This is a genomic window from Haliea atlantica, from assembly GCF_054779855.1.
The window spans coordinates 1-115,343 of sequence record NZ_BAAGXL010000017.1; the positions used below are offsets into that span (position 1 = coordinate 1).

Below are 115,343 nucleotides of genomic sequence, written 5' to 3' on the forward strand. Positions count from 1 at the left end.
CAGTAAATACGGGGCCTTCAACGGTTTTTGCAGTATTTGGAGGCAAAATCCCTAGGACCCCCCTCTCGAATACATTTGTGCCACCATGCTTCCAACTCGGCCTGCATCCCTGAATGGTTTCCTTTCAATGCCAATACATAGTCAGCTTTGGCCTGAATAATTTGTTGAGCAATCGCTTGCTGGCAACCCATTGCATCTAACGTGATAATACAACTCTCTATATCTAATAGACTTAATAGCTCGGGTATCGCGGTAATCTCATTACTTTTTTCACTCGTGGCTTTTTGACCAAGGACAAGCTGGTGTGCACAACACCACGCACTGACTGAATGGAGTGGATTGCGCCTATGACGAGTATCAAAGGTGCGTCGGGCTGTTTTTCCATCAATAGCAATGACCTCACAATTCGTGACATCAATGAGCCCATTTATCCATTTTTGAAAAGCCTGCTCCACCTCTTCTGGCTTTAGTCTGCACAGCACGCGAGCAATAGTATCGTGTCGAGGAATACCTGATGTAAACGGACGAAACTTGCGTAACCAATCCAGTTTGTGTTTACCAAATATTTCAATGTCTTCCCAACCTTCAGCGCCTGATATCACAGCACTTAGCGTGAGAAACAAAATATCGAGTAGGTCGTACTTCTTGCAGCGTTCTATTCGTGGATCAACAATATGAGCACAGCTTGAAATGAACGTCGGTGGTATCATGGTCAGTTCTCGGCGAGTTTTCTTACCTGATCTGATCATCGACTACACAATAAGTTCAAATTAAAACGATCTTGCCGTGGGCATCAAGCCACTTGCTGCGAGAACACTTGCCTTGCCACCGAGTTTGGCCGTGACGGTCTACGCCGTGCACGTAAAACACTGACTTGGCAATATCAACTCCGACGCGGATAGTATTCATTTGGGCTTTTCCTCATCTTTATGATGGTTGACTAATCACTCACCATTTTGGCACGTAGATGCCGGTTAGGTGAGGAGGAGTCCATCCCATTGCTTACGTTTTACCCTGACCGGGATCCGTCGCATGCCCGACATGCCGTTGTGCCTGGCAGTCAGGTGAGCAGCGACGGACTCGGGAGCTTCCGGGCCTTCGATGCGTCTACCTACCCTCATGTGCGCCATATCACCGGCGGTGGGCGTGCCAGCGTGGCGAACCCGGAGTTCAACTCGGTCAACACGCTGCTCGGTAACCTCAAGAACCCGATCACCGGTACCTATCATGCTATATGCGGGCAGCACGCCCCGCGCTACCTGGCCGCCGAGCTCGAGTATCGCTTCAATCGGCGCTATGACCTCAAGGCCATGATCCCGCGCTTTCTCACGGCCGCCGCCCGAACGCCGCCGATGCCGTACCGGTTCCTGAGGATGGCTGAGTTTTATGCGTAATCAGGTAATGTCTTGCTCATGCATTCCGCTTCTTTTGGGCGGCCAGCAGATCCAGCGCCACATCCACGATCATGTCTTCCTGGCCACCCACCATGCGGCGTTTGCCCAGTTCCACCAGAATATCCACGGTCTTCAGCCCATACTTCTGCGCCGCCACTTCGGAATGGCGCAGGAAGCTGGAATAGACACCGGCGTAGCCCAGGGCCAGGGTTTCCCGGTCGACACGCACCGGACGGTCCTGCAGCGGGCGCACGATGTCGTCAGCGGCATCCATCAGGGCGTACAGGTCGGTGCCGTGATCCCAGCCCTGTTTATCGAAGGCGGCAATGCACACTTCCAGCGGCGCGTTACCGGCGCCGGCACCCATACCAGCCAGGCTGGCGTCAACACGGTCACAGCCTTCTTCCACCGCCACCATCGAGTTGGCCACACCCAGCGCCAGGTTATGGTGGGCGTGGATGCCGGTTTCGGTTTCCGGTTTCAGGACGTCTTTGAGCGCCCGGAAGCGGTCGCGGATGTCGTTCATGTTCATGGCACCGCCGGAGTCCACCACGTACAGACAGGTGGCGCCGTAGCTTTCCATCAGCTTGGCCTGCTCGGCCAGACCTTGCGGGGTCTGCATGTGGCTCATCATCAGGAAGCCGACGGTGTCCATACCCAGCTTTCTTGCGTGTTCGATGTGCTGCCTGGAGACATCGGCTTCGGTGCAGTGGGTAGCCACCCGCACGATGCGGGCACCGGCTTTGTAGGCGTTGTCCAGGTCGTGAACAGTGCCGATGCCGGGCAACAGCAGGGTGGCGATTTTGGCGTGTTCGATGACTTCGGCCACCGCTTCGATCCACTCCAGGTCGGTGTGGGCACCAAAGCCGTAGTTGAAGCTGGAGCCTTGCAGGCCGTCACCGTGGGCGACTTCGATGGAATCGACTTTGGCCTTGTCCAGCGCCCGTGCAATGCCCTGCACGTTCTTGATGGAGTACTGGTGACGGATGGCGTGGCTGCCGTCCCGCAGGGTCACGTCGGAGATGTAGAGTTTCTTGCCGGGATTGAATGTCATTGTTCGTTCCTCCTCAGTTGACCAGCGATTCGGCGATGCGCTCGGCGGTGCCGAGAGCCGCGGAGGTCATGATGTCCAGATTGCCGGCATAGGCCGGCAGGTAATGGGCGGCGCCCTCCACTTCCAGGAAGATCGAGGTCTTTAGACCGCTGAAGCGGCCCAGGCCCGGGACGTTCATGGGCTGGTCTTCGGGAATATCGTCGAACTGTACTTTCTGCTTGAGGCGATAACCGGGCACGTAGCTGTTGACGGCCTTGACCATTTCTTCCACCGAGGCTTCCACTTCCGCCTGGTCGGCGGCATCGGAGAGCACGTAGACGGTGTCCCGCATCAGCAGGGGCGGTTCGGCCGGATTGAGGATGATGATGGCCTTGCCCTTCTGGGCGCCGCCCACCACTTCGATGGCCTTGGAGGTGGTTTCGGTGAACTCGTCGATGTTGGCACGGGTGCCGGGACCAGCCGATTTACTGGAAATGGACGCCACGATTTCGGCGTAGTGCACTTTCGCCACGCGGGAGACCGCCGCCACCATCGGGATGGTCGCCTGGCCACCGCAGGTGACCATGTTGACGTTGCCTTCGTGCAGGTTCTGTTCCAGGTTCACCACCGGGACGCAGTAGGGGCCGATGGCCGCCGGCGTCAGGTCGATGATCTTGATGTTTTCCTTGTGGCCCCGCAGGAACACTTCGTTGTGGCGGTGGGCGCCGGCGGAGGTGGCATCAAACACGATATCGATGTCGGCAAACTCCGGCATTTTCACCAGGCCATCCACACCTTCGTGGGTAGTGGCGACGCCCATGCGGTTGGCGCGGGCCAGGCCGTCGGATTCCGGGTCGATACCGACCATGGCACCCATTTCAATATGTTTACCGTTGCGCAGGATTTTGATCATCAGATCGGTGCCGATGTTGCCCGAGCCGATGATGGCTGCTTTGATTTTCTTACTCATGACTCTTTCCTGTTGCTTATATCAATCGAACCGCACGGAGCAGCTTCCAATACCCGCCAGCGTCATCCGCAAATTGTCACCCGCATTGACCGGCACCATGGCGGACAAAGCGCCGGACAAAATGACTTCACCGGCCTTTAGCGACATTCCAAGCTGGCCAAGGGTGTTGGCCAACCAGGCAACCGCAATCGCCGGGGACCCCATGGAGGCTGCACCTGCCCCCGTACCCACGATCCGGCCGTTTTTTTCCAGCACCATACCGGTTGTGAACAGGTCCAGATTACGGGGATCCACCAGGCGATCACCAAGTACGAACACGCCACACGACGCGTTATCCGCGATCGTGTCCTGAATCCGAATCTTCCAGTCGCGAATTCGTGAATCCACAATCTCAAAACACGCCATCACACCTTCGGTGGCTCTGTGCACATCAGCGACGGTGACACCGGGACCGTTCAGATCCCGCTTCAGAACAAAGGCGATTTCACCTTCCGCTTTCGGTTGGATCAGAGATTTCATGGCAATCGACTCGCCCTGGTTGATCACCATGCGGTCCGTCAGCTGGCCAAAATCGGGTTGATTCACACCCAGCATGTCCATGACAGCCTGACTGGTAACGCCTATTTTTTTTCCAATAACTCGCTCACCTAGCGCTAACCTCTTAGCAAGAAATAGTTTCTGTATTTGGTATGCATCTTGGACGGTTAGCTCTGGATATCGATCCGTAATACTCTGTATCGGCGTAGAGCTCTGGTACGCAGAAAAAAGTTCCTTTGCAATCCTGTCACTGGTACTAGAACACATATTTATTCTTCACCCCTCATTTCCTCGCCTGAAGAAATTTGATTTCAAATCGGCGCCTTCAATAACTGCATCAATACAAATCCGAATTATTATTAACGCTTGCATTAAAGGCACCCGATTCTATCTACCCACAAAATTCAGCATACTACTCGTTGATCTCATTAAAGAAGTCAGCTACGAGACGGTTGAATCGATCTGTATGTTCAATTTGTGTCCAATGCCCACAGCGACCGAAAACATGCAACTGCGCACGATCTATGACTTCAGCCAAGTGCAAGCTGCTGGATAACGGGACAACCCGATCCTCTCTTCCATGAATAATCAATGTCTCATTGGAGAGACTTTTAAGCTCTTCATCAGAGCTAGCCAACGAGTCTATCCACCGCTGGCGCGGGGCAGGGAACATGCTTGCGAATGACTCCTGAACCCCAGGGCGAATACTTGCTTTATATCGCACCTCTGCTAATTCATCGCTCACCAGGGAACGGTCATAAGCGAAGAGATCGAGAAGCTTGCGCATATTCTCTATAGACGGTTGGTAACCCCAGACTGCATCCAGGCCCTCTGTGAGCTTGAACTTAGTGCCAGCTGCGCCCATCAGGACCAAACGACCCACTCGCTCCGGATACCTCAGAGCGGTAGCAATCGCGAGCCCCCCCCCAAAAGAATTACCTACGATGTGAGCCTTTTGAATATCCAGAGCGTCCATAACACCGATGATGTGCTGGACCCAATTATCCAGGGAAAACTCATAGCCTTCAGGTTGTTCGGTATAGCCAAAGCCAACCATATCCGGCGCAATTACACGATAGAACTGGCTTAGATAGGGAATATTCAGACGCCAGTTGGCGTAGGCCGTCACACCCGGTCCAGAGCCGTGAACCAGAATGACTGGGTATCCTTCTCCAACGTCGTGGTAATTGGTTTGGATACCTGCCGCCACAATGCTCTTGCCGATTTCAGGGTTTGTCATCTCTCAATCCTCATTTTTCGAAATATTGGGTCACTATGTTTCTGCAGGCGTGCTTACCCCGGTAAAAAGCAGGGGGTTAAAACTTGTAGGTGTATGCAAAACCCAAACTATCTTGGGAATGTTTAACCTCTATAGGATCAGAGGTATTGGGCAGTCTGGAGTTGGTCATTGTCTCTTCGAACGAATGGGTCCAGGCGAAATCAACCCTACTAGCCTTTGACCATTGATAGGAAAACCCTAACGACCCAAATGTGTTGGGAATTGCCGGAATCACCGCAAGTACAGTACTAGAGCGTAGCGCCTGAGATGCGAATCGTACCCCGCCACGTAGCGTCCACTTTCCTATCATATAGGCGGCACCCAGCGACAGTGTCGTTTGATCTTTGTAATTCTGCGGCAGCAGAATATCGATATTTTTGGCCACTATCCGCCACAAAACCAAGATCGATATCTTCCATCGCATCCTCCCAGAAGATCCGGGAGAGGTCAGCCGCCAGCAACCACTGGCTACCAACCTGGTGGCTTATCCCCAGATTCAATTGAGCGGGTGTTTGAAAATCGCGGATTTTAACCGTTCCAGGTAGCGCGATTTGTCCGGCAACAGCATCGACCGCAGTCAGAACGCCATCCCCTTTCATGTCCTCGATATGGCTCTTCATGGAATAAGCAACCCCTATTCGGGTGTCCGGGCTGTACTTGTAGATCATACCCACTCGCCCCCCAAACCCCCAGGCATCTACACCGCTTGCAACCGGGTGGTTTCTTGAAAAGCTGAAATGCGCGCCGCGAAAGTCAGGCAAACCTCCGAGCACAGGTACAATAGTCCCACTCACACGACCAGACCCCATAAGCGATCCTACCTGGTCCGCCCCCATCAACATTTCAAGGTTCAGGCCTTGCCACAGGGCATCCACGCTGGCCCCTACTATAAGCTGGTCATTAACCTCATAGCTGGCAGCAAACGGGATATTCATGGTAAGCAGCCGACTGGAAGACTCGAGCCCCGTATCAAGCCCCCCGGTGGCACGGGAGAGAAAACCGTCATTACCGTACTCTGTCCCTACCCCACCTTGAGCAAAGGCACCAAAACCAAGCGCCAGGGAGCCATTGCGATAGGTATAGGCCAGCTGCGGCGCAGCATATGGGCCTCGGTTTTTCGAGTGATCTCTGGAGGAGGAGACCTCCCCAGTGGCTTGGTCTTTAACCGAGATGTCAGCAATTACAACATCGAAACCCACATGAACTTCAGAGCCGAGCTCCATTAAAGATAGCGTCGCAGGATTCGTCATCATACCCGCTGCACCCACATCATAAGCAGTTGCAGCTCCGCCCATCGCCGTGGAAATTGGACCATGCCCAACAAATCTGAACACGTCGCTGACCGCCAAGGCATTTCCGGCGGTCATCATCAAGCCAGCTATAACAGATGTTATTTTTATTTTTTCATTCATTTTTATTTTTTCCTTCATTATTATTTTATCTCTACCAATTCCCGTTAGTAGAAGCTGTTATTTTCTTCGTACCGATTTATGCCCCCACATGGCAGTTCGGTTGTGTCTTGTCACCACCCAGGAACAATCATCGACGTCACGAGCACCCCAGCCAAATTCAAGTTCAAACCCGGATGGTGTTTCAGCATAAAATGAGACCATGTGGTCGTTAACGTGACGTCCGATCGTCGCAGTGATCATGCTAGATGTATTGTTGTCACTTTCCTCAGCCTGAAGGTTAGAGTCGGTTAATTTGTCTGACGACCCATCGAGCCGGTCGTAGGCATAACCTACATCATCAAGCGTCAAGGCTTGCAGCAAGAAATGGTGAACCCTCTTGGGTAACGGAGCCTCGGCGATAGCCAGGGTGTGGTGGCGACCATTGCAATGAAGGAAATAACCTCGCACAGTAATATCCGGGCCCATCGCGATGTCGATTACGTCGGATAACTGAAAGCCTAACAGTTCCGTGTAAAACGACAGGCCTTTCTCAATATCTGGAACCGCATAAAAATAATGTCCCGCTCCTTGCTCTCCGGTAACGAACCCGCTGACACCAGCGCTAGAGATAAAAGGCTGCTCAAATAACTCTGTGGCCCCATAGTAAAGCTCCAGGGACATCCCAAATGGATCATTGAATGAGATCAAATCCATCACGCCACGTTTTTCTGCCAGTTCAGTGTCGCCCGTCTTGACCTCAACCCCGGCTTCACGTAGACGTTCCGTCATCAGCCTCAACGCCTTGGGATTGGCCACTTCATAGCCTGCAAATTCGAGGTCGTCAGAGTCACCTTTTTCTATCGCTATTCGCCACTCCCTTGAATCCATACGATATAAGGCTTTCTCATCAGAGCCATTAACCTCCATCAATCCGATTTTCTTGGTGAGATAGGAGCGCCACGCTTGCACATCGCTTACAGAGAACCCCATGTAGCCCAGACTTTTGATACCCATTTATATCTCCTTATTCGATTTATTCGATATTGAGCTTGTCAAGGAGGTCATTACCTCCAGCCACAGAAAAGAGCCCACGGACACCCATCCCACCGTCATAGTTTAACAGTGCACCAGTAGCGGGTGCGGAATCCCCTCTTGTGGCGAAAAACACATAAGCCCCTGTGTACTCATCAACATCGGGCATACGACCGATTGGTAGTATGCTTTTCAACATTTCCCCCAACGGGATTTCAGATATGGATTTCTCGTTCATACCTAATGAACCTGGCCCTGACAGGCTCGTATTCATCCCGCCAACGCCAACACCATTAACGCGTATGTAGGGTGCCAACTCAAATGCAAGTTCACGTACCAGGCCGACAACCGCGTGTTTTGTAGCCGTATATAGAGGTCCACCGCCATTGGGATAAAAGCCCGCATTTGAAATCGTACATATAATGCTGCCACGACTGGCAACGAGAGCCGGTAGGCAAGCCTTTACAGCGAGAATATAGCCCTTTACATTAATCTGAAATAATTCATCAAACGCCTTGTCGATATTATCTTCCGGTAAATCGACAAGAGACATGTTGTAATCCCATATACCCGCATTGGGTATTAACACATCGATTTTTCCAAACGTGTCAACACATTGGGTGGCCGCTCTTTTCAGATCCTCCAAAGAACGCACATCACCGGCAATCGATACCACTGCTTTACCGTGTTCTTGCTCCAGCTGGCGAACTCGATCCGGAGATTTATCGAAAACTGCGACCTTGGCACCTTCCTTAACGAATCTATCTACCAGGGCACGACCCAACCCTGACGCACCCCCGGTAATAAATACTACTTCATCTTGTAATTTCATAAATAGGCTTCCTAATTGGAAATCGTGTAGATCTTCAAAATTAATCTCGCTCGGCGTCGCTATGCCTTAGCCTTCAAAAAGTCCCTCAGACTGAATTGAGGATCAGCCAACTCTGGCGTGGAAACAGGAACACCTCGCGTCACCAGACGGCTTGCAATCGAAAAATCTCGCGGATCATCAATGGCTATGGCCGCTTCCACGCGGTTATCCAGGACCCTGAACAACAGACGGGATTTACTCTGTTCGTTATTGCGCACAACAATTTCGCCTGGGCCGTTAATATCACCTGCCATCTGGAGTCTGTGCCCTGCAATTTCAGTCCAGGAGGTTTGGGTCTGAGGCGAGGGTTGGGGCTTGCCCAACATAGCGAGGGCGGCAGTTTCCGCCTCTATTTGGCTGTTCAGGTATGTCTCAAGTGAGCGCCGCTCACCCGATCTCAGTGGCCAGGCAGCCACATCCCCAGCTGCGAACACTCTGGGATCTGAACTTTTTCCAGTGGCATCGACGAGTACACCACCACCCGGTTGACACTCAATACCGGCTGCGCGAACGAGATCATCGGCCGGCTCGGCCCCGATGCTTACCAGGACGGTGTCAGCTTCTATTCGTCGACCATCAGTGCACACAACCGCACGCACGCGTTCGTCGCCTTCGAAACGCAAGGCATGCGCACTTCTTTCAACCTGAACGCCAATACGTTCCAATTCGTTACGACACCACTTGCCGGTATCACGGCCCAGAACACGTAACAGTAGTTCGTCCCCAGACTCCAGAATGGTGACGCTGGCACCAAGACCACTAGCGGTGGTTGCCACTTCACATCCGATCAGGCCGCCACCAATGATTACCAGGGACTTGGCCGTTGCCAGTGAATCCTTCAGCCTGTTGGCATCTTCGTATGTTCGCAGTGTATGGATGCCCGGCAGATTGCTGCCCTCAGCCTGGATGCGCCTTGCGCGTGACCCCGTTGCCAGGAGTACATAGTCGTAGGGAATGTGGCCGCCGGACTGCAAGCGAACCTGCCGGTTTGCGATATCAATTTCAGTCACCCGCTCCGCCAGATGGAGCGTTATGTTAGCTGACTTACTCCAGTCAGGCCCCAGGATCGCCGCGGGCTCGTTAACTTTTCCCGCCAGGAGCTCCTTGGACAGACACGGTCGATCATAGGCAACACAGGGTTCTTCTCCTATTAGGTGAATCGTCCCCTGATACCCTTCAGTGCGCAGACAGCGAGCCGCAGTTACCCCGGCAAGCCCGGCGCCAATAATAACAATTGATTTACTCATGGCGCATAATACCCGGCGTCAAAATCAACGAGGACATCATCGCCCTCGATTTTTAACGGAAACATTTTGAGCGGATCACATGGAGGTGCCGCTTTTACCTTGCCCGTGCGTACACAGAACTTACCCATATGCAGAGAGCATTCGACGATGTCACCTTCGAGGTAGCCCCCTTCAGATAAGGACCAATCTCCATGAGTACATCTATCCTGTGTCGCGAACAGCTCACCATCGACGTTGAAAATCGCGATAGCTCCCTCGCTACCTTCAACCTTCAGGGCCTCACCAACGGGAATGTCAGATACGTTACATACTACGGAAAATGTCATTATTTTGTTGTCTCCTAACACTTGGTTTGGTTCGCGACTCAACTTTCAGGCAGGAATTGATAAGGTTCACTTATAAAGCTTTCTCCATATATGAGAACTTTATAAGTGAACGACAGGAGCTTTATACCAATCAGAAAAAATGGCTGAGATTATTAGCAGTAATCGTGCTCTGATCGAGTATTATGGTTCGCTGGGCAATCTTGAACCCGAGTCCATTGGTCACACGGTGCAAAATATCTCTGCGCTCACCAACATATATGTCCGTCATACGCTCCAGTCGGTTTCTGTAACAAAGGAACGCGGAACTAACCTCCAACGCGGCAGAATCCTCTGTTTGACGGACGATCACGTTATTGACAATGTGTCGGCTGCGGGAAGGCGGATCCTCGGTCCAGTTTAGGCCTGACAGTCTCCCACGAATTCTTGCCCGTAAGCTCTCATAGTCTTCGTCAAAGTGGGCGTTACCTCCCGGGGGAATGTACTCCAGGGCCTTATCCCGGGAGATATGGCTGGTTCGAATCGGCATCCAGTACCGAACGTCTTCGGTCATCAAAGCCAGCCAGTCCTCGTATTTCTGATAATCAAGCAACTGGGCCTCGCGGTAATAGAATTGTTCCACGGCGTGTTGAAGCTCATGATCAATGGGCTTCAGTGGCCATTCGATCGGTTTAGTAAGATCACTAGATGTCATTTTTTATTCCTTCTATCTACATTAGGTGCTGACATAAGATTGAGCGTTTAAGCAAAGCCAACTCCAGACCTAGGACCAATGCCTTTGGAATTCGGCCAGATTAATAGCCACCAAGACTGAGTTGATCTTGTTTCGCCGGCTCAGCCACCTTTCGCATTCCCCAGCCGCAGTAGACACAGGGAATGCGATTACTTTCTTCGATGTTCTCAATCGCTCATGGCCGCAGCGTTTCCCAGCTTGGCTCGGACATCATGCGAGCCCAGTGATGGTACATTCCGCGCGCGGCTTCCTCGCTATAGACGTAGCTGGTCTTTCCAGGAAATTCTGGATTGTTTTTATTCGGGACACCGGCACCCATCTGAGCACAGAGGGGTTGACTTCTCGCCTTATGACCCCGCAACCCTCGTTGAACCTCTACCCAGTTTTCGCCGTCGTCCTGCTCATAGGTTCCACCCTGGTTGAAGGTGAAAATGTTCTTCCTGCGATACTCTTCCTTAATTTCCTCCGGTGCATCGGCATCCACTACAATGAAGGACCATACCTCGACCTCATGGGGCCCGCGCGGATGCCAAGTACGGACTGTATTGATTCCTGGGAGAAACGAACACGTCGGGAAAATTGTCATGTGCTGTGCGACCATTCGGTCAGCGGGAAGCTTTTGCCCCAAACGGCTCTGAGCGCGCTCAGCTGCAGGCCCTTTGGTCCAGTAATCAACCACCTTAGGCCCCATAATGGCTTGAAGGAGCGAGAAATCATCATTGAACCAACCGGTTCCGTGCCCGCCCCACTTGGCTCGGAACTGATTACCGGTTGACGGCAGTTTCACCTGAGACAGATCCACGTCGGGCGGAAGGCTGGACAGCACGCCCGCCAGATGCGTCATCGTGCCTGCGTGGTACATATCACTGCAGAACTGCTCGGCGGCAAATTTCCAGTTACATGGGATTACCGTTTTCTGCATGCCACTAATAACCTCGGTACCCGCCTCGGTCCGATCGAGCATTACATCCATATAGGGGGTTGCGTCGCTCAAATAGGTGAGCAGATCCGGGGCCTCTTCATCCCAGTTGGCGAAAATCAAACCTTTATAGGTATCCACACGCGCTTGCAGCGGACCCCAATCGGCCTTGTCGAACCCACAGTCACCCTCTTTCTTGTCACAAAAGGCTTCTTTCTCGAAGGGGACGTTGACTAGATTTCCGGCGGTATCGTAGGCCCAGCCGTGATATGTACAGGTGAATGATTTTGCGTTTCCGAAATCCGAACGCTCAATTCGCATACCACGATGCCGACACTGGTTCAGGAAGACCTTGATGCTCCCATCTTTCTGCCGAACGACGATGACAGGATCTTCAGCCATATAGGTTGTGATATAGTCGCCCGCCTTGGGAATATGCCCCTCGTGCCCAAGAAGCAGCCAGGAACGAGCAAAGACTCTCTCAAGCTCAATTTCATACAGGTCCTGATCTGAATAAATACGGGGATCAATCAGCCCTATCTCCTGATCCACTAGATTTTTGATTTCTTCATTAGACCATTTTTTCACCCATTTTATGGGCGTTTCGGTTACTTCACTGTTGTTCATTATTGAGCTCCTATGCTTTGTCTTCTCTCAAGATGCTCCAACGAAAGCATCTACCAAGCTTCTTGTTTTTGCATCGCAAGTAAACCCTACGATGCCGACACCAATCTGAACTGAAATGTACCAATGGACCTAGCCATATCTAATCCCGATCCCGCGAAACCTGCCCGATTGAACTTGGCTCGACGCATACTCCAGAACTAAGCATTGGCTAGCGCAAAGTTGTTGACCCTTAAGGCGCTTGACTTTATCTGATCCAGCCCTGTTTATTTCAAATCGCAGATATTATGTCGCGCTGGCCGGCACGGGGATATCCGATTTCTTTAAATCGCCATCCGTTTTTTAAGGTACACGCCCGGTCATCACTCTTTGTCAGGGGTAGCGGGCGTCCAGTTTTGGGACAATAACTCGTCGATGATGTTGGCCTTCTGCATTGGCAGGCGGGTCAGCGCATCCTTTAGACAGGCATACCGATTATTCTCGTAGCCTGGCGGACTGAATCAGGGCATCGTCTTGTTTTTGAGTTCCAGATGGACAGCCGGGAAGACCGGCTCAAAGAAGCGCAACCAGTGAGAAAAGCTTCCTGGACGCATTGAGATGGATGACGCCTATCTGGGCGGTGAACGGTCGGGAAAGCGCGGGCGCGGCGCACAAGCTCCCGTTTGTCGCCGCAGTGCAAACCAATGAAGAACGCCGTACCGGTTCCTGAAGATCGCTGAGCCTTATGCGTAATCAGGTTAGTCGATGAGGTTGGCTTCTGCACGCATACGGCGCAGAGTCTCTGATGGCAGCTCCCCGAAAGTGTACTTATAGCTATCGGCAAAGCGTCCAAGATGTAGGAATCCGTAGTCAATAGCCACTTCGGTGACACTTCTCGCTGCAGCGTCCGGGTTACTCAAGTGAGTATAAACGGCTTCCAATTTGCGCTGGCGTATGAATCGCATGGGTGTCGTACCAGCATGCTTCTTAAATAGCTCATTTAAAGAGGGAGCACTCATACCTGCCAGCTCGACCAATTGCTCCAGACAGCTAATTTGCTTGATATTGTTCGAGATGAACTCTTCCAGACGTTGGAACGAATCGCCCACACAACTCATCGGCTCGCGGCTAATATTACCGCCAGGTATGGCGAGCAACTTACTTATTAAAAGCTTGGCATAGCGTTCCCCCACCTGAAGATGAGACTCGTCATTTTCCGCTTCCTGACATACCAAGCTAAGCAAACTAATTAAGCCATCCTGCTTTGCGTGACGATAAATCGGGGCGAGGCGCGCCCTCGAGTCCGAGTAACTCCACCTATTTTCGCTGCAAACCGAGTGAATTAAACGAGCGGGAATTTTGACGACAAGCTTCTCGTAGTTGTCTGAGTAGGTAAGGTCTAAAGTGCTGTCAGGGTTTAGTAACAATAATTCGCCGGGGGCTAATGTATGCTCTTCACCACCCGCTCTCAATGAACAGAGCCCTTTAAGCACGAAGTGCACATGGTAAAGACCTTCGCGTTCATGCGGCGACGACGAGACTGCCGCTCTGTCACCATAGCACATTTGGAACAGACCCAAGCCGCCAATCTCGACGTGTTTCAGATTAACCTTTAGATTTTTAATGCGGTTTTGGACAACACGATGGGAGCCTGCATGCTCGTTGGAATAACTGACAGCATCGCTAAGGCAGCATCTGCTTAAAATTTGGCTTTTTTCACTTAGCATTACCATTAATCCTTCATTGTAATTATTATTGGTTGGCGATTTGCACGATCGAATCGTGACCCGATGCTGCGAAAACCAAAACACCAAACCTCAATTTAGGTCAATGTCAATATTAATTTATCACTGAATCCTTGCCCTCCCAAAGCCTGCTATAGCGGGCTTTGGGAGGATATAAGAGCATCGCACACCCAGTCAGTGCTTTCGGCTCACGCGCACTTTCATTCTACAACAATCCCGAACCGAGTTCTATACTTACACCCCACAGCGGCCTGGCCCCGGCACGGCTAGCGCATTTTAATCCCAGATTCTAAAAGGGTTGAGCGGTAATCATCATCCAGCGCAGCCATTTTCCTTTTGGCTTTCATACTCGCTGTTTTTGTTTCATCTTGTTTAAATAAGGCCATGGCTATTTTTCGCATGACATTGAAGACCAGTGCGCCGTGTCCTTTACGGATCCTTGACTCGTCTTCTCTGAACGTCATATCCAACACCCAATGCATACTCTCGACTTGCCAATGGCTGCGTACACAATTTAAAGCTTGCTCTGCATTTAAACCCAGAGAGCTCACGTACCAGCGTGTTTCAACGCTATCAGTGTTTGTCGATTTTTCATGTATTTTTGATGTCACTTGAATAACGCTTTTTAGGCCGCTCCATTGATACTGTTTAGTTAGCCAGTTTTTCTGGATGAGTAGTTGCTGACAGGTTCTGGTTTCAATGCGCCCATGGCCTGCATTGATTTCTGTATGCGTCGAGTACACCTCGTCTGATAAGCCCTCCCGCACACTTTTATGCCACCACGCCGCCAGCTCTGCCTGCATACCTGAGTGATTGCCTTTAAGTGCCAAAATGTAATCGGCTTTTTGCTTCACAATTTGCAAGGCTATTTCACGCTGACATCCCATGGCATCCAAGGTAATAATACTGTTTTCTATTTCCAACATGCTCAGCAATTCAGGAATGGCAGTGATTTCATTGGTTTTGTTATCGACGGCCACTTGCCCGAGCACGAGTTGATGCTGACAACTCCAGGCGCTGACCGCATGCAGCGCGTTGTTTCTCTCTTTGGTGGAAAACGAACGACGGGCGGTTTTACCGTCAATCGCAATCACACCACACCCTGTTTCTTCAATAAGCGAGGATATCCACGCTTGAAAGGCTTTCTCGATTTCAGCGGGTTTTAATCGGCAAATCACCCGTGCAATGGTATCGTGACGTGGGATCCCTGCTTCAAAGGGCCGGTATTTGCGTAGCCAGTCAAGCTTGATATGACCAAACTGCTCAATGTCTTCCCAGCCTTCACTGCCTGACATTACCGCACTTATCGCCAGTAACAAGATGTCGAGTAAGTTATGTTTTTTACAGCGTTCAATACGCGGATCAGAAATGGGGGCAAAATGTTTCAGGAAAGTCGGGCTCATCAAAGTGACCAAGTAAGTGATTAGACCTCGATCTGATCGTCACTTAGGCTAAAAGTTCAATTTATAATGATCTTGCCGTGATATTGAGCCAGCGTAAAACTCATTTTCCTGTCTCTAGTGTTTATTTTTTCTAAAACTACACGGATTTTTTTACCGAGCGTAAACTTCGTATTTTTGCTTGCTAGCAGCTGTCTATCGGCATCAAACTCAAATTCCCCTAGTGTTTCAGACGAGATCACCCCCTCAACACCGCTGTCTTTTAACTCTACAAAAACACCAAAGCTGGCTACCCCGGATACGCTGGCCTCAAATGTCTGTCCAATATATTTTTTCATATACTGGCATTTAAGCGAGGCCTCAACTTCCCGACTAATTTCATCAGCTTGCCGCGATTGTAATGAGCAATGAAGGCTGAGCTGTTCCAATTCGCTAAAGGAATATGGATAAACTTGTTTATCGATTGGAGTCGGCTTAAATTTTTCGAGGCTTAAAAAGCCGAGTATTCTATTCAGCGTGCTATTTTCTTTACTTTGAATCTTTGCTCGAATCGCTCTATGCGTTATCAAGTCAGGGTATCGACGAATAGGAGACGTGAAATGAGCATAGGCATCATAGGCCAAGCCAAAGTGTCCCTTATTCTCAATTGAATACTCTGCTTGACTCTGTGAGCGGAGCAACAGTAATCGAATCACATCACTATCAGAACGATGCTTAATTTGACTTAACAGTGCATTATAGTCTTTAGTCGTAGGGTTATCGCCACCACCTAACATTAACCCTTTTTCAGACAAAAGTGATTTCAGTGACGATAGCTTTTTAGATTGCGGTCCTGCATGAACTCTAAACAAACTATTTACTTTATGCTTTTCCAAAAAACTGGCTGTTGCTACATTTGCAGACAACATAAATTCTTCAATCATGCGATGTGCATCATTTCTGTCAATGGCGGTAATAGATTCAATTTTACCTTTTTTGTTTAAATTTAGTTTACGTTCGATTGTTTCAAACTCAATCGCGTCACGGCTTTTACGGACCTTATTCAATACGTTATAGAGTGAGTGTAAATTCTTAATGTGTGGAATAATATTTTTTGCATTTTTTATTTGCGATTTTCTGCCCGTGATCACCCTATTAGCTTGTTCATAGGTGAGACGAGCATGAGAATGAATGACACCTTCAGTAAACACGGCTTGCGTCATTTTTCCCTTTGAATTTATTGTCATATCACACACTAATACTAACCTGTCTTGATTTGGATTCAGTGAGCAAAGCCCATTTGACAGAGATTCAGGTAACATAGGAACCACCAAACCAGGACAATAGATAGACGTTGCCCGAGTTTGCGCCTCAACATCAAGTATATCCTCTGGTTTTACATAATGTGACACATCGGCAATTGCAACTAATAGACGCCAGTCTCCAAGTTGAGTACGTTCACAATAAACCGCATCATCAAAATCTTTGGCATCTTCGCCGTCGATCGTCATAAAAGGTAAATGGCGATAGTCGATTCGCTCCTTTTTATCATCTTCACCAACTTGCTGGCCAAGTGATGCTGCTTGAGCAACCACGTCTGCACTCCAAGTATGGCAGGCTCCATGACGAAGCAACGCCAGTTTTGTTTCAAGACCTGAGCTATTAGGCTCACCAAGAACTTCTGTTACACCAACAAGTGCTAGTTGTCGACGGGTGGGATAATGGAGAATTTCACAATTAACATATTGGCCAATCTTAGCTCCAGCCAAACGACTTTTATCAACCGATAGTGGATGACATATTTTAGTACTGTCAGCTAACAGCATTATCTGATTACCACTCTTTTTCAGAATACCAGCCACGTGAGTCGTATTACGTGCGACAACATTTATCAGTTTGTGACAAGATTTTTTTAATGAGGCTGGCGATAGCAATACTTTCACTGTATCGCCATCAAATACGTGCTTTAATTGACTCTTAGGTAAGAAAAGGTCCTTCTCATCCGAGTTGTATTTAACAAAGCCAAAACCATCTGCGTGAATACTTATTGTACCTGTTACCAGGTTGCTTTGATCGACAACTTGATAGCCACTGGTGGCTTTGAACAAGAGCTGTCCATCGCGTTCCATAGCGCGCAATCGGCGCCTAAGCGATTCTTTTTCTGTGACTTTTTTAAGATTTAAAGCTTGTGCATATTCTGGCCGATCATGAACACCCATTCTGGACGATGGTGAACACTAACTCTGGCGCATCGTGAACACCTATTCTGGTCTGATGGTGAACAGTTTTGCCCTGACGCCAGAATCACTGTTCACGAACCAGAATAGATTTCCCGCATTGATATTTTTGACTGCTAACCTGTTGCCTTTTGCTTTAGGAAACAGGGATGCCAACCAAGAGATTATTAATGCGACAACTTCGAGAAATTCTTCGCCTGAAATTACAGGCAGATCTCAGTATCCGGCAAATCCACCGTAGTTTACGAGTGAGTGTTGGTGCCGTTTCCAAGGTGCTTAGCAAAGCGAATGAGATGAACCTGAGCTGGCCTGACGTTAACCAGCTTGATGATGTACAACTGGCAAGTCGCTTCTATCCAGAAGCGGATACACGCCAGTCCAGGCAGTTTGAGATGCCGGACTGGCGGGATGTGCATCAGGAGCTTACCCATAAAGGCGTCACCAAGCACCTGTTGTGGGAAGAGTACACAGAACAATATCCCAACCGTTGTTACAGTTACCCGCAATATTGCCACCATTATCAGGTCTGGCAGAAGTTACAGCGCCGCTCAATGCGGCAGGTGCACAAGGCCGGTGAAAAGCTTTTTGTGGATTATGCAGGGCAAACCGTACCGATAATCAGTGCCAGTACCGGTGAAGTTCGCCAGGCTCAGGTGTTTGTTGCGGTGATGGGCGCATCTAATCACACCTTCGCGGAAGGTACCTGGACGCAGAGTCTGCCGGACTGGCTGGGTAGCCACACCAGAGCGTTTAGCTTCTTCGGCGGTGTGCCGCAGTTGGTGATACCGGATAATCTAAAAAGTGGGGTGAGTAAAGCTTGCCGCTATGACCCGGATGTCACACCGGCCTATCAGCAGTTAGCGGCTCACTATGGCTGTGCAATTGTTCCGGCGAGGCCCTATAAACCGAAGGATAAAGCCAAAGCCGAAGTCGGTGTGCAAGTGATTGAACGCTGGATATTAGCCCGGTTACGCCATTACACCTTCTTCTCACTGGCAGAGCTGAATACGTGTATCGCTGCGCTCCTCAAAGACGTGAATAACCGTCCCTTCAAGCAGCTCAACGGCAGCCGGCAGTCATGGTTCGACAGCATTGATAAACCTGCACTCGCACCGTTACCCAAACTGGCTTATCAGTATACCGACATCAAAACGGTCAAGGTCAATATCGATTACCATATCCAGTATGATACGCACCTGTACTCCGTGCCTCATCATCTGGTTGGGGAGCGAATAGATGTGCATGCCAGCAGCGCCTTAATCACGTTGTACTTCCACAATAAAGTCGTCGCCAGTCATGCCAGGCAATATCGTCATGGTATGAGTACCGTTCCGGGGCATATGCCTACCCGCCATCAGAAACATCAAAGCTGGACGCCAGGCAGACTCATAAACTGGGCCAAGGATATCGGGGATGAGGTACTTGTCTGGGTAAAACACCAACTGGCCAGCAAATCACATCAGGAGCAGGCATACCGCGTCTGTTTAGGCCTGCTCAACCTCTCACGCCAATATCCGCCACAGCGACTCAATAAAGCCTGTGCTATCGCCAATCATCAGCATCTGTACCGGCTTAAACAAGTGAAAGCCATCCTGACCTCGAATCAGGACAAGCTGTATCAACACAATCAGGACGAGTCGCCAAACCATCTGCCACAGGCTCATGAGAATATCCGCGGCCCACAGAGCTTCCACTAACTCAGGAATAGACAATGACTAACACCACCTTAATGCTGCTCAGACAGCTAAAACTCACCGGCATGGCCGATGCACTGACCATGCAACAGACACAGCCGAATAACTACGACAACTTAAGCTTCGAAGAGCGACTGCAATTACTGGTCGATGCTGAGCATCTCGAACGCGGCCAGCGAAAACAACAGCGCCTGCTAAAGGCTGCAAAACTCAAACTACATGCTACCGCCAGGGACATTGATTACACCCATCCGCGCGGTTTAAAACAGGCGCACATGGCCAGCCTGTTGCAATGTGAATGGGTACATAAGCACCAGAACTTACTGCTCACCGGGCCGTGTGGTTGCGGTAAAACGTATCTGGCCTGCGCCATGGCTCACACTGCCTGCATGAAAGGCTACAGCGTCAGGTATTACCGGCTATCCAGACTGATGCTCGAATTGAGCCAGGCAAAAGCCGATGGTACTTACAGCAAAATGCTGCAACAACTTGCCAAAATAGACATCCTCATCCTGGATGACTGGGGCCTTGAGCCATTAAAGGCTGCCCAGCGCAACGACCTGATGGAAATCATGGACGACAGAAACAACCACAGCTCAACCATTATCATCAGTCAGCTACCCACTGACCAATGGTATCAATCCATCGGTGATAACACGCTTGCTGATGCCATACTCGACCGCCTGATGCACAACGCGCACCGGATAAAACTAAAGGGAGAATCAATGCGGAAAACACGCTCAGAGTTGACTGATGGTGAACACTTAGCGTAAAAATGGGCTTCGCCCAATGCGGGAAATCTTAGGTGTTCACGATGCACCAGAATCCGTGTTCACGTTCAGCAGAATACGCAGCTTGAGCGATTTGTTCTCGATCGAGGTGTTTTTTGACATTAACCAAAAGGCTAATAATATACTCTCGAGCAGGAATGGGATTTTCATAATGATGAGTGGCAGATACGTTTATTGTGGGATTTAAAATAATGATTTTCTCTTATAAATGCCCATCGCTATTTATTTAATAAATTAAAATGCTGACTAGTTGTTTGAAACAAATTGCGATTTAGGCAGTGGGTATGGGTAGTTTGAGTAGCTGTTGCACTCAAAAAATTAATGAGGGAAATAACTCGCTTAACCTGAGGGGGAAGCGAGTAGCAATACGAATTTAGTACGTAATTGAATTAGTAAAATTCAATTAGATGCAAACTATATTTTCAGCTTGTGGACCTTTAGCTCCTTGCGTCACGGTAAACTGAACGCTTTGGCCTTCGGCTAAGGTTTTAAAACCATCGCTAACTATCGCGCTAAAGTGTGCAAAAACGTCAGGACCTGACTTTTGCTCAATAAAACCAAACCCTTTCGATTCATTGAACCATTTAACTAAACCTGTTGTTGTATTAGACATAATAGATATCCTAGATATAAAAATATTGACCTGAAATTCAGGAGATAAAGCAGGAAGAAAACGAAAATTTAATTGAGGATAACGCGGGGAATTATGAAATAATGCAACGAGATATTAACATATAAATTTGGCTTTCTCTCAAGCCGTATGCATACGATACGCTTAAATACCCACAACTGCAAGTTATAATTTGCTTTTTTAATTTCAAATCATTAGTGGTCCTAACAATGTGAAAATCTGGGCTCGTAGGTCGCTTGGTGTTGAGATGGAACATTGGTCTATGCCTGATCTTCGCAGAACGATGCGAACGCGAATGTCGGCCATTACGACACAAGAAGTTGCCGAGTTGATGATTGGCCACAGCAAAAAAGGGTTGGATGCTATCTACAACTAATATCAATACCTAAATGAAATGCGTCATGCTTACGACATTTGGTATCAACAACTAGAAACCATCATTGAGCCGACAGGCTTTCCATTCAACTGGCGTTTCGGACAATAAAATAAAAGAAAGAGGCTCAGTCCTCTTTCTTCTCATACTCCTCCAAATCTTCAATGTGCCAAAGCTTGTTTCGTGTATTTCGGTTGATACGAGGTTGCGGCAAGCTGCCATCTTTTATTCTTCGCCAGAGCGTCGTATAGCTAATGTGGTAACGAGCCATCACTTCGTAAGACGTGAGAAAAGGGGTTACTTGGTGTGCGACTGCTGTCATCTGCATTCTCCTGAAAATCAATGTAAAGCTATCATCGCCTGATCCATCACTGGTTGATGGTCAGAAAGATGCATGATTTGTTCAGAAGATCAGCCTTATCATGACACCAGTATCATTGTGCAGTTTACCAAATTTCCAGTTTACGGCGAAAAGCGCCGTAAAATCGCATTAAGTTAAACCATCTTTATCGATATGCACGCTCTAGCTACTAGGTATTCAGCGTAGCGGTATGCTTCGTAAGTGCATTTCAATGGCTTCAATGACTGACTTAGTAAGGGGTAAATGCGCTTTTTCTTTCGCCCATACCTCATGGAAGCCTGCTACAGTTTGCTTTGCAGTATCTAACACCAATTTTTCTGGCAACATGGCTTTAGCCGCTAAGTGTGATAGCTCATCCAGCGTGAAATCGGTGAATTTCTTGCTACGGCTCACCTTCAGCGATGCACTATCATCGGGGATATAAGGAATGGTTGAAACAAAGTCATAAGCAGGTGCAATAGACGCAGTGCGCTTATCTTTGTAAATCACAGACCAATTCTTCAAATGCATATCGGCATTGCCAATTAGCGTGTTGAACACCAATCGGCGAGTAAATTCTGCAATGTCTTCGTCTTTACCTTCAATACCGATAACCTGAGCAATATTTCGCATACTGGCTTTTTTGTATTTATCTTGAGGATAAACGCCAAACACTTGCGCAAAGTCCTCAATGTGAACAGCTTGACCATCTGCACGGTCAAAACGCTTTATCACAAAAGCGCTATCTCCAAATTTGCCAATGCCATTTGGGATATTAGTAATCCGATTAATAGGGAGTAGCTGAGTCTCTGGCACATCCATTCCCAACATTCGAGCCAGTTCCATCATTGAATATTCATTTTCTGGCACAGCTTCAAATCGAGACGACGGTAATTTTACAATCCAAGAGCCACCTTGACCGGTTGCTGGGATCGTCAAACCGCCATTTGCCTGCTGCACAGCTGAAAACTTCAATTGCACTCCCGCCAATGAGAAGCGCATCGGCGCTTCAATTTTCGTTTCATCGTCAATGCCTTGATGCACATTAGGTGGCAGCGCTTCACCATCCGCCGGTTCAACCGTGATCGCGCCAGCTAAATCCTGCCCTAGCACCCACAATAGAAAAAACTCCCGTGCTGGGTTCACACCAGCACGCTCAGCCAGGTAATTACGCATGGTTTCTTCTGGTAAAAGGTTGGAGAAAAACGGGGTTAACTTAGTTTGGGTAGGTTTGAAGCTAGTCAGCAGGCCACCGAGCGAATCTTTAAAGCCAAGCCCTAACACAGGCCGCGATTCGTCATTAATGTACGAATCCATAAAGGCAAAAAGTGTTCTGTCATTACCCACGTTGGTGATCGTTGCGATCGGTTCACCATAGAGCAACACGTTGAGCGTAGAGACATGGTTAGTCATCGTCGTCTTCCTCTAACTGATACGCGGGCGACATTGGCTCACCCTCATCGCTGATGCCGTTAATACCTTGGCCACTTCGAATGATCGACTTGATGGCAGGTACAGACTTTTTAGGCGCAACCAATAGCTCTAGGTCTAGTACACGGGCAAGTGCAATCAAACTGGATATTCTTAAATCAACACTGCCAGACTCGATTTTCGAAATATGGCTTTGAGGCACACCCGAACGAGCACTTAACTCTCTCTGGCTAAACCCCTTTCGTACCCGAGCTTCTCGAAGACTTTCTAGTATCTGCTCTGTTACATAGCTCATTTCGATACGCCTTAATGCATCACTTAAGAATAATTATATACAAAAACATATCACATCAACTCAAATAACACAAATTCGATTAGCCATTACATATCAAAAGCCATGACCTGATATATAATTACATATAAGTAGAAGGAGATTTTTGTCATCGACAAAAGAGCGATACTCTCGCTGATAATCACGAACTGACGCATCAAACTCCCTAAGTACTTTTGTCGCTCAGCCCTTATACAGCAAGGGCTACAGAAGAACTCGCGTCAAATCGCCAGAAGATAAGTGCAACAAAGAGGAAGTTTGTACACAGTTACAGGAAATTTTGTACACACAAGTCGAAAAACAAGTGCAAAATGATGGTGTAAACAGCAACTAAATTTGAAGGTAAGTCTGATATCTCAATTAGAAATAACCGTATTGGTTCGCTTCAAACATCTTCAAAAACAAACACTAAAGCAAAAATTATACCAACAATAAACTCCCTCATTAAATTTTGTAATTTGGTACAGAAGAAAACATTTACCAAAAAAAGAGACTCTTTTTAACGGTAGTACTTTTTACGTCAAACCCAGTAACCACATGGCCTACAGCCATGTTTGTGTCATGGAATTTTCGCCAAAGGCCTCTAAAACGGAATTTGTACTCAAGTTTGTACACACTTTCCGAGGTTACGCTTGAACATCATTGAAAAGCAAATAAACGAGAAAAAGACAAAAAGCCTTTAAATTCAGTACGTAGAGATGTGATTGTGGTGTGCAATGTAAGGTGATTTTAAGCGTTGAAAGGCTGGGCGGCATCAGGGTGGGAGATGATGGCGAAGGTGCGGCGCGCGGCCACCGCCTGTGCAAGTGCGGTCTGTGACATGAGTCGGGTTTCTTTGCCTGGAGGATGGTGGCTGCCCGCGCCGCCGCCAGGGCGGTCGCCGCGGACAGTGCCGGAATTCAGCGCGCATTTTCCCCCATCGACTGCGCCGACACAATCGCGGCGCAGCTCTCACCGCGGAACTGTTCGCACACCGTGCGGTCCATGCTCCAGTTTGCGGTCTCTTGCGTATAATCGCGGGAAACCACTGCCTCCTGTCGCCTGCAGCCGGCGACGACGCACCCAAGACAAGGCCAACATGAAGAAACTGCTGTTAACGGCTGGCGCGCTTTCCGTACTCGGAGCGCTACTGCTGCCTCGCCTGTTGCCGCCACAGACGGGCGCCGAAAGCGCGCAACGCAGCGCGCCCGCTGTACGCACCCAGCGCCTCGAACCACAGGCCTTCGAGAGCCGCCTGGTGTTCAATGGCACCCTGCGGGCCGAACAGTCCCTCACCCTTCACTCCGAATTGACCGGGAAAGTCGCGGCCATTCACTTCCGTGACGGCCAGGATGTGGCCGCTGGGGACCTCCTGCTGGAAATCGAGGACGACGAGCTGCAGGCAGAGCTGCGTTCCATCAGTGAACAACTGGATTTCGCCACCACCAATGCGGAACGCTTGCAGAACCTGTTCACCAGCGGTTCGGTGACGGCCAATGAACGCGACGATGCCGTCAGCCAGCGGGATGTGCTGCGCGCCGAGGCCGCGCGCCTGCAGGCGCGCCTGGACAAGAGCCGGGTCCGCGCACCCTTCGACGGCACGCTCGGCCTGCGCCAGGTCAGCCTGGGCGAGCTGATCGAGGCCAACACCCCGATTACCACTCTGCACTCCCTGGACCGCCTGCAGGTCGACTTCAGCGTGCCGGAACGCTACGGGGCACGGATCACCCCCGGCATGCGCCTCGCCCTTGGCGTTGCAGGGCAGGAGCGCGAATTTGCGGCGGTGGTCCGCGCCGTTGATCCCCAGGTCGAGGTGAGCACACGCACCCTGATTGTCCGCGCCGATGTGGATAATCGCGAGCGTCATCTGATGCCCGGCAACTACGCCCGCGTCGAGATGGTCAACCGGCAGGAAGATGCCCTGGTGGTGCCGAGCATCGCGGTTCTGCAGAGCCTGGATGCCGTCTCGGTGTTCACCGTGGAAGATGGCAAGGCCGTGCGCCACGAAGTGGAAACCGGGCAGCGCACCCGCAACAGTATCGAGATACTGCGCGGCCTCGAGGCCGGTGCGGAAGTGATCACCTCCGGCATCCAGAATGTTCGCGAAGGCCAGCCGGTCGAGGTACAGCCCCGCGGGACCCTCAGCTGATGCGCCTGCATGAACTGAGCATCCAGCGGCCGGTGCTGGCCATTGTGATGTCCATCGTGATCGTGGTCTTCGGGGTCATCGGGCTATCCGAACTGCCGGTGCGTGAGTTCCCCCTGGCCCAGCGGCCGATTGTCGCCGTTCAGACCAGCTATCCCGGGGCCAACCCCGCCGTGGTGGAGAGCCAGATCACCGAGCGCCTGGAGGAGGAACTGAACACGGTCTCCGGGATTCGCACCATGACCTCCATCAGCCGCGAGGGGCGCAGCACGGTCACGGTGGAGTTCGATCTGGGGGACGATCTCGATCGCGCCGCCAATGACATCCGCGATCGCGTGGGCTCCGCGGTGCGCCGCCTGCCGAATGACGCCGAGGCCCCCACGGTATACAAGGCGGACGCCGACGGCGACCCGATCATCTTTCTCGGCGTGCGCAGCAGCCAGCGCAACCTGCTGGAGTTGAGCGCCCTGGCGGACAACCTGTTCAAGACCCGTTTCGAGACCATCACCGGGGTTGGCCAGGTGGATCTCTGGGGTTATAAGGAATACGCCATGCGCCTGTGGCTGGACCCGGACGCCATGGCCGCCCACGGACTCACCGCGATCGACGTCCGCGAGGCTTTCGCCGCCGCCAACGTGGAATTGCCCACCGGCCGCATCGAGGGCGACAGTATCGACGTCAATATCCGCACCCTCGGGCGCCTGGACGACGACCCGCAGCAGTTCATGGACCGCATCATCCGGCGCGACGGTGACCGCGTGGTGCGCTTCCGCGATATCGGCCGCGCCGAGCTGGGTCCGCTCAATGAGCGCACGGTACTGCGGCGGGACCGGGTGACCCAGGTCGGTGTCGTGATCCGCCCCCAGAGCGGTGCCAACGAGATCGCCATTGCCGACGAGTTCTACCGGCGCCTGGCGCTACTCAAACGCGACCTGCCGATGGACGTCGATGTCGCCATCGGCTTTGACACCACCCGCTTTATCCGCGCCAGTATCGAGGAGGTCATCCAGACACTGGCCCTGGCCCTGGTGCTGGTTTGCCTCACCATCTTCGCCTTCCTGCGGGAGTGGCGCACCACCCTGATCCCCATCATCACCATTCCCATCTCGCTGGTGGGCACGTTTTTCGTACTCTACCTCTCGGGCTTCTCGGTCAATGTGCTGACGCTGCTGGGGTTGGTACTGGGTATCGGCCTGGTGGTCGACGATGCCATTGTGGTGGTGGAGAACATCTACAAGCGGGTGGAAAAAGGGGAGCCCCCCCGCACGGCCGCCGCCGACGGGGTCCGGGAAATTTTCTTCGCAGTGATCGCCACCAGCCTCGCCCTGACCGCGGTCTTCGCACCGCTGATTTTCCTCGGTGGCCTGACCGGCATGCTGTTCCGGGAGTTTGGCGTCACCCTCGCCGCGGCGGTCCTGATCTCCACCTTCGTGGCCCTCACCCTGGCGCCGATGCTGTGCTCCCGCCTGCTCAAGAACCGCGCGCAGCACCCCGCGCTCTACCGGGCGACCGAACCCTTCTTTGACGGGCTGGCGCAGCGCTATCGCAGCAGCCTGCAGGGCTTCCTGCAGCGCCGCTACCTGGCTCCCCTGGTCCTGCTGGGCTGCCTGGGCATCATGCTCGGCATCTTCCGCACCCTGCCCGAGGAGCTGGCCCCCCTGGAAGACCGGGGCATGTTGATTGTCTCCGCCAAGGGCCCCGAGGGAGCGGGCTTTGACTACATGAACGAGGCCATGCTGGATCTCGACCGGCTCATGCGCGACACCCTGGGCGACAGCGCCGAGGCCCTGCTGACGGTGACCTCCCCCGGGTTTGGCGCCTCGACCACCACCAACACCGGCTTCTCCCGGGTGGTATTGACGCCCGCGGACCAGCGCGAAGCAAGTCAGGCAGAGCTCGCCGTCAGGCTGGGGCAGGCACTGGCAGGTTTCCCCGAACTGCAGGCCTTCGTGCGCCAGCTGGATACCATCAATGTCGGCTCGCGCGGGCTGCCGGTCCAGTTCGTGGTGCAACACACCGATATCGAGCGGGTGCGCGAGGTGATTCCCGAATTCCTGGAGCGGGCCCGGGCCCACCCCGCCTTCAGCTTCGTCGACGTCGACCTGGTATTCAATCAGCCCGAGCTGGTGGTGGATATCGATCGCAATCGCGCGGAGGCCCTGGGCGTTTCCACGCGGGATATCGCCGATGTAGTGCAAGCCTCCCTCAGCGGCCAGCGCTTTGGCTATTTCCTGCGCGAGGGCGAGCAGTACGAGATTATCGCGCAGCTCCAGCGCAATGCGCGCAACGCGCCCGCCGACCTGTCCCGCCTGACCGTGCGCGCCAGCAACGGCGCGCTGATCCCCCTCGATAACCTGGTCACGTTGCGGGAGCAGAGCACGGCCCAGGTGCTCTACCGCTTCAACCGCTTTACCGCCGCCACCTTCTCCGCCAACCTGGCGGAAGGCTACGCCCTGGGCGATGGCATCCAGGCCATGCGTGACATCGCCACAGAGGTACTGGACGAAACCTACACCAGCGAGCTCGCCGGGCAGTCCCGGGAGTTCGCGGAGACCGGCAGCAGTCTGGTCTTTGTCTTCGTCCTCGCGCTGCTGCTGATCTACCTGGTGCTGGCGGCCCAGTTCGAGAGTTTCCGCGACCCCCTGGCCATCATGCTGACAGTGCCCATGGCGATTACCGGCGGCCTGCTCGCCCTGTGGTATTTCGGCCAGACGCTGAACATCTTTTCCCAGATTGGCCTGATCATGCTGATTGGCCTGGTCACCAAGAACGGTATCCTGATCGTGGAGTTCGCCAACCAGCGACGCGCCGCCGGGCTGAGCATCGCGGAGGCCGTTGAAGACGCCGCCGCCGCGCGCTTCCGGCCGATCCTGATGACCACCCTGTCCACGGTCCTGGGCACGCTGCCCATCGCCCTGGCCCTGGGCGCCGGCTCACAGAGCCGGGTGCCCCTGGGCCTGGCAGTGATCGGCGGCATGCTGCTGGGCTCGCTGCTCTCCCTCTATGTGGTCCCCGCGGCCTACCGCTGGCTTGCCGCGCGTCGGCTGCCGTCCGCGGAAGAAACGGACGCGGGCGACAGCCGCGAGCAGCGTGCGGGAGAGCCCGCGGACGCGCGTCTCTAACGGTACAGGCGCAGCTCGCAGGCGCGGGCGGCGTCCGACCAGGGAAAGCGCGTGGCCCGCGCCGCCTCGACCAGCGCCCGCCAGCGACGTGGCTGTTGGCGGCGCAGGCGCAGGGCGGTTTCCAGCCGCTCGAGCAGGGCCGCGGCGCGCGCCGGGTCGCTGTCCCCGCTGAAACGAAATCCATTGACCCCGTCCGTCACGGTGTCCACCAGTCCGCCCACCGCATGCACCAGGCAGGGCTGGCCCGCACGCATGGCCAGCATCTGGCTGATACCACAGGGCTCGAAGGAGCTCGGCATCAGGAACAGATCACCGCTGGCATAGATGGGGTCGGCCAGCGTCTCCGAGTAGCCGCAGAGAAACAGCAGGCGCTCATCCGCCTCCGCCACCGCGTGGAAAAACTGCTCCTTGGCCGGGTCACCGCTGCCCAGCACCAACAGACGGTCGCCCGGCCCCAGGCAGTCGAGAACGTGGGCCAGGCAGCTGCGACCGTCGGGCATCGCCTGTTGCAGCAGGCGCACCTTCTGGTCGGTCAGGCGCCCCACCGAAGTCAGCAGGGTTCCCGGCGGCTCACTCCCGCTGGCCCGCAGGGCGGCGAGACGCCGCCGCGCCAGCTGGTGGACCCCCTGCCCGGGCTGTTCACGCAACCAGCGCTCAACCTGCTCCGACAACAGCGCCGCCAGCCAGGGAAAGCCGCGGCCCGGCATTTCCGGGGCGGGGTATTCACAACCGTTGAGAATGCCCACCAGGCGCCCCTGTGCCTCGGCGAGGCGCAGGTCCCCGGCCAGACCCTCTCCGGCCTCCCCGAGGATCTCGCGGGCGTAATGCGGCGATACCGCGTGCACGCGCTGACACAGGGTGATGCCGGCGCGCATGGGGTTGTAACAGTCGGCATAGCGCGGGTCGCCAATCCAGGCCGGGTCGAAGTAAAGCCCGGGGAACCAGGCCTCGAGGGACGAGGCGTCCCCGCGCAGGGGGCGGATGCCCTGCAGCGCGAGATTGTGGATCGTATAGACCCAGCGCAGTGCCTGCAGGGGCGCGAAACGGGGGTAGCCGCGTGCCAGCACAGCCAACCCCGCGGTGTGCCAGTCGTGCAGGTGCACCACATCCGGCCAGGGCAGCAGGCCCGCGGTGAGCGCCTGGGCGACAGCGCTGCAGAAGCGCGCATAGCGTGTGGCATCGGAGGCGAAGGGGCGCTGGGCACCGTCGTCGCAGTAAATCCGGCCCTCGCCGCAGCTCGCCAGGCCCGGATACTCGAGCCCGAGATAACTGACACCCGCGTGGGCTCGCGGCGCGGGCAGCTGCCACACTCGGCAACGCTGCGGGCTACCGGCGAAGGGCGCCTCGAACACGCTACCGGAGGAGGCGCCCGGCAGGGCCAGAAAGGGCGCGTGGGCCGGCGTAAGCACCGTCACCCGGTAACCGCGGTCCGCCAGTGCCCGGGGCAGGTCGCGCAGCACATCGCCCATGCCACCCACCTTACCCCCGGGCAGCGCGGCGTTTTCCGCCGCCACCATGAGGATATGCAGGCGCGCCTCAGGTGACGACATCGGGGCCTTCGCGCTGCAGACGTCCGCGGATGTCCACCAGCGCTTCGACGGCTGTGATCAGCGGCGCGAGGGCCTTCTGCGGCTGCATGTCCAGCAGGGCCGGATCGCGCTGGTAGCTGTCCAGGTAGACACGCAGGGTGGCGCCGGCGGTGCCGGTCCCCGACAGGCGCAAGACTGCCCTGCCGCCATTGCTGAATTGCACCCGCAGGCCCTGCCCGACACTGGTCTCGCCGGTGACCGGATCGGTATAGGCAAACTCGTCGGCACTGGCCACCGTCAGTCCCCCAAAGACCTGTCCCGGCAGCGCCGGCAAGCGTGCGCGCAGGTCCTCCACCAGGGCATCGGCAGCCCCGCTGTCCACCCCTTCGTAGTCGTGCCGGGTGAAGTAGTCGCGACCAAAACGCAGCCAGTGCTCGCGCAGGATCGAACGGGCCGGACGCTGCAGCTCGGCAATCAGGTTGAGCCAGAACAGCACCGCCCACAGACCGTCCTTCTCGCGCACATGGTCGGCGCCAGTGCCGAAGCTCTCCTCGCCGCAGAGGCGGATGCGGCCGGCATCCAGCAGATTGCCGAAGAATTTCCAGCCGGTCGGTGTCTCGTAGCAGGGAATGTCCAGGGCCGCGGCGACCCTATCCACCGCACGGCTGGTGGGCATGGAGCGCGCCACGCCAGGCAACCCGCCGGCAAAGGCGGGAATGCGGTGGGCGTTGGCCGCCATGATCGCCAGGGAATCGCAGGGATTGATGAACAGGCCGCTGGCGAGCACCATGTTGCGGTCGCCATCGCCGTCGGAGGCGGCGCCAAAGGCCAGGGGCGCGTCCCCGTTCATGCGCGCCACCAGCTCCGCCGCGTGGGCCAGGTTGGGATCCGGGTGGTGCCCGCCAAAGTCTTCCAGGGGGGTGGCATTGATCACCGTGCCCACCGCCGCGCCGAGGCGCTGCTCCAGGATCTCCCGGGCGTAGGGCCCCGTCACCGCGTGCATGGCATCAAAGCACATGTGAAAACGCGGATTGGCCAGCAGCTTGCCAATCGCGGCAAAGTCGAATTGTGTGGCCAGCAGGTCGGCGTAATCCGCCACCGGGTCCACCACCTCGATATGCATGCCGCCCAGATGCTGCGGGCCCTCGCAATCGATATCCACGGTCTGCGCGGTGTCCAGGGTGAGGTAGTGATCGATCTCCTGGGTGGCGGTGTAGATGCGCCCGGTCACCGACTCCGTGGCCGGCCCCCCGTTGTCCCCATTGAACTTGATGCCGAAGTCACCCTCCGGACCGCCGGGGTTGTGGCTGGCGGAGAGAATGATACCGCCGTCGGTGGCGTACTTGCGTATCAGGCAGGACGCGGCGGGGGTTGAGAGCAGCCCCCCGCGGCCCAGGATCACCCGCCGCACGCCATTGGCGGCAGCCATGCGCAGGATGCGCTGCACCGCCTCGCGGTTAAAAAAACGGCCATCGCCCCCCAACACCAGACTGCGGCCCTCGCCACCACCGGTGGCATTGAAAATGGCCTGCACAAAATTTTCCAGGTATCCGGGCTCGCGGAATACCGCGACCGGCTTGCGCAGGCCCGAGGTGCCGGGCTTCTGGCCGGGAAAGGGACGGGTGGCAACCCTGACTGGGGACATTCTTACCTCTGTATCCATGTTTACATGTAACCCTCGGGCTGGCCGAGCATCCCCCGGGTGACCAGGACCAGGCCCGACTCGGTGACCCGGAAACCGTTTTCGCGATCCTGATTGGCGTCGAAACCGATCACCGTGCCCTCGGGAATCACACAGCCGCGATCGACAATGCAGTTGCGCACCTTGACACGCCGCCCCACCTCCACGTCCCGCAGGATCACCGAGTGGGACACCTCCGACCAGGAGTTGATCCGCACCCCGGAAAACAGCACCGAACGGACAACCCGGCTGCCGGAAACGATGCAGCCGCTGGAGACCATCGAATCCACCGCCATGCCCCGGCGATCCTCGTCGTTGAACACGAACTTGGCGGGCGGCAACTGCTCCTGGTAGGTCCACAGGGGCCAGTCGCGCTCGTAGAGATTCAGCGGCGGCGACGTGGCCACCAGCTCCATGTTGGCCTTCCAGAAGGAGTCCAGGGTACCCACGTCGCGCCAGTAGCCGCGGCCGCCCCCGGCATCGCGAAAGGGATAGGCGTGGACATGGTGGCTGTCGACCAGGGCGGGAATGATATCGTGTCCGAAGTCGTGGGACGAGTCCGGTCGCGAGGCGTCCTCGATCAGGCACTCAAAGAGAAAGTCGGTATTGAAAATGTAGTTGCCCATCGAAGCCAGCGCCTGCCCGGGGTTCCCGGGAATCTCCGCCGGCTGTTCCGGCTTCTCCTGAAAGCCCAGCACGCGGTGATTCTCATCGACCTGCATCACCCCATAGCTGCCCGCCGCCTCCTCCACCGGCACCTCCAGACAGCAGACCGTCATGTCGGCACCCGACTCCACATGGCTGACCAGCATCGGGCCGTAGTCCATCTTGTAGATGTGATCACCGGCGAGGATCAGCACGTAATCGGGCATCTCCGAGCGGATGATGTCGAGGTTCTGGAAGATGGCGTCGGCGGTGCCCTGGTACCAGTCCTCGGAAAAGCGCTGTGAGGCCGGCAGGATTTCCACGAACTCCCCCAGCTCCTTCTTGAAATGGGTCCAGCCCCGCACCAGGTGGCGCACCAGGGAGTGCGCCTTGTACTGCGTCAATACGCCGATGCGGCGAATGCCCGAGTTGACGCAGTTGGACAGCGGGAAGTCGATAATCCGGTATTGCCCGCCGAAGTAGAGAGCCGGCTTGGCGCGCCAGTTGGTCAGTTCGTAGAGGCGTGAACCGCGCCCGCCGGCCAGCACCAGGGCCAGGGTATTGCGGGTCAGGCGGCTGACATAGCGGGGGCCGCCGTGCGCCACCGCATTGCTCGGGGTCTCTTCATTCACGGTTGTATCCCTCCCGGAAACCAGATGTCATCGCGGTACTCGGCAATCGTACGGTCGCTGGAAAAGCGGCCACTGGCAGCGACATTGTGAATGGCGCGCTGCGTCCAGGCGTCTGGCTCGGCCCAGAGTGCATCCACGCGCTTCTGTGCTTCGACATAACTGCGGAAATCCGCCACCGTCATCCAGGGGTCGGAAGGCGACAGGAGTGCGGCCAGCAGCGTGTCAAAGAGGCCGCTTTCCAGCAGCGAAAAATGCTCGCTCTCCAGCAGCTGCAGCACCCGCGCCAGGTCCTCGTCGCCACTCACGATCTGCCCCGGTTGATACTCTTCGCGAGTCGAAATCACCTGGTCGGCGGTCAGGCCGAAGAGGAAAAAATTGTCCTCTCCCACCGCCTCGCGAATCTCGATATTGGCCCCGTCCAGTGTGCCGATGGTCACCGCACCATTCATCATGAATTTCATGTTGCCGGTGCCGGAGGCCTCCTTGCCGGCGGTGGAAATCTGCTCGGACAGGTCAGTGCCCGGCGCGATCAACTCCATGGCCGAGACACTGTAGTCGGGCAGGAAGGCCACCCGCAGCCACTCGCGCATCCGGGGGTCGCGATTGATCACCTGGGCCACGTTGTTGATCAGCTTGATGATCAGCTTGGCCATCGCGTAGCCGGGCGCCGCCTTGCCGGCAAACAGCACACAGCGGGGCTGCATGCCCTCGGTATCGCCGCGCTGGATGCGGTCGTAGCGATGAATCACGTGAAGCACGTTGAGCAGCTGGCGCTTGTACTCGTGGATGCGCTTGACCTGGACATCGAACAGCATGTCGGTATCGAAGGCCACCCCGCAGCGACGCGCCACCAATTCCGACAGGCGGCGCTTGCTGGCGCCCCTGACCGCCTGAAAGCGCGTTTGAAAACCGTCATCTGCGGCCAGGTCACGCAGGGCCTCCAGGCGCCCCATATCGGTCACCCAGCCGCTGCCTACGGTTTCATCCAGCAACGCGCTGAGGCCGGTATTGCAGTGGGCCAGCCAGCGCCTGGGGGTAACGCCATTGGTCTTGTTGTTGAATTTTTCCGGGGTCATTTCATGGAAATCGCGAAACAGGCCGGCGGTCAACAACTGGGTGTGCAGCCCGGCCACACCGTTCACCGAGTGCGACCCGACAATACCCAGGTAGGCCATCCGCAACTGGGGATCGGCACCCTCCTCGATGATCGACATGCGCTGAAGGCGGCCGGTATCCCCGGGCCAGCGGTCGGCCACCCGCGACAGAAAACGCGCATTGATCTCGCGGATGATATCCAGCAGGCGCGGCAGCAGCTCGGCAAACAGGCGCACGGGCCAGCGCTCCAGGGCCTCCGGCAGCAGCGTATGGTTGGTGTAGGCCATGCAGCTGCTGGTGATCGACCAGGCCTGGTTCCAGCCCAGCCCGTGGACATCCATCAGCAGGCGCATCAATTCGGCGACGGCCACCGTCGGGTGGGTATCGTTGAGCTGGAATCCGTTCAGCTCGGCGAAGCGCGAGAAGTCTGCGCCGTGGACCTCGACCCAGCGCTGCAGTACATCCTGCAGGCTCGCCGAGGCGAGGAAATACTGCTGGCGCAGGCGCAGCTCCTTGCCGGCCTCGCTGGCATCGTTGGGGTAGAGCACCATGGTGATCTGTTCGGCGCGGTTCTTGGCCGCGACGGCATCGGTGTAACTGCCGGCGTTGAATTCCTCAAGGTCGAACTCGTCGGTCGCCTCGGCCTTCCACAGCCGCAGGGTATTCACGGTGCCATTGCGGTAGCCGGGCACCGGCACGTCGTAGGGCAGCGCCAGGACATCCTGGGTATCCAGCCAGCGCACCCGCAGCTCGCCGTGCTCGTCGCGGCTATAGTCGACGCGGCCAAAGAAGGGAACCCGCTGGGTCGCCTCCGGCACCTCAATCTCCCAGGGATTGCCATGGCGCAGCCAGCGGTCGGGGAATTCCACCTGGTAGCCGTTCTCCAGACGCTGGTGGAACATGCCGTACTGGTAGCGAATACCGTATCCGGTCACCGGCAACTGCAGGGTCGCGCAGCTGTCCAGGAAACAGGCTGCCAGGCGCCCCAGGCCACCGTTGCCGAGGCCCGCGTCGAGCTCCTCTTCCTCCACCTCCTCCAGACCGCAGGCCCAGTCCTCCAGCACCTCGCGCACCGGCGATTCCAGATCGAGATTGAGCAGGGCATTGTTCAGGCTGCGCCCCATCAGGAATTCCATCGACAGGTAGTAGATGTTCTTGCAGTCGCGCTGCTGGCATTGCTGCCGGGTCGCCCGCCACTGCGCCACCAGTCGGTCGCGGACCGTCAGCGCCAGGGCCTGGTAGAGGTAGAAGTGGGATTGCCCTTCGTCATCTCGCCCCAGGGTCAGGGTGTAGTGACGGTGCAGATCCTCGGGCAGGGTAGCCGGCGATAGGTCCGGATCGAGACGGTGGTTCATGTGTCAGGCTTCCTCTTCGAAATAGGCGAGGTGCTGAAGGGACACCGAGGCCAGGGCAGGGGCAGTCCCGTTGACAAGAATCTGCAGGGAGCGCGCTTCCAGTGACAGCTCCGCCCCCGGCGCGAGGCAGTCGGTGGGGCCGGGCCGCAGGTTGCGCGCGGTATCGGCAAACAGGTACCAGTCCTGCGCCGGTGCCAAGGGCAGGCGGAAGGTCTGCGCCTGCTCGGCGGCATTGAAAATCACCAGCAGGTGCCGCGCGGGCAGGCCGCCCTCCCCTGCCGGCTCGGTCAGCAGGTAGCCGAGCAGCTGGTTGTGGTGCTCGTGCCAGTGCTCCTCCCGCATGCTGCGGCCCTCCGGGTTCAGCCACTGGATGCCCTCGGAGTGTGGATCACCCGGTTTGTGTCGGTAGCGGTAGGCCTGCAGCACCGGAAACTGCCGGCGCAGGGCCAGCAGTCGGCGAGTGAAGTGCAGCAACTCGGCGACCTCTTCGCGCTCGTCTTCCCAATCGACCCAGTTCAGCGCGTTGTCCTGGCAGTAGGCGTTGTTGTTGCCCTGCTGGCTGCGCCCGCGCTCATCCCCCGCCAGCAGCATCGGCACGCCCTGGGACACCGCCAGCGTCGCGAGAAAGTTGCGCTGCTGGCGCCAGCGCAGGGCATCGATGCGCGGGTCCGCGGTCGGACCCTCCACTCCCAGGTTGCTGCTCAGGTTCTCCCGGTGGCCATCGTTGTTGTCCTCGCCGTTGGCTTCGTTGTGGCGCTGGCGATAGCTGACCAGGTCGCGCAGGGTGAAGCCATCGTGACTGGTGATGAAGTTGATGCTGGCCCGCGGGCGGCGCCCCTCGTGTTCGAAGAGGTCGCCGGAACCGTGCAGGCGACGCGCCAGCTCCGGCAGCTGACCGGGATCCCCCCGCCAGTAGCGGCGCACGGTATCGCGGTAGCGATCATTCCACTCGCTCCAGTGGGCCGGGAAACGCCCCAGCTGGTAGCCTCCCGGGCCCACGTCCCAGGGCTCGGCAATCAGCTTGCAGGAGGAAAGCAGCGGGTCCTGGGCCAGCACCTGGAAGAAGGCCGCGTTGCGGTCGAAGCCCTGCGCCTGGCGCCCCATCACGGAGGCAAGATCGAAGCGGAAGCCATCCACGCCCATGGCACCGGCCCAGTAGCGCAGGCTGTCGGTGATCAGCTGCAGCACCCGCGGATGGCGCACATTGAGGGTATTGCCGCAGCCACTGTCATTGACATAGAAGCGCGGATCCCCGGACTGCAGCTGGTAGTAGGAGAGGTTGTCGATGCCGCGCAGGCTGACTGTCGGCCCGAGATGATTTCCTTCGCAGCTGTGGTTGTAGACGACATCCAGGATCACCTCCAGTCCGGCCTGGTGGAAGCGGTCCACCATCTCGCGGAACTCCGCCGGGTCGCTCCCGGTCATGTAGCCGGCGTGGGGCGCAAACCAGGACAGGGTGTTGTAGCCCCAGTAGTTGCGCAGGCCCTTTTCGTGTAGGTGGTATTCGTCGATGAAGGCGTGCACCGGCAGCAGCTCCACCGTGGTCACGCCCAGGGCCTTGAGGTAGTCGATCACCGCGGGCTGGGCGAGCCCGGCGAAGCGCCCACGCTGGGCCTCGGGCACGCCGGGATGCCGGCGCGTGAACCCCCGCACGTGGGTCTCGTAGATCACGGTCTGATGCCAGGGCACCCGGTGGGTAACGGCATTGTTGCACCACTCGGGGCGGCTGCAGACGACCGCCTTGGGCATCCAGGCCGCATTGTCGCGGGCATCCATGGCCAGGTCCTGACGGGGGTCACTGGGGGACCAGGCAAAGTGCGTTTCGTGCCAGGCAAACCCGCCCTGCAGGCGCGTCGCATAGGGGTCCAGCAGCAGCTTGTGGGCATTGAATCGATGCCCCGCCTGGGGGTCCCAGGGGCCGTGGACCCGGTAGCCGTAACAGCTCCCCGGCTGCACCCCGGGAACGTAGCCGTGCCAGACGTCCTGGGACTTCTCCGGCAAGCGCAGACGCGACTGCTCCACCAGGCCGGAGGCATCGTAGAGACACAGCTCAACCGCCGTGGCATGCGCGGAAAACAGCGCAAAGTTGGTGCCCGCGCCATCCCAGTGGGCGCCCAGGGGACGCGGGGATCCGGCCAGTATCTTCATCCGTCGGCTTCCCTGGCCAGGTAGACGCAGGCCAGCGGCGGCACTGTCAGCAGCAGCGACCAGGGCTGGCCGTCCCAGGGCAGCGCCTCGGCCTCGAGCGAAACCTCGTTGACCTGTCCGGAGCCCGCGTACACTTGGGCATCGGTATTCAGGATCTCGCGGTAGCGGCCCGGTCCGGGTACACCCAGCCGATAGCCGGTGTGCAGGCCCGGCGTAAAGTTGCAGAGCACCACCAGCACCTGGTCCGTGCCTTGCCCCTGCCGCAGCCAGGCAAATATCGACGCCTCGCGGCGGTCGACCTGGAGCCAGCGAAAGCCCTCGGGGCGATGGTCCAGGGCGTGCAGCGCCGGGCGCTCCCGATAACAGGCATTCAGGTCACTGACCAGCCGCTGCACACCCCGGTGCGGAGCGTCTTCCAACAGCGCCCAGTCGAGGGCCCGCTCGTGGCTCCACTCGCGCCACTGGGCCAGCTCGCCACCCATGAACAACAGCTTGTAGCCCGGGTGCCCCCACATGAAGGCGAAATAGGCACGGAGATTGGCAAACTTCTGCCACTGGTCCCCCGGCATGCGCGTGATCAGCGAGCCCTTGCCGTGGACCACCTCGTCGTGGCTCAGGGGCAGCACGAAGTGTTCGTCCCAGGCGTAGACCAGGCCGAAGGTCATTTCATCGTGGTGATAGCGACGGTGCACCGGGTCGCGCCCCATGTAGCGCAGGGTGTCGTTCATCCAGCCCATGTTCCACTTGAAGCCGAAACCCAGGCCACCGGCATCCACAGGCCGCGTGACCCCGGGCCAGGCAGTGGACTCCTCGGCGATCATCAACACCCCCGGGTGGCGGGCGTGCAGCGTGGTGTTGAGCGTCCTGAGGAACGCGATGGCCTCCAGGTTCTCGCGCCCCCCCTGGGCATTGGGCACCCATTCCCCGGGCCGCCGGCTGTAATCCAGGTAGAGCATCGACGCCACGGCATCCACCCGCAGGCCATCCAGGTGAAACTCCTCCAGCCAGTAATTCGCATTGCTGAGGAGAAAACTCTGCACCTCGGGCCGCCCGAAGTTGTAGATCAGGGTATTCCAGTCCGGGTGAAAGCCCTGGCGCGGGTCGGCGTGTTCATACAGCGCGGTGCCGTCGAAGCGGCCGAGACCGTGCGGGTCGGTGGGGAAGTGCCCGGGCACCCAGTCCAGCAGGACGCCGAGGCCGGCAGTGTGGCAGCGATCGACAAAACAGCGGAACTCGTCCGGGGTGCCAAATCGGATGCTGGGGGCATACAGCCCCACTGGCTGATAGCCCCAGGACCCGTCAAAGGGATACTCGCCCAGGGGCATCAACTGGATGTGGGTGAAGCCCTGTTCCACCACGTAGGGAATCAGCTCGTCAGCGAGCTCGAGGTAACTGAGGAAGCGGTGGTTCTGCTCCGCCCGACGGCGCCAGGAGCCGGCGTGGACCTCGTAGATGGCCACCGGCTGGCCGAGGGGATGGCGGCGCGCCTGCATCCACGCCTCGTCGCTCCACTGCCAGCGGCTGTCACGGCCCATTACCCGGGCGGCCGTCTGGGGCGGGTGCTGCATGGACAGCGCATAGGGGTCCGCCTTGAGGGGCAGCCGGCAGCCATCCCGGTCGACAATCTCGTATTTGTAGTGGGCGAGCTCGGCGACGCCGGGAATGAAGACTTCCCACACGCCCGAACGCGGATGCCGGTGCATACCGTGGCAGTTGCCGTCCCAGCCATTGAAATCGCCGACCACCGCCACCCGCCGCGCGTTGGGAGCCCAGACCGCAAACCGCACACCCTCGACCCCGTCGAGGCAGCAGGCCCGCGCCCCAAGCAGTCGCCAGGCATGCACTTCACGGCCGGCGAGAAAATCCGCGAAATCGTCGTCGCTCAACTGCAGCGGATACTCCGCGCTGTGGTCCGGGGGTCCGCTCACTTCGCCCGCTCCCGGGCGACGGCCGCCAACAGCTCGCGCACCGCCGGGGTGGCGAATATCCGTGCCGTGGTCTCCGCCTGCTTGCGGCGCCAGTTGGGGTACTCCCGGCAGGTGCCGGGAATGTTGACAGGCTCGGTGAGCAATTGCAGGTCCTCGAGTTGCACCATCAACAGGGGCGCGCGGCCGCGGGCACAGGCGCGATGGATGGCCGTGCACAGCGCCATGTCGAAGCTGTCACAGTCCCCCGCCGGGCGCAAGCCCTCGGCGGCAAGCCAGTCGAGTAGCCGCTGCCGGTCGCGGGCCCGCTCCCCGAGGGCCTCCTCCAGCTCGCTGCCGTCGGCCATCAACCCCAACCGCCGGCGGCGCGCCAGGTCACCCGCCGACCACCAGTCCGCCAGTGTCGGCACATCGTGATTGCTCACCATCAGCATGGCGTCATCGCGCTGCTCCCCGGGTGCCAGGAATGCACCGTCATCGCGGCGTTCGAAATACAGCAAGGCGTTTCCGAGCAGCCCGTCGCGGCGCATGCTGGCGCGAAAGGCGGCCGGCACCACGCCCAGGTCCTCGCCGATCACCAGGCAGTCGGCACGGCGACTTTCCAGGCGCAGGAGAGCCATCAGCGCCTCGCTGGGATAGTAGACATAGAGGCCGGCATCCGGCGCTTCCTCCGGCAGGCTCCACCAGGTGCGCAAGAGGGCCATGGCATGGTCCACTCGCAGGGCGCCGCAACTCCGCATGTTCTGGCGCAGCAGCGTGATAAAGGCGCCATAGCCACCCGCGCGGACGCGCAGGGGATGCAGCACCGGGAGTCCCCAGCTCTGCCCCTGGGGGGCGAGCGGGTCGGGCGGCGCGCCTATGCTCGCCGCACTCAGGTAGAGTTGTGGCTGGCTCTCTACCTCGGCGCCGTCGGCTACGGCGCCCACCGCCAGGTCGCGCACCAGCCCCAGACGCATGCCCAGCCTCCGGGCTTCCGCCTGGCAGGCTGACAGCTGTGCCTCGGCAAGCCACTGCAGGTAGCGGACCAGCTCCGGCTGGCCCTTCACCCGCGGGTTGTGGCGACACTCGTGGGCAACAAAGGCCTCCAGCTCGGCACCGCCGCGGGCGACAAAAGCCGCCAGCGACTGCCGACGCTCGGCGCTGGCGCTGCGGGAAAAGGCCTGGTACAGGGCCAGAAACACCCGGTACTTGAGGGCTGCCACCCGCGGATAGTCCACCAGCGCCTCCCCTCGCAGCGCCTGCAGTTCGGCCAGCTCCGGCTCGCCCAGCACCTGCCCGGCCACCTCAGGCCATTCCGGCTCGCGCGCGGGGTCAATCGCCAGGGGATTCAGAAATCGGCGATCCGAGGGGCTGTAGGGGCTGGCCATGGCTTCGTCGCCGGCGCAGGGAGCGTGCAGTGGGTTGAGGAGGACAAAGTCGGCACCGGCGCGGGCGGCCAGTGTTACCAGCTCCGAGAGATCGCCGAAGTCTCCGATACCCCAGTTGTGCTCCGAGCGCAGGCTGTAGAGCTGGCAGCCAAGGCCCCACAAGCGCGGGCTGATCCCGGCCAGGCTGGCACAATGCTCCGGGGCTGCCGCCAGCGTCGCCTCGACCCGCGCGTTCTCCGTACTCAGTCGCAAACGGTGGTAGCCCGCGGGCAGCTCGCCCAGGGGCAGCGCGCGGGCCGAGTAACGGACGCCCTCGGCCACATAGTCCCCCACCTCTGCCAGTTCTGCTGGCCGGAACACCCCCTGAAAGCACTCGCCGGTTTCGCAGGTCAGCCGCCAGCGGAATTCGCGCTGCAGGTCTTCGGGGTGGCAGCGCAGCGGCACCTGGGCGCGGGCGGCGTCGACTATCTCGCACTCGCCCAGCCAGTGACGCCAGGGTGCCACGTCCAGGTCCTCGATGCCCGCCTGCAGCGCCGCCGGATCCTCGGGGTCAAAACCCATCACCTGCAATGCGCGACGGCGCCAGGCCGGGGGCACCTGCCGGCAACTACCGTGATAGTCGAGATACTCGGCACTGATCCCGGTTAGATAAAACAGTTTTTCCAGCTCGTCCATGCGCGATACCGCACTCCTCGCCCGCCCCACAGAACAGCACGCCGGCCGACAGGACGCAAGCCCCATTTTGCAGCAGCCGCTGCGCCATCCTGCGACACACGGCCGCATCCGCAGCGGCGGCGGGTCGCGGTATACTGCCGGCATGACCCTTGTCGACCACTCCGCCCGCTCCGCCTACAGCCCCTCGCTGGCCAACCTGCGCAGCCTGCTGGCAATGCGCGGCATTGCCCTGTTCGGCCAGGCCGCGGTCCTGGCCTGGGTGGTCTGGACCACGCGCAGCACACAGCCCCCCTGGGGCATGGCCCTGGCGCTCCTGGGCATGACCCTGCTGACAGCCGCCAGCCTGTGGTGGTCTCGCGGGGAGCGCTCGGTCAGCGACCGGGAGTTCTTTGTCCAGATCATGCTGGATATCGTCGGCTGGACTGCCCTGATGTACACCAGCGGTGGCGCCGACAACCCCTTCGTGTCCTATTACATCGTGCCCCTGGTGGTGGCGGCGGCGGTCCTGCCCTGGACCTATACCTGGTGGGTCGCCGGCGCAGCCGTGACCGCCTACAGCCTGCTGCTGGTGTTCAACATCCCCTTTCCCCTGTTCTCACCCCACGCGGGCGCTGTCCACGCCGGCATGCACCACAGCGGCCCGTTGCCCCAGGGCGACCTGCACCGCCTGGGCATGTGGTTCAATTTCCTTTTCAGCGCCGGTCTGATCACCTTTTTTGTGGTCCGGATGGGCGGTGTGCTGCGCCGACAGGAAGCCCGGGAAGCGGCGCGGCGGGAAAACCGTCTTCGCCACGACCAGATTCTCGCCGTGGCGAGCCTGGCCGCCGGTACCGCCCACCGCCTGGGTACGCCCCTTTCCACCATGACCATCCTGCTGGAGGACCTGCAGGAGGACGCCGACCTGGGGCAACGGGCGCGGGACGACCTGTCCCTGCTGCGCGGGCAGCTCGGACAGTGTCGCGAGATCCTGCGCGAACTCAGTGACACCGCGGAGCTGTCGGAAACCGGCGAGCGACAGCGGGCCGCGGTGACGCGAGTGGTTGATACCGCCCTGCAGACCTGGGCTGCACGGCGGCCGGGTGTCTCCTGCGAGCTGCGAATCACCGGCTCGGGCGAGGCGCCGATTATCGCCTTTGACCAGACCCTGCCCCAGGCGCTGGAAAACCTCTTCAACAATGCCGCCGATACCGGAAGCAAGCTGATAGAGACCAGGGTCGACTGGGACCAGCGCGAGTGCATCGTCGCCATTCGCGATCGCGGCCCCGGGGTATCGGCGGAGCTCAGTCGCGGCCTGCGTGCCGCGCCCGGCCAGCACAGGGGGCTGGGCATTGGCCTGGTGCTGACCCGTGCCACCGCCGAGCGCCACGGGGGCAGCCTGTCCCTGGACAACGCCAGCGACGGTCCGGGCGCGGTGGCCACCTTGCGCCTGCCCCGGGAGAATCGGGTGTGAGCGAGTCCGGGCGTCTCCTGCTGATCGACGATGACGCGACCTTCCTGCAGGTCATGAGCCGCAGTTTCCGCCGCCGCGGCTTCGAGGTCCTGGCCTGCGCCGGGGCCCGGGACGCCCTGGTCAGCTGCCGGGATTTTGCACCCAGCCACATCCTGCTCGACCTGAACATGCCGGAACTGTCGGGGATGGCGGCGCTGCCGCAGTTGCTGGAAGCGGCGCCGGGCGCGCGACTGGTCGTGTTAACCGGCTACTCGAGCATCGCCACCGCAGTCGAGGCCATCAAACTGGGCGCCACCCAGTACCTGTGCAAGCCCGCCGGCATCGAAGAAATTCTGCGCGCTTTCAGCGGCGAACAGGCCAGCGGGGAGCCTCCGGCGCAGCCGCCCTCCCTGGATCGCCTGGAGTGGGAGCACCTGCAGCGGGTACTGCAGGAAAACGAGGGCAACATCTCGGCCACGGCACGGGCGCTGGGGATGCACCGCCGCACGCTGCAGCGCAAACTGCAGAAGCGGCCGGTCAGGCGCTGAGAGAGTCTGCCGCGGGGGTGCCGGCGGCAGCCCCGAGGTGCCCGGAGAGAATCGCCAGCAGCCGCTCCCCCACCGCCGTCATCTCCGGCGGGCCCGCGGACAGGCGCTCCGCCATGGAAGTAACGCGCAGCCCTTCGTGGCCACAGGGATTGATGCGGGCGAAGGGCTCGAGGTCCATGTCGACGTTCAGCGACAGCCCGTGGTAAGTACAGCCGTGGCGCACCCGCAGCCCCAGGGAAGCAATCTTGTCGCCCTCGACGTAGACCCCGGGCGCATCCGGCCTCGCGGCTGCCGCAATGCCATACTCGTCGAGCAGCTGCACAATGCTGTCCTCGATCAGAGACACCAGGGCACGCACCCCGAGACCGGCGCGACGCAGGTCAATCAACAGATAAACCACCCACTGGCCCGGCCCGTGGTAAGTGACCTGGCCCCCGCGGTCCACCTGGACCACCGGGATGTCCCCCGGTGCCAGCACATGTTCCGCCTTGCCCGCCTGGCCCTGGGTGAACACCCGCGGGTGCTGCAGCAGCCAGAGCTCATCGGGGGTCGAATCGTCACGGCTGTCGGTGAAAGCCTTCATCCGCTCAAAGACCGGCTGGTAGTCCACCAGGCCCAGGTGTCTGCAGTACAGCGCGGCCACGACTCAGATCACCATCTGCACCACACCGGTGGCCATCAGGTCCTGGTGCAGGGCGCGAAGCTGCTCCGGACCGGTCGCGGTAATGGTCACCGTCATGGCGGAAAACGTGCCCTTGCCACTCGCCCGCACGCGGACCGCGCGCTGGTCAAAGCCCGGGGCGTGGCGTTCGAATACCTCGATCACCAGGCGCTCGAAGTGCTCGCCACTGCGACCCACCACCTTGACCGGGTAATCGCAGGGGAATTCAATCCGGGGTGGGTCGACGCTGCTCACACTCACACCTTGAACAGCTTGCTGAACCACATGAGGACACTGTCCCACAGGCGGGCAAAGAAGCCGGCGGGCTCAACTGCCTCCAGTGCCACCACCGGGCCCTCGTGGAGAACCTCCCCCTCCAGCAGCAGGCGCACCGTGCCCAGGGCATCCCCCGCGGCGAGAGGTGCAACCAGGTCCTCCTCCAGCGCCAGCTCGCTCTGGATCTCATCCTTGCGCCCCCGGGGAATGGTCAACACCAGCGGCGACTGCACCCCGACACGCACCTGGTCGGCCACGCCTTTCCAGACCCGCGGCTCCGCCATCGCCTCATCGGCCCGCAGCAGGGACACCGTTTCGAAGAAACGGAAGCCGTAGTTGAGCAGGCTGCGGGACTCGTTCTTGCGGGTGGCCGGGCTGCGAGTGCCCATGACCACGGAGATCAGGCGCATGCCATCGCGCTCGGCGGAAGCCGCCAGCCCGTAGCCGGCCTCGCTGGTGTAGCCGGTCTTGATACCGTCGACCGACGGGTCCTCCCGCAGCAGGGTATTGCGGTTGTACTGGCGGATATCGTTGTAGGTGAAATCGCGCAACTTGTAGAGCGCGTAGTGCTCGGGGTATTTCTGGATCATGCCCTGGGCCAGCAGCGCGAGATCGCGGGCGGTCACTACCTGACCCTCCGCGGGCAGCCCGTGGGAGTTTTCGAAATGCGAGTTGTGCATGCCCAGGGCCTCGGCGTGGGCATTCATCATGTCGGCAAAGGCCGCCTCGGACCCCGCCACGTGCTCGGCGATGGCCACCGTGGCGTCGTTGCCCGAGGCCACCACGATGCCGCGCTCCAGCTGGCCCACGGTGACCGGCTTGCCGGGCTCGATCCACATCAGCGAGGAGCCCGCGAAGACCGGGTTCTGCGACCAGGCATTGCGGCTGACCGGCACCTGGTCCTCGGCATCGATGCGACCGGACTCGATCTCACTGGCCAGCACATAGGCCGTCATCATCTTGGCCAGACTGGCCGGCGGTAGCGGCAGGTCGGCGTTGTGCTCGGCGAGCACCGCACCGCTGTCGGCATCCATCAGGAAATAGGCCTTGGCGGAGAGCTGCGGGGGCGTCGGCACCACCGCCACGGCGGCCGCCTTGGCCGCGCAGCTCAGGAACAGGATTGCAACAAACAGGGATCGCATCATCACTTCCATTCAGTCGATTGTCGTGGGGCCGCGCTTCAGGGAAGCAGCTGCGCCCCGGTATAACCGTTGTCGGCGAGCCGTCGCTGTACGCGATCCAGCTCTTCCGGGCTGTCCACCGGCCCGATACGCACGCGGTAGAGGCGGCCGCTCGCACTGTCTACCGGACTGACGGCAACCGGCGAGGTCACCAGTGCCGCCAGCTCGGTGCGCAGGCGCTCGGCGGAATTCTCCGAGCCAAAAGCGCCCAACTGCAGGAAACGGTAATTCCCCAGCGGACTGCCACGGCGGTCGTCGATGCCCGCCAGCTGGATCACCTCGACCTCCACCCGGGCGGTGCCGACTTCCATGAAGCCCAGTTTGACCGCGGCGCCGTAGGAAAGGTCAATCAGGCGGTCACTGTGAAAGGGGCCCCGGTCATTCACGCGCACCACGATGCTGCGCCCGTTGTCGAGATTGGTGACCCGGGCGTAGCAGGGAATCGGCAGGGTCTTGTGCGCCGCGGTGGCCGCGTAGAGATCGTAGACCTCGCCGTTGGAGGTCAGCTGGCCGTGGAACTTGGTGCCGTACCAGGAGGCCAGGCCGCGCTCCCGATAGCCCGCCAGACTGGGCAGCACTTCGTAGCTCACGCCGTTGACCGTATAGGGGCTCTTGTTGCCCACGCCGAGAATCGGATCGGGCCGCGGACGGGCGTCGGCGACATCCTCCGGGCGGATGCTGCGCAGGGGCGCTCCATCGCGCACGGCGTCGCGTGCGCCCGTCTCCGGCCCGCTGGCCTCCCGCTGGGGAGGGGTGCCAGTGCAGGCTGTCAGCAGCAGCGCCAGAAGCGGTAGCCAGCAGGCTTTCACTGGGCATCCCCCCCGGCCGCCAGCCGCTGGGCCAGCTGGTGGACGCTCATGGCATACATGGCACTGTGGTTGTAGCGGGTGATGACGTAGAAGTTGTGCAGCCCGAGCCAGTATTCGTAACCGTCCTCGAGCTCAAACTTCATCGCCGTGGCCTTGGCATCGGGATCCACCGCCTGCCGGGGCCGGATGCCGACCTTGGCAAACTCGGCAATGATGCGCTCCGGTACCAGCCCGGCATTGAACCACGCCTCGGGCGCGGCATCGGTCACCGCGGCCGGCACCACCACCGCTTCGCCCGGGCGCCAGCCGTGGGCCTTGAAGTAGTTGGCCACACTACCGATGGCATCCACCGGGTTGTTCCAGATATCCGTGTGCCCGTCGCCGTCAAAATCCACCGCGTAACTGCGATAGCTGCTGGGCATGAACTGGCCGTAGCCCATCGCGCCGGCATAGGAGCCCTTGAGGGACAGCGGATCCACATCCTGCTCGGCGGTGAGAATCAGGAAGTGCTTCAGTTCCTTGCTGAAGAATGCGGAACGGCGGGGATAATCGAAAGCCAGGGTCGCCAGGGCATCGATAACCCGGTAGCTGCCGGTAATCCGGCCGTAGTAGGTTTCTACCCCGATAATCGCGGCGATCAGCTCCGCGGGCACCCCGGTCTCCGCCTCGGCACGCGCCAGGGTCTGGCGGTGCGCCTGCATGAAGGCGCGCCCCTCGCGTTCCCGCCGCTCGGTGAGAAAGATCTCGCGGTATTCATGCCAGGGCTTGACCTTCTCCGCCGGCCGGGCGATCGCCTCGAGGATGGACTCCTGTCGCTGGGCCTCGGACAAGAGGGCCAGCAGGCTGTCCCGCTCCATGCCCCGCTCCGCCACCAGCTCTTCCACCAGTGCCCGCGCGTCCGCGTTGTCGCGGTAGCTCTCGGCGGCGCCGGCGAGGCCGGAACACAGGGTGAGCAAACCGACCATCCACTTCCAATGCACCACTTTCATCACTCGCTACTCACCTGAAGGTCAACGCGGAATCACCGTCCGCGGCTCGGTAGCCACCGCCATCAAAACGCCAAAGCCCGCCATCAGGGTAACCAGCGAGGTTCCCCCTGCGCTCACCAACGGCAGCGGCACGCCCACTACGGGCAACAGTCCGGCGACCATGCCCATGTTAACAAAGATGTAAACGAAAAACGTCAGCGTCAGACTGCCGGCGACCAGCCGCCCAAAGGTCGAGGGGGCGTTTGCCGCGATCCAGAAGCCGCGCAGCAATATCAACAGATAGAGGGCCAGCAGAATCAGCACGCCGCGCAGGCCGAACTCCTCCGCCAGCACGGCGATGATGAAATCGGTGTGGCCCTCGGGCAGGAAGTCCAGCTGCGACTGTGTGCCCTGCAGCCAGCCCTTGCCCTCCCAGCCACCGGAGCCGATTGCCGTCTTCGACTGAATGATATTCCAGCCCGCCCCCAGCTTGTCACTCTCCGGGTCCAGCAGGGTGAGAATGCGCTGGCGCTGGTAGTCCTTGAGCAGATACATCCAGGCCGGCCACGCGGACAGCACTGCCAGGAGGACCGCACCGCCGATATAGCGCCACCCTATGCCCGCCAGAAACAACACGAACAGGCCACTGGCCGCGATCAGCAACGAGGTGCCCAGATCCGGCTGCACCAGGATCAAGCCGGCGGGCAGGATCACAATAGCGAGGCTCCCCAGGACCAGCGTGAAACGCGGCGGCAGGCCCCGCCCGGCCAGAAACCAGGCCATCATCAGCGGCATGCACAGCTTCATGATTTCCGACGGCTGGAAGCGGAACCCGCCAATCGACAACCAGCGCTGGGCGCCCTTGGCGCCCACGCCGAAAAACACCACGGCCACCAGCAGCAGTACGCCACCGGCATACAGCCAGGGGGCCCAACGGGCATAGCGCTGGACATCGATCTGGGCCGCCACCAGCAAAACGGTACAGGCGACCAGCAGATACTGGGCCTGGCGAATCACCGCACCGAGCTGCTGCCCGGATGCACTGTAGAGCACCACCAGTCCCAGACCGGCCACGACAAGCAGCAGCAACAGCAGCGGCAAATCCAGGTGCAGGCGGCGCGCCAAGGAAGCGCTGTCCTGCAGACCGGCGCGCTCACCGGGCATCTGCCGTACGTAGTCACCCATCGACCGGCACTCCTTCGCTCGCGGCGGCGTCCGGTTGTGGCGGCTCGCGCAGCAACCAGTCATCCAGCACGGCGCGCGCAATCGGGCTGGCCACCGAGGCGCCACCGCCGTTTTCCACGATCACCGCCAGGGCGATCGTCGGCGCCTCGATGGGCGCGAAAGCGATGAACAGGCCGTGATTGCGGTGCCGCTCGGCCACTTCATCCTCGCGATAGATGGCCCCCTGGGCAATGCCAATCACCTGCGCGGTCCCGGTCTTGCTCGCCATCTCGTACTGCATGCCCTCACCAATCTTGCGCGCGGTACCGCGACGACTGTGCACCACCGCACGCATCGACTCGAATATCGCATCCCAGTGTTCCGGGCTGGCCTCGATGCGGCTGACCTCGGGCGCTTCCACCGCCACGCCACCCACCGACTTCAGCAGCTGCGGCACCCGCTGGACACCCCGGGTCGCCAGCACCGAGGTGGCGACGGCAAGCTGTACCGGGGTGGTCAGCATGTAGCCCTGGCCGATCCCCGCACTGAGCGTCTCGCCGGGATACCAGGGCTTGCCCAGGTGATCGCGCTTCCAGCGGGTCGAGGGCAGCACCCCCGGACGCTCATTGGTGGTGTCCAGGCCCGTGCGCTCACCCAGGCCATAGGGCGCCAGCAGCTCGTGCATGCGGTCGATCGTCAGCCGCCGCGCCAAGTCATAGAAGTACACGTCGCAGGACTCGGCGATGGCCATGTGCAGATCCACACGGGGGGCGTGCCCGGTCCCGCGGATCTTCAGGATCCAGTCGCGGTAGCGGCGCGAATCGCCCGGCAGGCGATACCAGCCGGGGTCGGGGACCGTGGTTTCGGGGGTGATCAAGCCGGCCTGCAGCCCCGCCAGTGCCATCATCGGCTTGATGGTGGAGCCGGGGGGATACTGCCCTTGCACCGCGCGATTGAAGAGCGGCACGTCGGGGGAGTCGCGCAGGGCCGCGTAGTCCTCGGTACTGATCCCGTTGACGAACAGGTTGCTGTCAAAGCCGGGGGTGGAGACCAGCGCCAGCACACCACCAGTGGCCGGGTCGATGGCCACCACGGCACCGCGCTGCTCGCCCAGGGCGCGCTCGGCCGCCTGCTGCAGCTGGTAATCCAGGTGCAGGACCAGATCCTCGCCGGGACGGGGGTCAAAACGTTCGAGCACCCGCAGCACCCGGCCGTGGGCATTGGTCTCGACGTTCTGGTAACCCACTTCGCCGTGCAGTACGTCCTCGTAGTAGCGCTCGACGCCGACCTTGCCGATATGGAAGGTGCCGCGGTAGGCGCTCTGGTCCAGCGCCTGCATCTCCCGCTCGTTGATGCGACCGACATAACCGATGGCGTGGGAAAACAGGGCGTCGAGGGGGTAGTGGCGCAGCAGTTGAGCGTCCACGGTGACCCCGGGCAGGCGGTGGCGGTTGACTGCCAGCAGGGCGCGCTCTTCCTCGGTCAGGCGAAAACGCAGGGGAACCGCCTCGTAGGGACGCCGGTGGCCCAGCTTCTGGTGAAAGGTCTCGAGGTCGCTCTCGGAAATCGGGATCAAAGCCCGCAGGGCTTCGAGGGTGGCGTCGAGGTCCTCGACGCGCTCGCGCACGATGGACAGCATGTGACTGGGCCGGTTGTCCGCCAGCAGCACGCCATTGCGATCGTAAATCAGGCCGCGCTTGGGAGGCAGCGGCTGCAGCTGCACCCGGTTGCGCTCCGACTGTGTGCGATAAGTCTCGTAGTCCCGAATCTGCAGGTTGTAATAGCGGTAGAGAATGCCCGCCAGCAGCGCACAGGCAATCAGCACGGCCGTCAGGGTACGGACGAGAAAAATGCGACTTTCCCGTCCCGGGTCCTTGAGGGTGATGGATTCAGGCATGTGCAGGCAGGGTTGGGACTGCGCGAAGGGCTCAGGCCCGATGATACGGGTGATTGACTGTAATTGTCCAAGCCCGGTAGAGCTGTTCCACCAGGACCACGCGCACCAGCGGATGGGGCAGGGTCAGGGGGCCGAGGGACCAGCGTCGCTCGGCGGCCGCCAGGCAGCCCCGGGAGAGGCCGTCCGGCCCACCGATCACCAGGTTGACATTGCGACCGTCCATCATCCAGCCGCGCAGGTGCTCCGCCAGCCGCGGGGTGCTCCAGGACTCACCCTCGACGTCCAGGGCAATGGTGCGGTCTCCCGGGGCAAGGTGCCGGAGAATCTGCTCGCCCTCGCGCTCCCGCAACTGCTCGACCGCCACATCGCGACCGCGCCTCGCCAGGGGCAGGTCGCGCCACTGCAGCCGCAACTCCCGGGGCAGGCGACGAGCGTACTCGTCGACGCCCGCATCCACCCAGGCGGGCATCTTGCCGGCGACACTGACCACCGAGATGCGCATCAGTCGACCGGGCGGGTATCCACCCAGAGGCGCTCCAGATCGTAGAAGTCGCGGGTTGCCGGCAACATGACATGCACCACGACGTCGCCAAAGTCGGCCAGCACCCACTCGCCGACATTCTCTCCCTCGAGCCCCAGGGGCCGCTCGCCGGCTTTCTTGGCTTCCAGGCAGACGTGGTCCGCCAGCGACTTGACGTGCCGGTTGGAGGTACCGCTGGCAATGACCAGGTAGTCCATGACATCGGTCATGCCGCGCACATCCAGGGTGACGACATTGACAGCCTTGAGTTCATCGAGGGCCTCGACGACCAGGGCCTTGAGTGCTTCAGCTTCCATCTGGGGGCAAAGCCCTCCTTGTTTTGACGTGTAATTTCAGTCTGCTACCGCCTCGCGGTACAGCGCATTATCGACGATATACTCGAGCACCGCATCCGGCAGCAGAAAGCGCGGAGAGTGCCCGGTGGCACACAGGTGACGAATTTCGGTGGAAGAAATCGGCAGCGGCCGCAGTTCCTGCAAAAGCACCCCGCCGGCGGGCCGGCGCCCAAGGGCAGCGGCATCCGGCAGCCGGTGGTGGCCGAGCCAGTCCGCCACTTTGCCGCGCCGGGGCAACTCCCACCCGGGACGCGCCAGCACCACCACGTGGGCCAGGCCCAGCAGCTCCTGCCAGCGGTGCCAGCGTGGCAGGCCCAACACGGCATCACAACCCACCACCAGGCAGAGCGGGCGCTGCTCACCGTACTCACGCCGCAGTTCCGCGAGGCTGTCCACCGTCCAGGAGGGGCCGTCGCGCTGCAACTCGCGACGGTCACAGCTCAGGCGCGACTCGCCGCGCACCGCGAGCTCGACCATGTCCGCCCGCGCAGTGGCGGGACAGCCAGGGCTCTCGCGATGTGGCGGCGTGGCACAGGGCACCAGGTGCAGACGCTCCAGCGCCAGCCCCTCCACCAGTTCCACCGCAGAGCGCAGATGGCCGTGGTGAATAGGGTTGAAGGTGCCGCCAAACATGGCGACCGGTGCCTGGGTCGCCGCGGCGCTCAACGGCGTACCTGCCCCTCGCCGAAGACGACATACTTGCAGGACGTCAGACCCTCGAGCCCCACGGGCCCGCGGGCGTGAAGCTTGTCGGTGGAAATGCCAATCTCCGCCCCCAGGCCGTATTCGAAGCCGTCCGCGAAGCGGGTCGACGCGTTGATCATCACGGAGCTGGAATCCACCTCGCGCAGGAAGCGCATGGCGCGCGCGTGATCGCGGGTCACGATACTGTCGGTGTGCTGGGAACCGTAGTGGTTGATGTGGGTGATCGCCTCTTCCAGATCCTCCACCACCTTGACCGCCAGCACCGGCGCCAGGTACTCGGCGAACCAGTCATCCTCGGTGGCAGCCAGCATGTCCGGCACCCGGCGGCGGCTCTGTGGGCAGCCGCGCAGCTCCACCCCCGCCTCGCGAAAATCCGCTGCCAGCTCGGGCAACAGGGCGTCCGCTTCCGTGGCCGCTACCAGCAGGGTTTCCATGGTATTGCAGGTACCGTAGCGGTGCGTTTTGGCATTCAGGGCAATGGCTCGCGCCATCTGCAGGTCCGCCCCGGCATCCACGTAGACATGGCAGACCCCGTCGAGATGCTTGATCACCGGCACGCGGGCGTCGCGGCTGATGCGCTCGATCAGGCCCTTGCCGCCACGCGGCACGATGACGTCGACATAGGCGGGCATGGCGATCAATTCGCCGACGGCGGCGCGATCGGTCGTTTCCACGACCTGCACCGCGGCCCGCGGCAGGCCGGCCGCCCGCAGCCCCTCCGCCAGGCAGGCGGCTATGGCGCGATTGGAGGCCAGCGCCTCTGACCCGCCGCGAAGAATGGTGGCGTTCCCCGACTTCAGGCAAAGACTGGCGGCCTCCACTGTTACGTTGGGGCGGGACTCATAGATAATGCCGATAACCCCGAGGGGCACGCGCATCTGGCCCACGCGGATACCGCTGGGGCGGGTCCGCACCCCGGAGATCTCGCCCACCGGGTCGGGCAGGGCCGCCACTTGCTCCAGCCCCGCCAGCATGGTGTCGATGCGGGCCGGGGTCAGCGCGAGGCGGTCCAGCAGCGCCGCATCCAGGCCCGCCTCGCGGCCGCGCTGAAGGTCTTCCTGGTTGGCCTGGGCGAGTGTGTCCCGGGCAGCATCCAGGGCGTCCCGGGCGGCCAGCAGTGCCGCGTTGCGCACCGCGGTGCTCGACGCCGCCACCTGCCGCGAGGCCGCTCTCGCAGCCCGCCCCATTTCCTGCATGTAATGCGGGATATCCATATTGGGTCCGTTATCAAAAGCCGCGATTATACCCGAAGCCCGCGGGCCCTGCGCCAGTCCGGGAGTCAGCCCCGGCACGGCGGGAAAGAAATTTCAGCGAACAACGTTGACAATCATTCTCATTAGCATTAATTTGCCAGTCAAGGCATCCAATTGTCAGCCGTGGAGACACCATGTACGTCTGCATCTGCAAAGGCATCACCGACCATCAGATCCGCGCCGCGGTCAGCCAGGGCGCGGAGAATATGCGTGCCGTGCGCCAGACACTGGGTGTTGCCAGCCAGTGCGGCAAGTGCGGGAGCCTGGCCCGGGACATCATGCGGGAAGCCCTGGACGAACTGCAGAGCGCGGACAGCGGGCTGTTCTACGCCGCCGGCTGAGCCCGCAGGGGCGCCGAAACCGGATGCGAATCACTGCGATTATCATTACAAACTCTTTTGCAATCAACGACTTACGTTGACCCCTCCCCGCCCCTGAACTATACTTCGCGCCACAATCATCCAGGGAAGTGGAGCACGCTATGAAAGGCGACGCCAAAGTCATCGAACATCTGAACCAGGTACTCGGCAACGAGCTGGTGGCGATCAACCAGTACTTCCTGCACGCCCGCATGTACAAGGACTGGGGCCTGAAGGAACTGGCCGACCACGAGTACCACGAATCCATCGACGAGATGAAGCACGCCGATCAGCTGATCGAGCGCATCCTGTTCCTGGAGGGCCTGCCCAACCTGCAGGACCTGGGCAAGCTGCTGATTGGCGAGAACACCCAGGAGATGCTCGAGTGCGACCTCAAGCTGGAGCACAAGGCACACAAGGACCTCAAGGAAGCCATCACCTACTGCGACTCTGTCGGTGACTATGTCTCCCGGGACCTGTTCGTATCCATCATGGCCTCCGAGGAAGACCATATCGACTGGCTCGAGACCCAGCTGGGCCTGATCGAGAAAGTCGGCCTGCAGAACTACCTGCAGACCGCCATGCAGTCCGTCAAAGAAGGCTGAGCCTGCCCCTTCGCCCCGGTCCAACCGGGGCGACCCACGCCCCCGCCAGATGCACGCCCCGGCAGCTGGCGGAGCGGCGGAACCACCCCTCAGGAAACCGCGAGCAAATCACAGTCGAGCTTGTCCAGAACGCGCTCGACCGTGTTGTTGTTGATCGCGGCAGCCAGGCCGCTGCGTCCGGCGTTGCCAATCACCAGCAGGCCGACCTTGAGCTGTTCCGCCATGTCCACAATGACGTCGTCGGGGTCGCCCATGCGCACGTGGATATGCTCGAGATCGACACCCCAGTCCCGCACCAGGCGATGGCGGTCGGGGGCCTGGGAGAGGTCACGGTAGGCTGACACGAAATGCACATCGGCACTTTCGCTCTCGATCAGCTGTCGGGCGAAGCGCAGAATCTTCTCGTTGGCCTGCGCCCGACTGCCCTCCGTGGCGGACAGGTCGACGGCCGCCAGCACAGCGCGAGGATTGATCGCGCCGCCGTCCTTGACCAACAACACCGCGCACTTGCACTGGCGAATCAGTGTCCAGTCGGAGGTTCGCTTGAGCACGCGCTGATGCAGGGGGCGACTGAAAGAGGATTTCAGCACCACATCGGCCCTGTAGTGTTGTGACGCGCGCACACAGCCCTGGTACCAGTCGGGGTCCCATTCCAGCTCCACGGCCACATCGAGACCCGCCTCCCGCAAAGGCCGCGCCAGGGACTCCATCCAGGCGTGGCAGGCATCCAGTGCCTCGCCGCGACCGGCGCCAAACTGACGCACGGCGGCCACATCCTCGTGGATGCAGGCATACAGGTGAATCTGTGAACCCAGCTGGCGCGCAATCACGCGTGCCCGATCCAGGGCCGGCTGTTCCTCGCGGGTCGGATCGATAACCACCAAAAGACGCTTGAAGTCCATAATTGCCTCCCGATTAAAGACCGTCACAGCCTAACGCGATGGGCGCGATATTACAGCCGACTCGGGGCGGGGTTCGGGAAAACAGGAAGGGATGTTGATGTCGGTCAAGATCCCTGCCGGGGCAGCAAGGCCGCCGCCGGCAGGGGCCCGGGAGGGGATCAGCTGGCGGCCGAAGAGGCCGCGGCTTCCTTGATCAGGGTCTGCAGTTCACCGCTTTCGTGCATTTCCGCGACAATGTCGCAACCGCCGATCAGCTCGCCGTTCACCCACAACTGGGGGAAGGTCGGCCAATTGGCGTACTTCGGCAGGTTTGCGCGAATATCGGGATTGCTCAGCACATCGACGTAGGCGAAGCGTTCGCCACAGGCCATCAGGGCCTGCACCGTGCGCGCGGAGAAACCGCACTGGGGCTGGTTGGGGGAGCCTTTCATGTAGATCAGAATCGGATTGTTCTCGATCTGTTCCTTGATGGTGTCAAAAATATCCATGGGATGACCTGCCATACTGTGGGCCGAAGCCGGATGAATGGGCGCCAATTGTAACGCATCGGCAGCGCGCCTAGAAATGCCGGCGACCGCATACCGGGAACATATTGTCAAGGCCGGTGCCAGGCCGTATCATGAATCATCTGAGGCAGCGTGTGCTGCCTTTTTGCGTTTCAGGCCCCGCATCCGGAGCCCCCACATGAGGAGAGAACCGCCAGTGTCCACCACGCTGATGCCCACCTATTCCCGTTTGCCCGTGACTTTCAGTCGCGGCGAAGGCTCCTGGCTGTGGGACACCGACGGACGACGCTATCTCGACGCCCTCTGTGGCATCAGCGTTACCAACCTCGGCCACGGTCACCCCGCCGTCACCCGGGCCATACAGGAACAGGCGGCTCGCCTGGTGCACACCTCCAACCTGTATCGCATCGAGGCCCAGGAGGCCCTCGGTGACAGCCTGACGGCGGCCGCCGACATGCAGCGGGTGTTCTTCTGCAACTCCGGCGCCGAGGCCAACGAGGCGGCGATCAAGCTGGCGCGCCTGCACGGCCACCGCAAGGGTATTGAGCGCCCCGGCATCGTGGTCTTCGAGAACGCCTTTCACGGCCGCACCCTGGCCACCCTGAGCGCCACTGGCAACCGCAAGATCCAGGCGGGTTTCGAGCCCCTGGTCAGCGGCTTTGTGCGGGCACCGCTCAACGACATCGCCGCCGTGGAACAGATTGCCCAGCGCAACCCCGATGTGGTGGCCGTGCTGGTGGAGCCGATTCAGGGCGAGGGCGGTATTCGCGCCGCCAGCCCGGCATTCATGCAGGCCCTGCGCCAACTCTGCGACCAGCGCGGCTGGCTGTTGATGCTGGACGAGGTGCAGACCGGCAACGGGCGCACCGGTCACTACTTTGCCGCCCAGGGCCTGAACCTGGAAGCCGATGTGATTACCACCGCCAAGGGCCTGGGCAACGGCGTCCCGATTGGCGCCTGCCTGGCCCGGGGCCCGGCGGCCGAGGTCTTCGGTGCCGGCCACCACGGCTCCACCTACGGTGGCAACCCGCTGGCCTGCGCCGCCGCCGGCGCCGTGGTCGAGACCATCTCCGCGCCGGGCTTTCTGGATCGGGTGCAGGCAGCCGGCGAGCGGCTGCACCGGGCGCTGTCCGACGGGCTGCGTGACTGTGAGCATGTGGCCGAACTGCGCGGCTCCGGGCTGATGCTGGGTATCGCCCTGAAACATGACTGCGGCGAACTGGTTGGCCGCGCCCTGGACGCCGGGCTCCTGATCAATGTCACCGCGGGCAACACCATCCGCCTGCTGCCCCCCCTGACCATCAGCGACGCCGAGATCGAGGAGCTGGCCGCGCGCCTGGTTCCGCTGATCCGGGATTTCGGCTGACATCCTCTACAGGTACCCAAGCCATGAACACACCCAGGCACTTCCTGACCCTGCTGGATTTCTCCCCGGACGAGCTACAGGGACTTCTGAAACGCGCCAGCGAGATGAAGCGCGCCCACCGCGCCGGCGCCGACCAGCGCGACTTCCCGGGCAAGGTGCTGGCGATGATCTTTGCCAAGTCCAGCACCCGCACCCGGGTATCCTTCGAGGCGGGGATGGCGCAGCTGGGCGGGCACGCCATGTTCCTGTCGCCCCAGGACACCCAGCTCGGCCGCGGCGAGCCGATCGAGGACAGCGCCCGGGTCATCTCTTCCATGGTCGACGTGGTGATGATCCGCACCTTCGGCCACGACATCGTGGAGCGCTTTGCCGCCCACTCGTCGGTGCCCGTGATCAACGCCCTGACCGACGACTACCACCCCTGCCAACTGCTGGCGGACATGCAGACCTGGCAGGAACACCGCGGCCCGATGGCCGGCAAGACCGCGGCCTGGGTGGGTGATGGCAACAACATGTGCCAGTCCTACATCAACGCCGCGCGGCAGTTCGATTTCCAGCTGCGCATCGCCTGCCCCGAGGGCTTCGACCCCTCGCCGGCGCTGCTGGCCGCCAATGCCGACCGGGTGCAGCTGACCCGCGACCCCGCGGAAGCCGTGCGGGGAGCCGACCTGGTGGTCACCGACGTCTGGGCCTCCATGGGCCAGGAGGAGGAGCAGCAGGCCCGCGCCCGCGCCTTTGCCCCCTACCAGGTCAACGAGGCCCTGATGGCCCACGCTGCCAGCGATGCCCTGTACCTGCACTGCCTGCCCGCCCATCGCGGGGAGGAGATCAGCGCCGGCCTGATGGATGCGCCCGATACCGTGATCTGGGACGAGGCGGAAAACCGCCTGCACGCCCAGAAAGCCCTGCTCGAGTTCCTGCTCCGCAGCCAGGGTCACTGACAGGCAGCCAGCCCCCTCCCCCGTCAAATAACCGTGCCCTATAAGGGCACGGTTGCTTATGAGAAATTATTCGTAGAAACCGCGACCCGCGCCCCTTCCGCTGCCCCGGGGCCCGGGGGCCAGCCCCCCCGCGGCCTGCCGGGTTAGCACCTGCCTACCTCTTCACCTGCGCACAGGATATCCACAGCTCTCCCCCGGACTTGTTCGCTTGCACAGGGGCCCAGGTCGCATTATCTTGTAGGGCATTCGTCAAACCACCCCAATATATTGGGTGCAGCGCGGCATTTGACACGCTGGCGCCACCGGACCGGATGGCGCGTACTGGCCCGAACGCGATAACAAAAGCGCCAGTCACAATGGGCCGCAAGCTCACAAGGATTGATACAGCACCCGTCCGGGCGGCGGGCAACCAGCAACCACAGGGAGAGGCAGGCGCAGCGGCCTGCGGGGGAAAGCGTATGTACACAGAGACCAGCCCGGCCAGCACCCAGGCACCGGGGCCCGACGTCAGCGGTGAGTCGACCAGCGCCAGTGCCAGGCTGGAAGCCACCGCCCCCGGGCAGCTTCGCGTGATCAAGCGCAATGGCACGGTGGTGAGCTTCGAGGCCAGCAAGATCTCCGTGGCCATCACCAAGGCCTTTCTTGCGGTGGAGGGCGGTACCGCCGCCGCCTCCAGCCGCATCCATGAAACCGTCTCCCGCCTCACCGACCAGGTCGTGGGCACCTTCGAGCGGCGCATGTCCTCCGGCGGCACAGTACATATCGAGGACATCCAGGACCAGGTGGAACTGGCCCTGATGCGCGCCGGCGAGCACAAGGTAGCCCGTGACTACGTCATCTACCGCGAGGAGCAGGCGCGCAAGCGCGCAGCCCGCAAATCGCTGTCCCCCGCGGCCCAGGAGGCGGCCGGTAGTATCAACGTGCAGCATCCGGACGGCAGCCGCCAACCCCTGGACCTCGAGCGCCTGCACACCCTGGTCACCGAGGCCTGCGCCGATCTCACCGACGTGTCTGCCAGTCGCATCATCGACGAGGCCCTGCGCAACCTTTACGACGGGGTCACCGCTGCGGAACTGTCCACCTCCCTGGTGATCACGGCACGGACCCTGATCGAGCAGGACCCGAACTACAGCTACGTTGCCGCGCGCCTGCTCTGCGACACTCTGCGCGCCGAGGCGCTGCAGTTCCTCGGGGTTGCCGCGGCGGCCACCCAGTCGCAAATGACGGAACTCTACGCCCGCGCCCTGAGCGCCTATGTCGAGAAAGGTGTGGCCCTGGAGCTGCTCGACCCGGCACTGGCCGACTACGATCTCGAGCGCCTCGGGCGGGCCCTGCTGCCGGAACGCGACCTGCAATTCACCTACCTGGGCCTGCAGACCCTCTACGACCGCTATTTCATCCACAGCGAGGGGGTGCGTTTCGAGCTGCCGCAGATCTTCTTCATGCGCGTCGCCATGGGCCTGGCCCTGCGCGAGCCGGAAAAGGATGCCCGCGCCATCGAGTTCTACGAACTGCTGTCCTCCTTTGACTACATGAGCTCCACGCCGACCCTGTTCAATGCCGGCACGCTGCGCCCCCAGCTCTCCTCCTGCTACCTGACCTCGGTGCCGGACGACCTGCGCGGCATCTTCGGGGCCATCCAGGACAACGCCATGCTGTCCAAGTTCGCCGGTGGCCTGGGCAACGACTGGACCCGGGTGCGCGCGCTGGGCTCCTACATCAAGGGCACCAACGGCAAGAGCCAGGGTGTCGTGCCCTTCCTCAAGGTGGTCAATGACACCGCGGTGGCGGTCAACCAGGGCGGCAAGCGCAAGGGGGCCGTGTGCGCCTACCTGGAGACCTGGCACCTGGACATCGAGGAGTTCGTCGAGCTGCGCAAGAACACCGGCGACGACCGCCGGCGCACCCACGACATGAACACCGCGAACTGGATCCCGGACCTGTTCATGAAGCGGGTTTTCGAAGACGGCGAGTGGACCCTGTTCTCCCCCAGCGACACGCCGGACCTGCACGATCTCTACGGGCGCGCTTTCGAGGAGCGCTACATCGGCTACGAGGAACAGGCCAAAGCCGGCAAGCTCAAGCTGCACAAGACCGTGCGCGCCCAGAACCTGTGGCGCAAGATGCTGGCCATGCTGTTCGAGACCGGGCACCCCTGGATGACCTTCAAGGACCCCTGCAACCTGCGCTCCCCGCAGCAGCACGCCGGGGTGGTGCACTCCTCCAACCTGTGCACCGAGATCACCCTGAACACCAGCGACGACGAGATCGCGGTGTGTAATCTGGGCTCCATCAACCTGCCCCAGCACATCGTCGACGGCCAGCTCGACCTGGACAAGCTGCGCAAGACCGTTCGTACCGCGGTGCGCATGCTGGACAACGTGATCGACATCAACTACTACTCGGTGCCCCAGGCGGAGCGCTCCAACCTGCGCCACCGGCCGGTCGGCCTCGGGGTGATGGGCTTCCAGGATGCCCTCTACAAGCAGCACATCGCCTACAGCTCGGATCAGGCCGTCACCTTCGCCGACCGCTCCATGGAGGCAATCAGCTACTTCGCCATCGAATCCTCCAGCGAACTCGCCGCCGAGCGCGGCAGCTACTCCAGCTACGCCGGCTCCCTGTGGAGCCAGGGCATCTTCCCCATCGATTCCCTGGACATCCTCGAGCGCGAGCGCGGCAGTGACTACCTGCAGGTGGACCGCAGCCAGACCCTGGACTGGACGAGCCTGCGCGAGCAGGTCAAGGCGCAGGGCATGCGCAATTCCAACGTGATGGCGATCGCCCCCACGGCGACCATCGCCAATATCACCGGGGTATCCCAGTCGATCGAGCCGACCTACCAGAACCTCTACGTGAAATCCAACCTCTCCGGGGAGTTCACGGTGGTCAATCCCTACCTGGTGCGCGACCTCAAGGCCCGCAGCCTGTGGGACAACGTCATGGTCAACGACCTCAAGTACTACGACGGCAGCGTGCAGGCCATCGACCGCGTGCCCGCGGACCTGAAAGCGATCTACGCCACCGCTTTTGAGGTAGAGCCGCGCTGGCTGGTGGAGTCGGCCAGCCGTCGCCAGAAGTGGATCGACCAGGCGCAGTCACTCAACCTCTATATCAACAACGCCAGCGGCAAGAAGCTCGACGTCACCTACCGCATGGCCTGGTACAGCGGCCTCAAGACCACCTACTACCTGCGCTCCCTGGCCGCCACCGGTACCGAGAAATCCACCATCAGCACCGGCAACCTGAACGCGGTTTCCGCCGGCAGCCAGAGCGTGCAGGCGGCACCGGCGCCTGTGCCCGCGGCCTGCTCCCTGGACGACCCGGACTGCGAGGCCTGCCAGTAAGGCGGGCCCACACTGACTGACTTGTGAGGATTTGACAGTATGCTGAGTTGGGACGACTACCACAGCGAAGACACCCTCAAGCCCGCGCGCCCGGCGCCGCCGCCTCCCCCTCGGGAGGCGGCCACCGCCGCAAGCCCGGAGACACCGAACAATGCAAAGGAAACTGCCGCGGCCGGATCGACTGCCGGGGCAGCGGCAAGCCCGGTTGCAACGCCCGCCGACAGCGTAGCGGCCGCCAACCTGGCCGCCGCCGCGGAAGCGCTGGAACACCTCGATGTGGCCCCCGGTCTGGAAGAACTGGAGATGGGTGCCGCGCGCGTCTCGGTGGACGAGAAGGCGATGATCAACGCCCGCGCCGACCTCAACCAGCTGGTGCCCTTCAAGTACGACTGGGCCTGGCAGAAATACCTGGACGGCTGCGCCAACCACTGGATGCCCCAGGAAATCAACATGACCGCCGACGTCGCCACCTGGAAAAGCCCCGACGGGCTGACCGAGGACGAACGCCGCATCGTCATGCGCAGCCTGGGCTACTTCTCCACCGCCGACTCCCTGGTGGCCAACAACCTGGTGCTGGCCATCTATCGCCTGATCACCAATCCGGAGTGCCGCCAGTACCTGCTGCGCCAGGCCTTCGAGGAGGCCATCCATACCCATGCCTACCAGTACTGCATCGAGTCCCTGGGCATGGACGAGGGCGCGGTGTTCAACATGTACCGGGAAGTGCCCTCGGTGGCGCGCAAGGCCGCCTGGAGTCTCAGTCACACCCACCACCTCTCGGATCCGACCTTCCACACCGGCACCCCGGAAACCGACCAGACCCTGCTGCGCAACCTGATCGGTTTCTACGCGGTGACCGAAGGCATCTTCTTCTACTGCGGCTTCACCCAGATCCTCTCCATGGGCCGTCGCAACAAGATGACCGGGGTGGCGGAGCAGTTCCAGTACATCCTGCGCGACGAGTCGATGCACCTGAACTTCGGCATCGACATGATCAACCAGATCAAGCTGGAGAACCCGCACCTGTGGACCGAGACCTTCCAGCAGGAGGTGATCCAGATGATCCTGGAGGGCACCCAGCTGGAGATCGAATACGCCCGGGATACCATGCCCCGGGGTGTACTGGGCATGAATGCCGGCATGATGGAGGAATACCTGCACTTCATCGCCAACCGCCGCCTGGTCCAGCTGGGCCTGCCCGAGCAGTTTCCCGGTGCCCAGAACCCCTTCCCCTGGATGAGTGAAATCATGGACCTGCGCAAGGAGAAGAACTTCTTCGAGACACGGGTAATCGAGTACCAGACCGGTGGGGCGCTGAACTGGGATTGAAAACCTGAGCGAATCCGCAGATTTCACCTTCTGCCTGTCAACGCGGGTGGCTATACTGCAGGCAGGTATTGTCCAGGGAGAGGTACGACCATGCTGAAAAAACGTCTTTTGATTCTGTTGCAGTCGCTGGCTCTGGTACTTGCCAGTACCCTTGGCACGGCCCAGGCTGCCGTGATCGGGTCCAGCGAGCACTTCCGTGCCGAGGCCGGTCAGACTGCCACCCGGCAGCTCACCCAGGCCATTGCCTCGGATGCCGTGCAGTCGAAGCTGGTGGCCCTGGGGGTCGACCCGGTGGACGCCCAGGCACGTATTGACGCACTCACCGTCGAGGAGCAGCAGCTGCTCGCCGAACGCATGGATGAACTGCCAGCGGGCGGTATCCTGGGCGTGCTGGGTGTGATTTTCGTGGTTCTGCTGGTGCTGGAAATCGTTGGCGTCACCAACATTTTCAACAAGGTCTAGGCTTTCACTTCTGCTGTTGCTTGCCGCGTGGCTCCAGGGCTGCGCGGTGCTCCCGCAACCGCCCAACACCGCCCGCGCCATCGAATTGGCGAGCGTCCCCTTCTTTCCCCAGGCCGACTACCAATGCGGCCCCGCTGCACTGGCCACGGTGTTGGTGCACACCGGCATCGACACCGACGCCGAGACACTGGTACCGCAGGTTTACCTGCCCGGGCGTGAAGGCAGCCTGCAACCCGAGCTGCGCGCAGCAGCGCGCCGCGCCGGGCGTATTCCCTGGCCGCTGGAGGGCGGCATCGAGGCCCTGTTCAGCGAGCTGAATGCGGGCAATCCCGTGCTGGTCCTGCAGAACCTTGGCGTGTCCGCACTGCCGGTCTGGCACTATGCGGTGGTGATTGGCTACCAGCCCGAGACACGGCGGGTCATCCTGCGTTCGGGCCGGGAAAAGCGCCGCGAGGAGCCCTGGGGGCGTTTCCTGGCCAGCTGGAACCGCGCCGGCATGTGGGGGCTCGTGGTACTGCCGCCGGATCAGCTGCCCGCGTCATACACGGGACCGGATGCACTCGCCCGCGCACTGGCCAGTCAGGAAAGCTCCTTGCCCGTGCCCCTCGCGACAGAGACCTGGGACAGTGCACTGGAGCGCTGGCCGAAGGCCAGCGCTCCCCTGTTCGGCAGTGCCAATGCGCTCTATGCCAGCGGACGCCACCGCGAGGCAGCCGCGCGCTACCGGGCCCTGCTGCAAGAGCACCCGGACCACCTCAGTGCGCGCAACAATTTCGCCGACCTGCTGCTGCGGGAGGACTGCCCCGTTGCCGCCAGCTCGGTGATTGAACCTGCCCTCGCCGCGCAAGCTTCTGCACCTCTGCTATCGCTCATCCGCCAGACCGCTGCGGAAATCAAGCAGGCCGGCACACGGGATGCCCCACACTGCGGGTCATTGGCAGGCACTTTTTAGAAGTCACAGTTGGGATAAGCAAACCCCGCGGTTTGCATCGCGGCCTGACACTGGCTGTACTGGCAGCATCTTTCACCTGGGCCCGAACGGGCCTGACAAAAAACATAAAAGGCACCTCATGAATCCACTCGTGCTGCGCACCCCCGAAACCTGCTTCGACAAACTGCCCGACTTCCCCTGGGACCCCAATTACCTCACCGTTCAACACCCCGAGCACGGGCCACTCCGCCTGCACTACCTGGACGTGGGTCCCGTCGACGGCCCGGTGGTACTGATGCTGCACGGCGAGCCCACCTGGTGCTTTCTCTACCGGCACATGATCCGCGCGCTGAGTGCACAGGGGCTGCGTTGCATTGCACCGGACCTGATTGGCTTTGGTCGTTCGGACAAGCTGGTCCGCCGCCAGGACTACAGCTACGCCGCCCATGTGGGCTGGATTGCCGACCTGGTGAACAGCCTGGACCTGCGGGAGGTTACGCTGGTCTGTCAGGACTGGGGAGGCCCGATTGGCCTGTCGGTACTGGCCCGGGATCCGGCCCGCTTCGCCGCGGTCGTCGCCGCCAACACCCTGCTCCCCACCTGCGAGGCGCCGCCAAAGGGCGTCCCCGACTGGCCCGGGGATATCGTCACCCAGTGGGTTGCGGCAACCGCAACAGCGGACGATCTGCCAGTCGGGGACACCGTGGCGGCTGTCTGCGTCAACCCGCTGCCGGACGCCGTCCGCGCCGCCTACGACGCGCCATTCCCGGAACCCGCCTACAAAGCAGGCCCCCTGGAATTTCCCTCGCTGATCCCGATCCGCGAAGACATGCCCGGCACGGCGGAGAACCGGGCCACCTGGCGGCTGCTGGAAACCTGGGAAAAGCCCTTTGTCACCGCCTTCAGCGACAGCGACCCCTCCACCGCCGCCTGGGCGGAGGTCTTCCGCCAGCGAATACCCGGCGCACGCGGGCAGCCCCATCCGGTGATCGCCGGCGCCGGCCATTTTCTGCAGGAAGAACAGGGCCCGGCTCTCGCCGACGTCGTCTCGAAGCAAGTCCAGCCGCCGGGCTGACCCCCTTTCGCCGTGCCGGGACAGGCCCGCAGCGGGGTATCGGATGACCCGGCCCCGACGGCCCCGCGACCGCGCGACGCTCGGCAACCCGGCAACCCGGCAACCCGGCAACCCGGCAACCCGGCAACCCGGGCATCAGTGCAGTGAATACCCACCATCCGCGCACCCGCTGCGCCCCCGGTTCACCTTGCTGGACCAGGGGGCTACAATGGACGCCCTTTACCATTACGTCGCTGCCTCGCGCGCCGACATTTCCAACAACCCACACAGGAACGCGACATGATCTACCAGAGCGACGCGCTCACCGTGACCCGCCTCGACGGGGACATCGCCGAGCTGCACTTCGACCTCCAGGGAGAATCCGTCAACAAGTTCAACGCTGCCACGGTGCAGTGCCTCAGCGAGGCCCTGGATGCCCTGGAAGCTGAATCCGGCCTCAAGGGCCTGCTGGTCACCAGCGGCAAGCCGGTCTTCATCGTCGGGGCCGACATCACCGAATTTACTGGCCTGTTTGCCGCCGGGAAAGACAAGATCAGCGAATTTACCGGCCCCAACAACACCAACTTCAACCGCCTGCAGGCCCTGCCCTACCCCAGCGCCGTGGCCATCAACGGCTACGCCCTGGGCGGCGGCTTCGAGGTCTGCCTGGCCTGTGATTTCCGCGTCATGAGCAGTGCCGCCAAAGTGGGCCTGCCGGAAACCAAGCTGGGAATCCTCCCCGGCTGGGGGGGCACGGTGCGCCTGCCGCGCATCGTCGGCGTGGACACGGCCGTGACCTGGATCGCCACCGCCGCCGAGCAGCGTCCCGATGCTGCCCTGAAAGCGGGCGCGGTCGACGCTGTCGCGGCCCCCGAACAGCTGCGCGAGGTCACCCTGACCACGCTTCAGCAGGCCATCGACGGCAAGCTGGACTACCAGGCCCGCCGCCAGGCCAAGAGCGGCCCCCTGCCCCTGAATGACACCGAGGCCACCATGGCCTTCTTTACCACCAAGGCCATGGTCCAGCAGCAGGCGGGTCGCAATTACCCGGCCCCGGTCAAGGTGGTCGAGGTGATGGAGCAGGCCCGCAGCATGAGGCTAGAAGACGCCCTGAAAGTCGAGGCGGAGGGCTTTGCCGACCTCGCCGTAACGCCCCAGGCAGCCGCCCTGGTCGGCGTCTTCCTCTCCGACCAGCTGCTGGGCAAGAAGGCCAAGGGCTGGGAGAAGCAGGCGGACCGCAAGATCCGTCGCGGCGCCGTACTGGGTGCGGGCATCATGGGCGGTGGCATCGCCTACCAGTCCGCCTACAAGGGGACGCCGGTGCTGATGAAGGATATCGCCCAGGAGGGCCTGGACCTGGGCATGGCGGAGGCTGGCAAGCTGCTGGCCAAGCGCGTCGACCGCGGCCAGATGAACCCGGGCAAAATGGCCGAAGTGCTCTCCAGCATCACCCCCACCCTGGACTACACCGGTTTCGAGGAGGCCGATGTGGTGGTGGAAGCGGTGATCGAGAACGAGAAGGTCAAGCGCTCGGTGCTGGCGGAGACCGAGGGCAAGGTCACCGAGGACACCATCCTCGCCTCCAACACCTCGACCATTTCCATCACGCGCCTGGCGGAGGCCCTGAAGCGGCCGGAAAACTTCTGCGGCATGCACTTCTTCAACCCGGTGCACGCCATGCCCCTGGTCGAGGTCATCCGCGGCGAGAAAACCTCGGATACCGCGGTCGCCCGCACCGTCGCCTACGCCAACAAGATGGGCAAGAAGGCCGTGGTGGTGAAGGACTGCCCGGGCTTCCTGGTCAACCGCACCCTGTTCCCCTACTTCGACGGCTTCTCCAAACTGCTGCGTGACGGCGCCGACTTCCAGGCGGTGGACAAGGCGATGGAGCGCTGGGGCTGGCCCATGGGTCCCGCCTACCTGCTCGACGTGGTGGGTATCGACACCGCCGTGCACGCCGCCGAGGTGATGGCCGAAGGCTTCCCCGACCGCATGAAGCTGGACTTCAAGACCGGCACCGAAGTGATGTTCGAGAACGAGCGCTACGGCCAGAAAAACGGCAAGGGCTTCTACGACTACAGCCCCGACAAGCGCGGCAAGCCGAAGAAAACCCCGGTGGACGAGACCTACGAGCTGATCGCCCCGGTGGTCGGCGAGCGCGTGGAGTTCAGCGAGGAAGACATCGTCTTCCGCATGATGCTCCCCATGGCCACCGAGATGGCCCGCTGCCTGGAGGACGAGATCGTCGGCACCCCCGCCGAGGCGGACCTGGCCCTGCTCTACGGGCTCGGCTTCCCCCCCTTCCGCGGCGGTATCTTCCGCTGGATCGACAGCATCGGCATGGACAAGCTCGCCGAAGCCTCCGACAAGTTCGCGGAGCTGGGCAAGAGCTACGAGCTGACCGAGGGCATGCGCGAAATGCTCTCCAGCGGCAAGACCTACTACTGAAACCGGGTGAACGAGAGGAGAACCAACGTGAGTCTGAATCCGAGAGACGCTGTCATCGTCGACTTCGCCCGCAGCGCCATGGGCCGCTCCAAGAACGGCTGCTTCCGCAACGTGCGCGCCGACGACATTTCCGTCGGGGTGATCAAGGGCCTGCTGGAGCGCAACCCCGGCCTGGACGTGAACGAGATCGACGACTTTATCTGGGGCTGCGTACTGCAGCGGGAAGAGCAGGCCTTCAACATTGCCCGCAACATCCTGCTGCGAGCCCAGCTGCCCTTCACCATTCCGGCGCAGACCGTCAACCGCCTCTGCGGGTCCTCGATGTCCGCCCTGCACACGGCGAGCGCCAATATCATGGCCGGCCTCGGTGATGTCTACCTGGTAGGCGGTGTCGAGCACCTCGGCCACCTGCCGATGATGGAATCCCTGGACCCGAACCCCAGGCTCGGCCTGAACGTGGCCAAGGCCGCGGGCATGATGGGGATGACCGCCGAGTACCTGGCCCTGATCCACGGCATTGGCCGCGAGCAGCAGGACCAGTTCGGCCTGCGCTCCCACAAGCTGGCAGCGAAGGCCCGGGACGAGGGCAAGTTCGACCGCGAGATCATCCCCATCGAGGGCCACGACGCCAACGGCGCCCTGGTGCTGGTGGATCAGGATGAAACCATCCGCGGTGACAGCACTCTGGAAGGCCTGGCCTCCCTGCCCCCGGCCTTCAACCCCAAGGGCGGCACCGTCACCGCCGGTACCTCCTCGCAGATCTCCGACGGCGCCTCGGCCATGCTGGTGATGTCCGCGGAGCGGGCCAAGGCCCTGGGCCTGGAGCCCATCGCCCGGGTGCGCGGCATGGCCGTGGCGGGGGTCGATCCCTCCATCATGGGCTACGGCCCGGTGCCCTCCACGCAGAAGGCGCTGAAAAAGCTGGGCCTCACCATCAAGGACATCGAGATGGTGGAGCTGAACGAGGCTTTCGCCGCCCAGGCCCTGCCGGTACTCAAGGACCTGGGGCTGCTGGATGTCATGGAAGACAAGGTCAACGTGCACGGCGGGGCGATTGCCCTGGGCCACCCCTTCGGCTGCTCCGGTACGCGCATCACCGGCTCGCTGCTGAACGTGATGCAGGAACGCGACCTGACCCTGGGCGTATCCACCATGTGCATCGGCCTCGGCCAGGGCATCACCACGGTGATTGAGCGGGTCTGACCCGCGAGCCTGTACTTCAACGGCCCTTGCCCGCCCGGGCAGGGGCCGCTTACTCCGCGGTCAGCAGGTCGTCCATGCGCTGCAGGGTAGCCAGCAGGTTGCTTGTCGCCAGCTGCGAGCCGCGGAAGTATTCCTCCGCCATGGGCGTTATCGCACAACGCTCGGGCAGCGCTGTCTCCTCCTCCAGCAAACGATAGAGCGTGGGCAGGAACACGAACTGCAGCCACTGGGGCAGGCTCAGGGTATCGATGCAGAAAGGTTCGCTGGAGGCCAGGGCACTGGCCGGCGGCGGCACCCGCTCCCAGAGGGCGAGCTGACGCAGCTCCGCCTCGATGTCGATCAGCAGTTCCGCGACTTCGGTGCGCATTGAACTAGCTCCGATCGCCGCCTTCTTCCAGTCCCAGCACCGCGTAGAGTGGCTGCAGCTGCTGCTGCAGGGCCGCCGGGTCGTCGGCGCACAGGGTCACGTGGCCCAGCTTGCGGCCGGGCTTGGGCGCCTTGTCGTAGCAGTGCAGATGCACACCGGGCACTGCCAGCAGGGCCTCCACCGGGGGAATCTCCCCCAGCAGGTTGATCATGGCACTGTAGCCGCGCGGCGCCGTGTCGCCCAGGGGCAAACCTGCCACCGCCCGCACATGGTTCTCGAACTGGGAGGTCACCGCCCCCTCGATGGTCCAGTGGCCGCTGTTGTGGACCCGCGGGGCAAATTCGTTGGCCAGCAGCTCGTCGCCCACCAGAAACAGTTCGAGGGCAAGCACGCCGACATAGTCCAGCGCCTCCATCAGGCGGCGCAGGATGTCCTCGGCACGGCCCTGGAGCGGGTGGCCCGGGCGGCTGAAGGAGATGTGCAGGATGCCGTCGCGGTGGGTGTTCTCGGACAGCGGCCAGAAACGGCACTCGCCGTCGTCGCCGCGCACGCCGATAATCGACAGCTCGCAATCAAAGGGCACCATGCCCTCCAGCAGGGCCGGCCGCCCCGCCAGTTCCCGCCACACCGCATCGAGGTCCGAGCCCGCATCCAGGCGCCATTGCCCGCGGCCATCGTAGCCCGAACGGCGGGTCTTCAGAATCGCTGCATTGCCGGCCTCCGCCATGGCAGCACGCAGATCTTCCAGGGAGTCGACCACCCAGAAGGGCGCCGTGGCAATATCCAGGCGCCGCAGCAGGGTCTTCTCGTCCAGCCGGTCCTGGGAAGCAGCCACGGCCTGTAGCCCTGGCGCCAGCAGTTCACGCGCCTGCAGGGCTTCCAGGCTGGCCACCGGCAGATCTTCCTTCTCCACGGTGATACGCTGCGTGCCCTTCGCCAGGGTGTCCAGGGACTCGCCGTCGTCGAAATGCCCGCAGACGGTCTCGCCCAGGTTGCGGGTGCAGGGACTGACTTCATCGGCATAGAAAACACAGCCGACACCCAGCGGACGGCCCGCCAGGGCCAACATGCGCGCCAGCTGGCCGTTGCCCAGGATACCGATGTTCACGCCGTCGCCTCCCGCGGGTCTGCGTTGGCCAGCACCCGCTCGGTCTGGGCCGCGCGCCATTGCTTGAGCCGCTCCCGCAGGGCGGGATCCTCCACTGCCAGCATGGCAGCCGCCATCAACGCGGCGTTCACCGCCCCAGCCCGACCAATGGCCAGGGTGCCCACGGGTACGCCGGCGGGCATCTGGACAATCGACAGCAGCGAATCCATGCCGGAGAGGGCGCGGGACTGCACCGGCACGCCCAGTACCGGCACCCAGGTTTTCGCCGCCAGCATCCCCGGCAGGTGAGCAGCGCCACCCGCGCCGGCAATGATGACCGCCAGCCCGCGCGCCTCGGCCTCTTCGGCATAGGCAAACAGTTTGTCCGGAGTGCGATGTGCGGAAACCACCTCAACGCTGTGGGGTATCTCCAGGGCTTCGAGAGTTTCCGCGCAGCCGGACAGTGTCTCCCAGTCCGAGGTGGAACCCATCACGACGCCCACCCGGGGCAACTCATTCGCTCGCGAGGCTGTGTTCGCGCTCATGGCAACTCCCTTGATGCAGGAACGGGCACGCCCGTGCCCGTCAGTGAATGCATGAATTCAAAATGACCGGTAATTATATGCCAAATTCCCGCCGGAAGGGCGGCAGCGAGTCGAGAATGGCGCGCCCGTAGCGGCGGGTCAGCAGGCGCCGGTCCAGCAGCGTGACGCGGCCGCTATCGGCCTCGGTGCGCAGCAGCCTGCCGCAGGCCTGCAGCAGGCGCAGACTGGCATCCGGGACACTGATCTCCATGAAGGCATTGCGCCCGCGAGCCTCCACCCATTCCGCCAGGGCGGCCTCGATCGGGCTGTCCGGCACGGCGAAGGGAATGCGCGCGATAAGCACATGGCAACAGTAGTGGCCGGGCAGATCCACCCCCTCGGCAAAGCTGGCAAGGCCAAACAGGATACTGCCCTTGCCGGCATCCACGGCTTCGCGATGGCGCCGCAGCAATTCCTGCTTGCTCGCCTGCCCCTGCATCAGGATCTGCTCACCCAGGCGATCCGCCAACCCTTCATAAACCGCCTGCATCTGACGGCGGGCGGAAAACAGCACCAGGCTGGCCTCGGTTGGATCCAGCCAGCCGGGCAGGCCCGCCACCAGCGCGGCGGTATGTGCCTCGGCGTCTCCGGGATCGCAATCCATGGCCGGCACCACCAGCGTGGCCCGCGAGTAGTCGAAGGGGCTGGTCACCACCTGAAACTCGGCCTCCCGGGGTACACCGGAATGCAGGATAAACCGCTCGAAGGAGGACAAGGCCGTCAGCGTGGCCGAGGTGACCACCACGCCGGCGGCGCGCGACCAGAGCACATCCTGCAACAGGTCTGCCGCCAGGATAGGGCTGCAGCGCAACTCGAAGCCCGCCTGGCCACCGCTCTCCAGCAGGCGTGCCCAGCGCGCCCGCGGCGGCTCTTCGCGGGAGGTGTCCGCGGCGAAATCCCGCCACAGCTCGAGTGTCGCTTCCGCACGACCCAGCATGCCGCCCACCGCGAGGTGCCAGGATTCCGCATCCTCGCGGTCGAGCTTGCTGTCGGCGTCATCCAGGGCCGCCTCCAGCTGGTCCGACAACCGTGAGAACACGGATTGCAGTCGATCGAACTGGGCCGCCAACCCGGTGGCCAGTCCCGACAACGACTCCGGCACCTGACCGTGGGGAAAGCGCAGTGTCTGCCCCTCGGGGCTGCCGCGACCATCGGGGGCCGGGAACAGCGCCGCCACCGCCTGCTCGGCAGTCTGCAGGCCGGCGCGGGCCTCCTCCAGAATCGGCGGCAGGCTCTCCAGCAGGCGCTTGCCATCGGGCAGCTGTGCCAGCAGCTTCGCACCCTGGGCCAGCTGCTTGCCGCTGTCCTGGAGCCACTGCTGCGTGGTGTGCAGGCGACAGAAGCTGCTGAAATGCGAGAGCGCCTTGTCGGGGAGGTGGTGCCCCTCGTCGAAGATATAAATACTGTCTTCCGGCGGCGGCAGGATGGCACCACCGCCCAGCGCCAGGTCGGCCAGCACCAGGTCGTGGTTGGCCACGATCACGTCCGCCTGCTGCAGATCCTCCCGGGCCTTGAAAAAACTGCACTGACTGACATTGGGGCAGCGGCGCCCGCTGCACTGACTGTGATCGGAAGTTGCCGCCAGCCAGGTCTCCTCGGCCATTTCACCCGGCCAGTTGTCGCGATCGCCGTCCCACTCGCCACGGCCCAGGGCATCCAGCATGGAAGCATACAGAGGCAAGGCGTCGGCCGGTGTGCCGGCCGCCTGTTCGTCGGGGTAGAGCGGCAGGAAGTCGCCGGCACTGCCCTCCATCAACAGGCGGTCCAGCTTGGACAGACAGACATAGCGACGGCGCCCCTTGGCCAGGGCTGACGAGAAGGACAAGCCGCTGTGGCGACGGATATCCGGCAGGTCCTTGTGGACGAATTGCTCCTGCAGAGCCACGGTTGCGGTCGCGACCACCAGGCGCTTGCCCCGCGCCTGGGCCAGGGGGATCGCCGCCAGGGTATAGGCAATGGTCTTGCCGGTACCGGTGCCCGCCTCTACCACACAGATGGGCGGCAGACCGGCCTCTTCCGGGTCATCCGCCGGGGGGATGCGCGCCAGGGTATTGGCGATGGTGGCGATCATCTGCCGTTGTCCCCAGCGGGGACTCAGCTTGCGGGCGGACTGGATGGCCGCATAGGCCTCCCGGATCCGCGCCTTGAGCTCCTCGCTCAGCACCCCCGGGCCTGCAGCCGGGCCAGCTTGGCGGAGACCACATTGGCGTAGATCCCCAGGGCCTGCTCCCGGTGTGCCTCGGGCAGCGCCTCGATACGGGCATCAAACGCGGCCCGGCTGCAGCTGCCCTCTTCGCGGTGAAGATCCGGCGGCAAGGTCGCCGACTCACCCTGCAGGCGGCGCCAGGCGTAAAGGTTGGTCGGATGCAGGCAGTAGAGCGCGACCACCTGGTCGTCGACCGCCGCCGCCACCGCCTCGGGGGACTCGAAGTCACCGCGCAGGGGCTCGCCAAAGGCGACGTGGACCCGGCCCTTCTGACCGGAGATGCCGCGGGCGATGGAGGCGACATCCTCCTGCTCGGCCTTGGCATAATGGCCCGTGGACTCCCGCAGGTAGAGCTCCCGCGCCTTGAGCCCGTCGCAGGGATCGAGCTCGTAGGAAATGGAGACGGGCACGATACCCAGGGCCTCGACCAGCTCCGACAGGGACTCCCGGGACTTGTCGCGGCTCATCGCCAGCATCTTGATCACCGCCGGCTCGGTGCGATCGATACCGTTCTTGGCGCGACCTTCACGCTGGGCAATCCAGACCGGCGCGCCCTCTTCCTGCAGCGAGTGGCGGATATAGGCCGCGAGCTGGCGCGAGGCCGCCAGCAGCTCCCGCGGGCCGCTCACCGAGCGCCGGACAATGAAGCTCTTGTTCAAGCGCATCAGGTCGGAAACCCAGGGCTTGGTCAGCAGATTGTCGCCGATGGCGATGCGCAGGGTGGGAAAGTTGTTGCAGTGGAGGGCGTAGTTGGTGAAGGCCGGGTCCATGACGATATCGCGGTGATTGCTCATGAACAGCCAGGGCCGCGAGGGGTCCAGCCGGTCGAGACCGGAGACGCTGAAACCCGCCGTAGTATCCTTTATCACCTGCTCGACATAGGACTTGATCACCATCTGCATGCCGTGCACGTCGTTGACGCCGCGCAGCTGGTGGCGCAGGAACCAGCTGACCGGGAGGCGGCACAGGGCCGGCGCGGCCGCCCCCAGGCGCCCGAGCTTCAGGCGCCCGATGGCATCCAGCAGCTCGCGGTCCGAAAGCAGGCGACGCAGCACCGCCGGCACTTCCGCATCGTGGTAAGGACGGATATCGGCAAACGGATCACTCAACCAGGAACCCTCCCCGGGGAAAGCGGCACACGATACCCAAAAAGCCTGCGCCAGTCATCCGCCGGATGTGGCCGCAAGCCGCCCCGTTCCCCCCGCGAGCGCGCAACGGGCGGACAATCGGGCGCTGACAGGCACCCCGCCTTCTGCTAACCTGCTGCCCGCTTCGACCGCGCGCCGCGCTTTTTGGAGGAATCATGGAAGCCACTTCTGCCACTCTGCTGACCTTCGGGCTGGCGACCCTGCTGGCCAGCTGGGTCATGCTGCTGATCCAGTCCTGGAAGAACGACTACGCCTGGGGCCTGTGCGCCCTGATCCTGCCGCCCTTCGCCTACCTTTACGGCCTGTTCCGGCTGGACAAGGCCGGTCAGTCGATCCTGCTGGCGCTGATTGGCCTGGTGCTGGTCTGGATGGCCTGAATCCGGCTAGCAGTGTTACGCAACAGCGGCATTACGCTTTCTTAATGCTGCTGTTGCAATATCTAAATATCCCCTAAAAACAGAGCCTTAGAAAGAGGGCAAGCAACAGAGAGCAGATCTGTTACCTGTCAGGCGACGAATCTTACCGATTTGTAACGTTTCTACACAGCTCCCGGGCGCGTATAATCTCCGCATCCACGCTTATGCCATGGAATGTGGCCCGCCCCGTCGACCGTCGATACCGGGCCAGGATGAACCTACCGAGGAGTTTTCAATGACTTTCGCCAAGCTGATCACCGCATCTGCCCTGCTCGCCGTTTCCGCCGCGAGCTTCGCCGCCAAGCCCACCAGCATCGTTTTCCAGAGCAACGAGGAGAGCGCTGACGGCCAGGCTTACTCCGTCTACCAGGTCAAGTGCTCCAACGGCAAAAGCGCCACCATGAGCGCCTGGGAAAACCGCCGCAAGTGGTGTGTCGGCACCGAGCTCAACGACGAGTGCGAAAAGAAGCAGATCAAGGCCGCCAAAGAGGCCTGTGACGCGGTTTGATCACCGCGTTCCGCAGATCGATTGCCCCGGGATCACAGTACGACTGGAGCCCGGGGTACTAGCAAGTGCCCAAAACAGCACCAAATTCATGAAGCCAGCAGCTCATTCAGCCCTTTGACAAGAGCCCTAGCCTCTTTATCCATTGGGCTTTCGAATCGCTTGCTCACACCACGAAAGACCAGTTCGGTTAGGTCGCCAGCGCAGGACTCGACGTCCAAAGGTTTACGCTCCGTCAAATAATTCCACAGCAGGTGCTCAATACTGCCATAGATAGTGTCTCGCAGGAGCGGAGGCAGGCAGTCCCCGCGAATTTACACGGCCCTGATGCCTTCTTGCAGCACTCCCATCAGGCAATTAGTGTAGCGTCGATTGAGTTGATGAATCTCTGTAACGAACTCTTCCTATATCCCGCGTGACTCGCGCAGAACGCCCCCCAGGGCAAGGGTTACGCCCAAGTACTACTCTCGCCGAGTCCATCACCGTTCCAACCGACCTTCTTCAGAATTCATAGATAAGGTCGATACCGTAGGTTCTGGGCTCACCCCAGTAACGTTGGGCCGGGGTGACTGGCGCGAGAATCGGGTTGGTCATCAAAGAATACTCCTCATCTGCCAGATTCTTCACCCAGAGCGCCATGCCAAACTTGCCGCCACCGTCACCCAGCAGTGCCAGCTCGGTCAGTGACACTCTTGCGTTAACCAGGTCGAAAGCGGGGTTGCGATAGGTGCTACGGTCAATTTCCGGCCCCGGTGTAACCTCCCCAAAATTGGGCCCTGGTGTTGTGACGACACTGTAGGAGTCCACATAACTGGAAGCGTAACGATCTTCGTAGCTCCAACTCAGACTTGCGTCGAGAACGCCTGTGAAATTACCTATCTGAAACTGATCTTCTCGGTAGGCGAGTGTCACAGATGCACTATGGCGCGCCGGCTCGAAATGGAAGAACTCCTTGATCTCGACGCCGGTTTCCGGGTCCTTGACCGAGTCGTACTCGTACTCAATATAGGCATGACTGATGTCGAGGCGAAGATTGGCGGACAGCGCCAGATTGACATCCAGTTCCGTGCCAGTATAGGTGGATTCACCCACGTTAAAGATATCAAAAGGGACGGATGCAAGATCGGCAAACTCAGGACTGGAGTTGCGCACAGTGACCTGCTGATCCTCGAATTCACTGATGTAAACGTTGGCGTTGACACGCAACCGCGAATCCAGGAAGTCAGCCTTGATGCCGGCCTCCAGGCTGGTCAGCGTTTCGGGATCAAAACCCTCCTTGAATATGCGATTGTCGGGGATTGGTGTTGCTCTGATCGCGGTACCTCCGGAGCGATAGCCTTCCACATACTTACCGTATACCATGATGGCATGATCCAGGTGGTACTGCACGACAAGGCTTGGCGTCACTTCACTGAAGTCATCCTCGTACTCCGCCGGCACACCCACATCCCCGATATCACCTGAGGCGGGCGGCGCTTCGCCGGTAAACCGGAATGCCGGGTCGTTCACCGATGCTCCCGATACGACGTTGTACAGCGATGCCTGGCGATCGTCCCGCGTATATCGAATGCCTGGCACGATATCCAACCTGCCATCAAGAGCCGCGGGACTCCAGGTCAACTGGAGGTAGGCGGCTTCGGATTCATTGCTAGCGTCAAGATCGCGAACACCGGAGGGTGATACAAAACCCGTGGGTAAGATAGGCGAATCCGGAGCCGGCCAGACAACCAGCTGGGTGCCCCGCTCTCCGGTCTCGCGCCCCTCTTCGTCAAACCAGTAGAGCCCGGCGTTGTAGGCCAGCGTTTCGTTGAATGCGCCTATAAACTGCAACTCTATAGAAGTATAGTCACCTTCGGTATGAATGAAGCTTTGCGGAAACTGGAATGGTGGGATCGCTGCAAACTCATCGGTAGTGTCAAGGCCACTTGCCGCAGTCAGACGCTCGCCGCCGGCGAGCAGCATGCCCTGGTAATCATCTTCATACTCGCGATATCCGATGATTGCCCGAAGTGTGTGATCATCCGCATAGGACCAATCGACTGTAAAAGTATGCCCCCGCGCCCAAACCTCGTTACCCGTGAATTTGCCACGCAATGACAGGTCGTCAAGCCGGTCATCAGGGCTGCAGGTCGCCGGATCCACCAAAGAACCCAAACCGGGAATCAGCGTAGTGCATTGCAGTGGCTGGGAGTAATACTCGCTCCGCGACCAGTCATACCCATAATCGAGGGTCAGATTCTCTGTCGGTTGCCAGCGAAGATCAAAACGTGCCGCATCCGCGTCGCGGTCGTTGATTGGACTCCCACCTGGATAGCTGTTGGATATCCATCCTTCCTTGTCGTCGATCAGGTAGCTTGCACGCAGCGCCAGAGTGTCGGAAACCGGCACGTTGACGGTAGTCTTCGAAAGAAATTTGTCATAATTGCCGGCAGTGAATTGTTGCCTGAACTCGAATTCATCGGTCGGCTTGCGTGTGATGTAGTTGATGGCACCTGCCGTGGCATTACGCCCGTAAAGTGTACCCTGAGGCCCACGCAGCACCTCGACCCGCTCCAGATCGGCCACGCTGAGATTCAAGCCATTGCCCCGTGCGATGTACACACCGTTCAGGTGAACTGCGGCGGTAAGATCCTGAGTCACTTCTATAGCCCCTGCCGCCACGCCGCGCAGAGTGAATTGCAGGTTCTGGTCGGAAACCGGGTTCGGCCGAACCGTGAGGGAGGGAACCAGCATACGAATATCGGTGACGCTGTTGACACCATGGCGTTCCAGAGCAAGTTCATCCAGCGCCGCGATGGAAATGGGAACGTCCTGTATACTCTGCTCCATCTTTTGAGCGGTCACCACCACCACTTCCAGGGCCGGTGCAGCGCCCCCCTGGGCCACGGCAAACTGGGCTGCGGCGACACCACTGACCACAAGACTTTTCAAACCAAATCTTTTTGTCATCTGTTTAGCCCTCTAATAGTTATGTTGGCTGTTGCTTGTATCCGAAGCGATGGGACTTGCACCTGCTTACAGTCTACGTCCCGGCGTACATCTTCATGTGCATCAGCCAGGGCAGATCTGCCATACACTCTCCATGGTATGTCAGCGAAAATGGACGGAATTACCCAAAAACGACGTTACCGGTATCATATTCTCCCGACCAGAGTCACAACCCGGCACCAGACGGTGCGAGGTTGCGCCCTCGCAGCGATGTGGGTCTGCCCAGAGACTGTATGAAGACACAAGACACGGCGACGCAAATCAGAAGAAGTACAAACGCCCATTGATAACTTCCATAGTGGTCGAACAGGGCCCCACTGGCATAAAGAAGAGCTATCGCAGTCGGCTTCATGAGAATCACCATCAAACCCATTACGGTGCCGTAGCCGGAAGAGCCGAAGTGGCTGGCTATCAACGTCATCCACACCGGATAGACGCCTCCCACTGCCAGTCCGAGAACGCCGGCACTGATTGCCAGGACTATGTAGTTCGGCTGCAGTATGAACACGCTCAGAAGCAGGACATGGCATAGCACCACCAGGAAATACAAGTGGCGTAGGTCCCATGTGTCCGCCAGATAGCCGACGACCAGTTTTCCGCCGATTGCCGAAAGGGTCATCAGACCGGCAAGGGCAGCGGCCTGCTGCAGGCTTAGACCGATATCGACAAAGTAGGGCACCTTGGATATTAGCAGCGCCTGATCACTCCCGAACAGCAAGCCAAGGCCGAGAGTCATCATCCAGAATTGAGAGTTGCGCAACAGGTCTGAAAAAGCCCAGGCAGGAGTACCGGTCTGCCAATCTGCCTGCTCCGAATGCGCGGCTTCGAACTCAAGTGAGTAGCCGGACTCAGAACCTTGCGGCTGATTGCGAATCACGAACAGGGCCATGCACAGCATTAGCCCACTCATTATTGCACCTTGTACCAGCATTGCCTGCCGCCATCCCAGCATGTCTATAAAAAAAGCCGCGGAAGGCGCCATGATGAAGCCACCGAGGGAAGTGGATACAGCCAGGATTCCCAGTGCTCGACCGCGCCGCGACCCGAACCACCTCACGACCACGGTATTTGCCGCCAGTGAACCGCAAGCACACACACCGAACGCCAGCGGTCCGGCAATGACTGTGGGAAACCAAAGTACACTCGGAGCTGTAGACAAGGTGAGAAAAGCCGCCGCAACCGAGACTGCTCCCAGAGCCATCACCCAACGAACCCGGAAGCGATCCAGGCACCGTCCCACCAAAGGCGACCAGATTGCCAGACCAACCATCAAGGCAATCATTCCGGAATTTCCAATGGAGCGGGAGATAGCGAATTCTTCGCTTATCGGTACCAGGTAGACACCATAGACATAGTGTGTACCCCCGACGGCAAGTAACGAACAGAGAAAGCCTGCCGCCAGGACAAACCAACCCGGGTATATCGAGACGCGTGGCCCTGGTAACTTATCTGACATTTTTACCATCCCTCCGGGCCCGATCAGTCGGCGGATACATCACAAACCAAGATTGAAAGCTGCTGCGGCGTTCTCACAGATAATCTTCCTGCGATCCTGCTCGGGGATACCAGCCTTGGCAAACTGATCGATTACCTGTTGCTGAGAGTTGGGCCAGCAAGTCGCCGGGTGCGGGAAATCCGTCGACCAGTAGAGACTGTCCGGGCCCATTTCCTTGTAGTACTGTCCCAGTGCATGGGGCTCATACATGAAAGTCGCGCCCATCTGCCGGTTAAAGTATTCGCTGGGCAGCATGTCTAGACCAGGGAAATCGTAGTGTTCATCCATGCGCTGGTCGAGCAGGCTGAGGAACCAAGGTATCCACCCCAGGCCCGGTTCAACCAGTATTACCTTCAGCCTGGGGTGCCTGGCAAGCGTTCCTGTCAAGATCCAAAACATGATGGTCTCCGACATCGCCATGGCAGGCATAGCAGTGAAGATTCCCTTCTGTGGTGTCGGATCTCTGCGAAATACAGACCATGTATGAGGGCGCACTTCCAAGTGGTTGAGTACCGCTATACCAGTCTCTTCAAAACGAGCCCAGAGCTTCTGATAGGACTGATCATTGAAATCCGGGAGCCCCATGTCACCCGGAAACGAGGGAACCTGAAACCCTCTCGCCCCCTTTTTTGCGAGACGATCGAACTCCTTGATCGCAAGGTCGACATCATAGAGGGGAAGCTGATAGGCAGAGAGCAGGCGGCGCGGATTGAGGGATGCAAAGTCGGCCATCGCGTCGTTGAATCCGCGGATACCATCGATCCAGTGTTCACCCATCAGTTCAGGGTTGGCAATTCGCGCTCCGCCAACTTCAGCAAAAATAACTTCCGCTTCTACTTGATCGCGGTCCATTGCCGCGAGTCTCGCACGAGGATCCATGTAGCCAGGATCCTGACTTGCTTCCAGGTCAACAAAGTCCTCCATCTGCAGCTGCGGTTGTCCCTGACGGTTAACTCTTTCGTCATGCTCCCGGTCCTTCGTCCTGGCATCTTCCCAAGCTGCCTGTACCTTTTTGGACAGATGGGACTTGATCACTTCATCACTCAGAAACGCATGTGAATCAGCCGATATGAGTCGCTCTCCCATGACCTGCTCCTTTGTATTCGAATAACAGTCTGGTTGGACCCGAAGATAGACAGTCCATACTCGTAGAATAATCAAGGAGGGGGGAGTGGAGACATGACGCAAACTTACAATGGCAGCGTCGGAAAGCTACAACACACTAAGCCAGTGCAGCAGGGCATCATGCAGCAGATGTCTCGATTCATAAATAAAATGCATATGGCCTGCCTCCGGTAATTCCATGGCAGTCACTTCCGGACTCAGAGGAAAGCCCTTCGCTGCTTCCGATACCGGACCCGCGATGTCTCTGGCCCCGTTACACAGGAAGACCGGCCTGTCTACATGCCGGCTTTCGAAGTCCACGCTACCCGGGACTAGCACCACTGCGCCAGGTACAGAAATCAAGGGGGACCGGCACTGCTGCAATGCCACATACGCGTCGCCGGTCACGCTGCCAGACGATTGCCTCGATGGGGCGGAAGGCAATTCGACATAGCCAGCGCCAAACTGCCTTTTCGCCAACTCAACCTGACGCTCTTCCAGTCGCTCTGGCGTCGAAGAAAGCACTTTTCCAAGGTCACACAGGTTATCGGGCATTCCGCCGTGCCCAAAGCCCAAGAGGGCCAGCCCGTCATAACTGGTAAATCTGTACTGCTGCTTCAAAGCGAGGAAGGCCCCCATGGAGTGCCCCACTACTACACAGGGAATTTCATCGGCTGTTGCCTGCAATCCATGTATCAGGGTGCCTTTTCGCAACTCGTCAAGCACTTTGGCCAACAGCAGCTCGTTTCCAGTGACGACTCTTTCAATTGTAACGGAATATCCGTTCCTGGGCCGGCTACTCTCCCCCACTCCCAAGTGGTCTATGGACAACACCAGCATGCCTGCCCTGGCCAAAGTACGCGCCAGGCTATAAGTTTCATCAAGCTGTACTCGCAAGTCGAAGTAATGCCGGTTACACCCACCACCCGGCAAGCAAACAACAAGCGCTTTCGGGGCCCCTAGCGGGGGAAACAGTTCTCCCACCAGGCGCACCGGGCCCGTCAGGCCAACAGCTTCGGCAACATCAATCTCACACCGCATCCGTTTCAAATGGTCTTGCCGCCGTGTCAGCCAGCCTTGCCGGCAGGCCCGAGGTCGTAGGGATAGCAGGACTCATCTACCACCACCTTGGAATCGAACAATTCAGCCTGCTCCTCAGGGGAGTACCCCAGCTCGCCAAGGATTTCACGAGTGCACTCGCCCACTAGTAACGGTCTACCCTGAACTACTGCGGGGGTATCGGAGAACTGATAGGGTACCCCGACATGACCAATGTGCCCCGTCACCGGATGTGGCAGATTCACCAACCAGTTCTGCGTAAGTAGAAATGAGTCTGGCTTCCACATCTTGTAAGTGAAATCGGGGTCACAGATTTCGCACGGCACTCCCGCAGAATCCAGCCGGGCAAACCAGTCTTCGGCAGAACGCGTACTCATCCGCTCCTGGATCAGTTCAGTCAACAGCTTGTCGTTGACCTGTCGCGCCCCCACAGAAGAGAAGCGCTCATCATCAAGCACCTTGTCGATGCCCAGCACCTTAAAGAGAGTCGGCCATTGCTCATCTCGCAGTATTGCAAGACACAGGAAATCATCTGATGTGCGGTAGAGACGGTAGCCCGCCGAATAGCCAAATGCGTCTTCCTGGAGTTTGGGACGATCGAAACCACTGCCATCATTACGGGCGATGATATGTGAGCAGTTGAGAAGATGGGCATTGACGATGGAGGTATCGACGAATTGTCCCTCGCCGGTCTTTTCCCGCTCGGTCAGTGCCTGAATAATCGCAACTGCCGCGAGGTAGCCATTCCCGGTATCTCCCAGTGTGGTTTGCGTCCAGTAAGGACGTCCGCCTGGATAGTTACAGGCCCCATCCTCCCACTGTACGCCCGCGAGTGCAGAGCCTGTCTGGTCGTTCCCAGGCAGAGACTCACGCGGGCCCTTTTCGAAGCCGCGGGTATGACAGTAGACCAGGCGAGGATTGATCTCCTTGAGGGTTTCATAATCCAGCCCTTTTCCCTCGACCGCCTTGTAGCGCATGTTGTGCATCACCACGTCCGCTTCTGCACAAAGCTTTTGAATCAGTTTTATCCCTTCCGGATCACGCATGTTAACGGCGATACTGCGCTTGCCACGGTTGGCAGACATCGCAATGCAATTGGAGTGCCAGTACCAGTCGTAGGGCGCATTGACCTTAATCACCTCGGCCCCGAGGTCTGACAAAACCTGGGCGCCGAAGGGCCCGGCGATCGCCAACCCGAGGTCGATTACCTTGATACCCGCCAGCGGGTGGGCTGGCAACTCGTCAGTCGGTACCGAAATACATGCCTCTGCCGCTGCGGCGGCTTCAGCACGCACGTCCTCCGTATGCTCGCCCGGGAGGGCGACACCCCTCGCCGGTTCAGTCGTGTTCTTTTCCAGCGAGTACAGAATGCCTACCTGGCGCGTATCACCCAGCAATGGATCGGCGATTTCCGCGACACAACCGTCAGCCAGAAAATGCGGATCGCTCAACGCCTCTTCGGGCGACAGGATCTTTTGAATGCACTGCCCCGCCACGGCGCCAGCTTCTGTCCATTCATCGGCATTGAATCGACCAATAGCCTGCTTGAGCAAGGGGTAGTAGTGATCTAATACCAGCATGTCTTCGAGAGCTGGCATGATTCGGTCCGGATCTTCCCTGACCGACATGTCCGGGGACGGGTTTAATGAATCCCCCTGGGAGGCACCCAACACAAAGCTAGGATTGGGTACCCAGTTGATAATCCAGCGTCCATCCTTGCAGCGGAAGTTCCCCTTGGGCGATCTGGAGTCGTTGATCCATGTGGCGAAATGCGGGGCGTCAGGCTTATCCGCCCTGCTGAAGGCGAGCGTACCCGCCGTCAATGCCCCCTGCAGCAGACTGGTCTCCACCCATTGACCGCAACCGGTCTTCTCGCGAACATAAAGCGCAGCACTGATCGCAGTGAGCGCGGAATAAGCTGCGCCCACACTCGGCCAATAGGTACCGGTAAATACCGGGCCATCACGATCCTCATGCCGCGGCCCCATGACGGCATCCGGATTGAACTCGATGTCCTCGAAGGGGATCTCGCCACCGGAAGCCCGGGAAACTCCGCCGACACGACCACGCTGTTCGTAGTGCAGGCCCGTCCTGGCTGACACCAGTGCGTCAATTGCTGGTCGATCTGACAACTCGTTGTCGCGCCCGTACCCAGTAATGGAACAGTACACCAGGCGTGGATTTGTGGCCGATAGGCTTGCATAGTCCACTCCGAGGCGAGCGGTTTCTCCAGGTCTAAAACTCTCTACCAGCACATCAGCCGTTTTAACCAGGTTGAGAAAGGTCTGCCGGTCTAGCGAATCCTCCAGGTTCAGCACCGCATTGCGTTTGCCTCGCTGCCAGGCCCTGTAGCCCAGTGTCATTATCTCCCTCCAGGGGTCACCCTCCGGGGGCTCTATCTTGATCACATCGGCACCTTGATCGGCAAACACCATGGTAGCCATGGGACCCGATATTCCCTGTGTGAGATCCAGTACTCGCAGTCCTTGTAATACACCAGCCATGTCAGTCTCCTGCTACCGTATAGAATGATGGTACCTGTCTCACGTGGGGCAGGTGGCTTCCAAATGCACATGAATGCTTATCACAAACTTACAAGCTAGCCCATTCTGATTGCCGGATACCCGCGACCGTAGCAGTGCTTGCGACCCGCGTGACTGTCAGATTCTGATATCGTCAGTGTCGGTTTGTGGCCTTTTCCCGATGAGCAAAACCACTACACTCAATCGACTGGAGTCCAGCCGCGTCCGCGCGGCAAGCCAAGCAATACTCAGCAGGAGAACAAACCACCCATGAAGTCACTGAAACCCGGGATGCGCCTAAAGAGCGCTGTGAGCGATGTTGAAATCATGGTTGTCAAAGGCAATCCAGGCATCCCCATAAGCCTCTGCTGTGGTGGCGCGCCCGTAATAGAGATGGGAGAAAAGGTAAATGCTGACCTTTCCCAGACGAACATTGAAGGTGAGACGCTGATGGGAAAACGATACGTCAATTCAGATCAAAGCTTGGAACTGCTGTGCACCCGAGGTGGTCGGGGTGTACTGTCGGTAGACGACACACCCATGACCCCTCGCGAGGCACGCGCTCTGCCCAGCTCGGACTGAACCGTGAACATACTGATGCTTTTGCAAATGGCTGCGGAGGCCATGGGGCAGCAGGAGGCGATCCGCTGTGGCGGCGACAAGCTCACCTACGCGCAGCTGTATACCGCCGCCCTCCGTGCGGGGTCCAGTTTTCAGAATTCAGGTACAGAATGTGTCGCCTGGTTGGACGAGGCAGGACTGGCCACCCCTATCGCACTGTTTGGGGCAGCGGCGGCAGGCATACCCTATGTCCCCTTGAATTACCGTCTGACCGCAGCCGAAATCGAAACATTGCTGGAGCGATTGAGCTCACCTTTCCTGATCACAGGTGACCCCCGAGTAGCAATTCATGGCCACATGCAGTCATCTCGGGACTTCTTTGCCAAATCAACCAGGGACGACCTTCCGGGGAAGGAACCGGCCGTCACGGAACCCGATGCGCTGGCGGTACAACTGTTCACCAGCGGCACCACCGGCCAGCCTAAGGCCGCTGTGCTGCGACACTGCCACCTGATGTCCTATGTTCTTGGCTCGGTGGATTTCGCCGGCGCAGACGAAACCGAGGCGGTACTGGTTACAGTTCCTCCGTACCACATCGCCGGCATCTCCGCACTGCTGAGCGCGACCTATGCGGGGCGCAGGGTCGTCCTCATGCCCGCTTTTGACCCACTGCAGTGGCTTCAACTGGCACGCCGGGAACAGGTCACACATGCCTTTCTGGTACCTACCATGCTTGGACGAATCGTCGAGGTGCTGCGACAACAGGAGGCCACGACCGCGCGGCTGCCTGCACTGCGGGCGTTGGCCTATGGCGGTGGCAAGATGCACCTGGACACAATTGAGTCAGCCATGGAGTTGTTTCCGGGTGTTGAATTTACCAACGCCTACGGCCTGACCGAAACCAGCTCTACTATCACCCTGCTGGGGCCGGAAGATCACCGCCTCGCATACAAGTCCGAAGAACCGGGAACTGGCCGCCGACTGGCATCAGTCGGACGACCACTACCGGGGATTGAGGTGGAAATTCGCGATGCTGAGGGCAATGCCCTGGGGCCGTTCGAACCCGGCGAGGTACATGTACGCGGTGAGCAGGTTGCCGGCGAATACCTCGGCCGGGGCAGTCAGCTGGACCGAGAGGGCTGGTTCCCGACGCGGGACGCCGGCTATCTCGATGATGCCGGATACCTGTTCCTGGAGGGTCGGGCGGACGATATCATCGTACGCGGTGCCGAAAACATCTCCCCGGGAGAGGTCGAAGATGTGCTGGCTGCACACCCCGCCGTGGCCGAAGCCGCTGTGGTCGGCATACCCTCCGAGAAATGGGGGGAGGCCATCGCTGCGGGCGTCGTGCTGCGCGCTGGTCAGGAGGTCTCCTCCGAGACCCTCCGGGAACATGTCCGCACGGCACTTCGCTCTTCCCGCGTGCCCGAGGAAATAGTCTTCCTGGAGCAGCTTCCCTACAACGAGATGGGAAAACTGTTGCGTCGGCAGATCAAGGCCGCAGTGATGCAACGCTCCATATCGTCTCGCCCCCGCGCACAGTGAGCTGTACCCTTTCGCTGTGCGGATCCCCCAAAAGATCACGCCAGCAGCCTTTCAACAGGCACAGGTCCGCCCTTACCCCCGGCGCTATTCGCCGCAGTTGTCCGGGGTTGTCCTCCCGCCCCAGGAAAAGCCCGAGTGCTTGCCGTGCATCGAGCTTTTCGCTGCTCTGCATCACGCTCCCCAGGCCCGTCCGTCGCTCGATCGATGCCCGCATGGCGCGCCAGGGGTCGGGGTGACCGAAGGGTGCGTCACTTCCTGCTGCCAGCATTACCCCGGCACGCAAAAAGGATACGCCGCGGTACAACATGGGCAGCTCTTCCTGAGCAACTTGTCGCAGATACTGGTCACCTCGTTCACTCAGAAAATGCGGCTGAGTGACCACGGTCACCCCCAACTCCGCAATCCGAGCAATCGCAGCATCATCCGCCACCGACGCATGTTCAATGCGATCCCCACCGATACTACCCGTTTCCTCGAGTGCAGTCAGGGCAAAATGCAGCTCGGCACGAGTTACGCAGTGAAAGGCAACATTACGGGCACTAGCATGAGCTCGAACTATGGTCTCGCGGAGACAGTCAAAATCTGGCAGAGCGGGCTCCTTCAGATAGATCTTCACCGGCCCGCGACGTAACAGGGGTGTGTCATGTGCGGGAAGATCAGGGCGCCCCATCAGAAATACTCTCTGACGCAGCACCCCTTCGGTCTGGGCCTCCTCCAGGAGCCTCAACGTGGAGTGGTCGTTGTCGGGGCCGGCATCAGTAACTCCGGTCACACCGTAGCTTGCCAACTCCCTGCTCACAGACTGCAAAGACGAAGTGTCACCAGGCAAGTACCGCCGAAGCCAGTCATCCAGGTGGTAAAATCTCCCTGTGGGCCTACCGAGAACGTCTTTTTCCGCACCAGCCGGCCAGCTTTCGGGCGGCGGCAGCCAAGCCTGTGCGGGACTGTTGAGCACCCACAACCGCCCACTGCGGTGTTGTATCTTAACCGGCACCTCTCCGCAGACCGTGTCCAGAAATGCGGCGTCAATATCCCCGGCCACGCTTTCGTGATAACCAACACCGCGCAGTATAACCGGCCGCGCCGAAACAACCCTGGAAAGCTGGTCCCGCAACGCTCGTTCGCTGGTCACGTTCGGCGGCCCGCACTCGACGGAAGTCCGGGCCGCCGCCAATGCTAAGAGATGGATATGATGATCCTGCAGACTGGGAATCAGACAACAACCGTGCGCGGACAAGCAGGCTTCTCCACGCCTGGGTTCCAGTTGGCGTGCCAGGGTTATCACTTGGCCATTGCGTATTCGAACATCCATGCGACGCCCGGGCCCTGTTTCCGCACCCAGTATTAACATTTCAAGGTAACCTCGGCCATGTATCGGTCGGTATCCGCACCCAGCGACCGTGCACATCCCGAGGGAGGGCGCGCACGTGGCGGCAGGACGGCGGTGCGGTCGCTTCCCCAGTCCAACCACCAGTCGCCTGCATCCTCCAGGACCGGTACGTTATCGTAACGCGGTAGGGAGAAAGCATGTGCCACGACTCCCGCCATCGAGATGTCCAGCAAGCACCCCCCTCCAGCTAGCCAATCGGCCCAGCCGACTACAGCCGCGTGCAACCCTGCCAGCGGATCGGCGATCGCGTCACCGCAGAAGATCTCTCCAGCTCCGCCAAGCGCCAGCGCCTGGGTCAGGCCGCCGGCCACCCCGGCGTCGTCCCCAAAGGCGGCGCGCATGCCTTCATCACAGTCGCGCCCGTAGCCGGTGATGCTTATCCAGGTTTTTCCAGGCCGCTCTTTCAGCAGTTCTTCAGCATGGATGCCGAGCTGGCGCATTGCTCTAGGCCGGCTGCTTTCAATGACGATGTCAGCGCTGTGGAGCAAGGCCCTGAGCTGCCGTCGACCCTGCTCACAGTCGAGGTCCAGGGCAACGCTTGACTTGCCTGCATTCAGAAGGTCAAAAAAGTCGGCTGGCCCCATACGAGCCCCATCCGGCCGGCTCAGACTCTCCACCTTGACTACCTCGGCACCGAGGAGCCCGAAAAGCTGCGCACACAGTGGGCCCGCCCACAATGAGGACAGGTCCACAACCCTGGGTCGCGCCCTGCGCCTCGCCGCCACAGACCGCCCCAGGAGCAGGCATTTACACCATTCAGGGGCTGGCACTTCCGGCTCCACCGTAGCTACCGCGAGCCCCAGCAACCGTCCACGCGCAAGCAATTCGGACGCAGGGTAGCGCGCGACTTCAAGCTGCAAACGATGCCAACTGGCAACGCTTTCGCCGTCCAGCAAAGCTGCCAACAACTCCCAATCTGTATCCCGTGTCAGATTAATCGCCAGCGAGCCGTCGCTGGCCCGCACTAATCGACAACTACCGCCTGGTGAAATATCGCCTTGGCGGCCGTGGCCCGCAATGGCTGCCCGCTCCCCCAGAAGCTCCGGCCCCTCAGGAAGGCGAGCTTGGGGCGCCAGTGCAGCGAGCGCCAGCATTGCACCGCGCGCACAGCTGGCCAGAGGCACGGGAATACATCGGGGTGGGCCTTCCGGCCAGCCGGTCAACCACATTCCACCGCTTCGTGCCCAGTCGACCTGTGGGTGGGGCTCAACCATTGAACTTACCCGTCGAAACGGTAGCCCCAGGTGTGCCAGCAGTTTCCTCGCCCACGTGGTCGCAGGTCCAACCTCCCGGTCCATTCTCGATACACCGCGCCTCATCACGCTCCATCTGATTGCTTTACACGGCCAAACCATATCACTACCACGGGGGAGGCAAACTGACATATGGCCATACCACATCTGACAGCTTTACTCATCAGGTAGCCCCACCGTACTACCTGGTGCCACAATGCGCCCCAGGGTGGCAAGCAAGGAAAACGGTCTCATGAGGGAGACACTGGCCCAATGGTTCGATCCGGATGCCTGGCGATGGACGCTGGCCAGCCGGGGAATCGAAGACTGGAGGTCCGGCAGGGAACCGTACCTGTTACTCGATCTGCGAGGCGCCGGAAACTGCCCCGACCCACTGATTCCAGGACCCGTTCCATGTCCGATCGTGGGCCGGATAGACGAGGGAACGTCTCCCAAGGCACTCGCCGCCCTGGACTGCTGGATTGAAGGGGAACAAGGCATTGAAGCCGTCGAGGCCAACTTGGCCAGGGCACCCGTGGCTGCAACGGTACTGGCGCAACTCTGTCGCGCGCTGGAATGCCTGGATACGCCGGCAGCCCTGGACATGGAGTCACTGGCTTATGCCACCCTGCAGGCAGGTCGCGAGCACCAGTCATGGCTGAAGAGCCGGGCTCCGGCAACGCCGGTCAAGCGGCCCGATTATCCTCCCGTGTTGCTTGAGCGCGAGCAGTGCTCCCTGCTAATCACACTGAATCGTCCCGAGCAGCGAAACGCCATGTCAATGGCCCTCCGCGACTCGCTGGCAGAGGCTCTGGAGCTGGCCGTCCTGGACACCGACATTGAATGTGTGATCTTGCAAGGTCAGGGAAAGTGCTTCAGCATCGGCGGTGACCTGGACGAATTCGGGCAGGTTCCGGACCCGGCCACCGGCCACTGGATTCGCAGTGTAGCCTTGCCTGCACGAGTCCTTTGCCGTGTCCCGTGCAACAGCGTGGCAAGATTGCATGGCGCCTGCATCGGCGCAGGCATTGAGCTACCCGCTTTTGCAAAAAGCGTCGTAGCTGCGCCTGGCACGCACTTTCGCCTGCCTGAACTCAGCCTCGGGCTGATTCCCGGCGCAGGCGGCTGCGTAAGCATACCGCGCCGTATCGGGCGTCAGCGTTTCCTGTGGCTGGTGCTTTCGGGCCGACGCATCAACACGGAACGAGCATTGCAGTGGGGGCTGATCGATGCGATTGAGTCCCTGCCGGCATCCACGGCCAAGCCCCAGTGACTGGGCCAGCTATTGGGCCTATGATCTTGACTGGGCAAACAGGATACACCGGAGGGCGTGCCATAAGCATAAGCATCACCAACACAGCATCACTGATTGAACGCTATGCTCGCGCGATGATACTGGGAGCCCGCAGGAGTGGCTTTGATGACGCCATTATCTGCAAGGCGCTGCGAGAACCCATGGCGGGACCCGAACTGATGCGTGAGGCTCCCACCAGTTCGGAGCAAATCAACGGCTTCCGGTCGCATCTGAGTGCGCAGCCGGCTGGCAGAATAGTGGAGCTGGACTCACTGGATTTTACCCCGGAGCTTTTTGCAATTGTACAGCGCAACCTGAAATGGCTGATCGGTGACGAATTCTACGGACTTACCGAGCAACCCTGCAAACCCGGTGTGTTTGTTTTGATGGTGGAGCTGATTCTTGGCAGCAGTACCCTGGAGAGTTCACTGCGCCGTGGTATCCGCTTTTTTTCAGCGGTCAGTGATGATCTGACCTTCAGCCTGGACCGGGGTACACATTTCGCCGAGCTCGGTGTTCACGTCAAGCGCCCCGAACTGGATACACTGCACTTTCTCGGCGAGTGGCATCTGCAAATCTGGCACGCGCTCATCTGCTGGCTGATAGGTGAGAAGATTCCCATTATGGATGCAGGCTTTGCCCATGACCCCATGAGTCCAATCAGTGAATACTCGCGGGTATTCTCCAGCAGTTGTCGTTTTGGGCAGTCGGCGAACACAATTCGCTTTAATGCGGGATTTCTCGACAGGCACTGCGTTCGTTCCATGGAGGACTTCAATATCTTCCTCAGTGCCAACCGCGTGGACCTGGTGTCAGTACCTGGAATGGATAACCCCCTGGCGCCCAGGATTCTCAACCAGATGGAAAAGCACTTTGACCAGACCCGCGAACTGCTGCCCATGGAAGCCGTCGCCGAAGAATACCATGTCAGCAGTCAGACACTGCGGCGACGTCTCGAAGAGGAGGGCACCAGCTTCCGGGCTCTTAAAGAAGAGGTACGCAAGAAAATGATCCTGCGCTGGTTGGAAGACGTGGATATCCCCATCAGCGAAGTCGCCCGGATGGCGGGTTTTGCGGAACCCTCCGGTCTGTCTCGCGTAGTAAAGGCATGGCTCGGCAGGAGTCCCACCGATTTCCGGGTGGAAATCGCCAGGAGAAACAACCTGGATGAGGATAACTAAACAGGGCTGACCGACGGAGTATCGACTTCCAGGTAACGAATTCGCAGCTCATCGCGCTCCGCATTTCCCAATCCCATCACCTCACGGAGGTAGCTGTCGAAATCACCGTAGTCATCGATTGAGCGCAAAGCCCGGGCCAGGTACTCAGGATGCACCTCCAGCATGGGCAGAATGGCGTCGTCAGGCACACCCTCCAGGCCATACTTGACCCGTAGCCGCTCGATCTCTTTAGGGGGCGAAAAGTAGCGACTCGTCAGCAGGTAATCAGCCATTACCTGCTCCCGCGGCACCCCCAGGGCAAGTAAAATGATGGCTGCGGCAAACCCGGTACGGTCCTTGCCCGCAGCGCAGTGTACAAGGCTGCGGCTTTCTGGCTGCTCCAGCAGCTCGCGGAACATCCGGCCGAAGGCATCCCCCTGATTCTCGGCAAAGTCCTGATTGATCGCCACCATAAAGTCGAACATCGCCTGTCGGCCGCCGAGATCCAGAGAGCCACTGGCAAACACCGCCTCGTTGCTGCCGGGAGTGATCGGCAAGCTTACAGTGCGGGGCAGCGGGTCTGCCGGCAACCGGTTAGGGGCATGGCGCTGCTCGTCTTCACGTCGGAAGTCACAAATCACATCGAGTCGTAGACGACGCAGCGCAGCTACATCGGCCTCGGTAAGACTGGACAACTGCCCGGAGCGAAACAGCAAGCCCCGTCGCACACGCCGGCCATCGCTGGTGGTGTAACCCCCGAAATCGCGGAAATTGGGTGTTCCCTGCAGGACCAGGCGCCGTTCCTGCCACCTCGGCCAGGACTCATCTGCCGGTTCGGAAAGCCGTGATGCGCTGGGTATACTTGACATGCTATCTCTCGTTAGTCTTGGTTGCTTGTTCAGGAGTCGCCGGGTCACCCTCGTATTGAAGCACAGCCAGCAGAGTGGTTTTGACCAGCGCTAGCTGACGCTCCAGGGCCTCGTCGCTGAAAGGATCCTGTCCCAGCAGGTCTCGATACATGGGCGCCATCGTAACGTAGGACATCACCAGGTTGTTGAATGCCATTACAGCCCAGGGCTGCAGACCCGACTCCCCCAGTGCGCGCAGGCCTGGCCGATCGAGATTAGGATCACGCTTGAACATCGGGCGAAAAAAACGCTCTATAAGGTCAGCAGTACCTGGCCCTCCCGACAGAGCGGCATGCTGCAGCAATCGCGCCAGATTCGGGTTCGCATGATGCATGCGAACAATCGCGCCCAGCCAATCCAACAAACGCTTTTCAGTAATCGGGCCGCTGGCCAGCTCTGCCATGGGCGCCCCAAAGCGGTCCAGCAGGCGTTCCAGCACCGCTCGATACAGGGCTTCCTTGTTGCGGAAGTGGTTGTAAAGACTGGGCGAGCGGATTCCCACCTCTCCCGCAACCTCACCCAAAGATGTGGCCTGATAGCCCTTGCGGGCGAATAAAGTTTCGGCGGCATCCAGGATGCGTCCCTGTGTGTCACCAGACATCCTGCGGCGTGTACGGGCCAATGTGATCACCAGTCCCCAGTTATGGAGCAATGCAAGTCCACGCAGGAGTATACCCGCACGCCGGCCACGTGGCACCCACACCTTGGGAAGCTACCGCGCCGGCTCTTCAGAGCAGGCGGGGTTGGTGCTGACTCGAGTTCGACTCCCGAATCAGCAGATCATAGATCTAATGGCTCCGCGTAGAACTGCGAAAACCATTTCCGGAAACGAAAGATGGGGCCATCACCATCACACAACAAAGGTTTGGGGCGGTACTTCTTGTTATTCCATATAACCATGTCAACGGCCTCGAAACCTGCCGAATCCTCTCCCTCTGCTTGGCCAATCGAATGCTGGTAAACATGTTCAGCCAATTCGCGCTCTGGGGTACCAGGGCGGAAGTCAGGGAAGGTGAAGTGCATGCGGCTCAAGGTGAGCTCCCGGGTGATTGGGAGAGGAGTGGAAAACATCAGTACGGTCACATCACCCTGCGTGTGACGCACGATATTGATACCAGGGCCGTGATTGTCACCCACTATGTAACCCTCACCAATATCGAAGTGCAACACGGGACCGTCTGTTGAGACAGCTCCTGAAGGTATTTCTGGTGCTCCATGCAGGAACTTGAGGTGAGGGTAATCCACGCCGTTTTCAGCAATCTCCTGGATACAGGTCGAGATTTCCCATTCGCCATGACGCACAGGCACATAGCCTTCCGCCACCATTTCGGGCACCTCGGGTATCGACCACGCGGGCGCTGCTGCGTCCGGATGGTACCAGGCCCATATCAACCCATAACGCTCTTCTACGGGCAGGGTTCGCAGGACAGCCTGCTTCTGAGCCAGCGGTGGCAGCGATTTGGCATAAGGGATGTGCCTGCACCAGCCACCGGCATCATACTCCCAGTGGTGAAAAGGGCAGCGCAGGTGATTGCCCTTGACCACGCCGCCATGCCCCAAATGAGCACCGAGATGAGGGCAGAAGGGGTCGCTAATGCCCACCCCGCCGTCCTCGCCGCGAAACATCACCCACTCTTGGTCAAAGGCAAATACAGTGCGAACCTCGCCAGCAGCCAGCGTGTCGGAAAGGTCTATCACATACCACCCCATGGGAATCGGGAATGGGCAGCGCTCCAGTTCCTTGCCGACCTGAATACGATCTACAGCCATTTCGTTCATCATTCATCTCCTCGTGGGGGGTCACCATCAATCCCGACGGCATCAGCGTCCCAGAATCGCGCCGGCCACACCGGAACAACAGAAAGCAGTTTCAACATTGTTTACCTGATTTGCCGCGCTACCGCGGACCTGTCGCACGGCTTCCGTGATGTTGTTCATGCCGTGTATGTATGCCTCTCCCATCAACCCGCCATTCGGGCTCAGGGGTGTTTTACCGTTGAGTTCCATATTACCGTCAGCAATGTAGTCCTTGCCCTCGCCAGGCCCACAGAAGCCGAAGGCCTCCAGCTGACGCAGGATTTGTGGTGTGAAATTGTCATAAATCATCGCCACATTGGTCTCCCGAGGCGCCAGGCCCGCGGCGCCGGCCAGGCGCTCCGTCACGCGCTCTGATACAGCGAGCCTAGTGAGGTCCCCCTCGTAAAAATCAGAGATAATCTCGTGGTTGAACAGAAACGCGTATTCAGCGCCCAGTATTCGCACGGGCATTTGCCGAAGATCCCGAGCTCGATCCATGCGGGTGATAACCAGTGCGACGCCACCATCGCTCTCCTGGCAGCAATCCAACAGGTGTAGCCAGGGAGCAACAATCCAGCGGGAGGACTGGTGTTCCTCGAGGGTGATGGGTTTGCCATAAAACCAGGCTGCCGGATTGGTGGCAGCGTGCTTGCGCATCAGGACGGAAATTCGGCCAAGATCCTCCGAGGTTACCCCGTAGTGATGCAAGTAGGGGCCAGATGACAGCGCCTCCCAGGTCGCCGGGGTTTGGGCGCCAAAAGGCAGGCACCACTCGATGAAGGTTGAGCTTTTCGCATAGGGGTTCATTGCCATCTGAGGCTGGCCAAACCGGTACTGGGAGCGCTCGTTCATAGCACGCCAGACAACCATCACATCGCACATCCCAGATTCTACAGCGTTGCGGGCATGCACCAGCGTTGTGACTGAGGCCGCCCCGCCCTGGGGAGCACGCAGGGTATATTTGAGTTCCCGAACTCCAAGGTTGCGCATCATGTCAACCTCGTCACTGGGGTCCAGATCGAAAGTCAGCATTCCATCCACATCCTGCGGCTCAATACCTGCGTCGCGCAAAGCCATGAGCACCGCCTCGGCGGCCAGCTGCTGCTCCGACCGCCCCGAGTTGCGAGAAAACTCGGTCTGTCCAATGCCAACAATAGCGGCCTGCCTGCTCGCATTGTTCATGAGGCTGCTCCTGAAGCTGGCACGAACACCGGAACCTTGTGACCTCCCCGGGTCAGGGCAAAGGTCACTACCACCGGCATGCCGACCTGCATGGCTGCCGAACTAGCATCCTCAATATTACTTACCAGCCTCAATCCCTCTTCCAGCTCTACAATTGCAACCAGGGGTGCCTCGGTAAACCCAACCGCAGCAGGATGAACTGGCTGTACCCAGCTGAGTACAACCCCGCGACCGCACAGGTCGTGCTCCTGTTTTCGTGTACTGTGGCAGCTAGGACACATGCCTCTCGGGGGATGACGAAGCTGGCCACAACCCCCGCACTGTTGAGCAACCAGGCGGCCCTCATCGGCCGCCTTCCAGAAAAAGGCGCCATCCGTTGTCATGACAGGATCCGGGCGTTCTGGATTAGTGGTTATGACAGCCGACATGGGACTTGCTCCTACTCGAATCAAGACAGCCCCCAGTTTCCACACGAGAGAGCTTGGGTAGAATTGCCTGAACTGACATTAAGCTAGTCAATTTCTGTCATTAGGCTGCCGGTTTTCGGCTCCAGGTGAACATCAGCAAAACCTTCGGATCCTGTCCAAGGTTCTAGGAGCTTTCTTGACACACCCCTTTCTTGTGTCGGGCCAGCGCCTATGGTTGACAAGCCAGGGCCAAGTGTGAATAATCGCGCCTCTTGAAATTTCAGCTCACACGAGGACGTCAACCGTGGCCAACTCACCGCAAGCAAGAAAACGCGCCCGCCAGGCGGAAAAGCGCCGTAAGCACAATGCCAGCCTGCGCTCGCTGGTGCGCACCCAGATCAAGAAAGTGGTTGCCGCCATCGGCAGCGGCGACGCCGAACAGGCGCGCCAGGCTTACAGCCAGGCGGTACCGGTTATCGACCGCATGGCCGACAAGGGCATCATCCACAAGAACAAGGCCGCGCGTCACAAGAGCCGCCTGAACGCCAAGGTGAAAGCCCTGGCCGCCTGATACGCGACGCTCACGACACAACGAAAAAGCCGGCTTGACGCCGGCTTTTTTGTGCCTGAAAAACGGCCAGCCGGACCCCGGCGGCCAACGCGGGTATCCTCGACAACGAGGTACCCGCAATCCATAGCGGCTAGCTGGCCAGGCGCTCGTCGCCCTCCGCCTCCTGCTTCTCGGCCACTTTCTGGAACTCCGCCAGCATGCTCTGTTCGTAGCTCTGGGCCTCCTGGGTATCCAGGGGGCGCTCCAGCTGGGCCCAGTTGATATCCCCATCCGTGGTCAGGTTTTCGAAATCGAGGATGCCCAGCTCCTCGAACTTGGGCCGAATGCGGTCGGTCAGCAGGCCAATCCGCTTGAGGTTGGGGATCACGCGCTGGAACAGCAGGTTGCGGAAGGTGGACATGACAAAGCCCTCGAGCACCTGCTGCCGCGCCTCCTCCACGTCCCAGCCAAAGTGCCGGAAGACATCGGTGGCCACCAGGCGCTCGCGGCTGACGACGCAGGCCTCGTAGGCAAACTGGGCGCGCTCCTCGCGCTCCTCCTGGGACAGTGTCTTGACGAACTCCTCCAGGTAGTTGACCCCGAAGGTCACGTGCCGCGCCTCGTCCCGGGTAACCAGGTAAACCACGTCCTTGAGCACCGGGTCGGGGGTGGTCTCGCGGGTGGTGTTGAAGGCGGACAGGGCCAGGCCCTCGATCACGATCTGCATGCCGATGAATTTCATGTCCCAGCGAGGATCGGTGAGGATCTTGTCGATGATTGCCTTCAGGTGGGTATTGATCGGGTACATCACCCCCAGGCGCTTCTGCAGGTACTTGTTGAACACCTCGACGTGGCGCGCCTCGTCAAAGGTCTGGGAGCCGGCGTAGAGCTTGGCGTTCAGGGTCGGGGCACAGGAACACAGCTGCGAGGCCACCAGCAGGGCACCCTGCTCCCCGTGCAGGAACTGGGACAGGCTCCAGGCATTCATGTGCAGCCAGAACTTCTTGCGCGTAGGCTCGTCCATGTCCAGGTAGGGCTGGTAGGTATGCAGGTTCATCATCTCCGGCATCCGCTCCTCCTCCGGCCAGGGGCGGTCCCAGTCGATGTCGATCTCCGGATCCCAGTTCAGCTGCTTGCCGAGGTCGTAGAGCTTCTTGATGCGGTCGTCCTGCACCTGGTAATCCCAGTTGTAGGAGCCGGTGAGCGGGGTCTGGAAGATTTCCGCGATGTGGTCCACCTGCTCGCTGGTCAGCAGGTCCTCCAGATCGGGGTTGTCGCGCGGGAAGTCGGCACCGGCGAAGTGCTGGATCTTGCGGGGGGTCTCGGTCCACTCGACTTTCATGACAGTGCTCCTTGGGCGCTGTGTATTTTCTGAACAGTCACTATGGAACATCGCCGATACCAGCAACAGGTAAAGCCTTGCCAAAATGTGGTCATTTGTGGCCAAATGCCAGGCATGCCCAGAGCCAGTACACCCGCGCAGTACCTGCTGATCCTCCTCGACCTGGTGGAGAGTCGCGGCTATCAGCGCCGGGCTCTGCTGGCGGGCACTTCCCTGGAGCACGGTCAACTGGCGGGGGTCGGCGCCCGCATCAGCGAAGAGGACTTCAGCCGGGTGGTCAGCAACGCCTTCGCCTTAACCGGCGACGAGGGTCTCGGCCTGGAGCTCGGGCTGCGCCTGAACCTGAGCGCCCACGCCGTGCTGGGCCAGGCCTTCATGACCTGCCGCGACCTGCGCCAGGTCCTGGAACTGTTCCTGCGCTACTATCACCTGCTCACCTCGCCGACACTGCACCTGGAGCTGGATATCGACGGCGGTCGATGCACCCTGACCACACTGAGCCCGCCGCGGGAAAACCCGGTGGAGTTCGCCTGCGAAGTCATGTACGCGGCAATCGCCAACACCCTGCGCGGCCTCCTCGGCCGCGAAGACCTCGACCTGCGGGTGGAACTGCCCTACCCCGCGCCGCCCCACGCCGCGCGCTACCATGACGTGTTCGGCCCGGACGTGCATTTCGACGCCGTACTGGGGCGGCTGTCCTTCGACGCCGCCCTGCTGGACAGCCCCCTGCCGCTGTCCAATCCCGCCCTGCGCAGCCTCTACGAGGCCGAGTGCGCCCGCCTGCTGGCCGACCTGGAGGACGAGGAATCCGTGTCCGAACAGACCCTGCGCCTGCTGCGCAAGCTGGAGGGCCAGTATCCACAGATGCCCCAGGTGGCGCAGATGCTCAACCTCAGCCCTCGCACCTACCGGCGCCGCCTGGCCGACGAGGGCGCCGCCTACCAGGTCCTGCTCGACCAGGTGCGGGCGGAGCACGCCACCCGCCACCTGCAGAACAGCCGCCTGCCCCTGAACACCATTGCCTGGCTGGTGGGCTTCAATGACGCCTCCAACTTCCGCCGCGCCTACCGCAAATGGACCGGGCGCAGTCCCGGCGCGGTTCGCCGTGGTCATTGAGTCAGGGTTGCCGGGATGGCGGTGAGTCGCGCACTGCAGGTACTGGCGGGTCGCCGCGCCGCCGAGCGGCTGACGGAGCGCGGCTGGGACCCCGACCTCTTCCCTCTGCTGCTGGGCGCCTCTGGGGGCCCCAAATGGCTGGTGCTCGGGCAACTGGACCGCTATCTCTTCGGTGAATTCCTCGCCCGGGGCCGACGACCGCTCTCGGCCTTCGGCTCATCCATCGGCGCCTGGCGTCACGCCTGCCTGGCCCAGGACGACCCGGTTGCCGCCCTGCAGCGCTTCGAGGACGACTATCTCGAACAGGATTACACCCGGCGCCCCAGCCCGGCGGAGGTGAGTGCCGTGAGCGCGCGCATTCTGCGGGCGCTACTGGGGGATCGCGGCGCGGAGGCAATCGTCGGGCACCCGCGGATCCGCAGCCACATCGTGACCGCCCGGGGCCGGGGACCGGCGGCCAGCCCGGCGGGCCCGCTGCTCGGCGGCGCCATGGCCGCGGCGGCCATCGGCAACAGCCTGCACCGCCGACTGCTCCACCGCGGCTTCCAGCGCGTGGTTTTCCACAGTGGCGGGAACCCCGATGAAAGCCTGCCGCTGCCGGGCTTTGCCACCCAGTTCACCCCGCTGCGCAATGAAACCGTGGCCCCCGCCCTGCACGCCAGCGGCGCGATTCCCTTTGTGCTAACGGGCGAGCGCGACATTCCGGGGGCACCCCCGGGCCAGTACTGGGACGGCGGAATCATCGACTACCATTTCGAGCCCGGGCACTACCGCGGCGACGGCCTGATCCTCTATCCGCACTTCCGCCCGGACCTGACGCCAGGCTGGTTCGACAAACTGCTCCCCTGGCGCCGCCTGCGCGCGGAGCAGCTCGACCACCTGGTGCTGCTCTGTCCTTCGGCGGAGTTCGTGGCCCGGCTGCCGGGGGGCAAGATCCCCGACCGCAGCGACTTCCAGCGCCTCTCCAACGCGGACAGGCGGCACTACTGGCGGCGCTGCATCGCCGAGAGTGAGCGCTTGGCGGAGGAGTTTGCCCGCCTGGTCGAGGGACCCGATCCGCTGGCGGGCGTCGTCCGGGTCAGCTGATCATCTCGTCGAGATAGCGTTGTACCTCGGCCTTCAAGGGCCGCTGGAAAGCCGAGGCCAGTAGCCCCAGCTTCACCGAGACATCCACCACGCCGCCGTCGAAGCTCAGCTCCCCCTCGACACCGTGTCCGTGCATCCGCACCCGGTCCCCCTGCCATTGCGCCTTGATCCCGTGCTGCTGTTCCAGGCGGCTGGCCAGGCGCTCGGCGGCGGCGCGCAGTTCATCCCTGGGCATGGTGTAGGGTTTGCTGAGGTGAAATCCTGCCATGTTGCTGGCTCCCGGCTTTGATGCGACAAGGTTACGCGGGTCGCTGGCGCATCACCAGCCAGTTGCCCAGCAGCACCAGCACAAACCCGCCCAGTCCCAGCAGTGTCCACTGGTAGCCCTCGACCAGGGTCGAGATCAGCAGGGCCACCACCGGAAACAGCAGCGAGGAGTAGGCCGCCCGGTCGGGCCCGATATTGCCGATCAGGGTGACATAGGCCCAGAAGGCCACCACCGAACCGAATACTGCCAGGTAAGCCAGGGAAATCAGGTAGTCCGCCCGCCAGTCGACGGTGATCGGCGTGCCGCTGAGCAGCGCCGCCGCATACAGGGCCAGTGCGCCGTAGAGCATGCCCCAGGCATTGCAGACCAGCACGGGCAAACCGTGGCGACTGTTGCGCGCGGCGAAGATATTGCCCAGGGAGGCACAGAAGGTGCCGGCGAAGCACAGCAGCAGGGCACGGAAGCTGGCGTCCGAGAGGTGGAAGCGCGACAGCTCGGGCAGGAAGACGCCGACCATGCCCAGCAGCCCGACCAGAGCCCCCAGGGCGACCAGGCGATTCAGGGGCAGCCCGAGAAACAGGGCGCCATTGAGCATGTTGAGCACCACCATGGTGGAGAAGACCACCGCCACCAGGCCGCTCGCCAGGTGCTCGGTCGCCGGGTAGATGAACAGGTAATTGCCACTGAACAGGCACAGGCCCTGCAGCGCCACCCAGACGTGGTTGGCCGGGGACAGCGGGCTCAGGCGCCGGCTCAGCAACAGGAAAATGAAGATCAGCGAGGCGGCCAGAAAGGAGCGATGGGCAATCGAGACCATCGGCGACACGGCGCCGAGCTGGAACTTGATGGCGATCCAGGTCGAACCCCAGATCACCACCGTGGTGAGATAGAGAAGCGCGTTGTTCATGGGCCGCCCCACAAAAACGCGCACTCTAGCGGAAAACGCGCCTCAGCGGTTGATAAACTCGTTGGCGTACCACTGCAGCTGGGCGATTTTTTCATCCAGCGGGCTGTCCGGCTCCATCTCGTAGACGTTGCGGAAGCCGATGATGACATCGGTGACGCCGATCGCTTCCAGCTTGGCGATGCCGGCGTCGGTAAAGGCATCCTGCCCGGTGGTGTAGATGCGGAAGGGCCGATCGGCAGTCCCGTACTCCTCGCGCAGCTGGTTGATGCGCTTGATAAAGCCCTCCAGCTGCTCCATGTCGGCACCGGCACACATCCAGCCATCCCCGACCCGGGCGGCGCGCTTGAGCGCAGCCTCGGCGTGCCCGCCAACCAGCAGGGGGGTGGGCTTGCTCGGAGCCGGGCACATCTTGTTGGCGGGCATCTGGATCAGCTCGCCCTCGTAGCCGAAGAACTCTCCCGTCTCCAGCCCGCGCAGCACGTCGATCTGCTCGTCAAAACGCTTGCCGCGCTTTTCCCAGGGCACATTGCAAACCGCAAAATCCTCTTCCCAGGGGCTGATACCGATGCCGAAATCGAAGCGGTTGTTCGACAGCGCCTGGATGCTCTGCACCTGCTTCGCCACCACCGCGACCTGGCGCACCGCCAGTTTGTAGACAAAAGTGGCAAAGCGGATTTTCTCGGTGACCGCCGCCATGGCGGCCACGGCAATCAGGCTCTCCATGAAGGGGACAGCCTCCAGGAATTCGCGACTGCCATCCTTGTTGTAGGGGTACTTGGAGCTGGCTTCCTTGGGGTAGCAGATGCTGTCCGGAATGGTGATGCCGTGGAAACCGGCGGCCTCGGCTGCCTGTACCAGCGGCAGGTAGTGGTCGGCTTCGCACATGCCGATCTGGTAGCTGAATCTCATGGGGGTGCTCCTGTTTATTGCTCGTCAGGGTAATGAATGTAGCCGCAGAACTCCTGCGGACGACAGTGTGTCATGCACTGTACCGCGCGCCAGGGCCGCGGGTAAGCGAGGGCTTGAATTTAGCCCGGTCCGGCCTCAAATACTGAACCTGTCGTCCGGGAGATACGTCACCCGTCCGCACCAGGATCACGCAAATCGATTACAATGACGCCATGACAACATCCCCCGACAGTGACCTCGCCCTGCGCTTTCTTTTTGAGCAGGCAGATATCCGCGGCGAACTGGTCCAGCTTGACCACAGCCTGCGGGACATTTTTGCCGTCCACGAATACCCTGCCGGCGTGCGTCGCCTGCTGGGGCAGTTCCTCGCCGCCGCCACACTCCTGAGCACCAACCTGAAGTTCCAGGGCAAACTGGTGCTGCAGGCGCGCAGCGAGGGGCAGATTGCCCTGCTCATGGCGGAGTGCGACAGTGACCTCAATATTCGCGCCATCGCCCGCGGGGCCGATCAGGCGCGGTCAAGGGAGTTCGCCGACCTGCTAGGCCGCGGGGGCCACCTGGCCATCACCATTGATCCCGACCAGGGCAAGCGTTACCAGGGTATCGTCCCGCTGGATGGCGACTGCCTGGCCCACAGTCTGGACCAGTACTTCGAGCAGTCCGAGCAGCTCAGCACACGCTTCTGGCTCGCCTGCGACGGCGAGCGCGCAGCCGGCATGCTGCTACAGCAGCTGCCCGCCCAGGAAACCCCCTCGGACGAGGAACGCGGTCAGCAGTGGGAGCACGCCTGCACCCTGGCGGAAACGCTTCGCGAGGACGAACTGCTGTCTGTCGCCCCCGCCGACCTGCTGTACCGGCTCTACCACCAGGACCCGGTGCGCCTGTTCCCCGGTCGCCCGGTGCGCTTCCACTGCAGCTGTTCGCGGGAGCGCAGTCGCAATGCCCTGTCTGCACTGGACGCCGCCGAACTGCTGGACATCCTGCGTGAACGCGGGGAAATCAGCGTCGACTGTGAATTCTGCAACCGCCAGTATCGCTTCCAGCGGGAGGACCTGGCCGAACTGCTTCCCGGTAGCGGCGAGCGCACCCTGCACTGAGCGGCGGCGGTCTCGCGACCGCAAACCGCCGGCCCAGCAAGGGCATTAGCCACCAGAGTCGACCGGAACGCCGCCACTCGCCGCATTTCGGCGAAATTTTCCGCAACACGTTTCTCTGCTACGGGTGGATCTGGCATAATACGCGCCCCCATGATAGCCACACGCCGCCAGCCCGCGCAGGCCACCGCCGGCAGCACCAACCACAGGACGCGACATGACCGTTGACACCAAGATTCCCCAGGAGTTGATTGACCTGGGTTCCGCGCAGCTGATCGAAGAATCCCTGAAGCGCAACGAGGGCATCCTCTCGGACACCGGCGCCCTGCTGGTCACCACCGGCAAGCGCACCGGCCGCTCCCCGGCGGACCGCTTTATCGTCCGCGAGCCGAGCTGCGAGGACAGCGTCGACTGGGGCAGTGTCAACCGTCCCTTTGACGCCGGCCAGTTCGACGCCCTGTGGAAGCGTGTGGAAGAGCACCTCGAGGGCCGCGACCGTTTCGTCTCCCAGCTGCATGTCGGCGCCCACAGCGATCACTACCTGCCGGTGAAGGTGGTTACCGAAACCGCGTGGCAGGCCCTGTTCGGCCGCAACATGTTCATCCGCCCCGAGCGCTACAACCTCGGCGACAAGCCCGAGTGGACCATTCTCAACGCGGCGAGCTTCGTCTGTGATCCCCAGCGGGACGGCACCAACTCCGACGGCACGGTCATCATCAACTTCGCCCAGCGCAAGGTCCTGCTGGCCGGCATGCGTTACGCCGGCGAGATGAAGAAGGCCATGTTCTCGGTGCAGAACTACCTGCTGCCCGCCCAGGGCGTGATGCCCATGCACTGTTCCGCCAACGTGGGCGAGGCCGGCGACACCACCCTGTTCTTCGGCCTGTCGGGCACTGGCAAGACCACCCTCTCCGCCGACCCCAACCGCTACCTGATCGGCGACGACGAGCACGGCTGGACCAAGGGCTCGGTGTTCAACATCGAGGGCGGCTGCTACGCCAAGACCATCAACCTGAGCCAGAAGAACGAGCCGATCATCTGGGACGCCATCCGTTTCGGTGCCATCATCGAGAACGTGGTGCTGGACGAGAAGCGGCACGCAGATTATGACGACACCAGCCTGACCGAGAACGGTCGCTGCTGCTATCCCCTGGAGCACGTGGCCAAGCGCACCGAGACCAATGCCGGCGGCGAACCCCGCTGCGTGATCTTCCTGACCTGCGACGTGTCCGGGGTACTGCCGCCGGTCTCCATCCTGTCCAAGGAAGCGGCGGCCTTCCACTTCCTGAGCGGCTACACTGCCCGGGTCGGCTCCACGGAAGTGGGCGCCGCGGACGGCATTCACCCCACTTTCTCCACCTGTTTCGGCGCCCCCTTCATGCCGCGCCCGGCCAATGAGTACGCCGAGCTGCTGATGGAGCGCATCGAGGACTACGGCAGCCAGGTCTACCTGATCAACACCGGCTGGACCGGCGGCTCCGGCGCGCCCGGCGGCAGCGGCGCACGCTTCCCGATCCCGGTCACCCGCGCCGTGGTCGCTGCGGCCCAGAGCGGCGCCCTGCTCAACGCGCCCACCGAGCACCTGGACATCCTCAACCTGGATTTCCCCACGGCGATCCCGGGTGTCGATCCCAAGTACATCAACCCGCGCAACAACTGGGAGGATGTCGCGGCCTACGACGAGCAGGCGCGCAAGCTGGCCGCGCTGTTCCAGGACAACATCGGCAAGTTCCGCGTCAGCGACGAGATCATCGCCGCCGGTCCCAAGAGCTGACCGCAGGGCTGCGCGCCCTCCCCGGGGCGACCGCGGCGAATAGCAAAAGGGGCTGCTACCCTAGTGTGCGGGTAGCAGCCCCTTTTTTTGTGCCTGCAGCCAGGCCCGCACATCCTCGCCCAGCAGATAGAGACAAGGAACCAGCAGCAGGGTCACGCCCGTGGCGAAAAGCACGCCGAAGGCCAGCGAGGTCACCATGGGGATCAGGAACTGGGCCTGCACACTGGTCTCGCTCATGATCGGCAGCAGGCCGACGAAGGTGGTCATCGAGGTCAGCAGAATGGGGCGGAAGCGCTCCTGGGCCGCGCGCACCAGGGCACGCCGGGAGCGATAGCCGGCCTCGCGCCACTGATTGACCCGGTCGATCAGGACCAGGTTGTCGTTGACCACGACACCGGCGCAGGCAATGACGCCCAGCAGCGAGAACATCGAAACCTGCCAGTCCAGGATCAGGTGCCCGAAAATGGCCCCCATGACCCCGAAGGGCACCGCCGTGAGCACCAGCAGGGGCTGCACATAGGAGCGGAAGGGAACCGCCATCAGTGCGTAGATCACCAGCATGGACAGGAGCATGTACTTGAGCATCGCATCCATGAAGGCCGACTCCTCCTCCAACTCGCCATCCAGCGCCAGACGCAGGCCCGGATAACGCTGTTGCCAGGCCGGCAGCTGCTCGCGCAGGATCGCATCCACCACGGCCCGGGGCGCGGCACCGCCGGGCGCCACCTCGGCGCTGATCTCGGTGGTGCGCCGACGGTCGAGACGCTCGATCGCCAGATAGCCGGGTTCCCAGTTGATCTCGGCCACACTCTCGAAGGGCACCTCGACGCCGCCGGGGGTGCGCACGCGCATGTCCCGGAGGTTATCCACGGACACCCGTTCCTCCTCCGGGTAGCGCACCATGACCCGGACATCCTCGCGGGTGCGTGGAATGCGCTGGGCCTCGGCCCCGTAGAAGGCCTGGCGCACCTGCCGGGCCAGATCGGCCAGCGTGATACCGTAGTGCTCGGCAGCGGGCTTCAGGGCCAGGACGATCTCGTCCCGGGGTGCCTGCAGGGTGTCGAACACGTTATAGACCCCGGGATAGCGCAGCAGCACCTCCCGCAGTTCCGCCGCGACAGCCCGCAGGTCCTCCAGGGAAGGTGACGAGGCGACCAGGCGAATCGGCTTGCCCACCTCGTTGATGGTGTAGTCCAGCCGGAAGTCCTGCACGCTACCCACATCGCCAATCAGGGTCCGCCAGCGGGCGGCCAGCTCACCGGTATCGATGTCGTCGGAGACTGCCTCGACCGTCACCTTCACCTCGTGCTCCCGGGCGTGGCTGTCGATATTGCCCAGCGCGGGGCCGCCGGCGAACGCCGGGCGGCTATTGTATTCGCGCTTGAGCTGGATGGCGGCCGCCTCCACCTGGCGCAGCACCGCCAGGGTATCGGCAAAGGCACCCCCTTCGGGCAGGTCGATTTCCGCCTCGACGTAGTCGGAGTTCACCGCCGGGAAAAAACCTGTCCGCAGCCAACCCCCGGCGTAGAGGGCGAGGCTAGCCAGCAGGACCACGAAGAACAGCACCGACACCAGCAGGTGATGGCGCAGGCAGCGAACCAGGAAGCGCCGGTAGCGCGTGCGGGCGAGATGCACCATGCCCTGGGCGCAGCGCTCGCGCAGCCCCTGTAACCAGCGCAGGGGAGCCAGGCGGGACGGGCGCTGCGGCGGCATGTGGGCGAGATGGGGCGGCAGAATCAGCAGGCACTCCACCAGGGACAGGGCCAGGGCAATGATCACCACCGTGGGAATGGCGTAGGCGGCCTGGGCCATGTCGCCCGGCATGAAATACATCGGCACGAAAAAGATCATGGTGCTGATTACAGCGTACATCACCGGCTTGATCACCGCCCGGGTACCCGCCAGGGCCCCGGCGCTGCCGGGCAGGCCGCCGCTCTGGAAGGAGTGCACCGACTCGCCGACGATAATGGCGTCGTCCACCACGATGCCCAGGATCAGGAGGAAGGCGAAAAGGGAAATCATGTTCAGGCTAACGCCGGTGTACTGCAGGACAAACAGCGTGCCCACAAAGGCCACCCCGATGCCCACCGAAACCCACATCGCCAGGCGCGGCCGCAGAAACAGCACCAGGACCAGGAAGACCAGGACCAGCCCGCCGATACCGTTCTTCAGCAGCGTGTCCACCCGCGCCTTGAAAGGCACCGAGGAGTCCCGCCAGATTTCCAGCTCGACCCCCGGCGGCAGCCCCGGACGCACCCGCTCCACCCAGCGTTTTACGGTATCGCTGGTCGCCAGGGTATCGGGATTGGCGGTGACGAAGACATGCAGCGTGTGCGAGGGCTGGTCATTGAAGCGAGTGCGCACATCGACGTCCTCAAAACCGTCGACAATGCTGGCAATCTCCCCCAGCAGCAACTGCGTGCCATCGGAGCGGGTGATCACGGGAATCTCCGCAAAGTCCGTCCGCTGGTAGGCCTGCCCGCGGGTCTGCAGGCGGATATCCCCCTCACTGGACTGGATCGCACCGGCCGGCAGGTTCAGGGAGGAAGCGCGGATGGCAGCCACCACCTGCTCGAAGGTGAGCCCGAAACGGCGCAGGGTGTTCTCCGCCACCTCCACAGAGACTTCGTAGGGGCGCGGGCTGGCAATCTCCACCACCGAGACATTCGCCTCGGCAGCAAGATCGTCCCGCAGGCGCTCCGCCAGCTGCTTCAGCGCCGCCTCGCCGATGTCGCCGGCCAGGGAGATCGCCGCCATATGGTGGCGAAAGGCCAGCTCGGTCACTACCGGGCGCTCGGCCTCCACCGGGAAGGTATTGATCGCATCCACCCGGGTTTTCACTTCCGCGGTCAGACGCTGCATCGGGTAGCCGGGCTCCGCCTCCACCAGCACGCTACCCAGCCCCTCCCGGGCCGTGGCGCGAATTTCCTTCACCCCGTTGAGGTCGTGTATGGCCTCCTCGATGCGGATGCAGATCTGCTCCTCGACCTCCCGGGGGCCGGCACCGGGATAGGCCAGCGTCACGCTGACCTGGTTGATCTCGAATTCCGGAAAGAACTGCTTGTCGAGGGCGGAAATACCCAGCAGACCGGCAACCAGCAGGAAAATCATCAGCAGGTTGGCGGCAATCGGGTTATCGATGAACCAGCGGACCGGGCCACCCATCACCCGGAGACTCCGTCCACGTCAGCAGGGACTTCCCGGGGAGTGACGGCCATGCCGGCCACGGCGACTGCAGGCTCGCGCAGCAGCACGCGCTCACCGGGGCGCAGGCCGCGCACGGTGGCGCCGCTGCGGCCACTGTGCAGCACACTGACGGCCCGTGGCTGCAGGCGGTCCTTGGCATCCACCACCCAGACGCTGTCATCGTTGCGCAGGGCGCTGCGCGGCAACGTCACGACATCGGCCAGGGGGCGCCCGGGAATCGCCGCCTCGACGAATACACCGGGCAGCAGCGGGAAAGGCGCGGCCAGGGGCTCGGGTACCTCGACGATGGCGTACAGCACCCGGCTCTGGGGGTCGACACTGGCCGCCGTCCTGACCAGCCTGCCCCGCCAGGTCCGGCGCTCCCCGGCGAGGGTCGCGGACAGCATCACCTCGGGGCCCGCCTCCTCATATCCCCCCAGGGGCAGGTCGACCAGGGCCAGCTGCCGATTGGTCAGCGGCAGCTGTACTTCCACCGCGGCGCTGGCGTAAACCCGCGCCACCGGCGTGCCGGGGGTGATGTATTGGCCGATATTGACCCCGCGGCTAAGAATACGCCCGGCAAATGGCGCCGAGATACGCGTGCGCGACAGGTCCAGCCGGGCGCGGCGAAGCTCGGCGGAAGCAGCCTCCACCGCGGCTTGCGCCGCGGCCACCTGCGGCTCGCGCAGGAACAGTGCATTCGCCTCCAGGTTGCCCAGGTCTCGCCACTCGCGACGCGCCTGTCGCGCGCGCCCCTTTTCCTCCGCCAGCAGCCGCTTCGCCTCGGCGAGACGCGACTCGGCCGCCGTCACGGCAATTTCGTAGTCCACCGACTCCAGCGTGACCAGCGCTTCCCCGGCTGCAAAAGCGGCGCCATCGGCAAAACTGTCAGCCACAGTGTCCACCGTGCCAGCCACCCGGCTGACCAGGTCGATTTCCCGCTGCGCCTGCGCGCTGCCCTGGGAATAGACAGTCAGCCGTCGGCTGCCGGGCTCGGCGACAAGGACATCGACCTGCGGTGGCGGGGGCGCTGCGGGGATCTCGGGCGCCGGCGCGGGCCTGCCAACCAGCAGTAGCCAGGCCACCGCCAGCCCTGCGAGCAGTGCCACAGCTGCGGCCAGCACCGGGCGTCGTGTCAGGATGGAAGCTGATGTCACGCGGCGCACCTCTGCAACCGGCTGCTAGAGCCCCCCATGATAGCGCCGCTCAAGCCCTGCCGCTGTGACGGAATGCCGCCCGATCGATGCTCGGTCTGTGCCGCCTGCAGGCTCAATAATGCAGACTCCGACGCCACATCATCGGCCGCCGATGTGCCCGCGCTGGGGGGCGCCGTGCACGCCATGGTATACCGGTAGCCCACAACAACAATCAGGAGAGAGGACAGCCCCATGAGCGACCTGGATTTCAGTGGCAAGTGCATACTCGTGACCGGCGGTGGCGCCGGCATTGGCCGCGCCATCGCCGAGGCCTTTGGCCAGCGCGGCGCGGCGGTCGCGATCGCCGAGATTGACCCCGAGCGCCTGCGCGACACCGAACAGGCGCTTACTGCCCGCGGTATCGAGACCCTTGCCGTGCAGGCGGATGTCACCCGTCGCGCGGATGTGGACCGCACCCTGGCCGCGGTGGATGAGCGCTTTGGCGGTCTGGACATCCTGGTCAACAATGTGGGGGATTTCCTGGGCATCGTGAAACCCTTCGAAGACCTCAGTGACGATGAGATTGAACAGGTTTACGCAGTCAACCTGAAATCGGTCTTCCTGGTCAGCCACGCCGCCATCCCGCTGCTGCGCAAGCGCGGCCGCGGGGGCAGCATCATCAGCATTTCCTCCATCGAGGCCTTCCGCGGCATCCCCAACGTCACCACCTACTGCGCCTGCAAGCATGCCATTACCGGCTTCACCCGCAGCCTGGCACTGGAGCTGGGCCCCGCCGGCATTCGCGTGAATGCCATTGCGCCGGAGACCACGGAAACCGCCCAGGTGCGCCCCTCGGAGCTGATCGCCGAGGAACACCAGGCGCATACGCGCCGCTGGATCCCACTGGAGCGCTTCGGGCGCCCCGAGGACGCCGCAGGTTGCGCTCTCTTCCTGGCCTCGGAGCTGTCGGCCTGGGTCACGGGTGCCACCATCAACCTGGACGGCGGCGCCCTGGCGGCGGCGGGCTGGTACCGCGACCCCAATGACCTGTGGACCAATGTGCCGGTGGTGACCGGCAACGGCTTCAATTTCTGAAGCTGCCCCGGGTCGCGCGCGACTGGCTCGGGGCCGCCGCCGGCTCAGGCTGGCGGCGGCTTGCGCAGCAGCAGAGCATCGGCGGCGACAAACTCCGCCACCGTGCCCTGCCGTGCCGCCCACCACTGCCAGGTCTGGCGACTGAAAAAGCACACATGGGTCGGGTCATTCTTGTAATGCCAGCCGGCGAAGGCCTCGCGGTCGCGCACCAGCTTGGTCATGACGCCCAGCCACCCCCCCGGGCGCAGGTGTGCCCACAGCCGATCGAGTTCCGCACCCGGTGCATGCAGGTGTTCCACCACCTCGGTGGCCGTGATGAAGTCGTAGCACTCGCGCCACACCGCAATATCAGCATGATAGAACAGGTCGTAGAGCGCCACCCGGTGTCCCGCCTCCTCCAGCATGGCCGCCAGCGCCGGGCCGGGACCACAGCCAAAATCCAGGCCTGCGCTGGCCGCTGGCAGGCGTTGCAGCAGGGGCGCCGCCAGGCGCGACAGGAATCTGCGATAACCCGGGTCGTCCACCGCGTTCCGGTGCAGGTCGTACTCCGCCTTCTCACCCTCTGCATCCAGGAGCCAGGCCGGCGGCACAAAGACCAGCTGGCAGGTCCCACACTGCCGGTAGGGGCGGCGCCGGTCCCGGTGAAAGTCCCCGGCGCTGGCCCCGCCACCGCAGAGAGGGCAATGCAGGGCTTCATTCATCTGCTATCATCCGCTGACAGTTCCCAAGACAGCAAGGAGCACGACATGAGCATCAAGGTTGGCGACAATATCCCCGCTTGCACCCTCAAGACCATGGGCACGGAAGGCCCCGTGGACATCACCACCGACGAGATTTTCAAAGGCAAGAAAGTGGTGCTGTTCGCCGTTCCCGGCGCCTTCACCCCGGGCTGCACCATTACCCACCTGCCCGGCTATGTGGTCAACGCCGACAAGATCAAGGCCAAGGGTGTGGACACCATCGCCTGCATGGCAGTGAACGACGCCTTCGTCATGGACGCCTGGGGCAAATCCCAGAACGCCGAGGAACTGCTGATGCTGGGCGACGGCAACGCCGAATTCACCAAGAAGCTGGGCCTGGAAATGGACGCCAGCGGTTTCGGCCTGGGCACCCGCAGCCAGCGCTTCGCCATGCTGGTGGAAGACGGCGTGGTCAAGCAGCTGAACGTGGAAGACGGCCCCGGTGTCAACGTGAGCTCCGCCGAAACCATGCTCGAGGCCCTGTAACTCCGGCCGCAAGGCAGGGCCCATGGCGACCCTGCCTCCCCTGCCCGCCGTCGCGCGACCCCCTTTCAACACGCCCCTTCCCCCGCCTCGTGCCTTACAACATCAGCCAGCACAGACTGGCAATGACCAGGGCACCCAGCAGATTGATCAGTAGCCCCTCTCGGGCCATCTGCGCCGTGGTCACCATGCCGCTGCTGTAGACCACCGTATTTGGCGCCGTGGCTACCGGCAGCATGAAGGCACAGCTGGCACTCATGGCCGCCGGCACCATCAGCAGCTCTGGCGGCAGATCCGCCGCCAGGGCCGCCGCCGCCAGCACCGGCATCAGCAGTGTCGCGCTGGCGGTATTCGAGGTGGTCTCGGTCATGAAGGTTACCAGCAGGCAAATGCTCAGCAGCAGCCAGAAGGTGGGGATATCGGTGACACCGGCGAGGCTGTTGCCGAGGATCGTGCTGAGCCCGGAAGACTCAAAGCCACGGGCCAGACAGATGCCCCCGGCGAACAGCAGCAGCACGCCCCAGGGAATACTGCTGGCCCGCTCCCAGTCCAGCAGGCGACCACCCCTGCCGTTGGGAATGACAAACATCAGCACCACCGCCAGCAGGGCCACCGAGGCATCGTTGGCCTGGGGCAGGCCCAGCCAGGCCTGCCAGCCACCGAAGGGCTCGCCGCGGGTGATCCAGGCCAGGGCCGTCAACGCGAAGACGACCAGTACCCGGCGCTCCTCGGTGCGCCACCGCCCCACCTCGGGCAGGTCCACATCGATGCGCCCCGGCAGGGAGCGGGTCAGTAGAACGGCCATCAGGGGAATCAGGACCAACACCACTGGCAGCCCCCAACTCATCCACTGGCTGAAGGTCACCGCCTCTCCGGTTGTCTGCTGGTAGATCTGCATGAAGATCAGGTTGGGGGGCGTGCCAATCGGTGTGCCCAGGCCACCGACACTGGCCGCGTAGGCCATCCCCAGCAGCAGCGGCACTGACAGCGCGCGCCGTTCCCGGGTGGCCTCGAGCACCGCCAGCGCCACCGGCAGCAGCATCAGGGTCGTCGCGGTATTGGAAATCCACATGCTCAGGGTGGCCGCCGCGACCATAAAGCCCAGCACCAGACGCCGCCCGCTGTGGGCGCCGATCACCCGCACCAGACCCAGGGCAATGCGGCGGTGGGCGCCCGAGTGTTCCATCGCCTTGGAGAGCAGGAAGCCCCCCAGCAGGAGCAGGATCAACGGCGAGCCATAGGCCTGACCGACCTCCGCGGGTGTCAGCACCCCGAGCAGGGGCAGCAGGGCAATCGGCAGCAGCGAGGTAACCGGGATCGGCACCGGTTCGAAAACCCACCACAACACGCACCACACGGCCACCATGGCGACAATGGCAATCTGGCTGTCGTGACCCGCCCACAGCAAGGTCCCGGCAAGCGCCAGGGCCGCCGGGGGAGTACCGTAAAGCAGTGCGATTCGCCAGGGCGTCACCGGGGCGCCGCCGCCGGGTCCGGGAGGTGTACCAGGCGGTCGCCCACATAGGAGCCCAGGTACAGCCGCCCACCGCGCTCGAGGGCCACCGTCGCCGCCCCCATGGGCGCTCCTTCGTGGGCCAGCAGGACCTTTGACTGCCAATGCTCCGGATCCACCTCGATCACCGAGAACGGCAGCGCACTGGGCTGGTCGTGGGGCTGCTCCAGGCTGCGGAACAACTGCCACAGGGAGGCGTGATGGGACGCCACCAGCAGGGTGCCACGGGGCGACCAGCTGCTGTTATCGGGCTTCTCCACCGGCAGGCTACGGAGCAACTGGCCATCCGGCAGGGCGTGTTCGCGCAGGGTGTCGCCGAAATACACATTGAGATAAAAGCTGCGCTCATCCGGCGCCAGCAGAATGCCGTTGGGGTGCTCCCCGGCGGTCGCCGGCAGCGGCCGGAAGCCATCGTCCCGGGTCCAGTGGTAGACGAAACCGGTATCAATGCCGACTACTGACTTCACCACGGTCCAGAAGGGGCTGCGTCGGTCGGCCATGTGGGTCACCAGCAGGCTGCCATCGGCCAGCCCGGCGACATCATTGAGATTGCCCTCCGGGGGGGCCACGGCACAGCCGCGCCACAGCGCCACCGGGCGGTCGCCTTCCGCCCGCTGCAATTCGAGGAACTCCACCGACTCCCGCTGGTGGTGATTCACCACCAGCAACTGCCAGCGGCCATCGGCACGCTGGCGCAGGTCCAGGCCGTGGGCGTGAATGGCCTCGGGAGGGGTGCGGCAGTCTCCCGTCCCCCACCATTCGCCATCCGCCGCGACGCTGGCGACATCCCACACGGCGTGCACGCTGTGGTCGCGGCGATCCAGCAAAAAGAGACCACCGGGCGCGGCCATCTGGCCGAAAATGAGGTCGCGCCCGTTGGGGGCGGCAACCATGTCTTCGGGGGCGGCCAGGCCGCAAACCACCTGCATGCCCGCAGCGGGCTCGCAGGGAATACTGTCGGCGTATGCGGTCAGTGGAGAGAAAATCAGGCTCAGCCAGAGCAGGCGCATTATTGTCATCGGTTGTCCTCGGCGCGTGGGCAGGCTCATCCTGCCGAGTGCCGGAGCGGCTGTAAAGCCCCCGCCGCGCGAGTGCGGGGCGGGGGCGGCCTGCCGATTACCAGTTGTAGGCAGCGGTAAACACGTAAGTGCGTGGTTCCTGCCAGGTACCGTTCATGAACATGCTGAAATCAATCCCCTGCAGGCGTTCGTCCTCATCCGTGAGGTTGCGGACAAAGAAGGAGAAGTCCATGCTGCCATCGCCCACCGCCACATCGGCCAGTTGCAGGCGCATGTTCAGGTTCTGGATCGAGGGGACTTCGTCGATGCCCTTCACGTAACTGCCACCGGCATTGGGCGCGGACAGATCCTTGTTGACAGCGTACAGGTACATCTTGTCGGTGTAGCTATAGTCGAGCAGGAAGCGAAGCTCGCCGATACTCAGGTGCGCCAGTGTGCCCTCCAACTGCAAGGCCGCGGTATTCTCCGGCGCGTAGGGCGCCAGGCGATTGGAAGCGGTATCGATGATCGGCCGCCCGGGGGCGAAGGAGTTGTCCAGGTACTTGTCGAAGCTGGTGTCCAGGTAACCGTAGTTGCCGGCGATACGCCAGTTTTCACTGAGCTGGTAGGCGAACTCCAGTTCAAAGCCCTGGTAGACAGCCTCCCCCGCGTTGGTCAGCAGCGACTGAGTGGTCCCGGGCAGCAACTGGGTGATGTGCAGATCGTCGATGGCGTTGTGGAAAATCGCCATGTTCAGTCGCAGGGACCCATCCAGCCACAGCGACTTCATGCCCAGCTCCTTGGAGAGTGAGCTCTGCGGTTCAAAAGGCGTACTGACCGCCGGATCGGCCACTTCGGAACTGAAGCCACCGCTCTTGAAGCCCTGGGCAACCCGCGCGTACAGGTTGACGTCCGGCGCCAGCTCATAGGACAGCGACGCCATCGGGGAGGTGTCATCAAACGTCGCGCTGTAGTCGGTGAAGGGCAGCAGACCCGGGCCCTGGTCGGTCAGCTGCGGGCCGGCGAAGCCATCTGTCAGGTAGCGATGGGAAAAGCCCGAACGCTTCTCCTCCGTGTAGCGCGCACCGACAGTCGCGGTCCACTGGTCGGCGAAGCGCCAGTCGAGCTGTCCGAACACCGCCCAGGCCTCGGTATCCGCGCCGTAGTTGACCTGCTGGGGCGGCTGTCCGAATAGGGTAAAGGACTGACTGCCCAGGGTCTCGCCTTCGTCCTCGAAGTAGTAGGCACCCAGGACCCAGTTGAAACTGTCGCGCTCTGCGATCCACTGCAACTCGTGGGAAGTCTGCTCGTACTCGGTGTCGCGGTTGTAGTTGGCCGACATGCCCCAGGACAGGACGCCCGGAATCACCACGATACTGTCCAGGG

Annotated in this window: 96 protein-coding genes and 3 pseudogenes (1 of these 99 running past the window's edge); 32 read left to right on the forward strand and 67 right to left on the reverse strand. The window is 61.1% G+C overall.

The genetic code is table 11. The features are described 5' to 3' along the window. Positions 1-59: 59 nt before the first annotated feature. Positions 60-710 (reverse strand): annotated as a pseudogene (locus tag ACYVGS_RS10830) (ISAs1 family transposase); the annotation flags it as partial. 298 nt (positions 711-1,008) lie between these two features. Between ACYVGS_RS10830 and ACYVGS_RS10835 the strand changes: the two are divergent. Next, positions 1,009-1,394 (forward strand): annotated as a pseudogene (locus ACYVGS_RS10835) (transposase); the annotation flags it as partial. A 16-nt stretch (positions 1,395-1,410) separates the two neighbouring features. On the opposite strand, the gene dmpG reads toward ACYVGS_RS10835, so the two are convergent. The 12 genes from dmpG to ACYVGS_RS10895 all read right to left on the reverse strand — a co-directional run bounded on the left by dmpG (position 1,411) and on the right by ACYVGS_RS10895 (position 12,356). After that, entirely contained in the window at positions 1,411-2,448 is a 1,038-nt protein-coding gene (gene dmpG, locus ACYVGS_RS10840) for a 4-hydroxy-2-oxovalerate aldolase (RefSeq protein WP_460588698.1), read from the reverse strand. Between the two features lie 13 nt (positions 2,449-2,461). Beyond that, the gene (locus tag ACYVGS_RS10845) at positions 2,462-3,397 is read right to left on the reverse strand and encodes an acetylating acetaldehyde dehydrogenase (protein WP_460588699.1); all 936 of its coding nucleotides are present in this window, start codon (positions 3,395-3,397) and stop codon (positions 2,462-2,464) included. 21 nt (positions 3,398-3,418) lie between these two features. Then, positions 3,419-4,201 (reverse strand): 2-oxopent-4-enoate hydratase, encoded by a 783-nt coding sequence (gene dmpE, locus ACYVGS_RS10850; RefSeq protein WP_460588700.1) that lies wholly within the window; start codon positions 4,199-4,201, stop codon positions 3,419-3,421. A 145-nt stretch (positions 4,202-4,346) separates the two neighbouring features. Then, a complete protein-coding gene (locus ACYVGS_RS10855) occupies positions 4,347-5,174 on the reverse strand; it encodes an alpha/beta fold hydrolase (RefSeq protein ID WP_460588701.1) in 828 nt (275 codons plus the stop codon). Between the two features lie 76 nt (positions 5,175-5,250). Then, complete coding sequence (locus tag ACYVGS_RS10860; protein ID WP_460588844.1) at positions 5,251-5,580, reverse strand: OmpP1/FadL family transporter; 330 nt, start codon at positions 5,578-5,580, stop codon at positions 5,251-5,253. Next, positions 5,462-6,643 carry an OmpP1/FadL family transporter gene (locus tag ACYVGS_RS10865; RefSeq protein WP_460588702.1) on the reverse strand — a complete coding sequence of 394 codons (1,182 nt, stop codon included), beginning with the start codon at positions 6,641-6,643 and terminating at the stop codon, positions 5,462-5,464. Before ACYVGS_RS10865 ends, ACYVGS_RS10860 begins: the two co-directional genes overlap by 119 nt. Positions 6,644-6,682: 39 nt before the next feature. After that, the gene (bphC, locus tag ACYVGS_RS10870; RefSeq protein WP_460588703.1) at positions 6,683-7,618 is read right to left on the reverse strand and encodes a biphenyl-2,3-diol 1,2-dioxygenase; all 936 of its coding nucleotides are present in this window, start codon (positions 7,616-7,618) and stop codon (positions 6,683-6,685) included. A 19-nt stretch (positions 7,619-7,637) separates the two neighbouring features. Continuing rightward, the gene (gene bphB / locus ACYVGS_RS10875; RefSeq protein ID WP_342632650.1) at positions 7,638-8,468 is read right to left on the reverse strand and encodes a cis-2,3-dihydrobiphenyl-2,3-diol dehydrogenase; all 831 of its coding nucleotides are present in this window, start codon (positions 8,466-8,468) and stop codon (positions 7,638-7,640) included. A 59-nt stretch (positions 8,469-8,527) separates the two neighbouring features. Next, positions 8,528-9,754 (reverse strand): NAD(P)/FAD-dependent oxidoreductase, encoded by a 1,227-nt coding sequence (locus ACYVGS_RS10880; RefSeq protein ID WP_460588705.1) that lies wholly within the window; start codon positions 9,752-9,754, stop codon positions 8,528-8,530. Beyond that, positions 9,751-10,080, reverse strand: a complete 330-nt coding sequence (locus ACYVGS_RS10885) for a bifunctional 3-phenylpropionate/cinnamic acid dioxygenase ferredoxin subunit (protein ID WP_224415259.1) — start codon at positions 10,078-10,080, stop codon at positions 9,751-9,753. Before ACYVGS_RS10885 ends, ACYVGS_RS10880 begins: the two co-directional genes overlap by 4 nt. 130 nt (positions 10,081-10,210) lie before the next feature. Then, positions 10,211-10,771: a nuclear transport factor 2 family protein gene (locus tag ACYVGS_RS10890; protein ID WP_460588706.1), complete on the reverse strand. Its 561-nt coding sequence runs from the start codon at positions 10,769-10,771 to the stop codon at positions 10,211-10,213. A 214-nt stretch (positions 10,772-10,985) separates the two neighbouring features. Then, positions 10,986-12,356 (reverse strand): aromatic ring-hydroxylating oxygenase subunit alpha, encoded by a 1,371-nt coding sequence (locus ACYVGS_RS10895; RefSeq protein WP_460588707.1) that lies wholly within the window; start codon positions 12,354-12,356, stop codon positions 10,986-10,988. Between the two features lie 570 nt (positions 12,357-12,926). Here ACYVGS_RS10895 and ACYVGS_RS10900 point away from each other — a divergent pair. Further along, a pseudogene (locus ACYVGS_RS10900) lies at positions 12,927-13,044 on the forward strand (transposase); the annotation flags it as partial. 46 nt (positions 13,045-13,090) lie between these two features. On the opposite strand, the gene ACYVGS_RS10905 reads toward ACYVGS_RS10900, so the two are convergent. From ACYVGS_RS10905 to rnr, 3 genes are all read right to left on the reverse strand, one after another. After that, positions 13,091-14,059 carry an AraC family transcriptional regulator gene (locus ACYVGS_RS10905; protein ID WP_460588708.1) on the reverse strand — a complete coding sequence of 323 codons (969 nt, stop codon included), beginning with the start codon at positions 14,057-14,059 and terminating at the stop codon, positions 13,091-13,093. A 284-nt stretch (positions 14,060-14,343) separates the two neighbouring features. Beyond that, on the reverse strand, positions 14,344-15,480 hold the full coding sequence (locus ACYVGS_RS10910; protein ID WP_112403874.1) for an ISAs1 family transposase: 1,137 nt from the start codon (positions 15,478-15,480) through the stop codon (positions 14,344-14,346). 56 nt (positions 15,481-15,536) lie between these two features. Beyond that, positions 15,537-17,675 carry a ribonuclease R family protein gene (gene rnr, locus ACYVGS_RS10915; protein WP_460588709.1) on the reverse strand — a complete coding sequence of 713 codons (2,139 nt, stop codon included), beginning with the start codon at positions 17,673-17,675 and terminating at the stop codon, positions 15,537-15,539. A gap of 167 nt (positions 17,676-17,842) precedes the next feature. Between rnr and istA the strand changes: the two genes are divergently transcribed. Further along, complete coding sequence (gene istA, locus ACYVGS_RS10920; RefSeq protein ID WP_460588710.1) at positions 17,843-19,390, forward strand: IS21 family transposase; 1,548 nt, start codon at positions 17,843-17,845, stop codon at positions 19,388-19,390. A 14-nt stretch (positions 19,391-19,404) separates the two neighbouring features. After that, a complete protein-coding gene (gene istB / locus ACYVGS_RS10925; protein ID WP_061485839.1) occupies positions 19,405-20,160 on the forward strand; it encodes an IS21-like element helper ATPase IstB in 756 nt (251 codons plus the stop codon). A gap of 421 nt (positions 20,161-20,581) precedes the next feature. On the opposite strand, the gene ACYVGS_RS10930 is transcribed toward istB, so the two are convergent. The 4 genes from ACYVGS_RS10930 to ACYVGS_RS10945 form a co-directional block, all read right to left on the reverse strand. Further along, a complete protein-coding gene (locus ACYVGS_RS10930; RefSeq protein WP_055464828.1) occupies positions 20,582-20,791 on the reverse strand; it encodes a cold-shock protein in 210 nt (69 codons plus the stop codon). 518 nt (positions 20,792-21,309) lie between these two features. Continuing rightward, positions 21,310-21,504, reverse strand: a complete 195-nt coding sequence (locus tag ACYVGS_RS10935) for a helix-turn-helix transcriptional regulator (RefSeq protein WP_000127614.1) — start codon at positions 21,502-21,504, stop codon at positions 21,310-21,312. A 216-nt stretch (positions 21,505-21,720) separates the two neighbouring features. Next, the gene (locus tag ACYVGS_RS10940; protein ID WP_460588711.1) at positions 21,721-22,935 is read right to left on the reverse strand and encodes a type II toxin-antitoxin system HipA family toxin; all 1,215 of its coding nucleotides are present in this window, start codon (positions 22,933-22,935) and stop codon (positions 21,721-21,723) included. Continuing rightward, positions 22,928-23,248 (reverse strand): helix-turn-helix domain-containing protein, encoded by a 321-nt coding sequence (locus tag ACYVGS_RS10945; RefSeq protein ID WP_000122829.1) that lies wholly within the window; start codon positions 23,246-23,248, stop codon positions 22,928-22,930. The genes ACYVGS_RS10940 and ACYVGS_RS10945 overlap by 8 nt, the downstream gene beginning before the upstream one ends. A gap of 1,114 nt (positions 23,249-24,362) precedes the next feature. Between ACYVGS_RS10945 and ACYVGS_RS10950 the strand changes: the two genes are divergently transcribed. Next, the gene (locus tag ACYVGS_RS10950) at positions 24,363-25,412 is read left to right on the forward strand and encodes an efflux RND transporter periplasmic adaptor subunit (protein WP_460588712.1); all 1,050 of its coding nucleotides are present in this window, start codon (positions 24,363-24,365) and stop codon (positions 25,410-25,412) included. Next, a complete protein-coding gene (locus ACYVGS_RS10955) occupies positions 25,412-28,531 on the forward strand; it encodes an efflux RND transporter permease subunit (RefSeq protein WP_460588713.1) in 3,120 nt (1,039 codons plus the stop codon). Before ACYVGS_RS10950 ends, ACYVGS_RS10955 begins: the two co-directional genes overlap by 1 nt. Here the strand turns inward: ACYVGS_RS10955 and ACYVGS_RS10960 are convergent. The 7 genes from ACYVGS_RS10960 to malQ are packed head-to-tail and all read right to left on the reverse strand — an operon-like array spanning position 28,528 to position 41,583. Continuing rightward, complete coding sequence (locus ACYVGS_RS10960; protein WP_460588714.1) at positions 28,528-30,081, reverse strand: glycogen synthase; 1,554 nt, start codon at positions 30,079-30,081, stop codon at positions 28,528-28,530. The two genes, ACYVGS_RS10955 and ACYVGS_RS10960, sit on opposite strands and share 4 nt — an antisense overlap. Next, positions 30,068-31,705 (reverse strand): phosphohexomutase domain-containing protein, encoded by a 1,638-nt coding sequence (locus tag ACYVGS_RS10965; RefSeq protein WP_460588715.1) that lies wholly within the window; start codon positions 31,703-31,705, stop codon positions 30,068-30,070. The genes ACYVGS_RS10960 and ACYVGS_RS10965 overlap by 14 nt, the downstream gene beginning before the upstream one ends. A 20-nt stretch (positions 31,706-31,725) precedes the next feature. Continuing rightward, positions 31,726-33,018, reverse strand: coding sequence for a glucose-1-phosphate adenylyltransferase (gene glgC, locus ACYVGS_RS10970; protein WP_460588716.1), 1,293 nt, complete (start codon positions 33,016-33,018; stop codon positions 31,726-31,728). Next, the gene (locus ACYVGS_RS10975; RefSeq protein WP_460588717.1) at positions 33,015-35,468 is read right to left on the reverse strand and encodes a glycogen/starch/alpha-glucan phosphorylase; all 2,454 of its coding nucleotides are present in this window, start codon (positions 35,466-35,468) and stop codon (positions 33,015-33,017) included. The genes glgC and ACYVGS_RS10975 overlap by 4 nt, the downstream gene beginning before the upstream one ends. Before the next feature lie 3 nt (positions 35,469-35,471). Then, the gene (gene glgX / locus ACYVGS_RS10980) at positions 35,472-37,616 is read right to left on the reverse strand and encodes a glycogen debranching protein (RefSeq protein ID WP_460588718.1); all 2,145 of its coding nucleotides are present in this window, start codon (positions 37,614-37,616) and stop codon (positions 35,472-35,474) included. Next, positions 37,613-39,544 carry a 1,4-alpha-glucan-branching protein gene (glgB, locus tag ACYVGS_RS10985; RefSeq protein ID WP_460588719.1) on the reverse strand — a complete coding sequence of 644 codons (1,932 nt, stop codon included), beginning with the start codon at positions 39,542-39,544 and terminating at the stop codon, positions 37,613-37,615. The genes glgX and glgB overlap by 4 nt, the downstream gene beginning before the upstream one ends. Then, positions 39,541-41,583, reverse strand: a complete 2,043-nt coding sequence (gene malQ, locus ACYVGS_RS10990) for a 4-alpha-glucanotransferase (RefSeq protein WP_460588720.1) — start codon at positions 41,581-41,583, stop codon at positions 39,541-39,543. The genes glgB and malQ overlap by 4 nt, the downstream gene beginning before the upstream one ends. Before the next feature lie 142 nt (positions 41,584-41,725). On the opposite strand from malQ, the gene ACYVGS_RS10995 reads away from it, so the two are divergent. Then, positions 41,726-43,033: an ActS/PrrB/RegB family redox-sensitive histidine kinase gene (locus ACYVGS_RS10995; RefSeq protein ID WP_460588721.1), complete on the forward strand. Its 1,308-nt coding sequence runs from the start codon at positions 41,726-41,728 to the stop codon at positions 43,031-43,033. Further along, on the forward strand, positions 43,030-43,560 hold the full coding sequence (locus ACYVGS_RS11000; protein ID WP_460588722.1) for a response regulator transcription factor: 531 nt from the start codon (positions 43,030-43,032) through the stop codon (positions 43,558-43,560). Before ACYVGS_RS10995 ends, ACYVGS_RS11000 begins: the two co-directional genes overlap by 4 nt. Here the strand turns inward: ACYVGS_RS11000 and lipB are convergent. The 11 genes from lipB to ACYVGS_RS11055 form a co-directional block, all read right to left on the reverse strand. After that, on the reverse strand, positions 43,550-44,143 hold the full coding sequence (lipB, locus tag ACYVGS_RS11005; protein ID WP_460588845.1) for a lipoyl(octanoyl) transferase LipB: 594 nt from the start codon (positions 44,141-44,143) through the stop codon (positions 43,550-43,552). The two genes, ACYVGS_RS11000 and lipB, sit on opposite strands and share 11 nt — an antisense overlap. A gap of 63 nt (positions 44,144-44,206) precedes the next feature. Then, on the reverse strand, positions 44,207-44,476 hold the full coding sequence (locus ACYVGS_RS11010) for a YbeD family protein (RefSeq protein ID WP_460588723.1): 270 nt from the start codon (positions 44,474-44,476) through the stop codon (positions 44,207-44,209). 2 nt (positions 44,477-44,478) lie between these two features. Next, a complete protein-coding gene (locus tag ACYVGS_RS11015) occupies positions 44,479-45,642 on the reverse strand; it encodes a D-alanyl-D-alanine carboxypeptidase family protein (RefSeq protein ID WP_460588724.1) in 1,164 nt (387 codons plus the stop codon). A gap of 35 nt (positions 45,643-45,677) precedes the next feature. Next, a complete protein-coding gene (locus ACYVGS_RS11020) occupies positions 45,678-46,487 on the reverse strand; it encodes a septal ring lytic transglycosylase RlpA family protein (RefSeq protein WP_460588725.1) in 810 nt (269 codons plus the stop codon). After that, positions 46,484-47,476: a lytic murein transglycosylase gene (gene mltB / locus ACYVGS_RS11025; RefSeq protein ID WP_460588726.1), complete on the reverse strand. Its 993-nt coding sequence runs from the start codon at positions 47,474-47,476 to the stop codon at positions 46,484-46,486. Before mltB ends, ACYVGS_RS11020 begins: the two co-directional genes overlap by 4 nt. 21 nt (positions 47,477-47,497) lie before the next feature. Continuing rightward, positions 47,498-48,640: an FtsW/RodA/SpoVE family cell cycle protein gene (gene rodA, locus ACYVGS_RS11030; protein WP_460588727.1), complete on the reverse strand. Its 1,143-nt coding sequence runs from the start codon at positions 48,638-48,640 to the stop codon at positions 47,498-47,500. Further along, positions 48,633-50,516 (reverse strand): penicillin-binding protein 2, encoded by a 1,884-nt coding sequence (gene mrdA / locus ACYVGS_RS11035; protein WP_460588728.1) that lies wholly within the window; start codon positions 50,514-50,516, stop codon positions 48,633-48,635. The genes rodA and mrdA overlap by 8 nt, the downstream gene beginning before the upstream one ends. 31 nt (positions 50,517-50,547) lie before the next feature. Then, entirely contained in the window at positions 50,548-51,018 is a 471-nt protein-coding gene (rlmH, locus tag ACYVGS_RS11040; RefSeq protein ID WP_460588729.1) for a 23S rRNA (pseudouridine(1915)-N(3))-methyltransferase RlmH, read from the reverse strand. After that, complete coding sequence (gene rsfS / locus ACYVGS_RS11045; protein ID WP_460588730.1) at positions 51,018-51,353, reverse strand: RsfS/YbeB/iojap family protein; 336 nt, start codon at positions 51,351-51,353, stop codon at positions 51,018-51,020. The genes rlmH and rsfS overlap by 1 nt, the downstream gene beginning before the upstream one ends. Before the next feature lie 36 nt (positions 51,354-51,389). Further along, the gene (gene nadD, locus ACYVGS_RS11050) at positions 51,390-52,058 is read right to left on the reverse strand and encodes a nicotinate-nicotinamide nucleotide adenylyltransferase (protein ID WP_460588731.1); all 669 of its coding nucleotides are present in this window, start codon (positions 52,056-52,058) and stop codon (positions 51,390-51,392) included. Beyond that, entirely contained in the window at positions 52,055-53,311 is a 1,257-nt protein-coding gene (locus tag ACYVGS_RS11055; protein WP_460588732.1) for a glutamate-5-semialdehyde dehydrogenase, read from the reverse strand. The genes nadD and ACYVGS_RS11055 overlap by 4 nt, the downstream gene beginning before the upstream one ends. A gap of 173 nt (positions 53,312-53,484) precedes the next feature. Here ACYVGS_RS11055 and ACYVGS_RS11060 point away from each other — a divergent pair, with 173 nt between their 5' ends. Beyond that, positions 53,485-53,691, forward strand: a complete 207-nt coding sequence (locus ACYVGS_RS11060) for a bacterioferritin-associated ferredoxin (RefSeq protein ID WP_460588733.1) — start codon at positions 53,485-53,487, stop codon at positions 53,689-53,691. Between the two features lie 140 nt (positions 53,692-53,831). Then, complete coding sequence (gene bfr, locus ACYVGS_RS11065; RefSeq protein ID WP_460588734.1) at positions 53,832-54,314, forward strand: bacterioferritin; 483 nt, start codon at positions 53,832-53,834, stop codon at positions 54,312-54,314. Between the two features lie 89 nt (positions 54,315-54,403). Here bfr and ACYVGS_RS11070 read toward each other — a convergent pair whose 3' ends face one another. Beyond that, a complete protein-coding gene (locus ACYVGS_RS11070) occupies positions 54,404-55,216 on the reverse strand; it encodes a universal stress protein (RefSeq protein ID WP_460588735.1) in 813 nt (270 codons plus the stop codon). Between the two features lie 158 nt (positions 55,217-55,374). After that, entirely contained in the window at positions 55,375-55,704 is a 330-nt protein-coding gene (grxD, locus tag ACYVGS_RS11075) for a glutaredoxin family protein (protein WP_460588736.1), read from the reverse strand. A 214-nt stretch (positions 55,705-55,918) separates the two neighbouring features. Here grxD and ACYVGS_RS11080 point away from each other — a divergent pair, with 214 nt between their 5' ends. From ACYVGS_RS11080 to fadA, 9 genes are all read left to right on the forward strand, one after another. Next, on the forward strand, positions 55,919-57,088 hold the full coding sequence (locus ACYVGS_RS11080; protein WP_460588737.1) for an aspartate aminotransferase family protein: 1,170 nt from the start codon (positions 55,919-55,921) through the stop codon (positions 57,086-57,088). Positions 57,089-57,111: 23 nt separating this feature from the next. Continuing rightward, entirely contained in the window at positions 57,112-58,029 is a 918-nt protein-coding gene (gene argF, locus ACYVGS_RS11085; protein ID WP_460588738.1) for an ornithine carbamoyltransferase, read from the forward strand. Positions 58,030-58,487: 458 nt separating this feature from the next. Then, on the forward strand, positions 58,488-61,376 hold the full coding sequence (locus tag ACYVGS_RS11090) for a ribonucleoside-diphosphate reductase subunit alpha (protein WP_460588739.1): 2,889 nt from the start codon (positions 58,488-58,490) through the stop codon (positions 61,374-61,376). A 39-nt stretch (positions 61,377-61,415) separates the two neighbouring features. Then, positions 61,416-62,705 carry a ribonucleotide-diphosphate reductase subunit beta gene (locus ACYVGS_RS11095; RefSeq protein ID WP_460588740.1) on the forward strand — a complete coding sequence of 430 codons (1,290 nt, stop codon included), beginning with the start codon at positions 61,416-61,418 and terminating at the stop codon, positions 62,703-62,705. 90 nt (positions 62,706-62,795) lie between these two features. Next, positions 62,796-63,167 (forward strand): PA2779 family protein, encoded by a 372-nt coding sequence (locus ACYVGS_RS11100; RefSeq protein WP_460588741.1) that lies wholly within the window; start codon positions 62,796-62,798, stop codon positions 63,165-63,167. A 46-nt stretch (positions 63,168-63,213) separates the two neighbouring features. Then, on the forward strand, positions 63,214-64,119 hold the full coding sequence (locus ACYVGS_RS11105) for a PA2778 family cysteine peptidase (protein ID WP_460588742.1): 906 nt from the start codon (positions 63,214-63,216) through the stop codon (positions 64,117-64,119). 118 nt (positions 64,120-64,237) lie between these two features. Further along, positions 64,238-65,173: a haloalkane dehalogenase gene (locus ACYVGS_RS11110; protein WP_460588743.1), complete on the forward strand. Its 936-nt coding sequence runs from the start codon at positions 64,238-64,240 to the stop codon at positions 65,171-65,173. A 279-nt stretch (positions 65,174-65,452) separates the two neighbouring features. Beyond that, positions 65,453-67,600, forward strand: a complete 2,148-nt coding sequence (fadB, locus tag ACYVGS_RS11115) for a fatty acid oxidation complex subunit alpha FadB (protein WP_460588744.1) — start codon at positions 65,453-65,455, stop codon at positions 67,598-67,600. Positions 67,601-67,627: 27 nt separating this feature from the next. Then, complete coding sequence (gene fadA / locus ACYVGS_RS11120; protein WP_460588745.1) at positions 67,628-68,803, forward strand: acetyl-CoA C-acyltransferase FadA; 1,176 nt, start codon at positions 67,628-67,630, stop codon at positions 68,801-68,803. 49 nt (positions 68,804-68,852) lie between these two features. On the opposite strand, the gene ACYVGS_RS11125 is transcribed toward fadA, so the two are convergent. The 5 genes from ACYVGS_RS11125 to ACYVGS_RS11145 all read right to left on the reverse strand — a co-directional run bounded on the left by ACYVGS_RS11125 (position 68,853) and on the right by ACYVGS_RS11145 (position 74,156). Beyond that, positions 68,853-69,170: a YqcC family protein gene (locus ACYVGS_RS11125; RefSeq protein WP_460588746.1), complete on the reverse strand. Its 318-nt coding sequence runs from the start codon at positions 69,168-69,170 to the stop codon at positions 68,853-68,855. A 4-nt stretch (positions 69,171-69,174) separates the two neighbouring features. Further along, complete coding sequence (locus ACYVGS_RS11130; protein ID WP_460588747.1) at positions 69,175-70,278, reverse strand: 5-(carboxyamino)imidazole ribonucleotide synthase; 1,104 nt, start codon at positions 70,276-70,278, stop codon at positions 69,175-69,177. Then, complete coding sequence (gene purE / locus ACYVGS_RS11135) at positions 70,275-70,802, reverse strand: 5-(carboxyamino)imidazole ribonucleotide mutase (RefSeq protein ID WP_460588748.1); 528 nt, start codon at positions 70,800-70,802, stop codon at positions 70,275-70,277. Before purE ends, ACYVGS_RS11130 begins: the two co-directional genes overlap by 4 nt. 73 nt (positions 70,803-70,875) lie before the next feature. Next, positions 70,876-73,005, reverse strand: a complete 2,130-nt coding sequence (dinG, locus tag ACYVGS_RS11140) for an ATP-dependent DNA helicase DinG (protein ID WP_460588749.1) — start codon at positions 73,003-73,005, stop codon at positions 70,876-70,878. After that, the gene (locus ACYVGS_RS11145) at positions 72,999-74,156 is read right to left on the reverse strand and encodes a lysophospholipid acyltransferase family protein (protein WP_460588750.1); all 1,158 of its coding nucleotides are present in this window, start codon (positions 74,154-74,156) and stop codon (positions 72,999-73,001) included. The genes dinG and ACYVGS_RS11145 overlap by 7 nt, the downstream gene beginning before the upstream one ends. Before the next feature lie 194 nt (positions 74,157-74,350). Here ACYVGS_RS11145 and ACYVGS_RS11150 point away from each other — a divergent pair, with 194 nt between their 5' ends. Both ACYVGS_RS11150 and ACYVGS_RS11155 read left to right on the forward strand, forming a co-directional pair. After that, complete coding sequence (locus tag ACYVGS_RS11150) at positions 74,351-74,572, forward strand: hypothetical protein (protein WP_460588751.1); 222 nt, start codon at positions 74,351-74,353, stop codon at positions 74,570-74,572. Positions 74,573-74,846: 274 nt separating this feature from the next. Continuing rightward, positions 74,847-75,119 (forward strand): hypothetical protein, encoded by a 273-nt coding sequence (locus ACYVGS_RS11155; RefSeq protein WP_460588752.1) that lies wholly within the window; start codon positions 74,847-74,849, stop codon positions 75,117-75,119. Positions 75,120-75,617: 498 nt separating this feature from the next. Here the strand turns inward: ACYVGS_RS11155 and ACYVGS_RS11160 are convergent, their stop codons facing one another. The 5 genes from ACYVGS_RS11160 to ACYVGS_RS11180 form a co-directional block, all read right to left on the reverse strand. Further along, complete coding sequence (locus ACYVGS_RS11160) at positions 75,618-78,065, reverse strand: TonB-dependent receptor (RefSeq protein WP_460588753.1); 2,448 nt, start codon at positions 78,063-78,065, stop codon at positions 75,618-75,620. 205 nt (positions 78,066-78,270) lie between these two features. Continuing rightward, positions 78,271-79,569 (reverse strand): MFS transporter, encoded by a 1,299-nt coding sequence (locus tag ACYVGS_RS11165; protein WP_460588754.1) that lies wholly within the window; start codon positions 79,567-79,569, stop codon positions 78,271-78,273. 30 nt (positions 79,570-79,599) lie between these two features. Further along, the gene (locus ACYVGS_RS11170) at positions 79,600-80,685 is read right to left on the reverse strand and encodes an amidohydrolase family protein (RefSeq protein ID WP_460588755.1); all 1,086 of its coding nucleotides are present in this window, start codon (positions 80,683-80,685) and stop codon (positions 79,600-79,602) included. 126 nt (positions 80,686-80,811) lie between these two features. Continuing rightward, positions 80,812-81,744, reverse strand: a complete 933-nt coding sequence (locus ACYVGS_RS11175; RefSeq protein ID WP_460588846.1) for an alpha/beta hydrolase — start codon at positions 81,742-81,744, stop codon at positions 80,812-80,814. A gap of 26 nt (positions 81,745-81,770) precedes the next feature. Next, positions 81,771-84,266, reverse strand: coding sequence for a CaiB/BaiF CoA transferase family protein (locus ACYVGS_RS11180; RefSeq protein WP_460588756.1), 2,496 nt, complete (start codon positions 84,264-84,266; stop codon positions 81,771-81,773). 288 nt (positions 84,267-84,554) lie between these two features. Between ACYVGS_RS11180 and ACYVGS_RS11185 the strand changes: the two genes are divergently transcribed. After that, a complete protein-coding gene (locus ACYVGS_RS11185; RefSeq protein WP_460588757.1) occupies positions 84,555-84,866 on the forward strand; it encodes a hypothetical protein in 312 nt (103 codons plus the stop codon). A gap of 3 nt (positions 84,867-84,869) precedes the next feature. Further along, the gene (locus ACYVGS_RS11190) at positions 84,870-86,390 is read left to right on the forward strand and encodes a class I adenylate-forming enzyme family protein (protein ID WP_460588758.1); all 1,521 of its coding nucleotides are present in this window, start codon (positions 84,870-84,872) and stop codon (positions 86,388-86,390) included. Here the strand turns inward: ACYVGS_RS11190 and ACYVGS_RS11195 are convergent. Both ACYVGS_RS11195 and ACYVGS_RS11200 read right to left on the reverse strand, forming a co-directional pair. Further along, entirely contained in the window at positions 86,338-87,627 is a 1,290-nt protein-coding gene (locus tag ACYVGS_RS11195) for an amidohydrolase family protein (protein WP_460588759.1), read from the reverse strand. The two genes, ACYVGS_RS11190 and ACYVGS_RS11195, sit on opposite strands and share 53 nt — an antisense overlap. 107 nt (positions 87,628-87,734) lie before the next feature. Beyond that, positions 87,735-89,180, reverse strand: a complete 1,446-nt coding sequence (locus tag ACYVGS_RS11200; RefSeq protein ID WP_460588760.1) for a CoA transferase — start codon at positions 89,178-89,180, stop codon at positions 87,735-87,737. Positions 89,181-89,265: 85 nt separating this feature from the next. Here ACYVGS_RS11200 and ACYVGS_RS11205 point away from each other — a divergent pair, with 85 nt between their 5' ends. Both ACYVGS_RS11205 and ACYVGS_RS11210 read left to right on the forward strand, forming a co-directional pair. Then, positions 89,266-90,285: an enoyl-CoA hydratase/isomerase family protein gene (locus ACYVGS_RS11205; protein ID WP_460588761.1), complete on the forward strand. Its 1,020-nt coding sequence runs from the start codon at positions 89,266-89,268 to the stop codon at positions 90,283-90,285. A 182-nt stretch (positions 90,286-90,467) separates the two neighbouring features. Beyond that, positions 90,468-91,487, forward strand: a complete 1,020-nt coding sequence (locus tag ACYVGS_RS11210) for an AraC family transcriptional regulator (protein WP_460588762.1) — start codon at positions 90,468-90,470, stop codon at positions 91,485-91,487. Here ACYVGS_RS11210 and ACYVGS_RS11215 read toward each other — a convergent pair. The 5 genes from ACYVGS_RS11215 to ACYVGS_RS11235 all read right to left on the reverse strand — a co-directional run bounded on the left by ACYVGS_RS11215 (position 91,484) and on the right by ACYVGS_RS11235 (position 95,781). Continuing rightward, a complete protein-coding gene (locus ACYVGS_RS11215) occupies positions 91,484-92,335 on the reverse strand; it encodes a tyrosine-protein phosphatase (RefSeq protein ID WP_460588763.1) in 852 nt (283 codons plus the stop codon). The two genes, ACYVGS_RS11210 and ACYVGS_RS11215, sit on opposite strands and share 4 nt — an antisense overlap. A gap of 1 nt (position 92,336) precedes the next feature. Beyond that, on the reverse strand, positions 92,337-93,005 hold the full coding sequence (locus ACYVGS_RS11220) for a TetR/AcrR family transcriptional regulator (RefSeq protein ID WP_460588764.1): 669 nt from the start codon (positions 93,003-93,005) through the stop codon (positions 92,337-92,339). Positions 93,006-93,154: 149 nt separating this feature from the next. Next, positions 93,155-94,156, reverse strand: a complete 1,002-nt coding sequence (locus tag ACYVGS_RS11225) for an aromatic ring-hydroxylating oxygenase subunit alpha (RefSeq protein WP_460588765.1) — start codon at positions 94,154-94,156, stop codon at positions 93,155-93,157. A gap of 39 nt (positions 94,157-94,195) precedes the next feature. Continuing rightward, complete coding sequence (locus tag ACYVGS_RS11230) at positions 94,196-95,353, reverse strand: beta-ketoacyl-[acyl-carrier-protein] synthase family protein (protein WP_460588767.1); 1,158 nt, start codon at positions 95,351-95,353, stop codon at positions 94,196-94,198. Further along, positions 95,350-95,781, reverse strand: coding sequence for a Zn-ribbon domain-containing OB-fold protein (locus ACYVGS_RS11235; RefSeq protein ID WP_460588768.1), 432 nt, complete (start codon positions 95,779-95,781; stop codon positions 95,350-95,352). Before ACYVGS_RS11235 ends, ACYVGS_RS11230 begins: the two co-directional genes overlap by 4 nt. A gap of 283 nt (positions 95,782-96,064) precedes the next feature. On the opposite strand from ACYVGS_RS11235, the gene rpsT reads away from it, so the two are divergent. Continuing rightward, positions 96,065-96,331 (forward strand): 30S ribosomal protein S20, encoded by a 267-nt coding sequence (rpsT, locus tag ACYVGS_RS11240; RefSeq protein ID WP_460588769.1) that lies wholly within the window; start codon positions 96,065-96,067, stop codon positions 96,329-96,331. A gap of 130 nt (positions 96,332-96,461) precedes the next feature. Here the strand turns inward: rpsT and ACYVGS_RS11245 are convergent, their stop codons facing one another. Continuing rightward, positions 96,462-97,652, reverse strand: coding sequence for a ferritin-like domain-containing protein (locus ACYVGS_RS11245; RefSeq protein WP_460588770.1), 1,191 nt, complete (start codon positions 97,650-97,652; stop codon positions 96,462-96,464). A gap of 114 nt (positions 97,653-97,766) precedes the next feature. On the opposite strand from ACYVGS_RS11245, the gene ACYVGS_RS11250 reads away from it, so the two are divergent. Together ACYVGS_RS11250 and ACYVGS_RS11255 are read left to right on the forward strand one after the other, a co-directional pair. Beyond that, complete coding sequence (locus ACYVGS_RS11250; protein WP_460588771.1) at positions 97,767-98,768, forward strand: AraC family transcriptional regulator; 1,002 nt, start codon at positions 97,767-97,769, stop codon at positions 98,766-98,768. Between the two features lie 15 nt (positions 98,769-98,783). Continuing rightward, a complete protein-coding gene (locus tag ACYVGS_RS11255) occupies positions 98,784-99,854 on the forward strand; it encodes a patatin-like phospholipase family protein (protein WP_460588772.1) in 1,071 nt (356 codons plus the stop codon). Here the strand turns inward: ACYVGS_RS11255 and ACYVGS_RS11260 are convergent. The 3 genes from ACYVGS_RS11260 to ACYVGS_RS11270 are packed head-to-tail and all read right to left on the reverse strand — an operon-like array spanning position 99,847 to position 101,938. Continuing rightward, positions 99,847-100,122: a polyhydroxyalkanoic acid system family protein gene (locus ACYVGS_RS11260; RefSeq protein ID WP_460588773.1), complete on the reverse strand. Its 276-nt coding sequence runs from the start codon at positions 100,120-100,122 to the stop codon at positions 99,847-99,849. The two genes, ACYVGS_RS11255 and ACYVGS_RS11260, sit on opposite strands and share 8 nt — an antisense overlap. Positions 100,123-100,153: 31 nt before the next feature. Continuing rightward, positions 100,154-101,029 carry a DMT family transporter gene (locus ACYVGS_RS11265; protein WP_460588774.1) on the reverse strand — a complete coding sequence of 292 codons (876 nt, stop codon included), beginning with the start codon at positions 101,027-101,029 and terminating at the stop codon, positions 100,154-100,156. A 42-nt stretch (positions 101,030-101,071) separates the two neighbouring features. After that, on the reverse strand, positions 101,072-101,938 hold the full coding sequence (locus tag ACYVGS_RS11270; RefSeq protein ID WP_460588775.1) for an LLM class oxidoreductase: 867 nt from the start codon (positions 101,936-101,938) through the stop codon (positions 101,072-101,074). 212 nt (positions 101,939-102,150) lie between these two features. Between ACYVGS_RS11270 and hslO the strand changes: the two genes are divergently transcribed. Beyond that, entirely contained in the window at positions 102,151-103,035 is an 885-nt protein-coding gene (hslO, locus tag ACYVGS_RS11275; RefSeq protein WP_460588776.1) for an Hsp33 family molecular chaperone HslO, read from the forward strand. Between the two features lie 214 nt (positions 103,036-103,249). Then, entirely contained in the window at positions 103,250-104,806 is a 1,557-nt protein-coding gene (locus tag ACYVGS_RS11280) for a phosphoenolpyruvate carboxykinase (ATP) (protein WP_460588777.1), read from the forward strand. 60 nt (positions 104,807-104,866) lie between these two features. On the opposite strand, the gene ACYVGS_RS11285 is transcribed toward ACYVGS_RS11280, so the two are convergent. Both ACYVGS_RS11285 and ACYVGS_RS11290 read right to left on the reverse strand, forming a co-directional pair. Continuing rightward, positions 104,867-107,971: an efflux RND transporter permease subunit gene (locus tag ACYVGS_RS11285; RefSeq protein ID WP_460588778.1), complete on the reverse strand. Its 3,105-nt coding sequence runs from the start codon at positions 107,969-107,971 to the stop codon at positions 104,867-104,869. Next, a complete protein-coding gene (locus tag ACYVGS_RS11290; RefSeq protein ID WP_460588779.1) occupies positions 107,971-109,149 on the reverse strand; it encodes an efflux RND transporter periplasmic adaptor subunit in 1,179 nt (392 codons plus the stop codon). Before ACYVGS_RS11290 ends, ACYVGS_RS11285 begins: the two co-directional genes overlap by 1 nt. A gap of 231 nt (positions 109,150-109,380) precedes the next feature. Between ACYVGS_RS11290 and ACYVGS_RS11295 the strand changes: the two genes are divergently transcribed. Next, complete coding sequence (locus ACYVGS_RS11295) at positions 109,381-110,223, forward strand: SDR family NAD(P)-dependent oxidoreductase (protein WP_460588780.1); 843 nt, start codon at positions 109,381-109,383, stop codon at positions 110,221-110,223. A 44-nt stretch (positions 110,224-110,267) separates the two neighbouring features. Here the strand turns inward: ACYVGS_RS11295 and ACYVGS_RS11300 are convergent, their stop codons facing one another. Further along, positions 110,268-110,924: a class I SAM-dependent methyltransferase gene (locus ACYVGS_RS11300; RefSeq protein WP_460588781.1), complete on the reverse strand. Its 657-nt coding sequence runs from the start codon at positions 110,922-110,924 to the stop codon at positions 110,268-110,270. A gap of 45 nt (positions 110,925-110,969) precedes the next feature. Between ACYVGS_RS11300 and ACYVGS_RS11305 the strand changes: the two genes are divergently transcribed. Next, positions 110,970-111,449: a peroxiredoxin gene (locus ACYVGS_RS11305; protein WP_460588782.1), complete on the forward strand. Its 480-nt coding sequence runs from the start codon at positions 110,970-110,972 to the stop codon at positions 111,447-111,449. A 94-nt stretch (positions 111,450-111,543) separates the two neighbouring features. Here the strand turns inward: ACYVGS_RS11305 and ACYVGS_RS11310 are convergent, their stop codons facing one another. The 3 genes from ACYVGS_RS11310 to ACYVGS_RS11320 form a co-directional block, all read right to left on the reverse strand. After that, entirely contained in the window at positions 111,544-112,920 is a 1,377-nt protein-coding gene (locus ACYVGS_RS11310) for an SLC13 family permease (RefSeq protein ID WP_460588783.1), read from the reverse strand. Next, the gene (locus ACYVGS_RS11315) at positions 112,917-113,978 is read right to left on the reverse strand and encodes an SMP-30/gluconolactonase/LRE family protein (RefSeq protein WP_460588784.1); all 1,062 of its coding nucleotides are present in this window, start codon (positions 113,976-113,978) and stop codon (positions 112,917-112,919) included. The genes ACYVGS_RS11310 and ACYVGS_RS11315 overlap by 4 nt, the downstream gene beginning before the upstream one ends. Before the next feature lie 97 nt (positions 113,979-114,075). After that, positions 114,076-115,343, reverse strand: partial view of a TonB-dependent receptor gene (locus ACYVGS_RS11320; protein ID WP_460588785.1) — the 3' portion only. 943 nt of this gene lie beyond the right edge of the window; the window shows 1,268 of its 2,211 coding nt (coding positions 944-2,211); the start codon falls outside the window, past its right edge; the stop codon is at positions 114,076-114,078.

Bases quoted from the DNA above. Each gene is read 5' to 3' on its own strand.
- dmpG (WP_460588698.1), bottom strand. From the start codon at position 2,448: ATGACATTCAATCCCGGCAAGAAACTCTACATCTCCGACGTGACCCTG.
- ACYVGS_RS10845 (WP_460588699.1), bottom strand. From the start codon at position 3,397: ATGAGTAAGAAAATCAAAGCAGCCATCATCGGCTCGGGCAACATCGGC.
- dmpE (WP_460588700.1), bottom strand. From the start codon at position 4,201: ATGTGTTCTAGTACCAGTGACAGGATTGCAAAGGAACTTTTTTCTGCG.
- ACYVGS_RS10855 (WP_460588701.1), bottom strand. From the start codon at position 5,174: ATGACAAACCCTGAAATCGGCAAGAGCATTGTGGCGGCAGGTATCCAA.
- ACYVGS_RS10865 (WP_460588702.1), bottom strand. From the start codon at position 6,643: ATGAAGGAAAAAATAAAAATGAATGAAAAAATAAAAATAACATCTGTT.
- bphC (WP_460588703.1), bottom strand. From the start codon at position 7,618: ATGGGTATCAAAAGTCTGGGCTACATGGGGTTCTCTGTAAGCGATGTG.
- bphB (WP_342632650.1), bottom strand. From the start codon at position 8,468: ATGAAATTACAAGATGAAGTAGTATTTATTACCGGGGGTGCGTCAGGG.
- ACYVGS_RS10880 (WP_460588705.1), bottom strand. From the start codon at position 9,754: ATGAGTAAATCAATTGTTATTATTGGCGCCGGGCTTGCCGGGGTAACT.
- ACYVGS_RS10885 (WP_224415259.1), bottom strand. From the start codon at position 10,080: ATGACATTTTCCGTAGTATGTAACGTATCTGACATTCCCGTTGGTGAG.
- ACYVGS_RS10890 (WP_460588706.1), bottom strand. From the start codon at position 10,771: ATGACATCTAGTGATCTTACTAAACCGATCGAATGGCCACTGAAGCCC.
- ACYVGS_RS10895 (WP_460588707.1), bottom strand. From the start codon at position 12,356: ATGAACAACAGTGAAGTAACCGAAACGCCCATAAAATGGGTGAAAAAA.
- ACYVGS_RS10905 (WP_460588708.1), bottom strand. From the start codon at position 14,059: ATGCTAAGTGAAAAAAGCCAAATTTTAAGCAGATGCTGCCTTAGCGAT.
- ACYVGS_RS10910 (WP_112403874.1), bottom strand. From the start codon at position 15,480: ATGAGCCCGACTTTCCTGAAACATTTTGCCCCCATTTCTGATCCGCGT.
- rnr (WP_460588709.1), bottom strand. From the start codon at position 17,675: ATGGGTGTTCATGATCGGCCAGAATATGCACAAGCTTTAAATCTTAAA.
- istA (WP_460588710.1), top strand. From the start codon at position 17,843: ATGCCAACCAAGAGATTATTAATGCGACAACTTCGAGAAATTCTTCGC.
- istB (WP_061485839.1), top strand. From the start codon at position 19,405: ATGACTAACACCACCTTAATGCTGCTCAGACAGCTAAAACTCACCGGC.
- ACYVGS_RS10930 (WP_055464828.1), bottom strand. From the start codon at position 20,791: ATGTCTAATACAACAACAGGTTTAGTTAAATGGTTCAATGAATCGAAA.
- ACYVGS_RS10935 (WP_000127614.1), bottom strand. From the start codon at position 21,504: ATGACAGCAGTCGCACACCAAGTAACCCCTTTTCTCACGTCTTACGAA.
- ACYVGS_RS10940 (WP_460588711.1), bottom strand. From the start codon at position 22,935: ATGACTAACCATGTCTCTACGCTCAACGTGTTGCTCTATGGTGAACCG.
- ACYVGS_RS10945 (WP_000122829.1), bottom strand. From the start codon at position 23,248: ATGAGCTATGTAACAGAGCAGATACTAGAAAGTCTTCGAGAAGCTCGG.
- ACYVGS_RS10950 (WP_460588712.1), top strand. From the start codon at position 24,363: ATGAAGAAACTGCTGTTAACGGCTGGCGCGCTTTCCGTACTCGGAGCG.
- ACYVGS_RS10955 (WP_460588713.1), top strand. From the start codon at position 25,412: ATGCGCCTGCATGAACTGAGCATCCAGCGGCCGGTGCTGGCCATTGTG.
- ACYVGS_RS10960 (WP_460588714.1), bottom strand. From the start codon at position 30,081: ATGTCGTCACCTGAGGCGCGCCTGCATATCCTCATGGTGGCGGCGGAA.
- ACYVGS_RS10965 (WP_460588715.1), bottom strand. From the start codon at position 31,705: ATGTCCCCAGTCAGGGTTGCCACCCGTCCCTTTCCCGGCCAGAAGCCC.
- ACYVGS_RS10975 (WP_460588717.1), bottom strand. From the start codon at position 35,468: ATGAACCACCGTCTCGATCCGGACCTATCGCCGGCTACCCTGCCCGAG.
- glgX (WP_460588718.1), bottom strand. From the start codon at position 37,616: ATGAAGATACTGGCCGGATCCCCGCGTCCCCTGGGCGCCCACTGGGAT.
- malQ (WP_460588720.1), bottom strand. From the start codon at position 41,583: ATGGACGAGCTGGAAAAACTGTTTTATCTAACCGGGATCAGTGCCGAG.
- ACYVGS_RS10995 (WP_460588721.1), top strand. From the start codon at position 41,726: ATGACCCTTGTCGACCACTCCGCCCGCTCCGCCTACAGCCCCTCGCTG.
- lipB (WP_460588845.1), bottom strand. From the start codon at position 44,143: ATGAAGGCTTTCACCGACAGCCGTGACGATTCGACCCCCGATGAGCTC.
- ACYVGS_RS11015 (WP_460588724.1), bottom strand. From the start codon at position 45,642: ATGATGCGATCCCTGTTTGTTGCAATCCTGTTCCTGAGCTGCGCGGCC.
- mltB (WP_460588726.1), bottom strand. From the start codon at position 47,476: ATGAAAGTGGTGCATTGGAAGTGGATGGTCGGTTTGCTCACCCTGTGT.
- rodA (WP_460588727.1), bottom strand. From the start codon at position 48,640: ATGGGTGACTACGTACGGCAGATGCCCGGTGAGCGCGCCGGTCTGCAG.
- mrdA (WP_460588728.1), bottom strand. From the start codon at position 50,516: ATGCCTGAATCCATCACCCTCAAGGACCCGGGACGGGAAAGTCGCATT.
- rlmH (WP_460588729.1), bottom strand. From the start codon at position 51,018: ATGCGCATCTCGGTGGTCAGTGTCGCCGGCAAGATGCCCGCCTGGGTG.
- rsfS (WP_460588730.1), bottom strand. From the start codon at position 51,353: ATGGAAGCTGAAGCACTCAAGGCCCTGGTCGTCGAGGCCCTCGATGAA.
- ACYVGS_RS11055 (WP_460588732.1), bottom strand. From the start codon at position 53,311: ATGGATATCCCGCATTACATGCAGGAAATGGGGCGGGCTGCGAGAGCG.
- ACYVGS_RS11060 (WP_460588733.1), top strand. From the start codon at position 53,485: ATGTACGTCTGCATCTGCAAAGGCATCACCGACCATCAGATCCGCGCC.
- bfr (WP_460588734.1), top strand. From the start codon at position 53,832: ATGAAAGGCGACGCCAAAGTCATCGAACATCTGAACCAGGTACTCGGC.
- ACYVGS_RS11070 (WP_460588735.1), bottom strand. From the start codon at position 55,216: ATGGACTTCAAGCGTCTTTTGGTGGTTATCGATCCGACCCGCGAGGAA.
- grxD (WP_460588736.1), bottom strand. From the start codon at position 55,704: ATGGATATTTTTGACACCATCAAGGAACAGATCGAGAACAATCCGATT.
- argF (WP_460588738.1), top strand. From the start codon at position 57,112: ATGAACACACCCAGGCACTTCCTGACCCTGCTGGATTTCTCCCCGGAC.
- ACYVGS_RS11090 (WP_460588739.1), top strand. From the start codon at position 58,488: ATGTACACAGAGACCAGCCCGGCCAGCACCCAGGCACCGGGGCCCGAC.
- ACYVGS_RS11095 (WP_460588740.1), top strand. From the start codon at position 61,416: ATGCTGAGTTGGGACGACTACCACAGCGAAGACACCCTCAAGCCCGCG.
- ACYVGS_RS11100 (WP_460588741.1), top strand. From the start codon at position 62,796: ATGCTGAAAAAACGTCTTTTGATTCTGTTGCAGTCGCTGGCTCTGGTA.
- ACYVGS_RS11110 (WP_460588743.1), top strand. From the start codon at position 64,238: ATGAATCCACTCGTGCTGCGCACCCCCGAAACCTGCTTCGACAAACTG.
- fadB (WP_460588744.1), top strand. From the start codon at position 65,453: ATGATCTACCAGAGCGACGCGCTCACCGTGACCCGCCTCGACGGGGAC.
- ACYVGS_RS11125 (WP_460588746.1), bottom strand. From the start codon at position 69,170: ATGCGCACCGAAGTCGCGGAACTGCTGATCGACATCGAGGCGGAGCTG.
- purE (WP_460588748.1), bottom strand. From the start codon at position 70,802: ATGAGCGCGAACACAGCCTCGCGAGCGAATGAGTTGCCCCGGGTGGGC.
- ACYVGS_RS11150 (WP_460588751.1), top strand. From the start codon at position 74,351: ATGGAAGCCACTTCTGCCACTCTGCTGACCTTCGGGCTGGCGACCCTG.
- ACYVGS_RS11155 (WP_460588752.1), top strand. From the start codon at position 74,847: ATGACTTTCGCCAAGCTGATCACCGCATCTGCCCTGCTCGCCGTTTCC.
- ACYVGS_RS11160 (WP_460588753.1), bottom strand. From the start codon at position 78,065: ATGACAAAAAGATTTGGTTTGAAAAGTCTTGTGGTCAGTGGTGTCGCC.
- ACYVGS_RS11165 (WP_460588754.1), bottom strand. From the start codon at position 79,569: ATGGTAAAAATGTCAGATAAGTTACCAGGGCCACGCGTCTCGATATAC.
- ACYVGS_RS11170 (WP_460588755.1), bottom strand. From the start codon at position 80,685: ATGGGAGAGCGACTCATATCGGCTGATTCACATGCGTTTCTGAGTGAT.
- ACYVGS_RS11175 (WP_460588846.1), bottom strand. From the start codon at position 81,744: ATGCGGTGTGAGATTGATGTTGCCGAAGCTGTTGGCCTGACGGGCCCG.
- ACYVGS_RS11180 (WP_460588756.1), bottom strand. From the start codon at position 84,266: ATGGCTGGTGTATTACAAGGACTGCGAGTACTGGATCTCACACAGGGA.
- ACYVGS_RS11185 (WP_460588757.1), top strand. From the start codon at position 84,555: ATGAAGTCACTGAAACCCGGGATGCGCCTAAAGAGCGCTGTGAGCGAT.
- ACYVGS_RS11200 (WP_460588760.1), bottom strand. From the start codon at position 89,180: ATGTGGTATGGCCATATGTCAGTTTGCCTCCCCCGTGGTAGTGATATG.
- ACYVGS_RS11205 (WP_460588761.1), top strand. From the start codon at position 89,266: ATGAGGGAGACACTGGCCCAATGGTTCGATCCGGATGCCTGGCGATGG.
- ACYVGS_RS11210 (WP_460588762.1), top strand. From the start codon at position 90,468: ATGGCGGGACCCGAACTGATGCGTGAGGCTCCCACCAGTTCGGAGCAA.
- ACYVGS_RS11215 (WP_460588763.1), bottom strand. From the start codon at position 92,335: ATGTCAAGTATACCCAGCGCATCACGGCTTTCCGAACCGGCAGATGAG.
- ACYVGS_RS11225 (WP_460588765.1), bottom strand. From the start codon at position 94,156: ATGATGAACGAAATGGCTGTAGATCGTATTCAGGTCGGCAAGGAACTG.
- ACYVGS_RS11230 (WP_460588767.1), bottom strand. From the start codon at position 95,353: ATGAACAATGCGAGCAGGCAGGCCGCTATTGTTGGCATTGGACAGACC.
- ACYVGS_RS11235 (WP_460588768.1), bottom strand. From the start codon at position 95,781: ATGTCGGCTGTCATAACCACTAATCCAGAACGCCCGGATCCTGTCATG.
- ACYVGS_RS11245 (WP_460588770.1), bottom strand. From the start codon at position 97,652: ATGAAAGTCGAGTGGACCGAGACCCCCCGCAAGATCCAGCACTTCGCC.
- ACYVGS_RS11250 (WP_460588771.1), top strand. From the start codon at position 97,767: ATGCCCAGAGCCAGTACACCCGCGCAGTACCTGCTGATCCTCCTCGAC.
- ACYVGS_RS11255 (WP_460588772.1), top strand. From the start codon at position 98,784: ATGGCGGTGAGTCGCGCACTGCAGGTACTGGCGGGTCGCCGCGCCGCC.
- ACYVGS_RS11260 (WP_460588773.1), bottom strand. From the start codon at position 100,122: ATGGCAGGATTTCACCTCAGCAAACCCTACACCATGCCCAGGGATGAA.
- ACYVGS_RS11265 (WP_460588774.1), bottom strand. From the start codon at position 101,029: ATGAACAACGCGCTTCTCTATCTCACCACGGTGGTGATCTGGGGTTCG.
- ACYVGS_RS11270 (WP_460588775.1), bottom strand. From the start codon at position 101,938: ATGAGATTCAGCTACCAGATCGGCATGTGCGAAGCCGACCACTACCTG.
- hslO (WP_460588776.1), top strand. From the start codon at position 102,151: ATGACAACATCCCCCGACAGTGACCTCGCCCTGCGCTTTCTTTTTGAG.
- ACYVGS_RS11280 (WP_460588777.1), top strand. From the start codon at position 103,250: ATGACCGTTGACACCAAGATTCCCCAGGAGTTGATTGACCTGGGTTCC.
- ACYVGS_RS11285 (WP_460588778.1), bottom strand. From the start codon at position 107,971: ATGGGTGGCCCGGTCCGCTGGTTCATCGATAACCCGATTGCCGCCAAC.
- ACYVGS_RS11295 (WP_460588780.1), top strand. From the start codon at position 109,381: ATGAGCGACCTGGATTTCAGTGGCAAGTGCATACTCGTGACCGGCGGT.
- ACYVGS_RS11300 (WP_460588781.1), bottom strand. From the start codon at position 110,924: ATGAATGAAGCCCTGCATTGCCCTCTCTGCGGTGGCGGGGCCAGCGCC.
- ACYVGS_RS11305 (WP_460588782.1), top strand. From the start codon at position 110,970: ATGAGCATCAAGGTTGGCGACAATATCCCCGCTTGCACCCTCAAGACC.
- ACYVGS_RS11315 (WP_460588784.1), bottom strand. From the start codon at position 113,978: ATGACAATAATGCGCCTGCTCTGGCTGAGCCTGATTTTCTCTCCACTG.